The sequence below is a fragment of the Lysobacter enzymogenes genome (assembly GCF_023617245.1).
GTDB lineage: Bacteria > Pseudomonadota > Gammaproteobacteria > Xanthomonadales > Xanthomonadaceae > Lysobacter > Lysobacter yananisis.
Genome location: NZ_CP067396.1, coordinates 3,418,988 through 3,534,330, shown reverse-complemented (window position 1 = coordinate 3,534,330; position 115,343 = coordinate 3,418,988). Strand labels below are relative to the sequence as shown.

At 69.8% G+C, this 115,343-nt stretch carries 94 protein-coding genes, 1 tRNA gene, 1 other RNA gene and 5 pseudogenes (2 of these 101 running past the window's edge); 59 read left to right on the top strand and 42 right to left on the bottom strand.

Features of this window, described 5'->3' with window-relative positions; genetic code table 11:
• From nuoK to JHW41_RS14425, 15 genes are all read left to right on the top strand, one after another.
• A protein-coding gene (gene nuoK / locus JHW41_RS14490; RefSeq protein ID WP_057947334.1) for an NADH-quinone oxidoreductase subunit NuoK crosses the window boundary here: on the top strand, positions 1-284 show its 3' portion. The gene continues 43 nt to the left of window position 1, outside the view; only the last 284 of its 327 coding nucleotides appear in the window; its start codon lies beyond the left edge, outside the window; the stop codon is at positions 282-284.
• A 6-nt stretch (positions 285-290) separates the two neighbouring features.
• Positions 291-2,441 (top strand): NADH-quinone oxidoreductase subunit L, encoded by a 2,151-nt coding sequence (gene nuoL, locus JHW41_RS14485; RefSeq protein ID WP_250442847.1) that lies wholly within the window; start codon positions 291-293, stop codon positions 2,439-2,441.
• Between the two features lie 18 nt (positions 2,442-2,459).
• The gene (locus JHW41_RS14480; RefSeq protein WP_101943679.1) at positions 2,460-3,977 is read left to right on the top strand and encodes an NADH-quinone oxidoreductase subunit M; all 1,518 of its coding nucleotides are present in this window, start codon (positions 2,460-2,462) and stop codon (positions 3,975-3,977) included.
• Between the two features lie 153 nt (positions 3,978-4,130).
• Entirely contained in the window at positions 4,131-5,576 is a 1,446-nt protein-coding gene (nuoN, locus tag JHW41_RS14475) for an NADH-quinone oxidoreductase subunit NuoN (RefSeq protein WP_250442844.1), read from the top strand.
• Between the two features lie 55 nt (positions 5,577-5,631).
• On the top strand, positions 5,632-5,865 hold the full coding sequence (locus JHW41_RS27075; RefSeq protein ID WP_428995372.1) for a DUF6053 domain-containing protein: 234 nt from the start codon (positions 5,632-5,634) through the stop codon (positions 5,863-5,865).
• 161 nt (positions 5,866-6,026) lie between these two features.
• Positions 6,027-6,103 (top strand) — tRNA-Met (locus JHW41_RS14470).
• Between the two features lie 276 nt (positions 6,104-6,379).
• Entirely contained in the window at positions 6,380-7,003 is a 624-nt protein-coding gene (gene rimP / locus JHW41_RS14465) for a ribosome maturation factor RimP (RefSeq protein WP_250442841.1), read from the top strand.
• Between the two features lie 63 nt (positions 7,004-7,066).
• A complete protein-coding gene (nusA, locus tag JHW41_RS14460; RefSeq protein WP_057947338.1) occupies positions 7,067-8,554 on the top strand; it encodes a transcription termination factor NusA in 1,488 nt (495 codons plus the stop codon).
• Between the two features lie 212 nt (positions 8,555-8,766).
• Entirely contained in the window at positions 8,767-11,442 is a 2,676-nt protein-coding gene (infB, locus tag JHW41_RS14455) for a translation initiation factor IF-2 (protein ID WP_057947339.1), read from the top strand.
• 123 nt (positions 11,443-11,565) lie between these two features.
• Positions 11,566-11,976 carry a 30S ribosome-binding factor RbfA gene (rbfA, locus tag JHW41_RS14450; RefSeq protein WP_250442839.1) on the top strand — a complete coding sequence of 137 codons (411 nt, stop codon included), beginning with the start codon at positions 11,566-11,568 and terminating at the stop codon, positions 11,974-11,976.
• Positions 11,977-12,264: 288 nt separating this feature from the next.
• On the top strand, positions 12,265-13,188 hold the full coding sequence (gene truB, locus JHW41_RS14445; RefSeq protein WP_250442836.1) for a tRNA pseudouridine(55) synthase TruB: 924 nt from the start codon (positions 12,265-12,267) through the stop codon (positions 13,186-13,188).
• 286 nt (positions 13,189-13,474) lie between these two features.
• Positions 13,475-13,735: a 30S ribosomal protein S15 gene (gene rpsO, locus JHW41_RS14440; protein ID WP_057947342.1), complete on the top strand. Its 261-nt coding sequence runs from the start codon at positions 13,475-13,477 to the stop codon at positions 13,733-13,735.
• Between the two features lie 259 nt (positions 13,736-13,994).
• A complete protein-coding gene (gene pnp / locus JHW41_RS14435) occupies positions 13,995-16,103 on the top strand; it encodes a polyribonucleotide nucleotidyltransferase (protein WP_057947343.1) in 2,109 nt (702 codons plus the stop codon).
• Between the two features lie 746 nt (positions 16,104-16,849).
• Positions 16,850-18,130, top strand: a complete 1,281-nt coding sequence (locus JHW41_RS14430; protein ID WP_250442835.1) for a DUF11 domain-containing protein — start codon at positions 16,850-16,852, stop codon at positions 18,128-18,130.
• Between the two features lie 279 nt (positions 18,131-18,409).
• Entirely contained in the window at positions 18,410-22,297 is a 3,888-nt protein-coding gene (locus JHW41_RS14425) for a CshA/CshB family fibrillar adhesin-related protein (protein ID WP_250442832.1), read from the top strand.
• Positions 22,298-22,429: 132 nt separating this feature from the next.
• Here JHW41_RS14425 and JHW41_RS14420 read toward each other — a convergent pair whose 3' ends face one another.
• Positions 22,430-23,785 carry an MATE family efflux transporter gene (locus JHW41_RS14420; RefSeq protein WP_250442830.1) on the bottom strand — a complete coding sequence of 452 codons (1,356 nt, stop codon included), beginning with the start codon at positions 23,783-23,785 and terminating at the stop codon, positions 22,430-22,432.
• A 400-nt stretch (positions 23,786-24,185) separates the two neighbouring features.
• Entirely contained in the window at positions 24,186-24,833 is a 648-nt protein-coding gene (locus JHW41_RS14415; protein WP_250442827.1) for a DUF2239 family protein, read from the bottom strand.
• Between the two features lie 466 nt (positions 24,834-25,299).
• Between JHW41_RS14415 and JHW41_RS14410 the strand changes: the two genes are divergently transcribed.
• Together JHW41_RS14410 and JHW41_RS14405 are read left to right on the top strand one after the other, a co-directional pair.
• Entirely contained in the window at positions 25,300-25,914 is a 615-nt protein-coding gene (locus tag JHW41_RS14410) for a DUF5671 domain-containing protein (RefSeq protein WP_250442825.1), read from the top strand.
• The gene (locus tag JHW41_RS14405; RefSeq protein ID WP_250442823.1) at positions 25,911-26,405 is read left to right on the top strand and encodes a hypothetical protein; all 495 of its coding nucleotides are present in this window, start codon (positions 25,911-25,913) and stop codon (positions 26,403-26,405) included. The genes JHW41_RS14410 and JHW41_RS14405 overlap by 4 nt, the downstream gene beginning before the upstream one ends.
• 144 nt (positions 26,406-26,549) lie before the next feature.
• Here JHW41_RS14405 and JHW41_RS14400 read toward each other — a convergent pair whose 3' ends face one another.
• From JHW41_RS14400 to JHW41_RS27070, 3 genes and pseudogenes are all read right to left on the bottom strand, one after another.
• Positions 26,550-27,689, bottom strand: coding sequence for a hypothetical protein (locus JHW41_RS14400; RefSeq protein ID WP_250442820.1), 1,140 nt, complete (start codon positions 27,687-27,689; stop codon positions 26,550-26,552).
• A 462-nt stretch (positions 27,690-28,151) separates the two neighbouring features.
• Complete coding sequence (locus JHW41_RS14395; protein ID WP_250442817.1) at positions 28,152-29,051, bottom strand: SDR family NAD(P)-dependent oxidoreductase; 900 nt, start codon at positions 29,049-29,051, stop codon at positions 28,152-28,154.
• Between the two features lie 319 nt (positions 29,052-29,370).
• A pseudogene (locus JHW41_RS27070) lies at positions 29,371-29,436 on the bottom strand (hypothetical protein); the annotation flags it as partial.
• Between JHW41_RS27070 and JHW41_RS27065 the strand changes: the two are divergent.
• Together JHW41_RS27065 and JHW41_RS27060 are read left to right on the top strand one after the other, a co-directional pair.
• A pseudogene (locus JHW41_RS27065) lies at positions 29,408-29,533 on the top strand (DUF6053 domain-containing protein); the annotation flags it as partial. The pseudogenes JHW41_RS27070 and JHW41_RS27065 overlap by 29 nt on opposite strands.
• 44 nt (positions 29,534-29,577) lie before the next feature.
• Positions 29,578-29,916 carry a DUF6053 domain-containing protein gene (locus tag JHW41_RS27060; protein ID WP_428995371.1) on the top strand — a complete coding sequence of 113 codons (339 nt, stop codon included), beginning with the start codon at positions 29,578-29,580 and terminating at the stop codon, positions 29,914-29,916.
• On the opposite strand, the gene JHW41_RS14390 is transcribed toward JHW41_RS27060, so the two are convergent.
• On the bottom strand, positions 29,894-30,646 hold the full coding sequence (locus JHW41_RS14390) for an SDR family oxidoreductase (protein WP_250442814.1): 753 nt from the start codon (positions 30,644-30,646) through the stop codon (positions 29,894-29,896). The two genes, JHW41_RS27060 and JHW41_RS14390, sit on opposite strands and share 23 nt — an antisense overlap.
• Positions 30,647-30,949: 303 nt before the next feature.
• On the opposite strand from JHW41_RS14390, the gene JHW41_RS14385 reads away from it, so the two are divergent.
• Positions 30,950-31,858 (top strand): LysR family transcriptional regulator, encoded by a 909-nt coding sequence (locus tag JHW41_RS14385; RefSeq protein WP_250442812.1) that lies wholly within the window; start codon positions 30,950-30,952, stop codon positions 31,856-31,858.
• A gap of 24 nt (positions 31,859-31,882) precedes the next feature.
• Here JHW41_RS14385 and JHW41_RS14380 read toward each other — a convergent pair whose 3' ends face one another.
• A complete protein-coding gene (locus JHW41_RS14380) occupies positions 31,883-32,824 on the bottom strand; it encodes a LysR family transcriptional regulator (RefSeq protein ID WP_057947354.1) in 942 nt (313 codons plus the stop codon).
• Between the two features lie 152 nt (positions 32,825-32,976).
• On the opposite strand from JHW41_RS14380, the gene JHW41_RS14375 reads away from it, so the two are divergent.
• Positions 32,977-34,008, top strand: a complete 1,032-nt coding sequence (locus JHW41_RS14375; RefSeq protein ID WP_250442809.1) for an alcohol dehydrogenase catalytic domain-containing protein — start codon at positions 32,977-32,979, stop codon at positions 34,006-34,008.
• A gap of 66 nt (positions 34,009-34,074) precedes the next feature.
• Here the strand turns inward: JHW41_RS14375 and JHW41_RS25975 are convergent, their stop codons facing one another.
• Together JHW41_RS25975 and JHW41_RS14360 are read right to left on the bottom strand one after the other, a co-directional pair.
• A complete protein-coding gene (locus JHW41_RS25975) occupies positions 34,075-35,520 on the bottom strand; it encodes a DUF1501 domain-containing protein (protein WP_284499498.1) in 1,446 nt (481 codons plus the stop codon).
• Between the two features lie 12 nt (positions 35,521-35,532).
• Positions 35,533-37,302, bottom strand: coding sequence for a DUF1800 domain-containing protein (locus tag JHW41_RS14360; protein ID WP_250442808.1), 1,770 nt, complete (start codon positions 37,300-37,302; stop codon positions 35,533-35,535).
• Between the two features lie 505 nt (positions 37,303-37,807).
• On the opposite strand from JHW41_RS14360, the gene JHW41_RS14355 reads away from it, so the two are divergent.
• The gene (locus JHW41_RS14355) at positions 37,808-40,606 is read left to right on the top strand and encodes a TonB-dependent receptor plug domain-containing protein (RefSeq protein WP_250442805.1); all 2,799 of its coding nucleotides are present in this window, start codon (positions 37,808-37,810) and stop codon (positions 40,604-40,606) included.
• A gap of 177 nt (positions 40,607-40,783) precedes the next feature.
• Here the strand turns inward: JHW41_RS14355 and JHW41_RS14350 are convergent, their stop codons facing one another.
• Positions 40,784-41,212: a hypothetical protein gene (locus JHW41_RS14350; protein ID WP_139382042.1), complete on the bottom strand. Its 429-nt coding sequence runs from the start codon at positions 41,210-41,212 to the stop codon at positions 40,784-40,786.
• A 270-nt stretch (positions 41,213-41,482) separates the two neighbouring features.
• On the opposite strand from JHW41_RS14350, the gene JHW41_RS14345 reads away from it, so the two are divergent.
• Together JHW41_RS14345 and JHW41_RS14340 are read left to right on the top strand one after the other, a co-directional pair.
• The gene (locus JHW41_RS14345) at positions 41,483-42,691 is read left to right on the top strand and encodes an ATP-binding protein (protein ID WP_123647887.1); all 1,209 of its coding nucleotides are present in this window, start codon (positions 41,483-41,485) and stop codon (positions 42,689-42,691) included.
• Positions 42,688-43,230, top strand: coding sequence for a response regulator transcription factor (locus tag JHW41_RS14340; protein ID WP_425606208.1), 543 nt, complete (start codon positions 42,688-42,690; stop codon positions 43,228-43,230). The genes JHW41_RS14345 and JHW41_RS14340 overlap by 4 nt, the downstream gene beginning before the upstream one ends.
• A 264-nt stretch (positions 43,231-43,494) precedes the next feature.
• Here the strand turns inward: JHW41_RS14340 and JHW41_RS14335 are convergent, their stop codons facing one another.
• The 6 genes and pseudogenes from JHW41_RS14335 to lexA all read right to left on the bottom strand — a co-directional run bounded on the left by JHW41_RS14335 (position 43,495) and on the right by lexA (position 50,279).
• Positions 43,495-43,758 carry a hypothetical protein gene (locus JHW41_RS14335; RefSeq protein ID WP_057947360.1) on the bottom strand — a complete coding sequence of 88 codons (264 nt, stop codon included), beginning with the start codon at positions 43,756-43,758 and terminating at the stop codon, positions 43,495-43,497.
• A 171-nt stretch (positions 43,759-43,929) separates the two neighbouring features.
• Complete coding sequence (locus tag JHW41_RS14330) at positions 43,930-47,079, bottom strand: error-prone DNA polymerase (RefSeq protein ID WP_250442802.1); 3,150 nt, start codon at positions 47,077-47,079, stop codon at positions 43,930-43,932.
• Positions 47,076-48,533, bottom strand: coding sequence for a Y-family DNA polymerase (locus tag JHW41_RS14325; protein ID WP_250442799.1), 1,458 nt, complete (start codon positions 48,531-48,533; stop codon positions 47,076-47,078). Before JHW41_RS14325 ends, JHW41_RS14330 begins: the two co-directional genes overlap by 4 nt.
• 7 nt (positions 48,534-48,540) lie before the next feature.
• Positions 48,541-48,714: a DUF6053 domain-containing protein gene (locus JHW41_RS14320; RefSeq protein WP_250451038.1), complete on the bottom strand. Its 174-nt coding sequence runs from the start codon at positions 48,712-48,714 to the stop codon at positions 48,541-48,543.
• A gap of 63 nt (positions 48,715-48,777) precedes the next feature.
• Positions 48,778-49,443: pseudogene (gene imuA / locus JHW41_RS14315) on the bottom strand (translesion DNA synthesis-associated protein ImuA); the annotation flags it as partial.
• Positions 49,444-49,613: 170 nt separating this feature from the next.
• Positions 49,614-50,279: a transcriptional repressor LexA gene (lexA, locus tag JHW41_RS14310; RefSeq protein ID WP_057947363.1), complete on the bottom strand. Its 666-nt coding sequence runs from the start codon at positions 50,277-50,279 to the stop codon at positions 49,614-49,616.
• A 324-nt stretch (positions 50,280-50,603) separates the two neighbouring features.
• Between lexA and JHW41_RS14305 the strand changes: the two genes are divergently transcribed.
• The 4 genes from JHW41_RS14305 (at position 50,604) to JHW41_RS14290 (ending at position 54,077) form a co-directional block, all read left to right on the top strand.
• The gene (locus JHW41_RS14305) at positions 50,604-51,314 is read left to right on the top strand and encodes a GbsR/MarR family transcriptional regulator (protein WP_250442796.1); all 711 of its coding nucleotides are present in this window, start codon (positions 50,604-50,606) and stop codon (positions 51,312-51,314) included.
• Positions 51,315-51,375: 61 nt separating this feature from the next.
• Positions 51,376-51,822, top strand: coding sequence for a thiol-disulfide oxidoreductase DCC family protein (locus tag JHW41_RS14300; protein ID WP_250442792.1), 447 nt, complete (start codon positions 51,376-51,378; stop codon positions 51,820-51,822).
• A 10-nt stretch (positions 51,823-51,832) separates the two neighbouring features.
• The gene (locus tag JHW41_RS14295) at positions 51,833-53,353 is read left to right on the top strand and encodes a TIGR01777 family oxidoreductase (protein ID WP_250442789.1); all 1,521 of its coding nucleotides are present in this window, start codon (positions 51,833-51,835) and stop codon (positions 53,351-53,353) included.
• Positions 53,331-54,077 (top strand): DUF4166 domain-containing protein, encoded by a 747-nt coding sequence (locus JHW41_RS14290; protein ID WP_250442787.1) that lies wholly within the window; start codon positions 53,331-53,333, stop codon positions 54,075-54,077. Before JHW41_RS14295 ends, JHW41_RS14290 begins: the two co-directional genes overlap by 23 nt.
• Positions 54,078-54,215: 138 nt before the next feature.
• Here the strand turns inward: JHW41_RS14290 and JHW41_RS14285 are convergent, their stop codons facing one another.
• The gene (locus tag JHW41_RS14285; protein ID WP_123647898.1) at positions 54,216-54,695 is read right to left on the bottom strand and encodes an RES family NAD+ phosphorylase; all 480 of its coding nucleotides are present in this window, start codon (positions 54,693-54,695) and stop codon (positions 54,216-54,218) included.
• Positions 54,696-54,729: 34 nt separating this feature from the next.
• Positions 54,730-55,371 (bottom strand): antitoxin Xre/MbcA/ParS toxin-binding domain-containing protein, encoded by a 642-nt coding sequence (locus tag JHW41_RS14280; protein ID WP_198944659.1) that lies wholly within the window; start codon positions 55,369-55,371, stop codon positions 54,730-54,732.
• A 315-nt stretch (positions 55,372-55,686) separates the two neighbouring features.
• Between JHW41_RS14280 and JHW41_RS14275 the strand changes: the two genes are divergently transcribed.
• From JHW41_RS14275 to JHW41_RS14265, 3 genes are all read left to right on the top strand, one after another.
• Positions 55,687-56,148 carry a hypothetical protein gene (locus tag JHW41_RS14275; protein WP_078998545.1) on the top strand — a complete coding sequence of 154 codons (462 nt, stop codon included), beginning with the start codon at positions 55,687-55,689 and terminating at the stop codon, positions 56,146-56,148.
• Positions 56,149-56,682: 534 nt separating this feature from the next.
• Entirely contained in the window at positions 56,683-57,705 is a 1,023-nt protein-coding gene (locus tag JHW41_RS14270) for a hypothetical protein (RefSeq protein ID WP_250442786.1), read from the top strand.
• Between the two features lie 400 nt (positions 57,706-58,105).
• Positions 58,106-58,330: a hypothetical protein gene (locus tag JHW41_RS14265; protein WP_250442783.1), complete on the top strand. Its 225-nt coding sequence runs from the start codon at positions 58,106-58,108 to the stop codon at positions 58,328-58,330.
• Between the two features lie 96 nt (positions 58,331-58,426).
• On the opposite strand, the gene JHW41_RS14260 is transcribed toward JHW41_RS14265, so the two are convergent.
• Positions 58,427-58,702 carry a hypothetical protein gene (locus tag JHW41_RS14260; protein ID WP_250442781.1) on the bottom strand — a complete coding sequence of 92 codons (276 nt, stop codon included), beginning with the start codon at positions 58,700-58,702 and terminating at the stop codon, positions 58,427-58,429.
• Positions 58,703-59,334: 632 nt separating this feature from the next.
• On the opposite strand from JHW41_RS14260, the gene JHW41_RS14255 reads away from it, so the two are divergent.
• Entirely contained in the window at positions 59,335-60,063 is a 729-nt protein-coding gene (locus JHW41_RS14255) for a hypothetical protein (RefSeq protein ID WP_250442779.1), read from the top strand.
• A gap of 594 nt (positions 60,064-60,657) precedes the next feature.
• Here JHW41_RS14255 and ssrA read toward each other — a convergent pair.
• Positions 60,658-61,011: a transfer-messenger RNA gene (gene ssrA, locus JHW41_RS14250) on the bottom strand.
• Between the two features lie 55 nt (positions 61,012-61,066).
• Positions 61,067-61,174, bottom strand: a complete 108-nt coding sequence (locus JHW41_RS27055; RefSeq protein ID WP_428995551.1) for a hypothetical protein — start codon at positions 61,172-61,174, stop codon at positions 61,067-61,069.
• Here JHW41_RS27055 and JHW41_RS27050 point away from each other — a divergent pair.
• Positions 61,155-61,241: a hypothetical protein gene (locus tag JHW41_RS27050; RefSeq protein ID WP_428995550.1), complete on the top strand. Its 87-nt coding sequence runs from the start codon at positions 61,155-61,157 to the stop codon at positions 61,239-61,241. The two genes, JHW41_RS27055 and JHW41_RS27050, sit on opposite strands and share 20 nt — an antisense overlap.
• A 121-nt stretch (positions 61,242-61,362) precedes the next feature.
• Here JHW41_RS27050 and JHW41_RS14245 read toward each other — a convergent pair whose 3' ends face one another.
• Positions 61,363-61,734: a helix-turn-helix domain-containing protein gene (locus JHW41_RS14245; RefSeq protein WP_031373591.1), complete on the bottom strand. Its 372-nt coding sequence runs from the start codon at positions 61,732-61,734 to the stop codon at positions 61,363-61,365.
• 191 nt (positions 61,735-61,925) lie between these two features.
• Between JHW41_RS14245 and JHW41_RS14240 the strand changes: the two genes are divergently transcribed.
• The 3 genes from JHW41_RS14240 to JHW41_RS14230 all read left to right on the top strand — a co-directional run bounded on the left by JHW41_RS14240 (position 61,926) and on the right by JHW41_RS14230 (position 65,125).
• Positions 61,926-62,336, top strand: a complete 411-nt coding sequence (locus JHW41_RS14240; protein ID WP_057947373.1) for a hypothetical protein — start codon at positions 61,926-61,928, stop codon at positions 62,334-62,336.
• Positions 62,333-62,719: a hypothetical protein gene (locus JHW41_RS14235; protein WP_250442776.1), complete on the top strand. Its 387-nt coding sequence runs from the start codon at positions 62,333-62,335 to the stop codon at positions 62,717-62,719. The genes JHW41_RS14240 and JHW41_RS14235 overlap by 4 nt, the downstream gene beginning before the upstream one ends.
• A 165-nt stretch (positions 62,720-62,884) precedes the next feature.
• Positions 62,885-65,125: a CHASE domain-containing protein gene (locus JHW41_RS14230; protein WP_250442773.1), complete on the top strand. Its 2,241-nt coding sequence runs from the start codon at positions 62,885-62,887 to the stop codon at positions 65,123-65,125.
• Between the two features lie 226 nt (positions 65,126-65,351).
• On the opposite strand, the gene smpB is transcribed toward JHW41_RS14230, so the two are convergent.
• Entirely contained in the window at positions 65,352-65,861 is a 510-nt protein-coding gene (gene smpB, locus JHW41_RS14225; protein ID WP_057947376.1) for an SsrA-binding protein SmpB, read from the bottom strand.
• Positions 65,862-66,106: 245 nt separating this feature from the next.
• On the opposite strand from smpB, the pseudogene JHW41_RS14220 reads away from it, so the two are divergent.
• Positions 66,107-66,529, top strand: a pseudogene (locus tag JHW41_RS14220) (type II toxin-antitoxin system RatA family toxin); the annotation flags it as partial.
• 62 nt (positions 66,530-66,591) lie between these two features.
• Entirely contained in the window at positions 66,592-66,861 is a 270-nt protein-coding gene (locus JHW41_RS14215) for an RnfH family protein (protein WP_250442770.1), read from the top strand.
• A gap of 53 nt (positions 66,862-66,914) precedes the next feature.
• Here the strand turns inward: JHW41_RS14215 and JHW41_RS27045 are convergent.
• Positions 66,915-66,968, bottom strand: a pseudogene (locus JHW41_RS27045) (DUF6053 domain-containing protein); the annotation flags it as partial.
• Positions 66,969-67,063: 95 nt separating this feature from the next.
• Entirely contained in the window at positions 67,064-67,459 is a 396-nt protein-coding gene (locus JHW41_RS14210; protein ID WP_057947379.1) for an outer membrane protein assembly factor BamE, read from the bottom strand.
• A gap of 211 nt (positions 67,460-67,670) precedes the next feature.
• On the opposite strand from JHW41_RS14210, the gene fur reads away from it, so the two are divergent.
• Positions 67,671-68,072 carry a ferric iron uptake transcriptional regulator gene (gene fur / locus JHW41_RS14205; RefSeq protein WP_057947380.1) on the top strand — a complete coding sequence of 134 codons (402 nt, stop codon included), beginning with the start codon at positions 67,671-67,673 and terminating at the stop codon, positions 68,070-68,072.
• Between the two features lie 166 nt (positions 68,073-68,238).
• Here fur and recN read toward each other — a convergent pair whose 3' ends face one another.
• Positions 68,239-69,921, bottom strand: a complete 1,683-nt coding sequence (gene recN, locus JHW41_RS14200; RefSeq protein WP_078999432.1) for a DNA repair protein RecN — start codon at positions 69,919-69,921, stop codon at positions 68,239-68,241.
• A gap of 264 nt (positions 69,922-70,185) precedes the next feature.
• Between recN and hrcA the strand changes: the two genes are divergently transcribed.
• A complete protein-coding gene (gene hrcA, locus JHW41_RS14195) occupies positions 70,186-71,253 on the top strand; it encodes a heat-inducible transcriptional repressor HrcA (protein ID WP_250442768.1) in 1,068 nt (355 codons plus the stop codon).
• Positions 71,254-71,275: 22 nt separating this feature from the next.
• Here the strand turns inward: hrcA and JHW41_RS27040 are convergent, their stop codons facing one another.
• Positions 71,276-71,374: a DUF6053 domain-containing protein gene (locus JHW41_RS27040; RefSeq protein WP_428995549.1), complete on the bottom strand. Its 99-nt coding sequence runs from the start codon at positions 71,372-71,374 to the stop codon at positions 71,276-71,278.
• Here JHW41_RS27040 and JHW41_RS27035 point away from each other — a divergent pair.
• The 10 genes from JHW41_RS27035 (at position 71,328) to carB (ending at position 84,653) form a co-directional block, all read left to right on the top strand.
• On the top strand, positions 71,328-71,528 hold the full coding sequence (locus JHW41_RS27035; RefSeq protein ID WP_428995548.1) for a DUF6053 domain-containing protein: 201 nt from the start codon (positions 71,328-71,330) through the stop codon (positions 71,526-71,528). The two genes, JHW41_RS27040 and JHW41_RS27035, sit on opposite strands and share 47 nt — an antisense overlap.
• 57 nt (positions 71,529-71,585) lie before the next feature.
• A complete protein-coding gene (gene grpE, locus JHW41_RS14190; protein ID WP_078999438.1) occupies positions 71,586-72,107 on the top strand; it encodes a nucleotide exchange factor GrpE in 522 nt (173 codons plus the stop codon).
• Between the two features lie 197 nt (positions 72,108-72,304).
• Positions 72,305-74,224, top strand: coding sequence for a molecular chaperone DnaK (dnaK, locus tag JHW41_RS14185; RefSeq protein WP_250442766.1), 1,920 nt, complete (start codon positions 72,305-72,307; stop codon positions 74,222-74,224).
• A 160-nt stretch (positions 74,225-74,384) separates the two neighbouring features.
• Positions 74,385-75,518 carry a molecular chaperone DnaJ gene (dnaJ, locus tag JHW41_RS14180; RefSeq protein ID WP_057947385.1) on the top strand — a complete coding sequence of 378 codons (1,134 nt, stop codon included), beginning with the start codon at positions 74,385-74,387 and terminating at the stop codon, positions 75,516-75,518.
• Positions 75,519-75,753: 235 nt separating this feature from the next.
• Positions 75,754-76,269, top strand: a complete 516-nt coding sequence (locus tag JHW41_RS14175) for a TonB family protein (RefSeq protein ID WP_250442763.1) — start codon at positions 75,754-75,756, stop codon at positions 76,267-76,269.
• A 334-nt stretch (positions 76,270-76,603) separates the two neighbouring features.
• Positions 76,604-78,571, top strand: a complete 1,968-nt coding sequence (locus tag JHW41_RS14170; RefSeq protein ID WP_250442762.1) for a DUF3857 domain-containing transglutaminase family protein — start codon at positions 76,604-76,606, stop codon at positions 78,569-78,571.
• A gap of 125 nt (positions 78,572-78,696) precedes the next feature.
• Positions 78,697-79,434, top strand: a complete 738-nt coding sequence (gene dapB, locus JHW41_RS14165; protein WP_057947388.1) for a 4-hydroxy-tetrahydrodipicolinate reductase — start codon at positions 78,697-78,699, stop codon at positions 79,432-79,434.
• Between the two features lie 416 nt (positions 79,435-79,850).
• A complete protein-coding gene (gene carA, locus JHW41_RS14160) occupies positions 79,851-81,005 on the top strand; it encodes a glutamine-hydrolyzing carbamoyl-phosphate synthase small subunit (protein ID WP_057947389.1) in 1,155 nt (384 codons plus the stop codon).
• A 41-nt stretch (positions 81,006-81,046) separates the two neighbouring features.
• Positions 81,047-81,406: a four helix bundle protein gene (locus tag JHW41_RS14155; protein WP_231783983.1), complete on the top strand. Its 360-nt coding sequence runs from the start codon at positions 81,047-81,049 to the stop codon at positions 81,404-81,406.
• A 1-nt stretch (position 81,407) separates the two neighbouring features.
• The gene (gene carB, locus JHW41_RS14150; protein ID WP_250442760.1) at positions 81,408-84,653 is read left to right on the top strand and encodes a carbamoyl-phosphate synthase large subunit; all 3,246 of its coding nucleotides are present in this window, start codon (positions 81,408-81,410) and stop codon (positions 84,651-84,653) included.
• Here the strand turns inward: carB and JHW41_RS27030 are convergent, their stop codons facing one another.
• Entirely contained in the window at positions 84,654-84,773 is a 120-nt protein-coding gene (locus JHW41_RS27030) for a hypothetical protein (protein WP_428995547.1), read from the bottom strand.
• A 178-nt stretch (positions 84,774-84,951) separates the two neighbouring features.
• Here JHW41_RS27030 and greA point away from each other — a divergent pair, with 178 nt between their 5' ends.
• The 5 genes from greA (at position 84,952) to glmS (ending at position 91,021) form a co-directional block, all read left to right on the top strand.
• Entirely contained in the window at positions 84,952-85,428 is a 477-nt protein-coding gene (greA, locus tag JHW41_RS14145) for a transcription elongation factor GreA (protein WP_057947391.1), read from the top strand.
• A gap of 44 nt (positions 85,429-85,472) precedes the next feature.
• Positions 85,473-86,429: a phosphoglycerate mutase gene (locus JHW41_RS14140; protein WP_250442758.1), complete on the top strand. Its 957-nt coding sequence runs from the start codon at positions 85,473-85,475 to the stop codon at positions 86,427-86,429.
• Between the two features lie 13 nt (positions 86,430-86,442).
• A complete protein-coding gene (recJ, locus tag JHW41_RS14135) occupies positions 86,443-88,197 on the top strand; it encodes a single-stranded-DNA-specific exonuclease RecJ (RefSeq protein WP_428995546.1) in 1,755 nt (584 codons plus the stop codon).
• A 79-nt stretch (positions 88,198-88,276) separates the two neighbouring features.
• On the top strand, positions 88,277-88,954 hold the full coding sequence (locus JHW41_RS14130) for a hypothetical protein (RefSeq protein WP_250442754.1): 678 nt from the start codon (positions 88,277-88,279) through the stop codon (positions 88,952-88,954).
• 234 nt (positions 88,955-89,188) lie between these two features.
• A complete protein-coding gene (gene glmS / locus JHW41_RS14125) occupies positions 89,189-91,021 on the top strand; it encodes a glutamine--fructose-6-phosphate transaminase (isomerizing) (RefSeq protein WP_250442753.1) in 1,833 nt (610 codons plus the stop codon).
• A 288-nt stretch (positions 91,022-91,309) separates the two neighbouring features.
• On the opposite strand, the gene JHW41_RS14120 is transcribed toward glmS, so the two are convergent.
• The 14 genes from JHW41_RS14120 to JHW41_RS14045 form a co-directional block, all read right to left on the bottom strand.
• Complete coding sequence (locus JHW41_RS14120; RefSeq protein ID WP_250442751.1) at positions 91,310-92,056, bottom strand: YdcF family protein; 747 nt, start codon at positions 92,054-92,056, stop codon at positions 91,310-91,312.
• Between the two features lie 7 nt (positions 92,057-92,063).
• Entirely contained in the window at positions 92,064-93,320 is a 1,257-nt protein-coding gene (locus tag JHW41_RS14115; protein WP_250442749.1) for a glycosyltransferase family 4 protein, read from the bottom strand.
• A gap of 4 nt (positions 93,321-93,324) precedes the next feature.
• Positions 93,325-94,983: a heparinase II/III family protein gene (locus JHW41_RS14110; RefSeq protein WP_250442747.1), complete on the bottom strand. Its 1,659-nt coding sequence runs from the start codon at positions 94,981-94,983 to the stop codon at positions 93,325-93,327.
• Between the two features lie 28 nt (positions 94,984-95,011).
• Complete coding sequence (locus tag JHW41_RS14105; protein ID WP_250442745.1) at positions 95,012-97,168, bottom strand: bi-domain-containing oxidoreductase; 2,157 nt, start codon at positions 97,166-97,168, stop codon at positions 95,012-95,014.
• A 53-nt stretch (positions 97,169-97,221) separates the two neighbouring features.
• Positions 97,222-98,013 (bottom strand): hypothetical protein, encoded by a 792-nt coding sequence (locus JHW41_RS14100; RefSeq protein WP_250442743.1) that lies wholly within the window; start codon positions 98,011-98,013, stop codon positions 97,222-97,224.
• On the bottom strand, positions 98,010-99,107 hold the full coding sequence (locus tag JHW41_RS14095) for a hypothetical protein (RefSeq protein WP_250442741.1): 1,098 nt from the start codon (positions 99,105-99,107) through the stop codon (positions 98,010-98,012). The genes JHW41_RS14100 and JHW41_RS14095 overlap by 4 nt, the downstream gene beginning before the upstream one ends.
• A gap of 53 nt (positions 99,108-99,160) precedes the next feature.
• Complete coding sequence (locus JHW41_RS14090; RefSeq protein ID WP_250442739.1) at positions 99,161-100,354, bottom strand: O-antigen ligase family protein; 1,194 nt, start codon at positions 100,352-100,354, stop codon at positions 99,161-99,163.
• A gap of 16 nt (positions 100,355-100,370) precedes the next feature.
• Entirely contained in the window at positions 100,371-100,961 is a 591-nt protein-coding gene (locus JHW41_RS25970; protein WP_284499496.1) for an acyltransferase, read from the bottom strand.
• A gap of 10 nt (positions 100,962-100,971) precedes the next feature.
• Positions 100,972-102,267 carry an oligosaccharide flippase family protein gene (locus tag JHW41_RS14075; protein WP_250442737.1) on the bottom strand — a complete coding sequence of 432 codons (1,296 nt, stop codon included), beginning with the start codon at positions 102,265-102,267 and terminating at the stop codon, positions 100,972-100,974.
• 40 nt (positions 102,268-102,307) lie between these two features.
• Positions 102,308-103,564 (bottom strand): UDP-N-acetyl-D-mannosamine dehydrogenase, encoded by a 1,257-nt coding sequence (gene wecC, locus JHW41_RS14070; protein ID WP_250442736.1) that lies wholly within the window; start codon positions 103,562-103,564, stop codon positions 102,308-102,310.
• A 114-nt stretch (positions 103,565-103,678) separates the two neighbouring features.
• The gene (gene wecB, locus JHW41_RS26070) at positions 103,679-106,063 is read right to left on the bottom strand and encodes a non-hydrolyzing UDP-N-acetylglucosamine 2-epimerase (RefSeq protein WP_343226553.1); all 2,385 of its coding nucleotides are present in this window, start codon (positions 106,061-106,063) and stop codon (positions 103,679-103,681) included.
• A gap of 57 nt (positions 106,064-106,120) precedes the next feature.
• Positions 106,121-106,705: a hypothetical protein gene (locus tag JHW41_RS14055; RefSeq protein WP_250442734.1), complete on the bottom strand. Its 585-nt coding sequence runs from the start codon at positions 106,703-106,705 to the stop codon at positions 106,121-106,123.
• A gap of 7 nt (positions 106,706-106,712) precedes the next feature.
• Positions 106,713-108,935 (bottom strand): polysaccharide biosynthesis tyrosine autokinase, encoded by a 2,223-nt coding sequence (locus JHW41_RS14050; RefSeq protein WP_057947405.1) that lies wholly within the window; start codon positions 108,933-108,935, stop codon positions 106,713-106,715.
• Between the two features lie 260 nt (positions 108,936-109,195).
• The gene (locus JHW41_RS14045) at positions 109,196-109,564 is read right to left on the bottom strand and encodes a low molecular weight protein-tyrosine-phosphatase (RefSeq protein ID WP_428995370.1); all 369 of its coding nucleotides are present in this window, start codon (positions 109,562-109,564) and stop codon (positions 109,196-109,198) included.
• 231 nt (positions 109,565-109,795) lie between these two features.
• On the opposite strand from JHW41_RS14045, the gene JHW41_RS14040 reads away from it, so the two are divergent.
• The 4 genes from JHW41_RS14040 to JHW41_RS14025 form a co-directional block, all read left to right on the top strand.
• Positions 109,796-110,002 carry a hypothetical protein gene (locus JHW41_RS14040; protein ID WP_138884938.1) on the top strand — a complete coding sequence of 69 codons (207 nt, stop codon included), beginning with the start codon at positions 109,796-109,798 and terminating at the stop codon, positions 110,000-110,002.
• Between the two features lie 248 nt (positions 110,003-110,250).
• Positions 110,251-111,348 carry a polysaccharide biosynthesis/export family protein gene (locus tag JHW41_RS14035; protein WP_078998595.1) on the top strand — a complete coding sequence of 366 codons (1,098 nt, stop codon included), beginning with the start codon at positions 110,251-110,253 and terminating at the stop codon, positions 111,346-111,348.
• A gap of 144 nt (positions 111,349-111,492) precedes the next feature.
• On the top strand, positions 111,493-113,364 hold the full coding sequence (locus JHW41_RS14030; RefSeq protein ID WP_250442733.1) for an ATP-binding protein: 1,872 nt from the start codon (positions 111,493-111,495) through the stop codon (positions 113,362-113,364).
• Positions 113,365-113,465: 101 nt separating this feature from the next.
• A protein-coding gene (locus JHW41_RS14025; RefSeq protein WP_250442731.1) for a hypothetical protein crosses the window boundary here: on the top strand, positions 113,466-115,343 show its 5' portion. It continues 417 nt past the right edge of the window; only the first 1,878 of its 2,295 coding nucleotides appear in the window; the start codon lies at positions 113,466-113,468; the stop codon falls past the right edge of the window.

The window sequence follows — 115,343 nt, the reverse complement described above, 5'->3', positions numbered from 1 at the left end:
TCGCCCTGGGCGCGGTGCTGTTCTGCATCAGCGTCGCCGGCATCTTCCTCAACCGCAAGAACGTGATCGTGCTGCTGATGTCGATCGAGCTGATGCTGCTCGCGGTCAACATCAACTTCGTCGCGTTCTCGCGCCAGCTGGCCGATCCGGCCGGTCAGGTGTTCGTGTTCTTCATCCTGACCGTGGCCGCGGCCGAGGCCGCCATCGGCCTGGCCATCCTGGTCACGCTGTTCCGCAACCGGCGCACGATCAACGTCGCCGAAATCGACTCGATGAAGGGCTGATCCGGCATGGAACCCGCAATCTCCAAGTCCATCCTGCTCGCCATCGTGCTCGCGCCGTTGCTCGGCGCGATCCTGGCCGGCCTGTTCGGGCGCAAGATCGGCCGCGCCGGCTCGCACACCGTCACCATCCTCGGCGTCGCGGCGAGCTGCGCGATGTCGGTGTACGTGCTGTGGCAGCTGGTCGGCCACGGCGCCGCGCCGTTCAACGAGAACGTCTACACCTGGTTCCAGATCGGCGGCTATGAGGCCCACGTCGGCTTCATGATCGACAAGCTGACCGCGATGATGATGGTGGTCGTCACCTTCGTCTCGCTGCTGGTGCACATCTACACCATCGGCTACATGGCCGAGGACGACGGCTACCAGCGCTTCTTCAGCTACATCTCGCTGTTCACCTTCTCGATGCTCATGCTGGTCATGAGCAACAACTTCCTGCAGCTGTTCTTCGGCTGGGAAGCGGTGGGTCTGGTGTCGTACCTGCTGATCGGCTTCTGGTTCAAGAAGCCGACCGCGGTGTTCGCCAACATGAAGGCGTTCCTGGTCAACCGCGTCGGCGATTTCGGCTTCCTGCTCGGCATCTGCGCGGTGCTGTGGGCGACCGGCTCGCTCGACTACGGCACCGTGTTCGCCCACGCCCCGACCCTGGCCGAGCGCACCATCCAGGTCTGGGGCGGCGCCGATCCGATCGTGTGGTCGCTGCCGACGGTGATCTGCATCTGCCTGTTCATCGGCGCCATGGGCAAGTCGGCGCAGGTGCCGCTGCACGTGTGGCTGCCGGACTCGATGGAAGGCCCGACCCCGATCTCGGCGCTGATCCACGCCGCGACGATGGTGACCGCCGGCATCTTCATGGTCGCGCGCATGTCGCCGCTGTTCGAGCTGTCGCAGACCGCGCTGAACTTCGTGCTGTTCATCGGCGCCACCACCGCGTTCTGGACCGGCCTGATCGGCATCGTGCAGAACGACATCAAGCGCGTGGTCGCGTACTCGACCCTGTCGCAGCTGGGCTACATGACCGTCGCGCTCGGCGTGTCGGCGTACTCGGCGGCGGTGTACCACCTGATGACCCACGCCTTCTTCAAGGCGCTGCTGTTCCTGGCGGCCGGCTCGGTCATCATCGGCATGCACCACGAGCAGGACATGCGCAAGATGGGCGGCCTGCGCAAGTACATGCCGATCACCTACTGGACCAGCCTGCTCGGCACCTTGGCCCTGGTCGGCACGCCGTTCTTCGCCGGTTTCTATTCGAAGGACACCATCATCGAGGCGGCCGCGCACGTCGCTCACGGCGAGCATGCGACCTGGGTGTCGCAGTACGCCTACTGGGCGGTGCTGCTCGGCGCGTTCGTGACCTCGTTCTACAGCTTCCGACTGCTGTACCTGACCTTCCACGGCAAGGAGCGCTTCCGCGACGCGCACGCCGACCACGGTCACGGCCACGACGACCACGCGCACGGCCACGACGATCATGCGGCGCATGCCCACGACGATCACGGCAAGAAGCACGACGACCACGCCCACGACGATCATGGCCACCACGGCCCGCACGAGCCGCACGAATCGCCGTGGGTGGTGACCGTGCCGCTGATGCTGTTGGCGATCCCGTCGGTGCTGATCGGCTTCTTCACCGCCGGCCCGATGCTGTTCGGCACCGACTGGTCCGGCCACGTCAAGCAGCTGCCGTACTTCCTCGGCGCGATCGACCTGCTGCCCGAGCGCGACACCGTCGCCGAGATGGCCAAGGAAGCCTGGCACGGCCCGGTCGCCTTCGCCCTGCACGGCTTCATGGCGCCTGCGTTCTGGCTGGCCTTCGGCGGCTTCGCCCTGGCCACGGTCATGTACCTGTGGAAGCCGGAACTGCCGGCCAAGGCGGCCAAGCTGTTCGCGCTGCCGATCCGGATCCTGGAAAACAAGTACGGCATGGACAACCTGTGGATCGGCGGTTTCGCCGGCGGCGGCGTCAAGCTCGGCAAGGCTTCGCGCACGGTGGACACCAAGCTGATCGACGGCGCGGTGGTCAACGGCAGCGCCGGCGTGGTCGGCTTCGTCGCCAACCTCGCCCGCCACGTCCAATCCGGCTACCTCTACCACTACGCCTTCGCGATGATTGTCGGCCTGATCGTTCTGCTCGCCGTCGTCATCAAGTTCTGGCACTAATCGACAAGGACACCGAACGTGATCCCCGTGCCCTTGCTTAGCCTCCTGATCTGGCTGCCCATCTTCGGCGGCTTCGCCACCCTGGCTTTCGGCAACCAACGCGCCAACGCGGCGCGCTGGTTCGCCCTGGTCGTGGCCATCGTCACGCTCGGCCTGAGCCTGCTGATGTTCACCCACGGCGACTTCACCAGCGCGAACATGCAGCTGGTCGAGCAGAAAGCCTGGATTCCGGCCTTCGACATCCGCTACCACCTCGGCGTGGACGGCATCTCGGTGGCGCTGATCGCGCTGACGACGCTGACCTCGATGCTGGTGCTGATCAGCGCCTGGACCTCGATCGACAAGCGCGTCAGCCAGTACTACGCCGCGTTCCTGATCCTCGAAGGCCTGATGGTCGGCGTGTTCTCCGCTCTCGACGCGATGCTGTTCTACGTGTTCTTCGAGGGCATGCTGATCCCGATGTTCATCATCATCGGCGTGTGGGGCGGCCCGCGCCGCGTCTACGCCTCGGTGAAGTTCTTCCTGTACACCTTCCTCGGCTCGGTGTTCATGCTGGTCGGGCTGATCTACCTGTACCTGAAGGGCGGCAGCTGGCAGATCGCCGACATGTACGGCCTGCAGCTCAGCGCGACCGAGCAGATGTGGATCTTCTTCGGCTTCCTGATCGCCTTCGCGGTCAAGGTGCCGATGTTCCCGGTCCACACCTGGTTGCCGGACGCGCACGTGGAAGCGCCGACCGCCGGTTCGGTGATCCTGGCCGCGATCATGCTGAAGATCGGCGGCTACGGCTTCCTGCGCTTCGTCCTGCCGATCGTGCCCGACGCCGGCCACGAGTGGGCCTGGCTGGTGATCGCGCTGAGCCTGGTCGCGGTGGTCTACGTCGGCCTGGTCGCGCTGGTCCAGGAGGACATGAAGAAGCTGATCGCGTACTCGTCGGTCTCGCACATGGGCTTCGTCACCCTGGGCACCTTCATCGCCTTCGGCCTGGTCCACAGCGGCGAGGCCCACGGCGCCGACGCCGCGCGCCTGGGCCTGCAGGGCGCGATGGTGCAGATGATCAGCCACGGCTTCGTGTCCGGCGCGATGTTCACCTGCGTCGGCGTGCTGTACGACCGCATGCACAGCCGCATGATCAAGGACTACGGCGGCGTCGCCAACGTGATGCCCTGGTTCGCCGCGTTCGTGGTGCTGTTCGCGATGGCCAACTCGGGCCTGCCGGGCACCTCGGGTTTCGTCGGCGAGTTCATGGTGATCCTGGCTTCGTTCCAGAAGCATCCGCTGATCGGCTTCGCCGCCGCGACCACCTTGATCATCGGCGCGGGCTACACCCTGTGGCTGGTCAAGCGGGTGATCTGGGGCGACGTCGGCAACGCCCACGTCGCCGAGATGGAAGACCTCAACCCGCGCGAAGCGCTGGTGCTGGGCGTGTTCGCGGTGGGCGTGCTGGTCCTGGGCGTGTGGCCCAAGCCGCTGACCGACCTGATGGAGCCGGCGATCGCCAATCTGGCCAGCCAGATCGTCGCCAGCAAGCTGTAAACCGCGCGGGCCCGGCCCGCGCAGAAGTGAGTGGAAGCGAGAAGCGAGCAGCGAGAGAAAAGCGCGAGCGCCCGCCGCTCACTTCTCACTCCTCTCCGCTCGCTCCTAGAGCAAGGCTCGAAGCCGAGCCGGATCCGCCATGAGATGCACTAAATGAACATGCCCGTACGCTCTCTCGCCGACATCATGCCCCTGCTGCCCGAACTGGTGGTCGTCGTCGGCGCGTTCGCGCTGCTGATGCTCGACCTGTTCGTCGAGGAGCGGAACCGCATCGTTTCCCACGTCTTCTCGATCCTGGTGGTCGCCGCGGCGACGGCGATGATCGCCTTCGACGTGGGCGGGCAGGGCACCGTGCTCAGCGGCATGTTCGTGCGCGACACCGCTGCCGACGTGCTCAAGCTCGGCATCGGCGTGGTCGGCATCCTGTCGCTGATCTACACCTGGCCCTACCTGCGCGCGCGCGGGTTGTACAAGGGCGAGGTCGGGGTGCTGATGCTGTTCGCGATCGCCGGCATGATGTTCCTGGTCTCCGCCGGCAGCCTGACCATGGTCTACGTCGGCCTGGAAATGCTGGCGCTGTGCTCGTACGCGCTGGTCGCGGTCGACCGCGACAGCCCGCTGGCCTCGGAAGCGGCGATCAAGTACTTCGTGCTCGGCGCGCTGGCTTCGGGCCTGCTGCTGTACGGCCTGTCGCTGATCTACGGCGCCACCGGCAGCCTGATGCTCGACCAGATCGCGGTGGCCGCCTCGGTCGGTCCCAAGTCGATGATGCTGATCACCGGCGTGGTGTTCGTGGTCGCCGGCATCGCCTTCAAGTTCGGCGCCGCGCCGTTCCACATGTGGCTGCCGGACGTCTACCAGGGCGCGCCGACCCCGATCACGCTGTTCATCGGCGCCGCGCCCAAGCTGGCCGCGTTCGGCATGACCTACCGCCTGCTGGAAGTCGGCGCGCACGGCCTGGACCACCACTGGCGCCTGCTGCTGGCCGGCCTGGCGGTGCTGTCGCTGGCGATCGGCAACCTCAGCGCGCTGCTGCAGACCAATCTCAAGCGTCTGCTCGCGTACTCGACGGTCTCGCACGTCGGCTTCCTGTTCATCGGCATGGCCGGCGGCGGCGCGCAGGGCTTCGCCGCGGCGATGTTCTACGCGATCAGCTACGCGATCATGACCTCGGCCGCGTTCGCCGCGATCATCGTCATGTCCAGCCGCGGCTTCGAGGCCGACCGGATCGACGACTACAAGGGCCTCAACGCGCGCAACCCGTGGCTGGCCGGCATGATCCTGTGCGTGATGGCCTCGCTGGCCGGCCTGCCGCCGTTCCTGGGCTTCTGGGCCAAGCTGGCGGTGCTCAAGGCCGCGCTGCAGGGCGACATGCTGTGGCTGGCCATCGTCGGCGTCGTGTTCGCGGTGATCGGCGCGTTCTACTACCTGCGCGTGATCAAGGCGATGTACTTCGACGAACCCGAAGGCAAGCTGCCGCCGCCGAACGAAGACCGCCCGCTGCGCGTGGTGTTCGGGGTCAACGCGCTGGCGCTGCTGGCGCTGGGCATCGCCTGGAACCCGATCATGGAGTGGTGCCAGCGCGCGTTCGCGGCCTGAGCCGGCGCGACACCCGCTGCGAGGAAGGGCCGCCGTCGGGCGGCCCTTCGTTTTTGTGGGGCCTGGCCTGACGGTTGTGGGAGGGCCTTCAGGCCCGACGCTCTCCGCTCAGGTCCCGGCGACCAGGCACAAGAGCATCGGGCCTGAAGGCCCTCCCGCAACAGGAGGCCCTGCGGCTGAATCGGCATTCATCGAAAGCGACGGCGGAGCAGGGGTTCCAGCCGCCCGCGGACCATGCTCAATCGGTCCTGAGAAAAATAATCGGCTCGAAACTGTCCTGGGGGCTTGAATTATTTCGAACACAGCCTAAGATTGCCGGCCTGCGAACGCGATACGGATTTCGCGAAACACCGGGGAACACCGGCGCGTTCGAAGCGGTAAGCGGCAATCATGAAAATCTGATTGCAGGCTTGCAGAAAGTTAAGCCGACCGTTACACTTGTCGGCCTGATGCGGGGTGGAGCAGTCTGGCAGCTCGTCGGGCTCATAACCCGAAGGTCGTAGGTTCAAATCCTACCCCCGCTACCACTTTTGGCTGTTACGGCCGCGCTGTTCGCAGCGGCCGTTTCGATCGAAAGTCGGGCTTTGTATCGACGCTCTGCTCGCGCCGATACGCCGAAATCCAGTTGTACGGACAAGGGGCCCGATGGGCCCTTTGTCGTTTTCGGCTTTCCGCAATTCGGCTTTCCTGCGAGTGCGGCGACGGCGTCGGAATACCGGATGCCGCCGTTGCGGACGATCGCGGAAGCAGTGCACCCAGATGATTGGTTTTCGCCGGTCGCCACCCTTCAGGAGTTCAGGCGCGTGACGGACAAGGCAACGCAAATCGCGCAACTGCTGGCGCCCACGGTGGCGTCGCTGGGCGTGGAACTGCTCGGCATCGAATACCTGCCCGCGCCGGGCAGCGCCACGCTGCGCGTGTACATCGACGTGCCGGCCGCCGAGCTCGACGCGACCGCCGAAGGCGAGCAGCCGCGCTCGGTCGGCATCGAGGACTGCGAGGCGGTCAGCCGCGAGATCTCGGCCCAGCTCGACGTCGAGGATCCGATCAGCGGCAACTACACCCTCGAGGTGTCCTCGCCGGGCATCGACCGTCCGCTGTTCGCGCTCGACCACTACCGCCGCTTCGCCGGCGAGACCGCCAAGGTCGGGCTGAAGCTGCCGCACGAAGGCCGTCGCCGCCTGCAGGGCGAGATCGTCGGCGTGGAAGGCGAGCAGGTGGTGTTCGCGATCGACGGCGCGCGCTTCGCGGTGCCGTTCTCGAACATCGACAAGGCGCGGATCGTGCCGGACTGGGCGGCGCTGGGCTTCGCCCCGGAGAAGCCCGGCAAGGCCGCGCCCGGCAAGCTCGCGCCCGGCAAGGTCGCGCCTGGCAAGAGCCGGCCCGCCAAGGACAAGCCTTCGAAGCCGGACGCTTCGAAGAAGTAAGCATCGAACCCAATTACCAACCCGAGAGCCGGCGGCCCACGCCGATCCGTGCGGAGTGAACAGATGAGCAAGGAACTGTTGCTGGTGGTGGACGCGGTCGCCAACGAAAAGGGCGTACCGCGCGAAGTGATCTTCGAGGCCATCGAGGCCGCGCTGGCCTCGGCCGCGAAGAAGCGCTACCACGACGAGGACGTGCTGGTGCGCGTGTCCATCGACCAGAAGGACGGCAGCTACGAGACCTTCCGGCGCATGGAGGTCGTGGCCGACGACGTGGTCATGGAGTCGCCGGACCGCCAGATCCGCCTGATGGACGCGGTCGACGAAGTCGAGGGCGTGGAAGTCGGCGACTACATCGAAGAACAGATCGAGAATCCCGAGTTCGGCCGCATCGCCGCGCAGGCCGCCAAGCAGGTGATCGTGCAGCGCGTGCGCGAGGCCGAGCGCGCCCAGGTCGTGGACGCGTGGAAGGACCGCGTCGGCGAGCTGGTCACCGGCATCGTCAAGCGCGTGGAGCGCGGCAACATCTACGTGGACCTGGGCGGCAACTCCGAGGCGATCATCCCCAAGGACAAGGGCATCCCGCGCGACGTGCTGCGCGCCGGCGACCGCGTCCGCGGCTACCTGTTCGACGTGCGCACCGAGCCGCGCGGCCCGCAGCTGTTCATCAGCCGCGCCGCGCCGGAATTCATGATGGAGCTGTTCAAGCTGGAAGTGCCGGAAGTCGGCCAGGGCCTGGTCTCGATCAAGGCCTGCGCGCGCGATCCGGGCGACCGCGCCAAGATCGCGGTGCTGGCGCACGACAACCGCACCGATCCGATCGGCGCCTGCATCGGCATGCGCGGTTCGCGCGTGCAGGCGGTGTCGAACGAACTCAACGGCGAGCGCGTGGACATCGTGCTGTGGTCGGACAACCCGGCCCAGTTCGTCATCAACGCGATGGCGCCGGCGGAAGTGCAGTCGATCATCGTCGACGAAGAGAAGCACTCGATGGACCTGGCCGTGGCCGAAGAGCGACTGGCCCAGGCGATCGGCAAGGGCGGCCAGAACGTGCGCCTGGCCAGCCGCCTGTCGGGCTGGCAGCTCAACGTCATGACCCAGGACCAGGTCACCGCCAAGTCCGAGGCCGAGCAGAACGCGGCGCGCCAGCTGTTCCAGGACAAGCTGGAAGTGGACGAGGAGATCGCCGGCATCCTGGTGTCCGAGGGCTTCAGCACGGTCGAGGAAATCGCCTACGTGCCGGTCGGCGAGCTGCTGGCGGTGGAGGGCTTCGACGAGGACATCGTCGAGGAACTGCGCGCCCGCGCCCGCGATGCGCTGCTCAACGAGGCGCTGGCGGCCGAGGAAGAGCTCGACGAGCACCAGCCCGCGGCCGACCTGCTGGAACTGGCCGGCATGGACGAGGCGCTGGCGTTCACCCTGGCTTCGCGCGGCGTGGTCAGCCGCGACGACCTGGCCGATCTGGCCACCGACGAGTTGACCGATATCGAAGGCGTGGACGAGGAACGTGCCGCCGCCCTGATCATGGAAGCGCGCAAGCACTGGTTCGAATGAGGTGAGGAAAGCCGCAAGAGGTCCACGGGACGTCTTGCGGCAAGCCGGCCACGGTCCCGACGGGCCCGGCCGGATTCGCAGGATCGGGCGCGGGCCCGGTCCGCGAGCAGGCCGCGAAGGCCTGCGCGGGCCGGACCTTGGGCGCGCGCGGAGCTAGAATGGCGCCATCACGCGTGGGATGCGTCCCGCGCCAAGAGGACACGGAAAACCGAATGTCGCAGCAAACCACCATCCGCAAGCTGGCCGAACTGGTGAACACGCCGGTCGAGAAGTTGCTGGAACAGCTGGCCGAGGCCGGCATGAAGTTCAGCGGCCCCGACCAGGTCGTGACCAGCATCGAGAAAGTCAAGCTGCTCGGCTTCCTCAAGCGTTCCCACGGCAAGGCCGACAAGCCCGCCGACGGCGACGAGGCGGCGAAGAAGATCACCCTCAACCGCAGCCGCAAGCAGGAAATCACCGTCGGCGGCGGCAAGAACCGCACCACGGTCGACGTGGTGGTGCGCAAGAAGGTGACCTTGGTCAAGCCGAACGAAGGCGCCGGCGGCGTCGGCGAGGACGAGGAGCGCGCCGAGATCCTGCGCAAGCTGGAGGAATCCAAGCAGCGCAACCTCGCCGAGCAGCAGCGCCTGGCCGCCGACGACAAGCGTCGCGCCGACGCCGTCGACGCCGCGCGTCGCGCGGTCGAGGACGCCGCGCGCGCCAAGGCCGAGGAAGAGGCCGCCGCGCTGCGCGCCAACGAGCCCGCGCCGGCCCCGGCCGCTTCGGAGCCGGCCAAGGCCGCCGCTCCGGGCGCGGCCGCCGCCGACCCGGCGCGCAAGCCGCCGGCGACGCATGGCCACGGCCATCCCAAGCCCGCCCGGCCCGAACCCGCGCGTCCCGCCGACGACCGCAACGCCGCGGCCGCCCGCCACAAGACCCGCGGCTCGCACGCGATGGTCGCCGGCGTGGAAGACGACGATTCGGCCAACCGTTTCGCCGGCCAGCTGCACCTGTCGCCGTCCGACCGCGCCCGCCGCAGCAACAGCAACACCCGCGGCAAGGGCGGCCGGATGCAGCAGAACCGTCGCCAGAACGAGCAGTCGCGCTCCGGTGGCGGCCAGCACGGCTTCTCGCGGCCGACCGCGCCGATCGTGCGCGAAGTCGCCATCGGCGAGACCATCACCGTCGCCGATCTCGCCCAGAAGCTCGCGCTCAAGGGCGGCGACGTGGTCAAGGCGATGTTCAAGATGGGCGTCATGGCGACCATCAACCAGAGCATCGACCACGACACCGCCGCGCTGGTGACCGAAGAGCTCGGCCACATCGTGGTCAAGGCCCTGGGCAACGACGCCGAGGACGCGCTGCTGGCCCACGCCGAAGAGGCACAGGGCGACAAGGCGCCGCGTCCGCCGGTGGTCACCATCATGGGCCACGTCGACCACGGCAAGACCTCACTGCTGGACTACATCCGCCGCACCAAGGTCGCCTCCGGCGAAGCCGGCGGCATCACCCAGCACATCGGCGCGTACCACGTGGAAACGCCGAAGGGCGTCATCAGCTTCCTCGATACTCCGGGCCACGCCGCGTTCACCTCGATGCGCGCGCGCGGCGCCAAGCTGACCGACATCGTGGTGCTGGTCGTGGCCGCCGACGACGGCGTCATGCCGCAGACCAAGGAAGCCGTGCAGCACGCCAAGGCCGCCGGCGTTCCGCTGATCGTGGCGATCAACAAGATCGACAAGTCCGACGCCGATCCGCTGCGGGTCAAGAACGAACTGCTGGGCGAGGATGTGGTCGCCGAGGATTTCGGCGGCGACACCCAGATGGTCGAACTCTCGGCCAAGACCGGCGCGGGCGTGGACAATCTGCTCGACGCGATCTCGTTGCAGGCCGAAGTGCTCGAACTCAAGGCCGCTCCGGTCGGCCGCGCCACCGGCACGGTGATCGAATCCGCGCTCGACAAGGGCCGCGGCCCGGTCGCCACGGTGCTGGTCCAGCAGGGCCAGCTCAAGAAGGGCGACTACCTCGTGTGCGGCGTGCATTACGGCCGCGTGCGCGCCTTGTTCGACGAAACCGGCAAGCAGGTCGAACAGGCCGGCCCGTCGATTCCGGTGCAGGTGCTCGGCCTGTCGGGCGTGCCCGACGCCGGCGATGACTTCGTCGTGGTCGAGGACGAACGCCTGGCCAAGGACGTGGCGCAGCAGCGCGACGCCAAGCGCCGCGAATCGCGCCTGGTCGCCGCCGCCGGCAACCGCATGGAAGACATCATGGCCCAGATGGGTAAGGGCGAGGGCCAGCTGAGCCTCAACCTCGTCGTCAAGGCCGACGTGCAGGGTTCGGTGGAAGCGTTGCGCCAGGCTCTGGTCGCGCTGTCCAACGAGCAGATCCGCATCAACGTGATCAGCTCCGGCGTGGGCGGCATCACCGAATCCGACGCCAACGCCGCGGCCACCGCCAAGGCGACCGTGATCGGCTTCAACGTCCGCGCCGACGCCTCCGCGCGCCGCATCATCGAGGCCAACGGCGTCGACCTGCGCTACTTCTCGATCATCTATGACGTGATCGACCAGGTGAAGCAGGTCGCCTCGGGCATCCTCGGCATGGAGATCCGCGAGGAGATCATCGGCACCGCCGAGGTCCGCGACGTGTTCCGCAGCTCCAAGTTCGGCGCGGTCGCCGGCTGCATGGTGATCGAGGGCGTGGTCAAGCGCTCCAAGCCGATCCGCGTGCTGCGCGACAACGCGGTGGTCTTCGAAGGCGAGCTCGAATCGCTGCGCCGCTTCAAGGAAAACGTCGACGAAGTGCGCAACGGCACCGAATGCGGCATCGGCGTGAAGGCGTACAACGACGTCAAGCCGGGCGACCAGATCGAGTGCTTCGAGCGCATCGAGGTCCAGCGCACGCTTTGAGGCATAGGAGTGAGCGGAGAGAAGTGAGGAGTGAGCGAAAGCCACTCGACCGACTCTCCGCTCACTGCATCGCCGTTGTCGCTCTGACTCACTCCTCACTCCTCTACGCTCACTTCTCGCTTCATGCCCAGCAAATCGTTCCACCGCACCGATCGCGTTTCCGCCCAGCTCCGCCGCGAGTTGGGCACGCTGGTGCGCGAAGCCGTGCGCGAGCACGGCCTGCCGTCGGTCAGCGTGTCCGACGTCGAGATCTCCCGCGACCTGGCCCATGCCAAGGTCTTCGTCACCGCGTTGCAGCCCGAGCGTTCGGCCGAGGCGGTCAAGGCGCTCAAGGAACTGTCGCGCGAACTGCGCTTCCAGCTCGGCCGGGCGATGAAGCTGCGGCACGTGCCGGAGCTGCATTTCCACTACGACGATTCGGTCGACCGCGGCGAGCGCATCGAGCATCTGCTGCGCGAAGCGCCGGCAGTCACCGAAGACGCCGACGGCGAGGCGCCGCAAGACGGCGAAGACCGCTCCAGGGACGCCGACTGAGTTTCGCGGTCCCGCGCTCGGCCACGGCCGCGCGGGTTGTCCGCCGCGGTCCTGCCCGCAACGGCAGGCGGCCGAACCCGACCGCCGCGCCGGATCCCCCCAGGACCGCGCCCGATCCGCGCCCCTGCACACCCCGCTCGAAACGCCGCCGGTCGGCTTCGTCCGCCGACGCGCGCCCGCACGACGTTTCACGCGTCCGTTCCGGCGCACTATGCGAGCATCCCGCGACGTTGACCCGCGCGCCGGCATCCGGCCGCCACTCTGGGGCGAAGGTCCTGCTTGAACACGATGCGTAAACGTCAATGGCGCAACGTCGACGGCCTGCTGCTGCTCGACAAGCCGCAGGGCCTGAGCTCGAACCAGGCCTTGCAGCAGGCGCGCCACCTGTTCCGCGCCGAGAAGGGCGGCCATACCGGCAGCCTCGACCCGCTCGCCACCGGCCTGTTGCCGCTGTGCTTCGGCGAGGCGACCAAGATCGCCGGGCTGCTGCTGGGCGCGCGCAAGGCCTACACCGCCACCGCCGTGCTCGGCCTGACCACCGACAGCGACGACGCCGACGGCGCGCCGCTGCGCGAGCGGCCGGTGCTGGAATTCGACCCGGCCGAAATCGAGGCCGCGCTGGCGCCGCTGCGCGGGACCATCCTGCAGCGCGCGCCGATCTATTCCGCGCTCAAGCAGGGCGGCGAACCGCTGTACGCCAAGGCCCGCCGCGGCGAGGCGATCGAAGCGCCCGAGCGCGAAGTCAGCGTGCACTCGCTGACCCTGACCGGGCGCGACGGCCCGCGCCTGGAACTGCACATCGAATGCGGCTCGGGCACCTATGTGCGCAGCCTGGTCCGCGACCTCGGCGAGGCGCTGGGCTGCGGCGCCCACGTGGCGACGCTGCGGCGCTCGTGGGTCGAGCCGTTCCTGGCCCCGGCCATGGTGACCCTGGTGCAGCTGCGCGAGCTGGCCGAGCGCGGCGACGAACGCGTCCTCGACGCCCTGTTGCTGCCGATCGAGGCCGGCCTGAGCGGATTCGAGCAGGTCGCCCTGGACGCCGTCGCCGCCCAGCGCCTCGGCCACGGCCAGGCGGTGGCCTGCGCCGAGGGCGAGCCCGGTTTGGTCGCGATCTATGGCGAGACAGGCCGCTGTCTGGGCCTTGGCCTGCGTCAGGCCGGCGGGCGCCTGCAGCCGCAGCGGCTGTTCCGCTGGGCCGCGCAGGGCGGTTGAGTCCGGCGCCCGCCGCAGCCGACTGAACAGGCGGCGGGGCAACGCCGTGAAAGCCGGCCCGGCCGCGCCCGCCGATCGTCGCGAACGCCTCGATTCATACCGGCCAAAGGTCGCAATCGTCGCAACGGGCTGTTACAATCTCGCCGCTTTTCAAGCACTTCCAACCGGAAACGGCTTGAACTGCGATCCCCAACCATAGCAAGCGGCGGGCCAGGCGGTGCGTCGGAGCGGTGATGACCGTGCCGATTCGCTTCTGCGGGCCGCGCATCTAGATAGAGAAGACACCATGTCGATCGACACACAGAAAGTCATTGAAGACAACAAGCGCGGCGCCAACGACACCGGTTCGCCGGAAGTCCAGGTCGCCCTGCTGACCGCGCGCATCGAGCAGCTGACCGGCCACTTCAAGGCCCACAAGCAGGATCACCACAGCCGTCGCGGCCTGCTGATGATGGTCAACCGCCGTCGCAGCCTGCTCGACTACCTCAAGCGCAAAGACAACGAGCGCTACAAGGCCCTGATCGAGAAGCTCGGCCTGCGCCGCTAATCGGACACCCAACCGCGGCGCAGCGATGCGCCGCGGTTTGTTTTGGCGGAGACGAAAACTCCGTAGGGCGATGCAGGACGCATCGCCGCCAGCGACGAAACGCGAGCGCGATCGTCGAACTGGACCGGCCCTCGGGCCACGTGCGACGCGGCGCGGAGCGCGCGCGGAACACAACCATCCTCAGGTCGCTTGCGCCGGCGGCCGACCGGAGCGGGGCAAGGGCCTCGACCGGAACGCATAGATACCGAAGGAACCCACCGTGGCAAAAATTACCAAGACCTTCCAGTACGGCAACCATCAGGTGACCCTGGAGACCGGCGAGATCGCCCGTCAGGCCGGCGGCGCCGTCATCGTCAAGATGGACGACACCGTGCTGCTGGTGACCGCCGTCGCCGCCAAGAGCGCGCGCGAGGGGCAGGATTTCTTCCCGCTCACCGTCGATTACCAGGAGAAGTTCTACGCCGGCGGCCGCATCCCGGGCGGCTTCTTCAAGCGCGAAGGCCGCGCGACGGAGAAGGAAACCCTGATCTCGCGCCTGATCGACCGTCCGATCCGCCCGCTGTTCCCGGAAGACTACCGTAACGAAGTGCAGATCATCGCCACGGTGATGTCGCTGAATCCGGAAGTCGACGGCGACATCCCGGCGCTGATCGGCGCCTCGGCCGCGATGGCGCTGGCCGGCACCCCGTTCCAGGGCCCGATCGGCGCGGCCAAGGTCGGTTACAAGAACGGCCAGTACCTGCTCAACCCGACCGCCGCCGAGCTGGCCGACTCCGACCTGGAACTGGTCGTGGCCGGCACCTCCAACGCGGTGCTGATGGTCGAATCCGAAGCCAACATGCTGTCCGAAGAGGTCATGCTCGGCGCGGTGATGTTCGGCCATCGCGAGATGCAGAAGGTCATCAACGTCATCAACGAGCTGGTCGTCGAAGCCGGCACCAAGCCGTCGAGCTGGGAAGCTCCGGCCAAGAACGAAGCGCTGATCGGCGCGCTCAAGGAAGCGGTGGGCGACCAGCTCGCCGGCGCCTTCCAGGTGCGCGACAAGCTGCAGCGCCGCGACGCCATCGGTGCGATCAAGAAGGACGTGCTGCTGTCGCTGGCCGGCCGCGCCGAATCCGAGGGCTGGTCCTCGGGCGAACTGTCGAAGGAATTCGGCGAGCTCGAATACCAGACCATGCGCAGCTCGGTGCTCGACACCAAGATCCGCATCGACGGCCGCGCGCTCGACACCGTGCGCCCGATCTCCTCGAAGGTCGGCGTGCTGCCGCGCACCCACGGCTCCTCGCTGTTCACCCGCGGCGAGACCCAGGCCATCGTGGTCGCCACCCTCGGCACCGCGCGCGACGGCCAGATCATCGACGCCGTCTCGGGCGAGTACAAGGAACACTTCCTGTTCCACTACAACTTCCCGCCCTTCTCGGTCGGCGAGTGCGGCCGCATGATGGGCCCGAAGCGCCGCGAAATCGGCCACGGCCGCCTCGCCAAGCGCGGCGTGCTCGCGGTGATGCCGAGCATGGAAGCGTTCCCGTACACCATCCGCGTGGTCTCGGAAATCACCGAGTCGAACGGTTCGTCCTCGATGGCTTCGGTCTGCGGCAGCTCGCTGGCGCTGATGGACGCCGGCGTGCCGATCAAGGCGCCGGTCGCCGGCATCGCGATGGGCCTGGTCAAGGAAGGCGACAACTTCGTCGTCCTGTCCGACATCCTGGGCGATGAAGACCACCTCGGCGACATGGACTTCAAGGTCGCCGGCACGTCGGAAGGCATCTCGGCGCTGCAGATGGACATCAAGATCCAGGGCATCACCGAAGAGATCATGAAGGTCGCGCTGGAGCAGGCCAAGGCCGGCCGCCTGCACATCCTCGGCGAGATGGCCCACGCCATCACCGAGTCGCGCTCGGAGCTGTCCGAGTACGCGCCGCGCCTGCTGACGATGAAGATCCACCCGGACAAGATCCGCGAAGTGATCGGCAAGGGCGGCTCGACCATCCAGGCGATCACCAAGGAAACCGGCACCCAGATCGACATCCAGGACGACGGCACCATCGTCATCGCCTCGGTCAACGCCGCCGCCGCGCAGGCCGCCAAGTCGCGCATCGACCAGATCGTCTCCGACGTCGAGCCGGGCCGCATCTACGAGGGCAAGGTCGCCAAGATCATGGACTTCGGCGCGTTCGTGACCATCCTGCCGGGCAAGGACGGCCTGGTGCACGTGTCGCAGATCTCCAGCGAGCGCGTCGAGAAGGTCTCCGACAAGCTCAAGGAAGGCGACGTGGTCAAGGTCAAGGTGCTGGAAGTCGACAAGCAGGGCCGCATCCGCCTGTCGATCAAGGCCGTGGAAGAAGGCGAGGGCGTCTCGGCCGAATAATCGCCGGGCGACTTCGCGGTAAACGAAGAAGCGGGCTTCGGCCCGCTTTTTCTTTGTCCGGAAACAGTCGCGGCGTGTCGGTAAAACGCAGTTTTTCGCGCCGGACATGCTCAGGGTTGCAGGGGCATCCGTACGCGGCAGCCGCGTGTCCTGGTTCGGCGCGCAGCGGAGATGAGTCCCAGCGATGCAGGTCGCGCCGTGGAGCGAGGGACCGAACGCCGGCCGACGCGCGTCGTCGAGCGAGATCGATGCGGGCGGTCGCCGGCGCGGTCGCTGTTTCCAGGTTTCGTCGGCGTATCGAACGGACTAGGAGGCGGCGGCTCGATGAAACACTTGGAGATGTTGCGCAATGGCGTGGGCCCTGTGCGCGGTGGTTGCGGCCGCAGCCTGGGCAGTGCCGGCCGCGCAGGTCCGCCCTCGAATCCGCGGCCAATAGCGCGCTGACCGGCAGCGGCCTGCGGGTGAATGCCTTGGGAGACGGGGCGCTGGCGATGGGCCTGTGCGTCCAGCGCCCGGGCGCGGAACAGCGGCTCCGGCCGACTTTGGATTCGTTCGAATCCGGCGATGCCGCGTTGAGGTCGTCGAACCTCGGACGATCCGTATTCATTACGTCCTGGACGGCACGGGGGACGTGCCGCCATGTCCGCTTCTGCCTTGCCGCCACGATTAGCGGTAGTAGTTGCCAATGGCCAGCGGACAGCCGCCAAGCGTGGCGCGTTCGCAAGCGCGATCTTCAGGGGAATGCGATGAATCCGATCCAGTACAGCTCCATCGGCCCGCGCGGCGCATGCCTTGCGCACGCATCGGCGGCAGCGGCCAAAGATGCCACTCCCGGTATCCGCGCGGCGGCCGCTGACATCGCTGCATCCGGCGCGCCTGTTTTGCGTGCCGCCGGGATCGGCCGGTCCATGAAAATCCTGTTCGCGTTAACCCTGCTCTTGGGGGGGGCGTCCGAGGCGGCCGCACAAACGGGGTATGTCCTGCCGAATGCCTTTGTGAGCGGCGCGGCCGGACGAACCGGATCGGCGACCTATACGTATCCCCCGATAGCCGGCGTGACGCAGACCGTGACCTATACGGTGGCCGGCTCCGGGACCGGGACCGGGACTGAGACCGGGACCGGGAGCGCGGCGCCAAATAGTGACTACAACGCTAGATACCGGCTGCGTACACCGAACTCGACTTTCGACGCCTCAGGCAGCCCGACGGCGGTCATGTTCTCGCCCGGTGTCAATCCAAACGCGATTCGCGGGCCGATCATGGATACGTCGAGACAAGGCTGCCTCACCACCCCCACATGTGCAACGCCGCCGCGCGGCACGTTGACGATCACTTTCCTTGAGGCCGTGACCAACCCCATCATTCATTTCGCCGGATTGGGGGTCGACACCCCAACCCGGATTTCGACGATCTACACGGTTGCCGGGGCTTCGAACAACGGTGCGCCGGAAGCGGTGACACTGACACGGTTGGCCGGCAATAGTGTTTTCGCCGTCAACGGCCTGACGATCGACAACTCAGTAGCGACAAACTCAATCAATGTCAGTTGTGCTGCTAACCAAGCTGCTTGCGGCTCGGTCATGGTGAACGGCACGTTCAACAGCATCACCTTCAATGTGACCGTCGAGGGCGGCGGGTTTCCCACCGCCGGAGAAAGGGAGGGGCATGCTGTATCCGTCTCCTATACGCCCCGGGCGGACGTGCGGATCACCAAGACCAACACCTTCGCCACCGACGGGCCGAACGATCTGGCCAACGACACGGTAGTCCAGGGTACGACCAGGACCTACACCCTCGTGGCCACCAACACCGGGCCGAATAGCGCCGGCAACGCCATCCTGCGCGACCCCGCGCCCACCGGGTTGACCTGCCAGACCGCGACCTGCACCGCCGCCACCAATGGTGCCGCGTGCCCTGCGGCCGCAAACCTCACTATCGCCAACCTGCAAAGCAGCGGCGGAGTGCCGATTCCGACCTTCCCGCCCAATGGCTCTGTGACGGTCGAGTTGAGCTGCACGGTGAACTGACCGGCGCCTGCGTCTTTCAAAACGAAACGGGCTGACGCGTTTACCCACGACGCTTCCACCAGGGGTTGGCACGGATAAGACGTAACTGCGTCCTTTCTATTTCTGTAATGGGCCGAATCGAATCCGGGGCGCCATGACATCGCAATTGCAACTCTTCGTCGGGCAGCGCGCGGCGCCGCCAGTTCGTGCATCGGGCGTGCCGCGCCGGTGCTGTCCAGGCCTCAGAGTTTTATCGGCTCCGGATGCGAGTTGGAACCGGCGGCTACAGGGGAAATTGCGATGAAAACGATTCGGCAAGCCATTGCGCACGATGCGGCCGCAGCCTGCGCCTGGTCGTTTGTCCGCTCGGCGATGGCACGCCAGGCAGACGTAGGTTCGGCGTGGCCTCGGCACGGCGCGGGCTTTCGGGCTTTGTTTGCGTGCGCGTTGCTGTCGCTGGGGTTCGCATCCCTGCCAGCGCAGGCCCAGTTCGCGACTGGCGGTAGCGGACTTTATAAGCAGAACATCGTCTGGTTCAGCTGGGGAGCTAATGGCGCTTCGATCAATCAAAACGGGGTTGCCGTAACTAATTCGACCAGCATCGACGGGCAATTTCTGCGTGTCACCTGCAGCCTGTCCAACATCGGCGGAAACAGTCCCAATCCCGATCTTATCGCGTACCGTCCAGGTACCTGGACAGGCGACGGTCTGGACAATCTGTACAACATCGCAGGAACCGGCACCGCCAACCAACTGATTAATGGACTCTCCAACAGGTTGAATAATGGATTCCAGGCATCGGGGCGATTCGCTTGCTCGGCTACCTTCGGCCCCAACAACAATGCAAGCGATCCACCTTACCCTCTCCAGGGCTTGGTGTTCGCGGATGCGGAGGAATCGGGAGCGGGGGAGTATGTGCAGGCAACCGCTGCCAACCCCGTCACATGGCGCATCATCGATCGTTTCACCACTTGCGGCACAACTTCCACTGCAACGGTAACGACTACGGGCGCCAATCAGACCATGCGCTTGAGCGGCGCTGGGGGGGCCTGTGCTGGACAGGGAGGGCCGATGGGGGTCGGCTTCATGGAGGGCGCGACAGCGGCTGACTTCCAGATGCAGGGGGGAGGGGCCTCTGCGATCGCGCTCGGGGTGATGGTCTTTACCGCCGATCAGGGCGACGCTCCCGGCAGTTATGGAAGTGCATTGCATCTCCCAGGCTTTACCTGGAGCGGCGGGACGCTGCCGGGTAGCGCGGCAGGCACCACGACCAACTACTTCGGCACGTTTCAAATGGCCCGTTTGGCGCCGCCGGCCGTCAGGTTGGGTGCAACGACGGACATTGAGCAAAGCGACCTGTCCAACCCCACCGCAACCGGCGACGATGCCAACGGCACCGACGACGAAGACGCGTTTGCTTCGATGTCCGCGATTGCGTTGGTCGCAGGCGGCACCTACACCCTGTCCGTGCCCTGCGCCGGCAATGGCGCTGCCGTCAGCGGCTTCATCGATTTCAACCGTGACGGCGATTTCGCGGATAGCGGGGAAACGTCTGCCGCAGCCACCTGCAATGGCAGTACCGCAGCGCTGACCTGGACCCTGCCAGGCGCCGCCGGCTTGAATGCGGGCGCAAGTTTTGTGCGCTTGCGTATCGGAACCCAAGCCGCACAGGTCAATGTTCCCACCGGATTGGCGAGCGACGGCGAAGTGGAAGACTACGCCGTAACCCTGACCTCGCCCACGCTGACCCTGCGCAAGCAGTGGAACGGCGCCACCACGGGCGATGACGCCACCGTCACCGCTTCACGCGGCGGCACGTTCGTCGGTACCCTGAATTCCGATGCCGGCAGCGCCAACGAACTGGACACCGCTACTGCGATCAACGTCTTCCCCGGCGAAACCCTCACCCTGGCGGAAACCCTGGCCGCGAACGGCGGCCGGACCTACACACAATCCCTGGCCTGCACGGGCACCAGCGATGCCAACCCGAACGATGGGCTGACCATCGGCGCCGCCGACGCGAATATCGTCTGCACCTTCACCAATGCCCAGGCTGCACGCCTGACCGTGGTCAAGAACGTCATCAACGACAATGGCGGCGTGGCTACGGTCGCCGATTTCGGCATCCAGGTCGATGGCGTGGCGCGCAGCTTCGGCGCTAATACCGGCACCGCCGTCAACGCCGTCTATACCTCGGCCGCGGTCGCGGTGAACGCCGGCACGCGCGCACTGACCGAGCTGAACGTGGCCGGCTATACCGAAGGCACGTGGGCCTGCACCGGTACCGGCGTGACCATGGGGAACGCCGCCTTCGACAGCGGCAGCGTGACTTTGGCCGCCGGCGCCGACGCGACCTGCACCATCACCAACGACGACACCCCGGCCGCGCTAACGCTGCGCAAGACCGTGGTCAACGACAACGGCGGCACCGCAATAGCGACGGCCTGGACCTTGAACGCCGCCGGCCCGACGCCGATCAGCGGCACGCATGGCGCGGCCGCGGTAACCAACGCCGCGGTCGGCGCGGGCACGTACGCCTTGTCCGAAAGCGGCGGTCCGGCCGGCTACACGGCTTCGGCCTACAGTTGCTCGGTCGACGGCGGCGCGGCAGTGAGCGGCAATTCGCTGACCTTGGCCAACGGCCAGAATGCGGTCTGCACCATCACCAACGACGACGCGCCGGCACAGCTGACCTTGCAGAAGGTCGTGGTGAACGACAACGGCGGCGCCGCCGTCGCTACGGCCTGGACGTTGAACGCGAACGGCCCGACGCCGATCAGCGGCACGCACGCAGCGGCGGCGGTGACCAATGCGACCGTCGGCGCCGGCACTTACACCTTGTCCGAAAGCGGTGGCCCGGCCGGCTACACGGCTTCGGCGTACAGTTGCTCGATAGACGGCGGTGCGGCAGTGAGCGGCAATTCGCTGACCTTGGCCAACGGGCAGAATGCGGTCTGCACCATCACCAACGACGACGCGCCGGCCAACCTGACCCTGCGCAAGACCGTGGTCAACAACAACGGCGGCACCGCCACGGCCACCGCCTGGACCTTGAACGCGGCCGGCCCGACGCCGATCAGCGGCACCCACGGCTCGGCGGCGGTGACCAATGCGGCGGTCGGCGCCGGCACCTACACGCTGTCGGAAACCGGCCCGGCGGGCTACAACCCCAGCGCCTGGGTCTGCACCAACGGGGTGACCGTGACCGGCGGCAACCAGATCACCCTGGCCAACGGCGCGACCACCGATTGCACGATCACCAACGACGATCGCCAGGCGCAGCTGACGCTGCTCAAGCGAGTGATCAACGACAACGGCGGCACCCGGCTGGCTTCGGCCTGGACGCTGCGGGCGACCGGGCCGACAGCGGTGAGCGGAACGCCGCCGGTGCTGCTCCGGCCCGTGAACGCCGGCACCTATACCCTGTCGGAAACCGGCCCGGGGGGATACGCGGCCAGCGCTTGGACCTGCACGAACGGGGTGACCGTGACCGGCGGCAACCAGATCACGTTGCCCCCCGGAGGCGCGACCTCCTGTCAGATCACCAACGACGACCGGCCGGCCACGCTGACCTTGCAGAAGATCGTGGTCAACGACAACGGCGGCACCGCGGTGGCGACGGCGTGGACCTTGAACGCCGCCGGCCCGACACCGATCAGCGGCGCCCACGGCGCGGCGGCGGTGACCGGCGCCGCGGTCAACGCGGGCACGTACGCCTTGTCCGAAAGCGGCGGCCCGGCCGACTACACGGCCTCGGCCTACAGTTGCTCGATCGACGGCGGCGCGGCGGTCTCGGGCGATTCGCTGACCCTGGCCAACGGCCAGAGCGCGGTATGCACCGTGACCAACGACGATTCCAACGAGGCGGATCTGTCGATCACCAAGAGCAACACTTACACACCGGCCGACCCCAGCGACCAGGCCGGCGACACCGTGGTGGCCGGGACGCCGACGACGTATACCTTGGTCGTGACCAACAACGGCCCGGCCACGGCCGTCGGTGCGGTGGTTAGGGACGTGCCGCAGGCGGGGTTGGACTGTCCGGCATCCAACCCGGTGGCATGCAGCGGCGCGGCCTGCCCGAGCGCGGCGATCACCGTCGGCGACTTGGGCAGTGGGGTAACGCTCGGCTCGTTGGCGACGGGGGCGACGGCGACGCTCAGCTTCACTTGCGCTGTGCAGCAGTAGCGGCGGCGACGGCGGGACCGGCCGATGCGGGCCGGTCTCCCGACGAGCCGTTTGTGGCGATGGGGCGATAGCGACTTCGGCCCCGGCGACCGGTGCGAGCGTGGGCCGGACCGTCGCCGGTCCGGCCCGATTTCAGGCCGCCGCCGCGCTGGGCTGCGGCAAGCGCAAGCGCAATTCGCGCCGCAGCAGCCACAGCACCGTCAGCGCCTGCAGCAAGGTCGTGCCGACCGACAGCAGCCACAGCTGGCGCAGTTCGAAGCCCGGATGCTGCGACAACCAGACCGCCGGCAAGGCGAACGTCGCCAGGCGCGACGCGCTCGCGTACAGCGACGGCCGCGTGTTGCCGAGCGCCTGGAACATGCCCGAGCAGGTGAAGATCAGGCCCGAGGCGACGAAGTTCCACGACACGATGCGCAGGAAGTCGGCCGCGACGTCGGCGGCCTGGGCGTTGTCGGCGAACGGGCGCATGAACCATTCCGGCCGCCACTGGCACAGCAGGGTCAGCGCGAACATCGCGACGCTGCCGATCAGCGCGGCGCTGCGGAACGTGGCGAGCACGCGCTCGCCGCGGCCGGCGCCGACGTTCTGCCCGGCCACCGGCGCGACCGCGAAGGCGATGGCCATGATCGGCAGGAAGATCGCCTGCATCACCCGCATGCCGATGCCGTAGCCGGCCTGGGCGTCGGTGCCGAGGCCGCGCAGGCACCAGTAGGTGACGGCCATGAATACGAACATCAGCGCGAACTCGCCGCCCGGCGGCAGGCCGATGGCGAGGATCCGCCGCCACACCGGCGGCTGCGGCCGCAGCCGGCGCGCGTCGACGCCGACGTAATGCTCCAGGCGCGCGAAGTACAGCAGCATCAGCGCCACGCCGACCGCGATCGAGATCGAACTGGCCCAGCCGGCGCCGGCGACGCCGAACGCGCGGCCGGTGAGCCAGCCGGCGATCAGCACCGGCGCCAGGATCGCGTTGAGCACGACGGTGACGATCTGCACCAGCATGGTCGGCTTGGAGATGCCGGTGCCGCGCAGCGCCGCGCCGAGCGCGACCAGCGCGAACTGCAGCGCCAGCCCGGGAAGGAACGCATGCAGGTAGGCGAGGCCGGCGGCGGCGCTGGCCGCGTCGGCGGCGATCGCGCGCATGTAGGCGCCGCTGCAGGCGTAGCCGGCGATCAGCGTGATCGCCGCGGCGAGCGCGGCCAACAGCAGGCTCTGGTTGAACACCGCGTTGGCGTCGTCGACGTCCTTGCGGCCGCAGGCCTGGGCGATCAGGGCCATGGCGCCGACCCCGAGCACCTGGCTCGCGGCCATGACCAGGAACTGCAGGTTGCCGGCCGCGCCGACGCCGGCGATGGCGGCGTCGCCCAGGCGCGAGACGAAGTAGAGATCGATCAGCACGTACAGCATCTGGAACGCCATGCCGATGCCGATGGGGACGGCGAGCGAGATCAGGTGTTTGGGGATCGAGCCTTGGGTGAGGTCGCGCATGCGTGGGCCTGTAGGGTGGGGCGCGGAAACGGGGCGGGCGGGTTGGGAACGTGTAGCGGCGGAGGCGGCGGGCGCCGACGCAACGGGCATCGGCCGCAGCGGTGGCCGTCGGGCGCCCGGCCGCTCCCTCAAGCCGTCATCGCCGCGAAGGCGGGATGCAGAAACTTCAGCGAGCCTTTTCCAGCGAAGCAGAACCGGTATCCGCATGCTCACGCCGTCATCCCCGCGAAGGCGGAGATGCAAAGACTTCAGCGAGCCGTCTCCAGCGAAGCAGAACCGGCGTCCGCATGCTCGAGCCGTCATCCCCGCGAAGGCGGGGATCCAGAGACTTCAGCGCGCCCTCTGCAGCGAAGCACAACCGGCTTCCGCATGAGCAAAGGCGGATTTCGCGCCGCTGGCGTTACGTCGTCGCAGCTTCGGACGCGGCGAACGCATCGGCGGACAGCGCGAGCAGATACGCGCGCACATCCGCCGGCCAGGCGTCGAGGCGGCGGGCGAAGCCGGCCGCGTCGCCGGCGAACAGTGCGCGGGTGGCGTCCTCCGCGCCGGGTGCATTGCCGGCCAGCGCATTGAGGCAGCGGTAGGCGGCTTCGCGCGCGAGGCGCTGGCGCATGCCGGCCTCGCCTTGCTTGCGCGCCTGGTCGATGAGCTTGCGCAGGGTGACCGAGGCGCCGCCGGGTTGCGCGGCGAGCCAGTCCCAGTGCCGCGGCAGCAGGGTGATCTCGCGCGCGGTCACGCCCAGGCGCGGGCGGCCGCGGCCGCGCGGGGCCGGCTCGTGCGGGGAAGGCTGCGCTTGCGGCGCGTCGTCGTCCGGGGCTGCATCGGCGGCGTCCGGGCGTTCGCGATAACGCGCCGCCACCGCGTGCGCGTCGCCGCCGAGGTGCAGGTCGATCTGCTGGCCGGTGCGGTCGTCGAACACCAGCAGCTCCGCCGCGCCGGCGCGTGCGGCGGCGGCGTGCACCGCGACGGCGACGTCGGCGAGGCGGCCGCGCGCGAGCAGGCGCTGGCCGGCGAAAGCGGTGTAGCCGGGGGCGGTAGACGTGGTCATGCGGGAGGGCCGGTCGGGGCGAGGGTCAAAATATTACCCGGGTAATATTTGTATCGCAAGCGGTCGCGGCAGCCGGCTCGGGTCGGGGGGCGCCGATGGCGGAGCGGTGGAGGGGGCGGCTCGGTCGACGCGCGCAGTTGCCGGTGTCCGGGCGGCTGATCTTCCGAGGCGCTTGCGCGCCGCATCGTCCGCCGCCTGCGCGAGGATTTCGCGCGTTCGCGCGTTCGCGCGTTCGCGCATTCGCGCAGCCGCGCGCACCGACGCCGAGGCCCGCTGCGCCGCAACAGCGCAGCGCCGACGCCGCCGCCCGCGTCGCCGCGCGCGCACCGCGCGGTAGCGCGAGGCTAGACCTCGCCGACGACGCCCCGGCATCGCCCCTGGGCCGCGCGGCGGCGCGGCTAGAGTCGGCCCACCTTCCTTCGGAGCGACAACCATGGCAGCGGGCCTCACCGCCTTGGAGCGGTTCGTGCATCAATCCCTGGCCAGCGGACACTCGCGCCAGAACACCGCGCAGGCGCTGGTCGCGGCGGGCTGGAGCGAAGCGCAGGTGCGCGGCGCGCTCGGCGCCTACGCCGACAGCGACTTTCCCGTGCCGGTGCCGCGGCCGCGCGTCTCGGTGTCGGCGCGCGAGACCTTCGTGTACCTGCTGACCTTCAGCGCGTTGTACGTGGTCGCCTTCCACCTGTGCGACCTGTGGTTCGACCTGATCGGGTTCTACCTGCCCGACGCGATCGAGGAATACCCGTACTGGAGCGAAGGCGTCGACGACTCGTTGCGCAGTTCGGTCGCGGCATTGGCGGTGGCGTTCCCGTTGTTCGCCTGGCTGTGCCACCGGATCGACGCCGACGTGCGCCGCAACCCGGGTCACCGGCTGTCGCCGGTGCGGCGCTGGCTGACCTACCTGACCTTGTTCCTGGCCGCGGCGGCGCTGATCTGCGACGCGAGCGCGCTGCTGTACCACTGGCTCGGCGGCGAGCTGAGCCTGCGTTTCGGACTCAAGGCGCTGGCGGTGGCGGCGATCGCCGGCAGCGCGTTCGGCTACTACATGCGCGACCTGCAACGCGAGGAGACGCAGGCATGAACGCTTCCCTGGGACGCATCCTGATCGTGGCCGCCGGCGCGGCGATCCTGGCCAGTTCGGCGCTGGCGATGACGGTGATCGGCGGGCCGGGCGACCAGCGCCTGGCGCGCATGGACCTGCGTCGCACCCACGACCTGCAGCGCATCGAGAGCGAGATCGAGCGCTATGCCGAACGCCACGGCCGTCTGCCGGCCGATCTGGCCGAGCTGGCGGCGCAGCCCGGCGTGGCGCTGGGCATCGCCGATCCGCAGACCGCCATGCCTTACCGTTACCTGCCCGGCGCGGCGGGACGCTACCGGTTGTGCGCGGGCTTCGACACCGACAGCGGCCAGCGCGACGCCGCGCGCCGTTCCGACAGCGAGGTCGACGACGAATGGCGTCATCCGCGCGGCGAGTTCTGCTTCGACGGAGATGCGTCCGGCTCGATGGAGGAGGGCGATGCGTCCGACTCGGTGGAAGAGAGCGACGCGTCCGATGCGACGCAGGAATGAGCGCGGCGCGCGGACGTCGGCATCTCGCCGTTCGCGGCGCGCATCCGTGCGCGGGTGAGATTGCCGCGGCCCGCGCGACAGGACAGCGCTGATCTTGTCGAAGCCGCTTGCCCGCGCGCGCGGATCGTCCGGCGCGCGTCCGGCTCAGCCCGCGCCTTCGCACTCCTGGCGCTGCACATCGGGCACGAAGCCGCCTTGCATCAGGAACATCGGCGGCGCGTTCGACGGCGCGCCGCCGGGGGGCGCGGGCGGGGCCGGCGCGGTCGGCGTGCTCCAGCTCTGCGCGCGCTCGGCGGCGCGTTCGCGCGCCTGGCTGACCTGTTCGGGCGAAAGGTCGCGGGTCAGCGCGCGGATCTGCGCGTCGAGCATTTCCCGCGAATTGAAGCGGCCGCCGCGCGGCCCGCGCGCGCCGGGACCGCCCGGCGCGGCCTCGGGGCCGTCGCCGTCCTGCGCCGGCAGGCCGTCGCGCAACTGCAGGAACAGCGCCAGCGATTCGACCGCGTTCGGCCGCACCACCTGGCCGAGGAAGCCGCGGCGCATGCCGTCGCGCTGCGGCGAATAGGCATAGGCCAGCGAGGCGAGCATGCGCGCGTCGCCGCGCTGGGCGGCGGTGCGGGCGATGGATTCGGCTTCGCCGCGATAGGTGGCCAGGCCGGGCAGGTTGTCGAGCAGTTCCTGGTAGCGGAAGGCGTTGCCGCTGGCGTAATGGCGCATCGCCGCCGGCTGGCCGGCGAGCGCGGCGCGGCGCCAGTAAGCGGCGCGTTGTTCGGCGCTGATCGGCGGCACCTGCGCGCAGTGCTCGGACTGGGTCAGCAGGCGGTCGGTCATGGTCTGGTAGCTCTCGGCCATGCGTTGGCGCTGCTCGCGCTGCGGCGCGGTGTCCTGCGGCATGCGTTCGAGCTGGCGTTCGAACATGTCGAGATTGTTCTCGGCGCCGGCCAGGCGCATGCGCAGGCTGTCGCAGTATTCCATCTCGGCGGCGAGGCGGCAGGCGGCGGCCGGTTCGCTGGCGGCGCGGCGCTGCAGCTCGGGCAGGACCAGCCGCAGCGGCGAGTCGATCGGCGGCAGCGGCCGCGCGGTGCCGGCGTCGTAGCGCGCGATCGCGGCGGACGCGGCCGGCGCGGCGCCGGCTTTCGACGGCGCGGCCTCGCCCGCGCTGGCGGCGAGCGCCGGCGGCGGCGTCTCGGCGCTGCTGCGGCGTCCCCAGTAATACATGCCGGCGCCGGTGGCGGCCAAGGCGGCGACCCAGATCAGCGTGCGTCCATGCTTGAGCGTTGCGGTCATCGAGCGGCGGGAGGGCGACGGTGGTCCCGAATCATAAGCGCAGATCCGGCACAGCGTGCGCGCCCCGCCGCCCGGCGAGGGCGCTGTGGATTCTGACAGGTCCTATTGGCAGCGCCGGGTCGCGCCGCCAAGCTGCGCGACAGACCTCCCTCTGCCGGCGGCCGCCAGGACGGCCGCCGCCGGCGCAGCGAAACGACGCACGGGCCGGGGCGATGAGCCTCGGCCCGTGCGTTTTTTCGGGCGCGCTTTTTCAGCTGCGCGCTCGTTGGCCGGGCTGTGCCGGCGTTGTCGCCGGTTTCCGCGCTGGCGACGATGCCGGGGCGATCAGCCGGGCGACGAACTGCAGTGCGCGGTTTCATCGGGCCCTGCGTAGCGGCGGTGCGCGTCGCCATCGCGGTCTTCGTCGCGACTGAGGACGCGCGGTCGCGGCTTGCGCCGCTCCTGCAAGGGGATTCGGCGCGATCAGGCCAGACGCGGGGCGAGCAGGTCGGCGAGGTCGTTGCGGCGCAGGAATTCGGCGCGGATGCGGTCGGCGACGGCGCTGACGGTTTCCGCGCCGTCGTCGGCCGGATCGACGTGGACGCGGAACGGACGGCGGCCGCGCGGGCGTTCGAGGATCGCGACCATCGCCTCGGCGACGCTGGCCGGATCGGCGTCGTCGGGTACGCCGGCGGCGAGTTTTTCCAGGATCTCCGCGCCGAAGCCGGCGGTGGGGCCTCGCTCGTAGTCGGCCGCGCGTTGTACGTCGGCCGGCGCGCCGGCGTGGGCGAAGTGGTTGGTGCCGGAGGTGAAGGCGCCCGGCACCAGGATCGAGGTCTCGATGCCCCATCGCGCCAGCTCGCCGGCGTAGCTGACCGCGAGCGAATCCATCGCCGCCTTGGCCGCGAAGTACGGCGCCAGGTACGGCGGCGTGCCGCCGCGCGCGCTGGTGCTCGACACCCACAGCAGCAGGCCGCTGCGTTGCGCGCGCAACTGCGGCAGCGCGGCGCGGTTGACCCGCTGCGCGCCGAGCACGTTGCTGTCGTAGAGCTGGGCGAACTGTTCCGGGGTGAACGCTTCGGCCGGGCCGAACGCCATGTGGCCGGCGTTGTGGACGAGGACGTCGAGGCGGCCGTGTTCGGCGACGACCGCGGCGATGGCGGCATCGGCCGAGGCTTGCGCGGCGACATCGAGTTCGAGCGTGCGCAGGTCGACGCCGTGTTCGCGCGCGTAGTCGTTCGCGGCGGCGACCTGCGGCGCGTTGCGGCCCGCGGTCTCGCGCATGCTGGCGTAGACGGTGTGGCCGGCGTGGGCGAGCGCGCGCGCGGCGAGGGCGCCGAAACCGCTGGAAGCGCCGGTGATGAGGACGATCTGCTGGGTCATGGCAAGGCTCCGCTGGCGGGCGCGGGGAGGCGCCCGGGAATGGACGGGGAGAAGAGGGTTCGGCCTTCGCGGTGTTTTGGTCCGCTTGGGCGGGGCGGGCTTCAGGCCCGGTGTTTTCGAGGGTTCGCGGTGCGCTGAAACGAATGCGTCGGGGCTGAAGCCCCTCCCACAACAGCGTTGCGACGGTCGCGGGAGGTTTTGTGGGAGGGTCTTTCAGGCCCGATGCTTTTCGATCGGTTCGCGATGTTCTGGAACACGAGCGTCGGGGCTGAAGCCCCTCCCACAGAAGCGTTGCGACGGTGGCGGGAGGTTTTGTGGGAGGGCCTTCAGGCTCGATGCTCTTCGATCGGTGCGCGGTGTTCTGGAACAAGAGCGTCGGGGCTGAAGCCCCTCCCACAGAAGCGTTGCGACGGTGGCGGGAGGTATTGTGGGAGGGCCTTTCAGGCCCGACGCTTTTCGATCAGTGCGCGGTGCTCTGGAACAAGAGCGTCGGGGCTGAAGCCCCTCCCACAAAAGCGTTGCGGCGGTGGCGGGAGGTTTTGTGGGAGGGCCTTCAGGCCCGGCGCTTTTCGATCAGTGCGCGGTGCTCTGGAACAAGAGCGTCGGGGCTGAAGCCCCTCCCCCAGAAGCGTTGCGGCGGTGGCGGGAGGTATTGTGGGAGTGCCTTTCAGGCCCGGCGCTTTTCGATCAGTGCGCGGTGCTCTGGAACAAGAGCGTCGGGGCTGAAACCCCTCCCACAGAAGCGTTGCGACGGCAGCGGGAGATTTTGTGGGAGGGCCTTTCAGGCCCGACGCTTTGCGCTCAGGTCGCGGCGAACCGCACCGGGCCCGATGCGTCCCGGCTCAGAAGATGTAGCCGCCGTTGACCCGCAGCACCTGCGAGTTCACCCAGCTGCCGTCGCGGCCGACCAGGAACGCCACCGCGGCGGCGATCTCTTCCGGCGCGCCCAACCGTTCCAGCGGCGCCAGCGACTGGAAGTGCGCGATCTGTTCGGGCGTCTTGCCGTTGAGGAACAGCTCGGTCGCCACCGGCCCCGGCGCGACCGCGTTGACGGTGATGTTGCGCCCGCGCAGTTCGTTGGCGAGCACGTGCACCAGGCCTTCGACGCCGGCCTTGGACGCGATGTACGGGCCGTAGTTGGGGAACGCCTTGCCGATCACGCTGGTCGACAGGGCGACGATGCGGCCGCCGTCGCCGAGGTGTTCGGCCGCCAGTCCCAGCACGATGTAGCTGCCGCGCAGGTTGGTGGCGATGACCCGGTCGAACTCGGCGAGGTCGCCGCCCTGCACCGGCACGTACGGCATCACCCCGGCGCTGTTGACGACCGCGTCGAGGCGGCCGAACGCGGCCTTGGCGGTGGCGAACACGCGGCGCATGCCGTCGGCGTCGGCGACGTCGCCCTGCAGCGCGACGGCGCGGCCGCCGGCGGATTCGATCTCGGCCACGACCGCGTCGGCCGCGGCGCCGTTGCCGGCGTAGTTGACGGCGACGGCGAAGCCGTCGGCGGCCAGGCGCAGGGCGATGGCGCGGCCGATGCCGCGCGAGGCGCCGGTGACGAGCGCGGCCGGGGTGGGAAGGGCGGTCTGGGCGGACATGGGCGGACTCCGGTGGGGTGATGGGGCGGGGCGGTCGCCCCGGCGTTGGCAGGCAGTCTGCGCGTTGGCTGTGGCTGGATAAATCAGGCTGGATTGGCAATACAATTCAATAATCGCCAACAATCGGATAGCGGGTTCCGCACACAATCCGCCGGGCCGGGCCGGGCCGGGCTGGGCTGGGCTGCGGCCGGGGCGGGCCGGCCTGGCCGACACCGACCGCACCGAGCCCGCGCCTGTCCGCGTCCTCCGCCCTCCGCCAATCCGCCCACACCGCCCACACCGCCCACACCGCCCAAGCCCCCCATGGACCGCCTCGACACCCTGCGCCTGTTCGTCCGCATCGTCGAACTGGGCAGCTTCACCCGCGCCGCCGCGGTGCTGGACCTGCCGCGCGCCACCGCCACCCATGCGATCAAGCAGCTCGAAGCGCGGCTCGGCGCGCGCCTGCTCGAACGCACCACCCGGCAAGTGCGGCCGACCCTGGACGGGCAGGCCTATTACGAACGTTGCGTGCACGTGCTGGCCGAGCTCGACGACGCCGACGCCGCGCTGGCGCAACTCGCCGGCGATCCGCGCGGCACCTTGCGCATCGACCTGCACGGCATCCACGCCGTCGGCCTGGTGCTGCCGCGCATCGCCGAGTTCCACGCGCGCTATCCGCGCATCGAACTGGAGATCAGCAGCGGCGACCGGCTGGTCGATCTGGTGCGCGAAGGCATCGACTGCGTGGTGCGTTCGGGCGTGCCGCGCGATTCCTCGCTGGTGGCGCGGCGCATCGCGACCATGCCCGAAGTGGTCTGCGCCAGTCCCGACTATCTGCAGCGCCACGGCGTGCCGCGCCATCCCGACGAACTGGCCGCGCACCGCGCGGTCGGCTTCTTCGCCAGCGATCGCGACTTGCGTTATCCGTTCGAGCTGACCGTCGACGGCGCGCTGCGCGAGTATCGGCTGGACAGTTGGATCAACGTCAACGACGCCGCCTGCTACGCCGCCGCGGCGCTGCGCGGCTGCGGCCTGATCCAGTTGCCGCGCCACGGCGTGGAGCGCCATCTCGACGAGGGCCGGCTGGTCGAAGTGCTCGGCGAGTACGCCAGTCCCGGCGTGCCGGCCTGGGCGATGTACCCGCGGCACCGGCAGCTGTCGCCGCGGGTGCGCGCGTTCGTGGACTGGGTGGCGGGCGTGTTCGCCGACAAGTTCGGCGCGCCGGGCTAGGTCCGCGTCCGCCGCCGCGCGGTTTCAGCGCGCGGCCGCGGCCTGCGCCGACCAGCGCCGGCGCTGCTCGCTCAGCGCGTCGATCAGCGCGCGCAGGCCGGACGACACGTGGCGATGGCCGGGGTAGTACAAACACAGCCCCGGAGAGTCCGGGCACCAGTCCTCCAGCACCCGTTGCAGGCGCCCGTCGCGCAGCGCGTCGGCGGCGAGGTGGTCGGGAACGAAGGCGATGCCGATGCCGTCTATCGCCGCCTCGACCATCAGCGGTTGGTCGGTCAGGGTCAGCGGGCCGTCGACGTTGATCCGCTCGACGCTGCCGCGGCGCTCGAATTCCCAGCGATAGATCGCACCGCTTTCGAAGCGGAAGCGGATGCAGTCGTGGCCGTGCAGGTCCTGCGGCACCCGCGGGCGACCGCGCGCGGCCAGGTAAGCCGGCGAGGCGAGGGCGGCGAAGCGGACCCGGTCGAGCACGGTGACCGCGACCATGTCCTGGGCGACCGCCTCGGCGAGCCGGATGCCGGCGTCGAATCCGTCGGCGACGATGTCGCTGAGGCGGCCGTCGCTGACCAGGTCCAGGCGCACCTGCGGGTGCTCGCGCAGGAAGCGCGCGAGCAGCGGCTTGAGCACCAGCCGGATCGCGCCTTCGCTGGCGTTGATCCGGACCGTGCCGCTGGGCGTGCCGCGACGCTCCTCGATCTCCTGCACCGCGTCCTCGATCGCGGCCATGGCCGGGCGCAGCCGCGCCAACAGGCGCTCGCCGGCGTCGGTCAGCGCCATGCTGCGGGTGGTGCGGTTGAACAGGCGGATGCCCAGGCGCTGTTCCAGCGACTTGATCGAATGGCTGATCGCCGACGGCGTCAGGTCGAGTTCGGCCGCGGCGGCGCGGAAGCTGCGCTGGTTCGCGACCGCCAGGAACACGCTGTAGGCGGACAGGTCGCCGCCCTTGGATTGGTGAGTGGATTTCATCTCGGCGTCAAGGATTGGCGAGATTGTTTCGACAGTCAACGCTGCCTAGGCTGGACCGGCCTCGCGTCGCCGCTGCGCCGCGGCCGCTCCGGTTCCCGCCGGCCCGGCCGTGCGCCGCCGCGCGCGTCCATTCCCGCCTGCAGGAGCGAACCATGAAGATGAAAGCGATCGTGATGACCGGCGCCGGCCGCCCCTGGGAAGTCCACGAAGTGCCGGTGCCCGCGGTCGAACCGGGGCAGGTGCTGGTGCGGGTGCATGCCTCGGGCATGTGCTACACCGACGTGTGGGCGACCCAGGGCTACGGCGGCGATATCTACCCGCAGACGCCGGGCCATGAAGTCGTCGGCGAGGTCGTCGAGGTCGGCGCCGGCGTGCGCAGCCGCCGGGTCGGCGACCGGGTCGGCACCACCTGGGTGCAATCGGCCTGCGGCCGCTGCCCCTACTGCCGCCAGAACCGCCCGTTGAGCGGGCAGACCGCGATGAACTGCGTCGAGCCGCGCACCACCGGTTTCGCCGCCCAGGGCGGGCACGCCGAATACATCGCCATCGCCGCCGAGGGCACGGTGCTGTTGCCGGACGGATTGGCCTACACCGACGCCGCGCCGATGATGTGCGCCGGCTACACCACCTGGAGCGGCCTGCGCGACGCGCAGCCGCAACCGCACGAACGCATCGCCGTGCTCGGCATCGGCGGGCTCGGGCATGTCGCGCTGCAACTGTCCAGGGCCTGCGGCTACGACACCGTCGCGATCACCCATTCGGCCGACAAGCACGACCTGGCCCGGCAGTTGGGCGCGGACCATGTCGTCGCCGAAGGCCGGCAGTTGCGCGAGATCGGCGGCGCCGATGTGTTGCTGGTGACCAGCAACGATTTCGAGTCGGCCCAGGAAGCGGTCGCCGGCCTGCGCGTGGACGGGCGCATCGTGCTGTGCGGGCTGGACTTCAGCCGGCCGTTCTCGATCTCGTCGGAAGGCGTGCCGTTCCACATGATGCGCCAGCGCGTGATCGGCTCGACCCACGGCGGCCAGCGCTATCTGAGCGAGGTGCTGGAGTTGGCGGCGCAGGGCAAGGTCAAGCCGATCGTGGAGACGTTCGCGCTCGACCAGGCCGCCGAGGCTTACGAACGGCTGGCCTCGGGGCGGATGCGTTTCCGCGGCGTGTTTACGCCGTCGCACGGCGGTTGAGGCGAACCCGGCGCAGGCGCGCGCGCGACGCCGGCGGACCGACGCGCGCGGGGCCGCGACCGCGGCTCAGTCGACCAGTTCCTGCACGTAGCGCATCAGCCGCTGCATCAGGTCCGGTTCCTGCGCCGTTGCCGGTGCGGTCACCGGCGCCGCGCCGAAACGGCGCGCGCCCGGCGCCGGTTTCGGCGCCGGCGCGAGCGCGCCGACGTCGCGCACGATCCCCATCGGCGCATAGCCGCTGTAGCCGGGAAACACCGTGGCGAGGTTGCTGTTGCCCATGCGCTTGACCAGCAGCTCCGACAGCACCTGGCGATGGTCGGTGGTGACCGGCACGTCGCCGAAGTGCGGCGACAGGATTTCCGGATCCAGGCCCGACCACGAACCGTAGAAGCGCCGGCCGTTGACCGCGCCGCCGAGCACCAGCACCGGGTTGCCGTAGCCGTGGTCGGTGCCGCCGTTGGCGTTGGCGCGCACGCGGCGGCCGAATTCGGACTGCACCACCACGGTCACGCGGCCGGCGTGGCCGCTGGCTTCCAGCGCGGCGTGGAACGCCGACAGCGCCTGCGAGAGTTCGGCGATCTTGTTCTGGTAGTAGTGATAGCCGCTGCCGGCGGTGCCCTGGCCGTCGTGGGTGTCCCAGCCGCCGAGGTCGAGGGTGGCGTAGCGCAGGCCGAGGTCGAACTGGATCGACTGGGCGATGGTCCACAACTGCTGCGCGAACGTGCCCGTCGGCCAGCCGGCCGGCAGCGCGCTGTAGCTCTGGGTGGCGATCACCTGCAGCGCGCGGTCGGCGCGCTGGCCGCCGAGTTCCAGCGGCGAAGTACGGCCCCACAAGTCGGACAGGGTTTCGTTGACGCCGCGAAAGCCGGTCGGCGCGCCGGCGCGCGCCATCTGCCACGACCACGCGCCGGCATTGAGCGCGAAGTCGGACGGGCTGGCCATCGTCAACGCCTGCACCGACGACAGCAGTCCGGCCGGCTGGCGCGCGGCGACGCCGAGCGCCGGCACCCGCTCGCTGCCGTCCAGGCCCGGCTGGGTGTTCATCGCCCGCGCCATCCAGCCGCTGCCGATGCCTTGCGCGCCGGGCGTGCCCAGGTCGATGTAGAGCTGGGCGTCGAAGTGGCTGCGGGTGACGCTGGTCAGCAGGCCGCAGGCATGCACGATCGCCATGCGTCCGGACACCCACAGGTCGCGCAGGCCGCTCGCCGACGGATGCAGGCCGAAGCCGGTGCCGCCGCCGCTGGCGAGCGTCAGCGGCAACGCGCCGTACGCGCCGGTCGCGGCGATGGCGAGGTTCGGCCGCGCCTGTTCGTAGAACGTGCGGTCGGCGCCGTCGATCGGCACCACCAGGTTCAGCCCGTCCAGGCCGCCGCGCAGGAACAGGTGGACGACGGTGTCGTGGCCGTTGGCGGCGGCGAAGGCGGGGTTGGCGAACAGCAGCGACGGGCCGGCGACCGCGGTCGCGGCGGCGGTGGCGCAGGTGCCCTTGAGGAAATCGCGTCGGGTGGTCATGGCGGCACCTGCTCAGCGGACGAGGAATTCGGGCGACATCAGGATCAGCGAGACCATGCTGCGCAGCCGTTCCTGGTTGTAGTGGCGCTTGAGGTCGGTCGCCGCCCAGGTGTTGGTATCGGTGATGACATAGCTGGCCGGATCGCCGTTCTGGGCCATGAACGCCACCAGCGTCTGCTTGCGCGCCGCGGTCGGCTGGTAGCCGAGGATGCGCTGGCACCAGTAGTCGACCAGCGCGTTCGCGGTCCAGCTGCCGACCTTGTTGCGGGTGGCGGCGAGGATCGGCGCCAGCGGCACGCCGTTGTCCTGGGTTTCGGTCAGCCAGTTGAGGATCTTCCAGGTCATCGCGTAGCTGCCCGAACCCGACCATGCTTCCTGCGTGTCCGGATAGCCGTTCGGCGCCGGCCAGTCGTACGGCGCGTGGCCGGTGAAGCCCATGCGCCAGGCGAACTCGTCGCTCTTGGCGGTGCCGACGGCGAGCGTCCAGTCGCTGCCGAGCGTGCGCATCGCCGCGGCCACCGATTCGAACGGCCGCCGCGCCTTGGCCCCCCACACGTTGATGAAGGCGTCGGTGTTGAGGATGTGGCGCAGGGTCTTGGCGATCTGGTCCGGCGCGCGCCAGTTCTGCCGGAACACCGCCGCCGCGCTCGCCACCAGCGCCGGATCCGGCGTGTCGGACATGAAGCGGCGGATCAGTTTCTTGCAGATGAAACGCGCCACGCCGGGATGGCTGGCGAGACGGTCGAGCACGTCGCGGCCGTCCTTCAGCGCCGGCTGCTCGGGATACAGCATGCGACCGAGCAGGAACTTCGGCCCGGCGTCGTGCCAGGCCTGGCGATAGACGAAGCCGCCGTCGTTGTCGTTGGGGAATTGCCAGTGGCCGTTCTTGACCGACCAGCCGGTGAAGGCCGCGGCGGTCTCGTACACGTCGATGTCGGTGTAGCCGGCCGGATAGCTGGGATCGTCCGCGTCCGGCGGCACCTGGAACGGATCCATGAAGCCCAGGTAGTGCTCGGCGCCGAGCGTGTGCAGCTCCAGCAGTTCGCGCGCGAAGTTTTCGTTCGGGCCGGCGCGGGTGTTGGCGGCGTTGTCGAGGTAGAAGAGCATCGAAGTGCTCTTGGCCACTTCCTCGAGCATCGTGCGGAAGTTGCCGAACGCGTGCGGGCGCAACACGTCGCGCTGGTAGTGCACGAACACCGGGCCGGCGTCGAAGTCGCCGACGGTGACGTTGAAGTGGTCGTGCCAGAAGTTGACCATCACCTCGCGCAACTGGCGCTTGGAGTGGACCGCGCGCACCAGCGCGCCGCGCTGCGCTTCCCAGGCCGGGCGCATGCGGATCTCGTAGGCGGGGTTGGGCTTGACGTGGTCTTCCCACAACTGGGTCAGCGACTTGCCCAGGGTGGTGTAGCCGGCCGCGACCAGGCGCGCGTCGAGCGCGCTGTCGTCGATGTTGGCCCAGTCCAGCTGCCAGTCGACCCAGTTGGCCAGGCGCTGCGCGCCGGTGCTGCCGAGCGCGTTGAACTCGGCCACCGATTGCGCGGTGGCGCCGTAGCTGAGGTTGTTGAGCGCGCGCACCGCGAACGGCGCCTTCGGCAGGTTCTTGGGAAACATCGCGACCGGCGCGGCGTGCAGGTCCGGCGCGGCGGCGAACGCCGCGGCGGACGCGCCGGCGAGCTTCGCGCGCGCGGCCTTGGACGGCGCGGCGCGGCCGAGCGCGCCGTAGCGTTGCAGCAGGTGGCGGCGCAGCGAGTCGCGCTCGGAACTCGACAACGGGCTGGACATGGCGCACTCCGGTTGGGCTGGCGTCGACGCGGCGTGACGACGGCGGGCGAACGGGGGCGCGAGCTTAAGGGCGCGGGCAAGCGGCAAAGACTTGGTTCGGTCACAGAACGCCATGAACGCGGATGCGCGGCGTCACTGTTTGCGCGCGGCTCTCGTTGTCTCGCCGCGCAGGCGCGCAATGCTTGGCGACCCGCGCGTGACGCGTCGCACGCGCGATGCGCTTAGCCGGTATCGTCGCGCTCGTGCGCTTTGCCGCGTTTGCTGTTTCGAACGGGTCGCGATGCGGATCGCGCGCGTTCGCGAAGCGTGCGTGGGGACACAAGCGCGCTGCGGCGCACGCGGCAGACTAATGCCCGAACACGCAAATTCCGTGGCGACATAAGCAGATGCGCGGGCTTCATTTCTGCATATGTTGCGCAGCAACAAAGATGCTTCATCGCTTCGGCGCGCATAAGGGGATTCCACCAGCGCATGCCGGGCTTCCATCCGCAGAGGACCACTCTCCATGCAAGCCGCGTTCCGGCCGCAGCGCCGCCCGCTGTCCGTTTTCCTCGCGCTGGCGCTGTCGGCGCTGGCCGCGCCCGCCCTGGCCGCCGACCTTGCCGCCGCCGATGCAGCGGCCGATGCAGCGGCCGCCGACGCCGACGAGCCGCAGGCCGACCGTCCGGCCACCACCCTCGATCAAGTCGTGGTGACCGGCTCGCGCATCCCGCGCGCGAGCCTGGAAGGGCCGTCGCCGGTCACCGTGATCAGCGCCGAGCAGATCGACAAGCAAGGCTTCCGCAGCGCCTTCGACGCGCTCGCCGCGCTGAGCCAGAACACCGGCGTGGTCCAGGGCGAGGACTTCGGCAACACCTTCACTCCGGCCGCCAACGTCATCAACCTGCGCGGCCTCGGCCCCAACCACACCCTGGTGCTGATCAACGGCCGTCGCCAGGCCGACTACCCGCTGGCCTACGAAGGCTCGGTCAACGTCGTCAACCTCGCCAACATTCCCAGCGCATTGATCGAACGCATCGAAGTGCTCGGCGGCGGCGCCTCGGCGGTGTACGGCTCCGACGCGGTCGCCGGCGTGGTCAACTTCATCCTCAAGAAGAAGTTCGACGGCACCCAGGTCAACGTGCGCGCCGGCGGCACCGAGCACGGCGGCGGCCAGAACCAGCGCCTGCAGGTGGTCAGCGGTTACTCCAACGACCGCTTCGACGCGGTCTACGGCATCGAGCTCTCGCACCGCCAGGCGATCTGGGGCGACCAGCGCGACTTCATGGATTCGCTGCTCGACAACCCGACCGGCGAGCCCATCAACCCGACCCAGGTCGGCTTCCGCCGCAACGCGCGCACCAACGGCTTCATCGATCCGGGCGCGGCCTGCGGCGGTTTGTCCGGCCTGTACCACGGCTCGACCTTCCGCGCCAACAATCCGCGCCAGGGCTGGTACTGCGGCAGCAACGAGGCCGCGCCGGCGTTCTGGACCGTGCAGACGCAGAAGAAGAACGCCGACGCCTACGGCCTGCTGACCTGGCACCTGAGCGAGCGCACCGAACTGTTCGCCGATGTGCAGTTGGGCATCGCCAGCATCGAGAACAACACCCGCGCGCCGAGCTGGACCTCGGACAACAACTACTTCCTCAACCAGGCCAGCGGCCTCAACGAAATCTGGTACCGGCGCATCGCGCCGGAGGAAATCGGCTCGGCCCACGCCAACAACAACCGCTTCCTGGAGCGCTCGTGGGCGTTCTCGATCGGCGCGCGCGGCGCGCTCGGCGACAGCGACTGGAACTACGAACTGGCCTACAACCACGGCCGCAACGAGAACCGGACCAAGCGCCGCCAGTTCCTGGCCGGCATCAACGAGTTCTTCCTCGGCCCGCGCCTGGGCACCACCGCGGCCGGCATCGGCATCTACAACCCCGATCCGTCGCGCCTGTACACCGCGCTGACGCCGGCCGACTACCAGCGCCTGACCGGCTTCTACGAAGGCGTCAACGCCGCCTGGATCCAGAACCTGAGCTTCAGCGTCAACGGCAATCTGTTCGACCTGCCGGCCGGTTCGGTCGGGTTCGCCGGGGTGATCGAAGCCGGCACCCAGGGTTACAGCAACCGTCCCGATCCGCGCCTGGGCGACGGCACGTTCTGGAACACCAGCGCCGGCTCGCGTTCCAGCGGCGACCGCGACCGCTACGCCATCGGCGCCGAGCTCAGCATCCCGATCTTCAGCACGCTGACCGCGTCGGCCGCGGCGCGTTACGACGAGTTCCGCTTCGCCGGGCGCAAGTCGGGCAAGGCGACCTGGAACGCCGGCCTGGAATACCGCCCGACCGACAGCCTGCTGGTGCGCGCGACCGCCGCGACCAGCTTCCGCGCGCCGGACATGAACTACATCTTCGCCGCCGAGACCCGCGGCTATAACCCCGGCATGACCGACTACTGGCGCTGCCGCACCGCCGGCCAGGCCTACGACGACTGCGATTTCTCCGGCCTGGCGATCGACTACACCAGCAACGGCAACACCGGGCTCAAGCCGGAGAACGGCAAGTCCTACGGCGTCGGCGTGGTCTGGTCGCCGTCGCAGAACTTCGACCTGTCGGTGGACTACTACTCGATCCGGTTGGAAGACGAAGTCACCAACCTCAGCAGCAGCCGGATCCTCCGCGAAGAGGCCGACTGCCGCCTCGGCCGCACCATCGGCGGCGAACCGCGCGACATCAATTCGGCCAACTGCCGCGAAGTGCTGGCGCGGGTGATCCGCAACCCGTCCGACGCGCCGGTGCAGCCCGACCAGGTGCGGCGGGTGCTGGTCAACGCGATCAACGCCGCGTCCGAACGCACCGACGGCGTCGACGTGAAGGGCAACCTGCGCTGGAGCGCGGGCCGCTTCGGCGACTTCGCGGCGAACGTGGCCTACACCCTGGTGATCAAGCACGACTACCAGCAGTTCGCCGACGACCCGCGCATCGACCTGCGCAACACCCTCGACCCGCTGGAAGCCGGCGACTGGCGCAGCAAGGTCAACACCGGCCTGAGCTGGTCGATCGGCGCGTGGACCACCAACCTCAGCGCCTACCGCTACGGCAGCCTGCCCAAGAGCGACGGCAGCGGCCGCTACGGCCCGTACACCAAGTACAACGGCAGCGTGTCGTACAAGTTCGGCGACCGCTCCACGCTGTCGCTGATCGTCAACAACCTGCGCGATTCCGATCCGCCGCAGGACCGCAACAACGGCGGCTGGCCGTTCTATCCGGTCGGCAACTACGATCCGTACGGGCGCCAGTTCTGGCTGGAGTACGACGTGCGCTTCGAGTGATCGACTGAGCGCCGGCGCGAAGCGAAAAGCGGGCCTTGCGGCCCGCTTTTCGTTTGTCCGGCGCGCGCGCTCGCACGCGCGCAAAGCGCGGACCGGGATGCGCGCGCCGAAGCCGCGCGGCGCGAACCGCAGCGTTCAGGCCGGTCCGCTCAGGCCGGTCCGCTCAAGCCGGTTCGCTCAGATCGGCCCGCCGATCGCCACGGTGCGGCCCAGCGTGGTCGCCACGCCGGTGGCCAGGTTGGTGTAGGTGACCGAGACGGTGTCGATCACGCCGCCGCCGGCGCCGCTCTGGTAGGTCACATAGCAGCGGTTGGTCGTGCACGGCAGGACCATGCCGAGATCGTTGGTCCACACGTAGCTGTAGTTGCCGGCCGGCAGGTTGCGCACCTCGAAGTCGGCGCGATAGCTGCTGGACGGATAGAACGAGGTGCAGCGGCCGAACGGGCCGTTGCCCGGCTGGTCGTTGGGGCCGACGAAGCACCACAGCAGCGGATTGCTGCCGGGCTGGGCCTGGGCGGTGGCGGGCACCGCGAACGAGCCGATCGCGGCCAACGCCAGCGCGCCGGTCAGCGCCGCATGCGCCAACGTGGATCCAATCGATTTCATGACATCCCTTCCTGTGTATGGCCAGTCCATTCCTGGCGAAGCCAGCTTAGGCGGCCGCGCCCGCGCGCACGCCGGACTGTCGGTACTGACAGGCGCGCGCCGCGTCCGCGGCCGCGGCGGCGCGCGCAACTGCGGCACCGGTCCGTTTCCGCGCCGCGCCGCAGCATGGCCTTGCGCGGCCCGCCGCGGCGGGTTGCCGCACTCGCGCGCGCCGGCGCGGTGCGATAATCGGCCGCTTCCCGATCCGCCGTTCCGACCGCGAGGCCATCCGTGCTGCAACTGCTGATCTACCTGCGCTATCTGTCGGTGGCCGGCCAGATGCTCACCGTGGTGTTCGTCGCCCAGCGCCTGAACCTGCCGATCCCGGCGCGCGCGCTGCTGTCGATCTCGGCCGGGCTGCTGCTGTTCAACGTGCTCAGCCATTGGTGGTGGCTGGCCCACCGCGAGGCCGGCCCGCGCGCGCTGGCGCTGCAACTGCTGGTGGACCTGCTGGCGCTGACCGCGCTGCTGTATTTCTCCGGCGGCCCGGCCAATCCCTTCGTTTCGTTGTATTTGGTGCCGGTGGCGCTGGCGGCGATCGGCCTGGACATCGCGCCGATGCTGGGCCTGACCGTGCTGACCGCGGCGCTGTACACCTGGCTGATGGGCCACCACGTCGAGCTGCCGCACCTGCACGGCAGCGATTTCCAACTGCACGTCACCGGCATGTGGGTCAACTTCCTGCTCTCGGCCGGGATCATGGTCGTGGTGCTGAGCCGGTTCATGACCATCGTGCGCGAACAGCGGCGCAGCCTGTCGGAAGCGCGCGAACGCGCGATCCGCGACGAATCGCTGTCGGCGCTGGGCTCGCTCGCCGCGGGCACCGCGCACGAACTCAACACGCCGCTGGCGACGATGGGCCTGCTGGTCGACGACTGGATGTCCGGCGAACACCCGCCGGCGCGCGAGGACCTGGAGCTGCTGCGCTCGCAACTCGCGCATTGCCGCGACCACGTGCGCGCGCTGGCCGAGATGGCGCGCCGTGGCGCCGCCGGCGAGAGCTCGGTCGAGGCCGGCGACGCGTTCGTGCACGCCTGCGTCGACCGTTGGCGGCTGTTGCGCCCCAACGCCACCGCGCGCTTCCGCGGCGGCGCGGCGGGGCGCCGGGTGCGGGTCGATCCGGGCCTGCAGCAGGCGTTGATCAACCTGATCAACAACGCCGCCGACGCCAACGCCGCGGCCGGCGTCGACGAGCCGGTCGAGGTCGAGACCGGCATGCGCGAAGGCCGGCTCAACATCGCCATCCGCGACCGCGGCGCGGGGCCGGCGCGGATCGCGCGGCCGCGTCGCGACCATCCCGGCAGCGGCCTGGGCATCGGCCTGCTGATCTCGAAATCGAGCATCGAGCGCAGTCGCGGCACGGTGAAGCAGAGCGAGCGCGACGGCGGCGGTTGCGTCACCGAAGTCGAATTGCCGCTGGTCGCGGAGGGCGCGGCGTGAGCCTGCCCGCGCGCATGCTGCTGGTCGACGACGACCTGGCGTTCTGCCAGGTGCTGGCGCGGATGCTGGCGCGGCGCGGCATCCAGGTGCAGGCGCGCCACGACGCCGCCAGTGCGCTGGCCGCGCTGGACGAGTTCGCGCCCGAGGGCATCGTGCTCGACCTCAAGCTCGGCGCCGACAACGGCCTGCTGCTGATCGGCGAACTGCGCCGGCGCTGCCCGCAGGCGCGCATCGTCCTGGCCACCGGCTACGCCAGCATCGCCACCGCGGTCGATGCGATGCGCCGCGGCGCCTGGAACTACCTGCCCAAGCCGTTCGACATCGAAGCGCTGGCGCAGTCCTTCGAAGCGCCGGGCGAGGACGTCGCGCCGCCGCCGGCGGCGCCGGTGTCGCTGCGCCGGCAAGGCTGGGAACACATGCAGCGGGTGCTGGCCGAATGCGGCGGTAACGTCTCGCAGGCCGCGCGCGTGCTCGGCGTCGACCGGCGCACCTTGCAGCGCAAGCTGGCCAAGCGGCCGGTCAAGGAACGGCCGGAGTAGGCGCCGGCGCGGCGGCCGACGAGCAACGCGTGCGTAGGTATGCGCTGTACTCGAGGCGGCAGTAGGGCGCGCGCGGCGCGTAGTCGGGCCGCGACGGCGCGGCGACGTGCGCCGCGCGAACGCACGCGCGGCGCAAGACTTCATCGGCAGCGATCTTGCGCGGACGCGCCGTGGCTGGCGGCTCGCCGCTGACACGAAGAGGCCCCGCAACCTGGTTGCGGGGCCTCGCTGCGGTGGAACGCTTTCAGCGGGTTTCGGTTGGCCTCAGGGAATGTCGCATTGCATGGTCGCGTCCACGTAATGCTGGCCGTTGGTCAGGGGCTTGTCGAAGGTGACCTTGAACGAGCCTTGCACGATCTTGCCGTTGCGCGAGGTGCAGGCTTCTTCCAGGTTCTTCTTCGCCTTGGCCTCGGCGTCGGCCTTGGTCGGGCCGTAACCGGTGTTGGTGAGGTTGCCGACTTCGGCGAGCGCGGGGGCGCTGGCGAGGACGAGGGCGGCGGCGAGAGCGAGGCAGGGGAACGTCTTCATGAACGCGGGTCCTTGTGTTCGTTGCGTTCGCGCATCCTAGCCGTGGCGAATCGAGGCGAGGTTAAATCCAGGTGAGCGCTGAAAATACAATTCAGCATCGCATGCTTCAAACGTGTCGAAGTTCGATTGAAACGTGCGGATTCGCCGGCGAGCGCCGCGCCGCGCGCCGGCTCAGTGGAAATCGCGCGAATGCGTCGCCAGCGAACCCAGCAACGCGGTCAGGTCTTGCATGCGCGAGACCACGATGTGCTGCACGCCGTCGACGCGTTCGAGCTTGCCGTCGATCGCCATCAGCCGCGATTCCACCAGCACCCGCCGCTGGCGTTGCGCGAGATCGCGCCAGACCACCGCGTTGACCATGCCGTCCTCGTCTTCCAGGCTCAGGAAGGTCACGCCGCTGGCGGTTTCCGGGTGCTGGCGCACCGTCACCAGCCCGGCGAAGCGTACGCGCCGGCCGTGCTCGACCTGCTTGAGCTGCGAGGAACGCCGGCAACGCCGCGCGTGCAGCGCGCCGCGCAGCAGCGCCAGCGGATGCGGGCCGAGGGTGGTGCCTAGCAGCGCGTAGTCGGCGCGCACGTCCTCGCCGGCGCTGGGCAGCGGCAACGCCACCTGCGCTTCGGCGCGGGCGACGCCGGCGAATAGCGGCAACTGGGTGTCGACGCCGGCGACCGCCCAGCGCGCGCGGTGGCGATGCCCGACCAGCGCGCGCAGCGCGCCGGCGTCGGCGAGCACGGCGCGCACGCGCGCATCGAGCCCGGCGCGTTCGCACAGATCGTCGACGTCGCGCCACGGCGCTTGCGCGCGCGCATCGCTGATGCGGTCGGCCGCGGCTTCGTCGAACCCGCTAATCAGGCGCAGGCCCATGCGGATCGCATGCGGATGCTTGCGTTCGCCGCGGCCGGGCAGGGCTTCCAGCGTGCAGTCCCAGTCGCTGTAGCGCACGTCCACCGGCAGGATGGTCACGCCCTTGCGGCGCACGTCGTGGAGGATCTGGCCGTGGGTGTAGAAGCCCATCGGCATCGAGTTGATGATGCCGCAGGCGAACGCGGCGGGGTGGTGGTGCTTGAGCCAACAGCTGACGTAGGCGAGCAGGGCGAAGCTGGCGGCGTGCGATTCGGGGAAGCCGTAGCTGCCGAAGCCCTTGATCTGTTCGAAGATGCGGTGGGCGAAGTCTTCGCTGTAGCCGCGCTCGAGCATGCCGCTGCGCAGCCGCTCGCGGTGCGGTTCGAGCCCGCCGTGGCGCTTCCACGCCGCCATCGAGCGGCGCAACTGGTCGGCCTCGCCGGCGCTGTAGCCGGCGGCGACGATGGCGATCTGCATCACCTGCTCCTGGAACAGCGGTATGCCCAGGGTGCGCTTGAGCACGGTCTTGAGCGCTTCGGACGGATAGTCGACCAGGCGCTTGTCCTTGCGCCGCAGCAGGTAGGGATTGACCATGTCGCCCTGAATCGGCCCCGGCCGCACGATCGCGATTTCGATCACCAGATCGTAGAAATCGCGCGGCCGCAGCCGCGGCAGCATCGACATCTGCGCGCGCGATTCGATCTGGAACACGCCGACGGTGTCGGCCTCGCAGATCATGTCGTAGACGGCTTCGTCGTCCGGCTTGCGCACGATCGAGGCCATGTCCAGCCCGCGCAGCCCTTGCGATTCCAGCAGCGCGAACACCTTGCGGATCGCGGTCAGCATGCCCAGGGCGAGGCAGTCGACCTTGAGCAGCCCCATCGCGTCGAGGTCGTCCTTGTCCCATTGCACGATGGTGCGCTTGTCCATCGCCGCGTTCTCCACCGGCACCAGCGTGTGCAGCGGCCGTTCGGACACGACGAAACCGCCGGGATGCTGCGACAGATGGCGCGGGAAGGCGTTCTCGACCAGGATCAGGCTCAGCGCCAGGATGTTGCGCAGCAGCGGCGACTCCGGGTCCATGCCGCGTTCGCGCACGTGTTCGGCCAGCGGCACGTCCTGGCTCCAGCGGTCGAGCGTGCGCGCCAGTTCGCCGATCTGATCCTGAGGCATGCCCAGCGCCGAGGCCACGTCGCGCACCGCGCTGCGGCCGCGGTAGCTGATCGCGACCGCAGTCAGCGCGGCGCGCTCGCGGCCGTAGCGGTCGAACACGTATTGCAGCACTTCCTCGCGCCGCTCGTGCTCGAAGTCGACGTCGATGTCGGGCGGCTCCTTGCGCTCTTCCGACATGAAGCGTTCGAACAGGGTCTCCATCCGGCCCGGGTCGATCTCGGTGATGCCCAGCGCGAAGCACACCGCCGAGTTGGCGGCCGAGCCGCGGCCCTGGCACAGGATCTCGCGCGAACGGGCGAAGTCGACGATGTCGTAGACGGTGAGGAAGTACGACTCGTAGCCGAGTCGGCCGATCACCCCCAGTTCGTGTTCGATCTTGGGCTGGACCTCGGCGGGAATGCCGTCGGGCCAGCGCTTCGCGGCGCTGGCCTCGACCAGCTTGGGCAGCCAGCTTTTCGGCGTCTCGCCGGCCGGCACCAGTTCGTGCGGGTATTGGTAATCGATGCCGCGCTTGAGATCGAAGTCGGAACACAACTGCGCGATGCGCAGGGTCTGCGCCAGCAACGGCGCCGGATAGATCGCAGCCAGCGCGCGGCGGATCCGCAGATGCCGCTCGCCGTTGGGAAACAGCTTCGCGCCGGCCTCGGCCACGGTGGTGCGGTGGCGCACCGCGGTCAGCACGTCCTGCAGCGGCCGGCGCGCGCGTTCGTGCATGTGCGCGTCGCCGGCGGCGACCGCGGGCAGGCCGTGGCGCCGCGCCAGCGCGGTCAGCGCGGCCAGGCGGGCGTCGTCGTCGGGGCCGCGGTGCAGCTCCACCGCCAGCCACAGGCGTTCGCCGAAGCGCGCGCGCAGCCACGCGGCGTGTTCGTCGTCGCCGGCGTCGCCGTCGGGAATCCACAAGGCCAGCAGATGCGCGCTGCGCGATTCGAAATCCTCGCCGAGGCTGAGGTATTCGCCCTTCGCCGCGCGTCGCCGCGCCTGCGTGATCAGCCCGCACAGATCGGCGTAGCCGGCGCTGTCGGCGACCAGCAACACCAGCTTGGGGCCGTCGTGCACGCGGATCTCGCTGCCGACGATCAGGGCCACGCCGGTACGCCGCGCCGCCTGCCAGGCGCGCACGATCCCGGCCAGCGTGCATTCGTCGGTGATCGCCAGGGCGCGGTAGCCCAGGGCCTGTGCGCGGTCGAACAGTTCGTCGGCGGTGGACGCGCCGCGCTGAAAACTGAAAGCCGACAGACAATGCAGTTCGGCGTAGTCGGGCAGCGCGGCCGCGGGCGGCGCGGCGCGGACGGACAGGGCGTTCATGCGAACCAGCCGTGCACGATCAGCGGGCCGTCGCCGCCGGCGTCGCGGTAGGCCCAGGCGCGCTGGCCGCGCGCGGTTTCGACCAGGTAGTAATCGCGCCGCACGTCGTCCTGGTCCCACCAGCCCGACTCGATCCGCTCCGGGCCGGCGAGGATGCGCGCGACCGGCTCGCGCAGCGGTTCGGGCTCGGCCAGCAGCCAGCCCGGGCGGGTCGCCGGCAGCGTTGGCGCGGGTGTGGCGGCGTGCTTGCCGCGCGCGGCCGGCGCATCGCCCAGCACCGGTTGCCAGGCGCGTTCGGGCCGGTGGTCGGGGTGCGCGGCGAGCCCGTGCACGCGTTCGTCGCCGAGCCGCGCGCGCAGGCGCTCGCGCAACTGCGCCCACGGCAGCGCCTGCTGCGGGCGCGGGTCGAACAGGTCGCGCGCGGCCGGCACGAACGGCGGCAGTTCCTCGGCGAGCAGGCGCAGCGCCACCACCGGCGCCGGCAGCTGCGCGTGCTGCAGGCGGCCGCGGGCGAGTTCGAACAGCATCGCCGCCTCGCGCTCCGGCGCGAGCAGGCCGACCGCGATTTCGCTCGGCGGGTGCTGCAACCGATGGCTGTGGCGCTCGTGTTCGAGCAGCAGCTTGAACCGGGCCACGCCGCCGTCGCGGCCGGACAGGTACGCGGCCAGGTCGGCGGTGAGGCGGCGCAGCGGGAACAGCAGGGCCTGGCTGGATTCGGCTTCGTGGCCGAGTTCGATGCGCGCGTCGAAGGCGTCGGGCGGCTGGTAGAACGTCAGCGGCGGCTCGGCCGCGCCGCGCAGCGCGTCCAGGCGCTGCAGCAGATCCGGGCCGAAACGCCGCGCCAGCGGCGCGCGCGGCAGCGCGAACACCGAGCCGAGCTTGCGCAGGCCCATGCGTTGCAGCGCCTGCACCGTGGCCGGGTCGAGCCCGCTGCGTTCGATCGGCATCTTCGCCAGCGCCGGCAGCAGCAGGTCGTCGTCGAAGAACAAGCCTTCGCCGATGTTGGTCAAAGCGCGCGCGGCGAAGGGATTGGGCGCGGCGGCCATGCGGTGGCGGAAGCCGAGTTCGCGCAGTTCCGCGTCCAGGCGCTGGCGCAGTTGCGGCCAGGCCCCGAACAGGCGGCGGCTGCCGGCGATCTCCAGCACCAGGGCGTGGGCGAAGTCGGTGCTGACCTGCGAGCTGTAGCGATAGGCCCAGGCGGCCAGCAACTGGCGCGCGCGTTCGGCCGCTTGCGGGTCGTATTCGGCGGTGCGCACGCCGTCGGCGATGGCGTGCGCGGCGACCAGCGACAGCCCCGGCCGCAATCCCAGCGCGCGCGCGGCGGCATTGACCGAGTGCAGGCGGCGGCGCGCGTGCGGACCTTCGACCAGGGCCAGCGGCTGGTCCGGGTTCGGGTGTTGGCGCAGGACCACGTCCATCGCCAGTTGCGGCAGCAGCAGGCAGGCCCAGCGCATGGCGGCGTCAGCGTTGCGGCGTTGGCAGGGTTCGCGGCGGCTGAGCGGACAGCGTCGGGACTGAAGTCCCTCCCACAGCCGCCGGTGCCGCTCTTGTGGGAGGGACTTCAGTCCCGACGCTGTCCGCTCCGATCGCGGCAATAAACCGGACCGGTCGCAACTGCGGCGGCAAGCGGATCACCTCCGCGCCGCGTTCGAGGTCATGGGCCAAGACCGGCGTCGCCTCGACATCGCGCGCATCGCCGTGGCCGAACGCGATCGGCCGCGTCGGCGCATTGCCGCCGCGGCACTTGAGCACGCGCAGCTGCCGCGGCGCGGCGTCGATGGCGATGCGCAACGCGGCGGGCGAGGGGTTGAGCGCGGCGCGCGCTTCGCGCACGGCGAAGCCCAGGCACTGGCCGCTCTCGGCCGCCACCTGCAGGCGCCGCAGGGCGCGGTCGTCGGCACGCTGCGGCCAGCACAGCACCGCCGCGCACGCGCCCGAGCGCAGGCATTGTTCGGCCGCCCACAGCGCATCGCGTCCGCTCGCGCGCACCACCTGCAGGCGCGACAGCGCCACGCCGGCGTCGCGCCAGGCCGGCGCGTACGGCAGCAGCGGCGGATCGACCAGCACGATCATGCCGGCCTCGTGGCCGGGCGCCTCGCGCGACAGCCGCGCCAGCGCCGGCCACAGCAGTTCCAGCTCGCCGACGCCGGCGTGCGGCAGCAGCAGTTCGCTCAGCGCGGCCTCGGGCCAGCCGCCGGTCGGCAGGGCGGCGTCGAGCGCGGCGTGGCCGGTCGGTTGCGCCGACGGCGCGGCCTGCGCGCCCTGGCCGCGCCACAGCCGGCGCGAACCGATCAGCCCGTCCAGCGAGACGGCGCGCGGCGCGGCCGCTCCGCCTGCGGCGGCTGGCTGCGGCGCTTGCTCCAGCGACGCCGCCGATGAAGCGCGCTCCAGCACAACGGACTGCGATGGAACGGGCTCCGATGATGCGAACTCTGGAGCGAACTCCAATGAAGCGGAGTCCATGGCAGCGGACCCCATGGCAGCGTGCCCCATGGAAACGGATCGCAGCGAAACGGGCGCGCTCATGGCCGGCCTCAGGCGCTGCGGACCAGGCCGCAGTACAGGCCTTCGATGGCGAAGTCGGCATCGGCCGGCACCCGGATCGGCGCGTAGTCGGGATTGCGCGGCAGCAGGACGATGCCGTCGGCGTCGATGCGCAGACGCTTGATCGTGATCTCCTCGCCCAGCCGCGCCACCACCACCTGACCGCTGCGCGCCTCGCGGGTGCGGTGCACCGCGACCAGGTCGCCGTCGAAGATGCCGTCCTCGCGCATCGAATCGCCCTGCACGCGCAGCAGGTAGTCCGGCCGCGGCGAGAACAGCGCGCGGTCGACCAGCACGTGCGCCTGCGCTTCGGCATCGGCGCCGATCGGCGCGCCGGCGGCGACCCGGCCCAGGATCGGCAGCGGTTCGTCGTTGCCGCCCGCCCGCGCCGCGGGCGCATCGAGCCCTTCGCGTTCGGCGCGCCAGGCCAGCGCCTCGCGCAGCCCGGCCGGGCGCAGACGGATGCCGCGCGCGCGGCCCGGCAGCAGTTCGATCAGCCCGTCCTCGTGCAGCGCCTGCAGGTGGTAGCCGGCGGAGCGGTTCTGGCGGAAGCCGAAGCGCGCGCAGATCTCCTGCTGCGAAGGCGGCAGGCCGTCGGCGGCGAGGCGCTCGTGCAGGAAGGCGAGCAGGGCACGGCGGAGGTCGGTCAGGCTCATGTACTAATTTTAGTAATAGTCGGGGCACGCGGATAGTGCAGGACGGGCGTGGCCGACGGATGGGAGGTGGCGGATTTGCGCAGAGTGGATCCGCCCGGTCGCAGCCGCTGCGACGCTATCTCCCTGTAGGAGCGGCGCGAGCCGCGACCGCGAACCCGCACGTTCGCGACGCAAACCTAGGCCTGAAACGCAGTTTTCGCCGCGAATCCGCCGCCCCGCAGCCGCGGCTCGCGCCGCTCCTACAGGGAGCGGACCGACCAACGGTCGTTGACGGCATCCGGTCTCTTCATTAATTTCTGTTTAAACAGAAATTAGAGAACTCCGATGCCCCTCAGCCCGCTGCAAGAACGCTTCATCCTCCACTGGGGCGAGATGGGCAGCCGCTGGGGCGTCAACCGCACCGTCGCCCAGATCCACGCGCTGCTGTTCCTGTCCGAGCGCGCGATCACCGCCGACGAAATCTGCGAGACCCTCAACCTGGCCCGTTCCAACGTCAGCACCAGCCTGCGCGAGCTGCAGGCCTGGAACCTGGCGCGGGTGAGCCATGTGCTCGGCGACCGTCGCGACCATTTCGAGACCTACAAGGACGTCTGGGACATCTTCCGCGCCGTGGTCCAGGAGCGGCGCCGGCGCGAGATCGAGCCGACCCTGAGCATGCTGCGCACCGCCGTGCTCGACGGCGACAACGCCGCGGTGGCGCCCGACCCGGCCGACCCGCGCGACCGCCTGACCCTGGCGCGCATGCGCGAAGTGCTGGAGTTCATGGAGACCGGTACCAGCTGGATCGACGAGATGAACCGGCTCGACCCCAAGACCCTGATCAAGCTGCTGAAGATGGGCGCGCGCATCCAGCAGTTCGTGCGCGGCCCGGTCAAGCCGCTGCCGGAACCGCAGGCGCGGGCCGCGGGCGTGTTGTTCGCCGACGAAGCGGGCGAGGGCGATGCGCCCAAGCACGATGCTCCCGAGTTCGATCCCGGCAAGACCGACGCAGGCGAAGGCGATGCCGCCGCGCCGCCCGGTACGCGCTCGCCCTGAGCCGCGCCCCTTTTTTGCTTCGAAGTTTCTGTAATTACCGAAATAACCGTAGGAGTCGATCATGAACAAGGATCTCGCCCCACGCCCGCCCTTGCCGCAGGCCGTCGCCCTGTACGACCGCGCCTGCCCGCTGTGCCGCACCGAGATGCACCGGCTCAAGGCCCGCGACCGCCATGGTCGCCTGCGCCTGGTCGACATCGCCGCGCCGGACTTCGACCCCGCGCAGTGGGGCTTCGAACTCGACGCGCTGCGCAACGCCCTGCACGTGCGCGGCCGCGACGGCCAGTGGCGGATCGGCGTGCCCGGCATCGCCGAGGCCTACCGCGCGGTCGGCCTGGGCTGGCTGACCTGGCCGCTGCGCGTGCCCGGCGCCGGCCGCGCCGCCGCGCGCGCCTACCGCTGGATCGCGCCGAACCGCCACCGCGTCTCGCGCTGGCTGGGCTATCGCGAAGCCGGCGCGGAGCCCGCGCCGCGCTGCGACGACGGCCATTGCCCCACCCATTTCTGAGGACCCGGCCATGGACCTGCACACGCTGTTCCTGAGCCTGTTGCTGCTGCAGATCGCGATGGGCGCGCTGGACACGATCGCCCATCACGAGGTGATGGAAAAACTCGCCAACCGCCGCAGCGCCGCGCTGGAGCTGAAGCTGCATTCGGCGCGCGGCTTCGTCTACGGCGCGCTGTTCCTGGTGTTCGCCTGGCTGCGGCCGCAAGGGCTGTGGCTGGCGGCGGTGTGGGGGCTGGTGCTGATCGAAGTCGGCATCACCCTGTGGGACTTCGTGGTCGAGGACGCGACCCGGCTGCTGCCGAACACCGAGCGCGTGCTGCACACCGTCCTCGCGGTCAACGGCGGCGCGATGTTCGCGGTGTACGCGCTGGCCACGCGCGGCGACTGGGCGCTGCCGAGCGCATTGGCACCGGCCGTGCACGGATGGATGTCGTGGGCGCTGACCGCGGCCGCGCTCGGCATCGCCGCCAGCGCGGTGCGCGACGGCCTGGCCGCGCGCGCCAACGCCGCCGAACCGGCGCCGCGGCCGTTGCTGGCGCAGCACCCGCAGCAGCATTTCCTGGTCAGCGGCGGCACCGGCTTCATCGGCACCGCGCTGGTCGAGGGCCTGCTCGCCGGCGGCCACCGCATCACCGTGCTCAGCCGCGATCCGCGCCGCGCCGCCTTGCGCTTCGGCGGCCGCGCGCGCTGCATCGCCGACACCGCCGAACTGCGCGACGACGAACGCATCGACGTGGTGGTGAACCTGGCCGGCGCGCCGGTGGTGGGCCCGCGCTGGACGCCGCAGCGCAAGCGCGCGCTGTTGGCCAGCCGGATCGGCACCACCGACGCGCTGCGCGCCTGGTGCGACCGCGCCAGCGTCAAGCCGGCGCTGTGGCTGCAGGCCAGCGCGGTCGGCCTGTACGGCGCGCATGCGCGCAGCGCGCCGGAACAGCGCGAGTTCGCGCCGGTCCCCGGCGATTTCCCCAGCGCACTGTGCGCGGCCTGGGAGCGCGCGGCCGCGCCGGTCGGCGAACGCGGCGTGCGCCTGGCGACGATGCGCCTGGGCCTGGTCCTGCACCGCAGCGGCGGTCTGCTGCCGATGCTGTCGCTGGCCGCCGCGCTCGGCGGCGCCGCGCGCCTGGGCGACGGCCGGCAGTGGTTCGCCTGGGTCCACCTCGACGACGTGCTGCGCTTCGTCGAATACGCGGTCGAACACGCCGGCGTGCGCGGCCCCTACAACCTGGTCGCGCCCGGCGGCTGCACCCAGGCCGAGTTCACCCGCGAACTGGCGCGTTCGCTGCATCGCCCGGCGTGGCTGGCGATGCCGGCCGCGCCGCTGCGGCTGGCGCTCGGCGAGATGGCCACGATGCTGCTCGACGGCCCCGTCGTCGCCCCGCAGCGGCTGACCGACCAGCGCTTCGTCTTCGCCCATCCCGTGCTTGCCAGCGCCTTGCGCTGCGCGCACGCCGGTTTGGCGCGCGATCCCCGTTCTGACTATGTGGGTGTAGGACACCCGGGTGAGGGACATGGAACTGTTGCAACGCATTGACCTGCCGGCGCAGACCGGCGCGAACGCCGCCGCGCCCGCGACGGCGGACCGGCCCGCGACGGGCCGGCGCGAACACAAGCGGCCCGAAACGCAAGCGCCGGCCGCGGCCGGCCTCGAGCCCGCGCACGACCTGGCCGCGCTGCTCAAGGCCGCGCTGGGCCCGCGCTGGGCGCTGCTGCATCCGCATATCCGGGCGCGCTTCGAGCTGGCCGAAGGCCAGGCCCAGGCCGAATACGTCGGCGACATGCACCAGGTGCGCTGCACCCGCCTGGGCGCGCTGTTCGCGCGGCTGATCCGCTACGCGCGGGTGCTGCCGCACCACAACGCCGACGACGTGCCGTTCCGCTTCGACGTCGAACCGCTGCGGCGCGAACTGGGCTGGATCAAGACCCGCACCTACCACTTCGCCCAGGAGATCTTCAGCTTCCGCTCGCGCATGACCCTGGGCGCCGGCGGCGAACTGCTGGAGCACTTCGGCGGCGGCCTGGGCATGCGGGTGCGGCTGGAAGTGTTGCCGAACCGGCTGGTGTTCGTCGACGACGGCTATTTCCTGCACTGGCGCGGCCTGCGCCTGCCGTTGCCGCGGCCGCTGTGGCCGGGCCGGTTCGTGCTGGTGCACCGCGACCTCGACGCCGAGCAGTTCGAAGTCTGCATCGACGTCTCCCACCCCTGGCTCGGCCCGCTGTTCCACCAGGAAGGCCGGTTCCAGCGCTTGCGCGGGTGAGCCGCGAGCGGCCGCGCATTGCGCGGCCGTTGCCTGTAGGAGCGGCGAAAGCCGCGACCGTGGGGCCGCAAGCTCGCGCCGCAAACGCGATGCGGCGCAGTCGCAACTCGCGCCGCTGCTACAGCGGCTGCGGCCGCTTCAAGGCGCGCGGAACACCACGTTGTACTGGAACTTGCGCCCGGTCGTGGCGCGCAGCTTCTTGGCGTCGCGATGCTCGGGATTGATCAGCGCGTTGTATTCCTCCGGCACGATCACCGACGGCACCAGCAGGATCGCCGAGGCGCCGGACTGCAGCCAGCGCGAGCCGATGCCGACGCTGGCCATGCCCGCCGGCACCGCGTCCCAGCCGCCGGGCAGGTCGGCGGCGGTCATCTGGATGCGCGCCTTCCACACCGCCGGCGGCACCTCGATCGACACCACGTGCCGGTTCAACGGCAGCCCGTGGGCGTCGACGTAGGCGGCCGTCTCCAGCGCCGCCAGCGCCAGCGAGGTCGCGCTGTAGAGCACGCGCTGGCCCTCGTCGTTCCAACGCCCGGGAAACTTGGCCGCGCCCGCGCCGCTGAGGTCGTCGGCGCGGTAGGCGCGGGTCTCGCCGGCGATGCGCCACAGTGTCGTCATCGTTCCGGCCTCGTCCTGGCGGCGCCGCGGCGCGTCATTGGTACGCGCCGCTGGCCAGCGCGCCGAGCAGGCGCGCGACCACGCTGAGCCCGGTCGGGGTGTCGAGCAGGTCGGCCGGCCGCTGTCCGCCCAGCGCTGCCTGCGGCTGCTCGATCCAGTGGCCGAGCCAGCGCGCCGCGTCGAAGTCGGGCGCGGCCGGATCGGTGCTGTCGTCGACGATGTCGCGGGCGATGCCGAGCAGGTGGATCAGCCCCAGCGCGGCCTGGCCGCTGGCGCCGGTGATGCGCGCCTGCTGCGCGGCCTTGGCCTCGGCGGTGGCCTTGGCGATGCCGAGGATGTCGAACATGCGCACCGCCGGCAGATCCATGTCGCTGGCCATGTGTTTGACCATGCGCGCCGGCACGCCTTCGCGCTCGGCTTCGACCCGCTGCAGCGGGGTCGCCGTGCGCAGGTAGGCGACATAGCCGTTGAGCGTGGCCGGGGCGCCGTAGGCCTCGGCGGCGAGCGGCTCCTTGACCGACAACGAGCGCTTGGAGGTCGGCAGCGGATAGGCGGCGGCGTCGCGCACGCTGCGCGCGGCCTCGCGGCGGCCGCGCGACGGCGCGGCCTTGGCCGGCTTGGCGCTGGCCTCGGCGGCGCCCTTGGCCGGGGCGGGCGGCTTGGCGGGTTTGCTCATGGCTGGGTTTCCGTCTTGATCTGGACGGATCATAGCTCAAAACAATACGGGTGTCTCAAGCCGTCTCCGCGCGCCCAGCCTGGCGGCCGCGGGTCGCGGGCGCTGCGACCCGGGAACGCGATAGTGTCCTGGCGGGCTGGGTCAGAGCCTGCAGCCGACACGAAACGGCACGCCCACGATTGATATGCTGCGCCCCCGGCGATGGGGCGCGCGGCCGGCCGGGCGTCCCGTCCGCGTATTCGTATCGGTCCACGTCCCCGTCCGGCATGCTGTACAGCGGTATCGCGCCCTCACCGTTTCGTTTTCGGAGTCGTCATGAATTGCAAGTCGCGGATCCTCGGTTCCAGCCTGGGGTTGTTGCTCCTCATCGCCCCGCACGCCGACGCCCAGAAGCGGCGCGCGCAACAACAACCGCCGAAGGACAACGCGACTTACACGGCCGCCCTGGCCCGTTCCGCCGAGACCTGCCCGGAGCATTCCGAGCAGCGCACCCGTCCGGGCGTGGTCGCCGTGCCGGCGGCCGCGTTGAAGGTGCTGGAGTCGCGCGGCTACGCGCTGTGCCCCGACACCCGCCTGGACACCACCACGCCGGTGGTGTGGTACGGCAAGCAGGGCGTGTTCGCCTGGAACCCGGCCAGCGCCGGCGCGCCGAAGATCCTCGCCGCCCAGGCGGCGGCCTATGCGCGCAGCGAAGAGTTCCCGGGCGCGACGGTGGTGTGGAAGTCCAACGGCAAGCTCGCCGAAGGCGCGCTGGTGCCGTCGTTCCGCAAGCGCTGAACCCGGGCGCCGCGACGGTCGCGCGACGCGCGCGGCCGGCGTTCGCGAACGCATCCCGCGGCGCGCGCCGCGGCTTCGTGAACGCGAGCTACACCGATCTCGCCGCAACGGCGCGAGCAACGGAAATTTAATTCTCCTGCGGCCGCGCTACTCGCTATCGTCGGCCGACCCGATCCGCGCGCAACCAGACGCCGGCATCGCCGGCGCGGCGTTCGCGAACGCGGGCCTTGCATGCGCGATCTTCGCCGATGCGATCCGCGCCGGCGCAGCCTTCGCAAACGCAGCCTTCGCAAGCGCAGTCCTAGCAAACGCAGCTCTCGCGAGCGCGAAGCAGGCACGCCGGCCGGCCGTCGCCAAGCGCGTCGGCGCGCATCGGGTTCGCGGGCGCGCACCACGCGCGATCCGCGAGCCGCGCCCGTAACCGCTTCCCCGCAATCGCTCCTGCGCAATCGCCCCGCATCGCCGGCGCTCGCTTCGTTGCGGGCGCACGCGCCTTGCCTCGTGCGTGCCGGCACCGGTATCCGAACAAGACGCATGCACGCCGACGAGTCCCCACCCGAATTGCCGCTGCGCCTCGCCGCCGCCTTGGTCGCGCTGGCCTCGACGGGATTCATGGTGTGGTTGCTGATGCGCATACCGTCGCCGCTGCCGCCGGCGCAGGAACTCGACGTGGTGCTGATCGAGCGGATCGCGCCCGCGCCCCGCGCCGTGCCCGAATCCGCATCGGTCCCCGAATTCGAATCCGAATCCCAATCCGAACCAATGCCGCAGCGGACGTCGCCACGCAGCGACGCCTCGGCGACCGATCGCGCGCCCGCCACGCCCGCAAGGCCGGCGGCCGCGAACCCATCGCCCGCGAACGGCAAGGCCGCGCCTGCCGCGCGGCTGTACACCGCCGAGGGTCGTCCCGCGCTCGCCGCCGATCCCGACTTCGATCCGATCAAGCGCAAGGCCTACGCGCCGGGCAGCGACGAAGATCCCAACGCAGCCAAGGTCCGAAACGCGTTCGAACGCAAGAATCCGCTGCCGTCGCAAGGCGGCGGCTTCGACGGCTGGGCCAGCGACGGCACCCTCGGCGAAGCCTTTGTCGAAAGCGCGCAAAAGCGCCTGCAGAAAATCGTCGACAAACTGCCCGGCCGCAAACAGGTGCAGGAAGTCGTCGCGCGGCCGCCGCCGCCGGTGCGGTTCAACCCGGCCCTGCACGAGCGCCCATCAGACTTGGGCAGCGAGGCGACCGGCGATGCCTACAAGGCCGCGCCGATCGCGTTCGAGCGCGCGCCGGGCCTGGGCGGCCAGGCCAGCGCGCGCATCCGCGCCGCCATCGGCGAACTGGAACAGCGCCGCCGCGGCTGCGACCTCGAACGCCTGCGCACGCTGCTGGCGCCGGCGCTGAGCGGGCTGGACGAACTGCAACGCATCGAACGCGCTTACGCCTCCGGCGCCGACCCGGTGAGCGCCGAACAACTGCTGCCGCGCTCGGCCGACCTGGCCTACGACCGCGCGCGCCGGGCGATCTGGTACGCCGACCAGCGCAGCGCGGACTGCGCCAAGCCGTAGCGCGTCGGCAGCGCTCGCGCAAAGCGCCCGAGTCGCACGGCTCTCGTGGGAGGGGCTTCAGCCCCGACGCTCTGCGCTCCGTTCGCCGGCCTCTTCGAGGCGTTCGCCGCGATCCAGCGAAAAGCGCACCGCAGCGCTCGCGCAAACCGCCTGAGTCGCACGATTTGCCTCTCGTGGGAGGGGCTTCAGCCCCGACGCTCTCCGCTCAATTCGCCGACATCTTCAAAGCATTCGCCGCAGCCCGGGCGAAAAACGTCGGGGCTGAAGCCCTCTCGCAAGTTCACCGCGAACCAGCCACCGCCACGCTCAACCGGCACCGCGAACATCGCCGCGACCGACCGCTTACCCATCCCCGCGCGCTGCCGTATGCTGCGCGCTCCCACCTTGGAGCGAAACACACGTGGATCTGGAAACGATCGGTGAAGTGGTGCAAATCGACGACGTGCAGGAAGTGAACCAGCGCCTGCAGGACGGCTGGGTCGTCCTCGCCGTGGCCCCCGGCACCAAGGCCGGCGGCGAGCCCTGGCTGCGCTACTCGATGGGCCTGCCGTACGAGGACGAGGAAGACGAGGACGAAGAGGACGAAGAGGAAGGCGACGAGGAAGAGGAAGACGAGGACGAATAAGTCCCGCCTCCGCGCCAGTCCCGCGCTGCGCGCAGCCGCGCGCGAGCGCGCTCGCGACGCACGACGAAGGCCGGCCCATGCCGGCCTTTCGTTTGCTCAGGCCCGCTCGCTGCGCGCGCGCAGCAGCGCCGAGAAACCCAGGTACGCCCACAACGCCAGCACCGCGGCGAGCCACGCCAGGCCCCAGCCGAAGCACTTCTTGGCGAAGTCGAGGAACGGAAACGAATTGCCGATCAAGGTGCCGTCCATGCGCGGCAGCACCTCGGCGCGCCAGAAATCCAGATGGGTCCATACGCCCAGCCAGATCGGGAACAGCCAGCCGGCGGAGAACACCGCGACCAGCGCGCTCGACAGTCTGCGTTTCCAGTTCATCCCAGCCCTCCATGGGCGATGGCGGATACGAAAAAGACCGGTCGCCCGCTTCGGCTGGCCTTCGCCGCGACCGAATGATTCGAGCCTGTCTGGCGCAAGCGGACAGCGTCGGCCGGTCGATGCAAGCGGCTGGGAATCAGGTTAGCCGATCCGCATCGATCTCAGATACCCGAAGATATTCTACGGCCCGGGTCGCTCGATTCGGCTTCGCCATGCGCGCGCCGATCCGCTCCTCGATCCCGGATTCGAGCCGGCCGCCGCCGGGATTCGCCGACGCCCTCGGCGGAATTCCGGCGGATGTCGCTGGCGCGAAGCGCAACCGAGAGCCGCCGCCAGCGCAACGGCATTTTTACGTTGAGGACGCAGTGCCGCCCGCATGGCGGTGTCCGCGCTCTCACTGTGCGCTGCGCCGGTGGAACGCTTAGACGCGTTGCGCGAGAGAACCCGGCCAGCGCAAGTCCAGCGCGCGTGCGTATGCACGGACGAATTTCGACGGCGGCTCCAGTACACGATGGACCGCCCGCCAGCCGAGTCGGCTTGTGATGTCAATCGCTGTCGGCGGCTTGCTTCGATGCCAACGTCTTGGCGCCATGAATCGATCATGGCTTAACGACGTGTCCCGGGAGAACGAGATGGAGTCGAACACGAAAGGAAGCCTGTCGCCGAAGCCAAGGTTCTGGGCGCACGCGCTGTCGCGCGCCGCACGAATCTCTCGATCGTTGTCCGCCGCGTCGGTTTTTGCCGCGTGTGCGTTGACCGCGGCGCCGGCGCTTGCGCAAAACCCGATGGAAGAGTCCGCTGCGCGCAGCATCGGTTACATGGATTGCGTGATCCGGACAGAGGCGGCCACGATCGACGTCGCGGTCGTGGCTTTGGTCGAAAAGTGCCATTACAAGCTGGACCGGCCGGTCGAGGATGTGATCGCGGAATTGTCCGCGGTGCTTCCGCTCGACGATACAGCTCCGCTGGCCGAGCAACTCGCCCCGATCAAAGATCGGTTCACCGAGGCGCAGTTCGAATACTTCGTCGAGATGGACGCGATTTTGGATGCGGCCGTATCCACCGATGAACTCGGCGCGAGCCTGGCCAAGCTGGAAGAGCGCGCGCTCAAGTCGCTGGGTCGATCGAAGGAAGACCTGAAGGTCCTGGAGGGAATCAGCTTCGCCAGATACTCCGTCGAATTGCTGTCGGGCTACAAGGAAACCGAGGCGGTTTACCAGGACAAGGGATGCTGCAGGTTTCTTCGCGGCGTGGTCCGTGTCGCGCGCGCCGTCATCGTGGGGGTGGAGTCCGGAGGCACGGTGGGCGGGATCGTGGCCGGGGTCAAGGCGATCGCCAGGGAGATCATTCGTCCGGGCTGAGCGCGTTGCGGAGTCTTCGATCACTCGATAACGAGCGCGGCGCGCGGTCGTGGTCGATCGCGACGGCGCGGGGTGACAGGGGCCGGCCGAACTGGGCCGGCCCTTTCGCAGGTGCGGGTTCGCGATCGGATGGCTTGGTGGCGCTGCGCATCCGTGTCGGAGCGGTGTCTGCCGATGCCGCGACGTGCGAGAGGGCTCGCACTCTCGCGCCGGTCTGACGATTTCGCTGTCTTCGCCGCCCAGGCTCGTCGGTGGGGCTGCCCATCAAGTGTCAGGCGAGTCCGTGCCTGGGCAGGACGAGTGGGGCGATTCTGGCCGGCACGCTCGGTGCCGACGGCGCTGCGTGGACGGGCTTGGATCGACCGGCACCGATCCCAAGGTTGCCGAGGGCGGCCAGTGCATAGAGCGACCGGCGAGTCGGCCTGGGGTGGTCGAGGGGGCAGTTGCGCGTAGCGCGCCGAGAGAGTGCGTTCATGGCCGCGCCATGGCCATGCGCTGGGGCGGGGCCGGGCCGCACGACAGGCACAAAAAAGGCCGGAAACCCTCGATATCGAGATGTTTCCGGCCTGTTTCGGACCCTTGCGGATCGACTGATGGTGGAGGTGGGCGGAATCGAACCGCCGTCCGAAGGCACTCCATCCCCGGCACTACATGCTTAGCGCTCCGTTGAGTCTCGTCCCGGGACAGCACGGCGCGCAAAGCGCATCCAAGGACCAGCCTGCTATAGGTTGACCGGGAGCTGGCAGGCGGCGGCTCCCGGCGATTCCGTGATAGTGACCCTACGCTGCGAGCACGGACACAAGCAGTTTCGGGGCTTACGCCTTAAGCGGCGAGAGCGTAGTTGTCGTCGTTGGCAACTAGAGTTTTGCAGCTGGATTTACGAGGAAAGCTACCCCCTCGGCATGCGCCAAGCGATTTCGCGACCCCCGTCGAAGCCAGTGCACCCCCGGGGAAACTGCGTTACAGCGCTGACCCGTTCAGTATAGGGGCTGCGCGCCGGTTCTCAAGTCCGCCGTGGATGGCCTTCAGGTTCGAGGCCGTTCGCGCAGGACCTGGCGATAGGTGCGGGAAGCCCTTCAGGTCCGACGCTCTTGTTCCGGATCGCGGCGATCGGAATGCAGAACGTCGGGCCTGAAGACCTTCCGCAAAACGTCGAAAGGGCTTCAGTTGCCGCCTAGCAGTTCGATCGGCGCCTGTCGGCTTGCCGCGAGCGGAGCGGAAAGCATCGGGCCTGAAGGCCCTCTCACGGAAGCGAAGCAGGCCTTGCCGCAGAGCGCGCGCGACGAAACGGCGCGCGGCTCAGTTGCCGTCGAGCAACTCGATCAGCGCGCGGCGCTTCTTGCGCGAGAGTTTGCGCATCAGGCCCATCAGCCGCAGTTCGTCGGGATCGCTGTACTTGGCGGCGTTCTCGCGCACCGACAGCGACTTGCCTTCGATGGTGCCGCGGCCGGTGGCCAGCCATTCGAAGCTGACGTGCTGCTGCACCGCGATCTGCAGCATGCGCTCCAGTTCGGGCAGGGCGAGGCCGACCAGCCATTTGCGCGCAGTCTCGCGGCTGACGTCGTAGTAGGCGGAAAGGGCGCCGGTGCGGGCCCGGCCCTTGGCGAATCCGGAGAAGTCCAGGGCCTGGTGCAAACGGTTGGCGAATTCTTGATGGGGCGCGTTGGTCATAGGTCTCGCCGGAGCATCCTGCAGGGCTAAACGTGGGCGCCGGGTCCGGGTCCGGCGCAGGGCCGGGGGCGGAGAAAGAGCGCAACTCATTGTTGCGTATTCTCGCGTAAAAAGATCACTCTTTTTGCTTGTTGAAAAGAGCAATTTCGAATGGTAATTTGATCGTGCATGGATGCACGCAAGGAACGACCATGGAAGGGCTGAACCGCAGCAACGGCAATACCTGGGCGCATGGCCGCCGCTACCGCGTCCGCGAAGGCCGCGAGGCCTCGCAGCAGAGTCCGCAAAACGGAAGCCGCGTCACGAACGCGGCCGAATCGCAGGTTGAAAGTGCGGAGGAAAACTCCGCCGGAAGTGGTAACGGGCGCGACCGGCGGCGTGCGCTGCCGAGCGCGCCGCCGAATCCTATCGAACGTTATATCGCCTGCTTCGACACGGTGCGAGCGGCCGCGGATGCGGCCGGGGTGTCCACGGCCATGCTGCGGCGGATGCGTTCGCGCGGGCATGTCTCGACCCGGCAGCGGGCCTTGCTGATGGCGCGCGCCTGCGGATTCCGGCTGGCGCCGGCGGAACTGCTGGCATTGCCGCAGGCGGGGCCGTGAGCGCGGCGGGCGCGGTGCTGGCGGGGGCGGTGCTGGCCGGCGTGGGGCTGGCGGCCGCGGCGCCGCCGGCGCTGGCGTGGCTGTGGTCGGCGTTGGCGGCCGGGGCCGTGTTCGCGGCGGCGGCGCTGGCCGGTTGGCGCTGGGGCGCGCGGCGGGCGTCGCGGGCGCGGCTGGCGGCGCGCGCCGACCGCAACGGGCGCGAGCTGCTGCGTCTCGCCGACGAGATCGAGGCCTATCTGGCGCAGCGGCAGTGCGAGGGCGCGCCGGTGCTGGCGCAGCGGCATTGGCCGCGGCTGTGCCGGCGCCTGGCGCTGGAGCACCTGGACTGCATCAATCGGCTGATGCTGGAAGGGCTCATGCTCGACAACGCCGCGCCGGATTAGCCGGTCCCGTCACGCCCCGCGGCCCGCGTCCGCGGCGACGGCACGCGCCGCGACGGCGATGGAGAACGAAGGACGGAGCCAGGGCAGGGCGGCCGCCTGTGCATCGTCGGTGGCGTGGAGCCACCGCGATGGGCCTGTCCGGGTGCGGCTTGTATGCTTAGGCCGATGACGACGACCGATCCGGCCGCCCGCGCCGCTCCGCCGAACGAACCGGACCCCGCGCCGGATTTTGCCGATGTCTCCGGGCTGCTGCCGCGTCGCGGCTACGTGCTCGCGTTCATCGTGTTCATCGTCGCCCTGGTGCTGGTGTTCACCGCCTGGCGGGTCGCGCGCGACCGCGAGCAGCGCTCGGCCCAGGTCGAGTTCATCGGCCGCACCGCCCAGGTCACCGAATTGCTGCAACAGCGCCTGGTCAACTTCGAACTGGTCGCGCGCGGCGGCGTGTCCTTGTTCGCCTCGGTGCAGCGGCCGACCGCGGCGCAGTGGAAGGCCTATGTCGAGGGCATGAACCTGCAGCGCCGGTTTCCCTCGACCCTGGGCCTGGGCTTCACCGGCTACGTGCCGCAGCGCCTGCTGGTGCAGTTGCAGAACGAATGGCGCGATGCCGGCTACGGCTTGTTGACGGTGCGCCCGTTCGGCCAGCGCGAGGTGTACGGGCCGATCCTCTATCTGGAGCCGAGGACCGCGGCCAACGTCGAGGTGATCGGCTACGACATGTTCTCCGAGCCGGTGCGGCACGCGGCGATGGAGGCGGCGCTGGAGTCCGGGCAGGCGCGCCTGTCGGGCAAGATCGACCTGCTGCAGGACAAGCACGACGGCCTGCGCAGCACCGGCCTGCTGCTGGTGCTGCCGGTCTACCTCGGCGGCGGCCGGCCGCTGAGCCCGAGCCTGCGCCGGGCCGAGATGCAGGGCTGGGTGTACGTGCCGTTCCGGCTGCAGACGTTCGTCGATACCTCGCTCGCCGAGGGCCACAAAGACCTGCGTTTCCGCATCTTCGACGAGAGCGGCGGCGGCAACGCCCTGCTGTTCGAGACCCCCGGGGTCAAGCCGCGGCAGCCGGCGGCGTTCCTGCACAAGACCACGTTCGAGGTCTACGGCCGCACCTGGCGGATCGAGTACGAATCGGCGCCGATCGAGCAGGCGGTGCCGCGCATGGAAGGCCTGCGCAACATGTTCGCGCTCGGCATCTTCACCGCGCTGCTGTTGTACGGCATCGCCCTGGTGCTGGCCCACACCGAATCGCGCGCGCGCCAGATCGCGATGCGCATGACCGAGGACTTCCGCCGCAGCGAGGCGCGCTTCCGCAGCGCGATGCAGTATTCGGCGATCGGCAAGGCCCTGCTCGACAGCGAGGGCCGCATCGTCGACGCCAACCCGGCGCTGGCGGCGATCGTCGGGCTGTCGCGCGCGCAACTGCTGGACCAGCGTTTCGACGGTTTGCTCGAAGACGAGGAGACCGATGCGCACGCCGCGGACGAGGAGCGCAACGAAGAGGACGGCGTGCATCGCGCCACCCGTCGCCTGCGCCGCCAGCACGGGGTGGCGCGGCAGGTGCAGCTGACCTATTCGCCGGTGCCGGGCAAGGTCGGCCAGGACATCACCGGCCTGGTCCAGGTCGAGGACGTCACCGAGCGGCTGCGCGCGGAAGCGCGGGTGCACGCGCTCAACCGTACCCTGGAGGCGCGCGTGGCGCTGCGCACGCGCGAGCTGAGCCAGGCCAACCAGGAGTTGGAGGCATTCGCCTACAGCGTCTCGCACGACCTGCGCGCGCCGCTGCGGGCGATCGACGGGTTCAGCCGCATCCTCGGCGAGAAGTACGCCGACCGCCTCGACGAATCCGGCCGCGGCTACCTGGCGCGGGTGCGCAAGGCCGCGTCGCGCATGGGCGACCTGATCGACGCATTGCTGAAGATGTCGCGCCTGACCCGCAGCGAGCTCAAGCACGAGAACGTCGACCTGAGCCGCATCGCCGGCGAGGTGGTCGAGGAGTTGCGCGTCGGCGAGCCTCAGCGCGCGGTCGAGGTGCGGATCGCGCCGGGGCTGCAGGTGGTCGGCGACGCTTCGCTGCTGCGCAACCTGCTCGGCAATCTGCTCGGCAACGCCTGGAAGTTCACCCGCGACCGCGATCCGGCGACGATCGAGTTCGGCCTCGCCGAGACGCCCGGCGGCGGGCGCGAGTTCTTCGTGCGCGACAACGGCACCGGTTTCCCGCAGGCCTATGTCGACAAGCTGTTCCGGCCGTTCCAGCGCTTGCACAGCGTGGAGGATTTCGCCGGGCACGGGATCGGGCTGGCCTCGGTCAAGCGCATCGTCGAGCGCCACGGCGGGACGATCCGCGCCGAGGGCAGCGAGGGCGAGGGCGCGGCGTTCTATTTCACCTTGCCGGGCGGTGGGCACGGCGGGTGAGGCGGGGTTGCGCCGGTAGTCGAGTTTTCGCGGTCGCGGCTCGCGCCGCTCCTACATGGGCTACCTGTAGGAGCGGCGCGAGCCGCGACCGCGCCACTTGGATCACCGCGAACCCAACGCCATAGGCTCGCGTGCGCACCGACCGCGGCGAACGCGTCTTCCGCGCCGCCGCCGCAATATCGGATCGCCCGCGGTCGCGAACGGGGCGGCTTTTACCCGGCGCGCCTCACGCGTCGCGGTTATGCCGCCGCATGACCCGCTGCTTCTCGCGCTCCCAGTCGCGTTCCTTGCTGGCTTCGCGCTTGTCGTGGCTCTGCTTGCCCTTGGCCAGCGACAGTCCGGCCTTGACCCGGTTGCCCTTCCAGTACAGCGCGGTCGGGATCACGGTGTAGCCGTCGCGCTGGACGCGGCCGATCAGGTTGTCGATCTCCTTGCGGTGCAGCAGCAGCTTGCGGCTGCGGCGTTCCTCGGCGACGACGTGGGTGGAGGCGGAGATGAGCGGGACGATCTGCGCGCCGATCAGGTAGATCTCGCCGCGCAGCACCACCGCGTAGGCGTCGGTGATGTTGGCGCGCCCGGCGCGGATGGACTTGAGCTCCCAGCCCTGCAGCTCCAGGCCGGCTTCGAAGTTCTCTTCCAGGTGGTATTCGTGGCGGGCGCGCTTGTTCTGCGCGATGGTGCCGCCGGCGCCGCCCTTTGCTTTATCCTTGGCGGTCTTGTTGTTTGTCTTGGCCATACCCGATTGTCTCCGATCCGGAGGCGGTTTGAGTAGCCGGCCGGCGGGGCGGGGGCGGCGCGGGGGCGGCGCGGGGGCGATTTGCCGGCCCGCGATGGCCGAGAATCGACCGGCGCGGCCGCCGCGCGTTGCCGATGCGGGCGGTCCGGCCGAGTTCCATCGAATCAGGCCGGATCAGGCTGAATTAAGCCGAATCCGGCCGGGCCCGGTTGAAACCCGCGCTGCGATCCCAATAAGCGAGAACGATGCCTACCATCCGCCGCTCCGCCTTGGTCGAACATTCCGCCGCGCGCATGTTCGCGCTGGTCAACGACGTCGCCGCCTATCCGCGCCGCTTCGACTGGTGCGAGGCGGCGCAGATCCTGGAGGCCGACGCGACCCACATGGTCGCGCGGCTGGACCTGGGCCTGGGCGCGCTGCGGACCTGGTTCACCACCCACAACGCCTTGTCGCCGCCGCACCACATCGAGCTCAAGCTGGTCGACGGGCCGTTCCGCAAGCTCGGCGGGCGCTGGGAGTTCCACGCACTGGACGAGTCGGCGTGCAAGGTCACCCTGACCCTGGAGTTCGAGCCGGCGGTGAAGCTGCTCGGGCCGGCGATGGCGCTGGGGTTCCAGAGCCTGGCCGACCGCATGGTCGACGATTTCGTCCGCGTCGCCGATCGCGGCGCCGAGCCGGCGCCGCCGGCCGAAGTCGCCGCGCCGGCGCCGGACGCAGGCAACGCGCCTGCATGAAAGTCGAGGTGGTCCGCGCCTGGCCGCGACGCTTCCAGCGGATGAGCCTGGAACTGGCCGAGGGCGCGACCCTGGGCCAGGCGGTGGCGGCGGCCGGGTTCGACGGCGATGCTGAGGCGGTGGGCTATGCGGTGTTCGGCGTGCGCGCCGGCGCCGACACGGTGCTGCGCGAGGGCGACCGGGTGGAGTTGCTGCGGCCGCTGCAGGTCGATCCCAAGGACGCGCGCCGGCGGCGCGCGGAAGAGCGGCCGCTCAAGAAGAAGTGAGGCCGGCGCGCGGTCGCGGCTGTTGTGGGAGGGCCTTCAGGCCCGATGCCGTCCGCTCGGATCGCTGCGACCTGAAACAAAAGCGTCGGGCCTGAAGGCCCTCCCACAGCAGCCCGAGGGCATCGGGCCCGAAGGCCTGGCGCGGCCCGGAAACGAAACAGCCGCCTTGCGGCGGCTGTCGTCGGCGGAGCGGACGCGCGCGTCAGCGGCGCTTCTTCTTGTCCTTTTCCTTGGCCAGGTTGCGGCCGAACTGCTTGACCGAGGCCGCGGCGATTTCCTTGTCCTGCTCGGGGAAGTAGTCGCCTTCCCACTTGGTCAGCGCGTCGTTCTCGAACCACAGGGTCAGGTTCTTGCGCGCGGTGTGGCCGAGGCGGTCGACGCGCTGGGTCGAGGTGTAGTCCCAACGGTTCTGGTGGAACGGGTCCTCGATCGACGGCGTGCCGATCAGCACCTGCACCTGCTGCTTGCTCATGCCGGCCTGGAGTTGGTCGACCGCGGTCTTCTCGAGCAGGTTGCCCTGATAGATGGGCTGCTTGTAGATGATGCCGCAGCCGGAAGTGACCAGGGCGAGCGAGAGAACGAGCAGGAGCTTACGCATCGGATAGGGTGTCTGCGGCAGTCGAAGGCAACGGGCCCGATGATACACTGAAGCCCGACCCCACCAAGGGCGGATCGCGGCGCGGGGCGGCCCCTCGCGTTCATCCGCCATTCCGGCCCGCCCGCCCAGTGCGCCCTTCGCGGCGACGGCCAGCCGGTCTCCATCCGGACCGGCCCGCGCCGGTCCAAAGTCATCGAAGGGACGTACCCCCATGGAATCTCAGGACCTGCGCAACGCCGGACTCAAGGTCACCCATCCGCGCATGCGGATCCTCGAGTTGCTGGAGAGCGCCAAGCCGCGGCACATGACCGCGGAAGACATCTACCGGATGTTGCTGGAGAAGGGCGAGGACATCGGCCTGGCCACGGTCTACCGGGTGCTGACCCAGTTCGAATCCGCCGGCCTGGTGCTCAAGCACAACTTCGAGGCCGGCCAGTCGGTCTACGAGCTCGACCGCGGCCATCACCACGACCACATGGTCGACATCGACAGCGGCAAGATCATCGAGTTCGAAAGCTCGGAGATCGAGGAGCTGCAACGCAAGATCGCGGCCGAGCACGGTTACCTGATCGAGGAACATTCGCTGGTGCTGTACGTGCGCAAGAAGCGGTGATTGGCGGGACCGGGGACCCGGGACCTGGGACCCGAAAGCGAAAGGCCCGTCGGATGCGACGGGCCTTTCGCTTTTTGCGATGCAGGTTTTCAGTTGAGCACGTGGCGTCAGTTCGAACCCGATCATGCTTTCCCCGGTCCCCGGTCCCCGGTCCCCGGTCCCCGCCTCACCCCACATCGGCCAGCAAGCGCCGCGCTGCCGCGCGCACTTCTTTCGTCAGCTCCACGCCGCCGAGCATGCGCGCCAGTTCTTCCTCGCGCTGCTTGGACGCCAGCACCTGCACCGCGCTCTGGGTGACGCCTTCGCTGGCGGCCTTGGCGACGCGGTAGTGGGCGTGGCCCTGGGCCGCGACCTGGGCCAGGTGGGTCACGCACAGCACCTGGCGGCTGCCGCCCAAGGCGCGCAGCTTTTGACCGACTATTTCCGCCACGGCGCCGCCGATGCCGGTGTCGACTTCGTCGAACACCATGGTCGGCACCGCGTCCAGGCCGAACGCGGCGACTTCGATCGCCAGCGAGATGCGCGAGAGTTCGCCGCCGGAGGCGACCTTGCGCAGCGGCCGCGGCGGTTGGCCGGGGTTGGCGGCGACCATGAACTCGACGCGTTCGGCGCCGTTCGGGTCGGGCCGGTCGTCTTCCTGCGGCTCGATCTCGACGGCGAAGCGGCCGCCGCCCATGCCCAGTTCGCCGATCAGTTCGGTGGTGCGCGCCGACAGCGAGGCGGCGGCGTCGCGGCGGGCGCGGCCGAGCGCATCGGCGGCCTGGCGCCAGCGCTTGCGCGCGGCGCCGATCTCGGCGTCGAGCGCGTCCAGGCGTTCGCCGGCGCCGCGCAGTTGTTCCAGCTCGGCGCCGACGCCGTCGCGGGTGGCGGCCAGTTGTTCGGGCGCGACCCGGTGCTTGCGCGCCAGTTCGTGCAGGCGGCCGAGCCGGGCTTCGATGCGTTCGAATTCGGCCGGGTCGAGGTCGAGATCGTCGCGCACGCGGTCGAGCAGGCTCAACGCCTCGTCGACCTGGATCGCGGCGTTGTCGAGCATGGCGTCGACTTCGGCCAGGCGCGGTTCGTGCTCGGCGACCCGCTGCAGGTCGCCGCGCACTTGCTGCAGGGTGCGGGTCAGCGAGGGGCCTTCGTCGCCGCCGATGCGCGCGAACGCGCCTTCGCAGGCGGCGATCAGGCCGGCGGCGTGGGCGTGGCGGCGATGGTCGGCATTGAGCTTGGCGATGGCCTCGGGTTCCAGCGCCTCGCGTTCGAGTTCGGCGTGCTGGTGTTCGAGCCAGCCGATGCGGTCGGAGACGTCGCCCTGGGCGACCAGCCCGTCGCGTTCGCGCAGCAGCGCGCTCCAGGCGCGCGCGGCGGCGGCGACCGGCTCGCGCGCGGCCTCGTGGCGGCCGTAGGCGTCGAGCAGGTCGAGCTGGCTGGCGCGGGTGAGCAGGGCCTGGTGTTCGTGCTGGCCGTGGATCTCGACCAGGCGCGAGGCCAGTTCGCCGAGTTGGCTCAGGGTGACCGGGCGACCGTTGACCCAGGCGCGCGAACCGCCGTCGGCGCGGATCACCCGGCGGATCTGGCAGACCGGGGCGTCGCCGTCGCCGGTTTCGTCGAGTTCGTTCTCGGCCAGCCAGGCGGTGGCGAGCGGGGCGTCGTCGAGGGTGAAGTCGGCGACCAGCTCGGCGCGGTCGGCGCCGTGGCGGACCACGCCGCTGTCGGCGCGCAGGCCGCTGAGCAGGCCGAGCGCATCGACCAGCAACGACTTGCCGGCGCCGGTTTCGCCGGAGATGACGGTGAGGCCCGGGCCGAAGCTGAGCTCGGCGGCAGTGACGACGGCGAATTGCTTGAGCGATAGATGGGCGAGCATGCGGCGGCGATTGTGCCTGGGAGGGGCCGTGGCTGGGAATGGGCGCGCGGCGGGCGCGAGGGTAGGGAGAGGGTGTATCAGCGGGTGAGACGCGGGCGGGCGTCGGTCGGGGGCGTCAGTATGGCCGCAGTCGATGACGCGGGGTCGGGGTGGGCGGCCACGGCAGCCACCGCGGCCGCCACCACCAACGCCCACGATCCCATTCCCGCCCGCAACCCGACCCGCCCGCTTGCACCCAGCCGCCGCCGCGCATATATCGCCTGCATGAACCGCCGAGCCAACGACCCCGCCCTCGACCCGCGCGCGCGCCAGCTGTTGCGCGCGCTGATCGGCCGCTACATCCACAGCGGCGAGCCGGTCGGGTCGCAGACCCTGGCCCGGCATGCCGGCCTGGACGTCAGCGCGGCGACAATCCGCAACATCCTCTCCGACCTGGAAGAGGCCGGCCTGCTCAGCGCACCGCACACCTCGGCCGGGCGCATCCCCACCGCGCAGGGCTACCGGCTGTTCGTCGATTCGCTGCTGCAGGTGCGGCCGCTGCCCGAGGGCGAGGTGGCGCGGCTGCGCAGCGAGCTGCCGCCCGGTTCGGGCACCCAGGCCCTGCTCGGCAGCGCGTCGGAGCTGCTGTCGGCGATGACCCACTTCGTCGGCGTGGTCAGCGTGCCCAAGCGCGAGCAGTTCGCGTTCCGCCGGATCGAATTCGTGCCGCTGGACGCGCAGCGGGTGCTGGCGATCCTGGTGTTCGCCGATCAGGAAGTGCAGAACCGCATCATCCAGACCCGCCGCCCGTTCGAGGCCGGCGAGCTGGAACGGGTCGGCAACTACCTCAACACCCACTTCGCCGGCCGGCCGGTGGCCGAGATCCGCGCCAGCCTGCTGCTGGAACTGCGCAACGCCCAATCGGAAATGCAGGCGCTGCTGGCGCAGTCGATGGAGCTGGCCGAGCAGGCGCTGGCGCCGGACGGCGACGACATGGTCCTGGCCGGACAGACCCGGCTGATGGGCGTGCAGGAGCTGGCCGACCTGGACCGGCTGCGCGAGCTGTTCGAGGCCTTCGCCCGCAAGCGCGAGATCCTGCAACTGCTCGAACGCACCGTGCGCGCGCCGGGCATGCGCATCTTCATCGGCGAGGAAACCGGGCTGGCGCCGCTGGAAGGGGTGTCGCTGGTGACCGCGCCCTACGGCGCCGGCGGACGGGTGCTGGGCGTGCTCGGGGTGATCGGGCCGACCCGGATGGCCTACGAACGGGTGATCCCGGTAGTGCAGGCCGCGGCCGACGCGCTCGGCGACGCGTTTCAGGCGGGCGAGGGGGCGGTGGGCGAAGGCGAGTAGGCCCGGCGTCGCGGCGAACCCTTCAGGCCCGGGGCTTTTGTGGGGGGGCTTCAGGCCCGAGGCTTTTCGGTCGGATCGCGGCGATCGGGCACAAGAGCGTCGGGCCTGAAGGCCCTCCCACAGAAGCGGCCCTCCCACAAAAGTCTAGGGCTGGCCTGGCGCTCCAGGCCGATTGTTCCAAAATGCGACGCGAACCGCGCAGCTGGGCGCCGATCCCGCACGATCGCCGCAGTTCACCGCCGTTGTCGCGCCCCCATTCGGCCGCCGCCTCTTGAATGCCCGTCCCCGGCCCCCATAGCTGGCCCAGTCGCGGACTGCCGCAAGGAACCAGCATGAACCCAAACGATCCCAACCCCGATGTGAACCCTGAGGCCCAGGACCCGGTGGCCGCCGCCGGCGCGGCGATGTCCGAGGTCGAGGCCCTGCGTTCGGAAATGAACAAGCTGCGCGAGGACTCGCTGCGCGAGCGCGCCGAGCTGGAGAACCAGCGCAAGCGCGTGGTCCGCGATATCGAGATGGCGCGCAAGTTCGCCAACGAGCGCCTGCTCGGCGACCTGCTGCCGGTGATCGACAGCCTGGAGGCCGGCCTGGCCGCCGCCGGCGGCGACGCCAGCGCGCTGCGCCAGGGCATGGAACTGACCCTGCGCCAGCTGCTCAAGGTCGGCGCCGACAACGGCCTGGTCGCGGTCGATCCGGTCGGCCAGCCCTTCAATCCCGAGCACCACCAGGCCATGAGCATGGTGCCGGCGCCGGGCGTGGCGCCGAACCACGTGGTCCAGGTCTACCAGAAGGGCTGGCTGCTCAACGAGCGCCTACTGCGCCCGGCCCTGGTCGTGGTCGCCCAGGACGCCTGAGCCGCCTCCCGCGGGCGTCGCGGCGGGGGCCGCGCGCAAGGCGTCCGCAACGGGAAGCGAATCTGGGTTTTTCAGTACATCGGGGCAGGGCACGGGCGCTTGAACTGCCCGGCACCGGGCCCCAAATAACGAACATCGGCGGCCTGCGGCATTCCGCGCCGCCCCCAACATTCCAGCATTAGAGAGGGAGCAACAGCATGGGCAAGATCATCGGCATCGACCTGGGCACGACCAATTCCTGCGTCGCGATCATGGAAGGCGGCAAGGCCAAGGTCATCGAGAACTCGGAAGGCGACCGCACCACGCCGTCCATCGTCGCCTTCACCAAGGACAGCGAAGTCCTGGTCGGCGCCTCGGCCAAGCGCCAGGCGGTGACCAACCCGAAGAACACCTTCTACGCGGTCAAGCGCCTGATCGGCCGCAAGATGACCGACGCCGAAGTGCAGAAGGACCTGGGCCTGGTGCCCTACGCGATCGTCCCGCACGACAACGGCGACGCCTGGGTCGCGACCGCCGACGGCAAGAAGATGGCGCCGCAGCAGATCTCGGCCGAAGTGCTGGGCAAGATGAAGAAGACCGCCGAAGCCTACCTGGGCGAGCCGGTCACCGAGGCGGTGATCACCGTGCCGGCCTACTTCAACGACAGCCAGCGCCAGGCGACCAAGGACGCCGGCAAGATCGCGGGCCTGGAGGTCAAGCGCATCATCAACGAGCCGACCGCGGCCGCGCTGGCCTACGGCATGGACAAGAAGGGCGGCGACCGCAAGGTCGCGGTCTACGACCTCGGCGGCGGCACCTTCGACGTGTCGATCATCGAGATCGCGTCGGTCGACGGCGAAATGCAGGTCGAAGTGCTGTCGACCAACGGCGACACCTTCCTCGGCGGCGAAGACTTCGACAAGCGCGTCATCGACTACTTGGTCGACGAGTTCAACAAGGACCAGGGCATCGACCTGCGCAAGGACCCGCTGGCGCTGCAGCGCCTGAAGGACGCGGCCGAGCGCGCCAAGATCGAGCTGTCGTCCTCGCAGCAGACCGAAGTCAACCTGCCGTACGTGACCGCCGACGCCTCGGGCCCGAAGCACCTCAACATCAAGCTGACCCGGGCCAAGCTGGAGTCGCTGGTCGAGGACCTGATCAAGAAGACCATCGAGCCGTGCCGCATCGCGCTCAACGACGCCGGCCTGCGCGCCAGCGACATCGCCGAGGTGATCCTGGTCGGCGGCCAGACCCGCATGCCGAAGGTCGGCCAGGCCGTGGCCGAGTTCTTCGGCAAGGAACCGCGCAAGGACGTCAACCCGGACGAAGCCGTCGCCGTCGGCGCGGCGATCCAGGGCGGCGTGCTGGCCGGCGAGGTCAAGGACGTGCTGCTGCTCGACGTGACCCCGCTGAGCCTGGGCATCGAAACCCTCGGCGGCGTGTTCACCAAGATCATCGAGAAGAACACCACCGTTCCGACCAAGGCTTCGCAGACCTTCTCCACCGCCGAGGACAACCAGTCCGCGGTCACCGTGCACGTGCTGCAGGGCGAGCGCGAGCAGGCCCGCTACAACAAGTCGCTGGCGCGCTTCGACCTGTCCGGCATCGAGCCGGCGCCGCGCGGCATGCCGCAGGTCGAGGTGTCGTTCGACATCGACGCCAACGGCATCCTGCACGTCAGCGCCAAGGACAAGAAGACCAACAAGGAACAGAAGGTCGAGATCAAGGCCGGTTCCGGCCTGTCCGAGGAAGAGATCGCCAAGATGGTCGCCGACGCGGAAGCCAACCGCGAGGAAGACCAGAAGTTCCATGAGCTGGTGCAGGCGCGCAACCACGCCGACGCGCTGATCCACAGCACCCGCAGCGCGATCAAGGAGCACGGCGAGAAGATCCCGGGCGAGGCCATCGGCCGCGCCGAAGCGGCGATCGCCGAGCTGGAGACCGCGATGAAGGGCGACGACAAGGGCCAGATCGAGGCCAAGTCGCGCGCGCTGGAAGAGGCCGCGCAGTCGGTGCTGGCCGCCGCCAGCGCCGGTCAGCCGGGCGAGGACGCTCCGGCCGGCGACGCCGGCGCCGCGGCCAAGTCCGACGACGTGGTCGATGCGGAGTTCACCGAAGTGAAGGACGACAAGAAGTAAGCAGGGAATGGGGGATCGGGATGATGGGTCGACCGCGGTATCGCCGCGACCCGCCGCAAGCCCGGTTCCCCGTTCTTGCATTGTTCGCGGCCCGCCGTAACCAGGCGGGTCGTGCGCTTTCGATCCGACGATTCCCACTTCCGACTGCCGATTCCCGCCGATGAGCAAACGCGACTACTACGAAGTGCTGGGCGTGCAACGCAACGCCAGCGACGACGACCTGAAGAAGGCCTATCGCCGCTGCGCGATGAAGTTCCACCCGGACCGCAATCCCGGCGACCAGGCCGCCGAGGCCTCGTTCAAGGAATGCAAGGAGGCCTACGAGGTCCTGTCCGACGCGTCCAAGCGCCGCGTGTACGACCAGCACGGCCACGCCGCGTTCGAGCACGGCATGGGCGGCGGCGGTGCCGGCCCGGGCTTCGCCGACATGGGCGACATCTTCGGCGACATCTTCGGCAACATTTTCGGCGGTGGGGGCGGCGGCGGCGCGCGCGGCCCGCGTCGCGGCGCCGACATCGGCTACGTGATGGAGCTGTCGCTGGAAGAGGCGGTCGGCGGGGTCGAGAAGCAGATCGAGATCCCGACCCTGGACGAGTGCGAGACCTGCAAGGGCTCGGGCTCGGCCGACGGCAAGATCGAGACCTGCACCACCTGCAACGGCCGCGGCCAGGTGCGTTTCCAGCGCGGCATCTTCTCGATGCAGCAGGCCTGCCCGCACTGCAACGGGCGCGGCCAGACCATCGCCAACCCCTGCGGCGACTGCCACGGCCAGGGCCGGGTCGAGCGGACCAAGACCCTGCAGGTCAAGATTCCCGCCGGCGTCGACAACGGCGACCGCATCCGCCTCACCGGCGAGGGCGAAGCCGGCCCGACCGGTTCGCCGCCGGGCGACCTGTACGTGGAAGTGCGCGTGCGCGAGCACGAGATCTTCCAGCGCGACGGCGACGACCTGCATTGCGAAGTGCCGATCCGCATTTCCCAGGCCGCGCTCGGCGACATCGTGCGGGTGCCCACGCTCGGCGGCGAAGTCGAGCTGCGCATCCCGGCCGAGACCCAGAGCGGCAAGCTGTTCCGCTTGCGCGACAAGGGCGTCAAGTCGGTGCGCAGCCGCAAGCCCGGCGATCTGTACTGCCGGGTCGCGGTGGAGACCCCGGTCAACCTCACCGTCGAGCAGCGAGAGTTGCTGGAGAAGTTCGAGGCGACCTTCGTCGGCGAAGGCGCGCGCAAGCATTCGCCGCGTTCCTCGACCTTCATCGACGGGGTCAAGGGGTTCTGGGACCGGATGACCTCCTGACCCCAAAGCGATAAAGCGTTGTACCCGCATCAGCGAAGGCCTCGACCGATCGGTCGGGGCCTTTGCGTATGCGGCCGGCGCGGCACGACGCCGGCATCGCCCGCCCTTTGGGCCGGCCGCCTGCAGCGACGTGCCGCGGCCGATGCGCGCATGCGCGCCCGAACGGGCGCTGGTCGCCGTTATGGAAAGCCGCTAAGGTCTTTTTGCCGATCTTCGGCGACCAAAGGACAGGGACATGAGACAGGGAGCGCTCGCGCTATTCGCAAAGGCATCGTCGTTGTCGTTGCTTTGCCTGTGTTTTACCGCCACGGCCGCGCAAGAAAAACAGTCCGCGGACGAGGACGGCGCGCCGCCGCCGCCGGTTCCGGTGGTGGTTATCGAGGAGCCGAAGCCGGGAGCCGAGATGCCGGCTCCGCCGCCCACCTTCACGCCCGCGACGCCGCGGCAGGCCGAACAGGCGCCGCAGTTTCCCGGAGGCGAAGCGGCGCTCAGGGCCTATCTCGGCAACAACCTGCAATATCCCGCGAAGGCGGTGCAAGACGAAGTGCAGGGCGCGGTGGTCGTCGATTTCGACGTCGATGTCGACGGGACGATCCAGAACATCCTGATCGTGCGGGACATCGGCGGCGGTTGCGGCGCCGAAGCGGAACGGCTCGTCCGGAAGATGCCGCGCTGGCAGCCGGGGCGGCAGGGCGGCGAGGCGGTGAAAGCGACCTACAGGCTCAATATCCACTTTGTATTGACGCACTGACGCAAAGACAGCAAAGCGGGTAAGTAACGGTCGGCGGTCGAAGTGGCTTGGGCGACTTGGTTGGTCGGGGCAGTCCCCGGCGGCGACCGCGGACGTGCCTGGCCGACGCGGGGCCGGTCGGTCCCTGCGGCCGACGGAGCCAGAATCGCGGCTGGGCCCACCTGGGCCATCGTCGCATCGCCTCGGCGCGTATGGATGCCGCGAACAAGAAAGCGAGCTTCGGCTCGCTTTTTATTTGCGCGCGCGCACGTTCGCCGCGACGATGTGATAGAAAACCGCCTGCGGCGCCGCAGCGGCGCCGACCATCGTCGATCAAGGATCAGGGGAAGAAAGGATGCGCATCGTCATGCCGCGGCGTTCGGCCGCATTGTCTGTGGCGCTGGCCGCGGCGCTCGCCGCGAACGGCGCCGCGTTCGCTCAGGCCGACAGCCAGGCCAAGCCGGGCGCACCGGCCGCCGCCGCGCCGGCGCAAGCCGCCGCCGCCGCCAAGCCAGCCGGTCGCGCCGAGGAACAACCGGCGCGCCTGGAGCGCATGCATTACACCTACACCGTGCAGCCTAACGGCGCCTACGTCGAACAGCGCGAGTCGGCGCTGAAGGTGCTGCGCGAGGACGCGGTCGAGCGCGCCAAGTACGACTCCATCGATTACAGCGCCAGCCTGCAGACGCTGGAGGTGGTCGAGGCCTACACGCTCAAGGCCGACGGCCGCCGCATCGCGGTGCCCAAGTCGAACTACCAGGTGCAGACCAACGACGGCCGCGGCGACGGCGGGCCGGCGTTCTCCGATATCGCCACCACCCAGTTGGTGTTCGCCGACGTCGCCGTCGGCGACACCGTGGTGCTGAACTACCGCCTGGTCGGCAAGCAGCCGATGTTCGAAGGCCAGTTTTCCGACACCGGCAGCTTCAGCGACTACGCCTACCTCGGCGAGATGAAGCTCAAGTACGACCTGCCGGTCTCGATGAAGATCCGCAAGGAGTCCTACGGCGCGCTCAAGACCGTGCGCGACGAGGTCGTCGGCGACCGCCGCATCCTCGAATGGAGCTACAGCAACCGCGAGCCCAAGGTGTTCGAGCCGCAGGCCGCCGCGCCGTTCGACCTGACCCGCACCAACGGCGCCTCGGTGTCGACCTTCGCCAGCTACGGCGACATCGCCCGCGTCTACGGCGAGCGCGCGCTGCCCAAGGCGGTGCCGACCGCGCGCGTGCGCAAGCTCGCAGACGAGATCGCCGCAGGCAAGACCGGCCAGCGCGAGATCGCCCAGGCGCTGTACGAATGGGTGTCGCTGAACATCAACTACGCCGGCAACTGCATCGGCCTGGGCGCGGTGGTGCCGCGCGACCAGGACTTCGTGCTCGACAACCGCATCGGCGACTGCAAGGACCACGCGACCCTGCTGCAGGCGCTGCTCGCGGCCAAGGGCATCGAGGCGACCCAGGCGCTGATCAATTCCGGCACGACCTACAAGCTGGCGCCGGTGCCGGTGGCCTCGGCGGTCAACCACGTCCTCAATTACCTGCCGGGCCTGGACCTGTACCTGGACGCCACCGCCAAGGGCATCGCCTTCGGCGAGCTGCCGTGGGCGGTGTCCGGCAAGCCGGTGCTGCGGGTGGATCGCCCGGAGCTGGAGGCGCGTACACCGGCGCCGGTCAAGCTGGCCAACCGCCAGCGCATGGACACCCAACTGGTCATCGCCGAGGACGGCAGCGTCAAGGGCACGATGAAGGTCGAGCTCGACGGCCGTCCGGCGATGGAGTTCCGCGCCGGCCTGCGCGAGCTCACCGACAAGGACGCCGCCGAGCTGGTCAAGAAGGTGTTCGAGCGCAACGGCGTGCAGGCCACCGGCAGTTTCCGCCAGGACGATCCCAAGCCGCTGCGCAGCCAGCACCGTTACCAGGTCGAGATCGACGCCAAGCAGGCGGTGCAGATGCCCGGCGCGTTCCCGCTCGGCCCGATGTTCATGACCCCGCAGCCGGTCGCCGCCCTGGTCGGCAGCGGCCAGGTCCCGGAGCTCAAGGACGAAGGCGACGGCCTGTGCGGCGGCGGCCGCTCGGAAGAGACCTACCGGATCGAGTTCCCGAAGACGGTGAAAGTGCTGGCCAAGCCGCAGGACCTGAAGCTGGAGTCCAATGGTTCGCGCTACGAGGCGAGCTATCGCCTGGAAGGCAATGTGCTGCACGCGCACCGGGTGATCGAGGACGCCACCGTCGGGCCGGTGTGCACCGGCGAGTACAACCGCGGCTATTCGGAATTCGCGCGCAAGGTGGTGCCGAACCTGAAGGCGCAGGTGATCTACCAGTAAGCGTTCGCCGCGGCGGACCGCGCGGGGCCGGCCAAGCGCCGGCCTCGTTCGTTTTCGCCGGCCCGGTCTGTTTTTCGCGCGCCGCCGGCTTGTTTTGCGCCGGCCGCAACGGCTAGCCTGCGCGCATGAACGACACCGCCAAGACCCCGATCCGACTCCTCATCCACGGCGCCAGCGGGCGCATGGGCCAGGCCTTGCTGCGGCTCGCGCGCGAACGCGACGACCTGGTCGTGGTCGCCGCGTATTCGCGCTCGCAGCCGAGCCAACGGGTCATCGACGGCGTGCCGCACTTCGCCGCGGCCGAACTCGGCGGCGCGCCGGAGTTCGACGTTGCGGTCGACTTCAGCCTGCCCGACGGCTTCGACCCGGTGCTGGCGCTGTGCGCGGCGCGCGGCAAGGCGCTGGTGTCGGGCACCACCGGCCTGTCCTCGGCGCAGAACGCGGCGATCAACGACGCCGCGGCCGGCATCGGCGTGGTCTGGGCCGCCAACTACAGCCTCGGCGTGGCGGTGCTGACCGAACTGGTGCGCCGCGCCGCCGCGGCGCTGCCGGGCTGGGACTGCGACGTGGTCGAGGCCCACCACACCCGCAAGCTCGACGCGCCCTCGGGCACGGCGTTGCACCTGGGCGCGGCGGTGGCGATCGGCCGCGGCAGCGAGCCGCACTACGCCAGCCTGCGCGCCGGCGACATCGTCGGCGAGCACACCGTGCAGTTCGCCGCGCCGGGCGAGCGGCTGGAGCTGATCCACCGCGCCAGCAACCGCGACATCTTCGCCCGCGGCGCGCTGGAGGCGGCGGTGCGGGTGGCGCAGCAGGCGCCGGGGCGGTATGGGCTGGCGGAGCTGATGTTTCCGAATCTGTGAAGGCGGCGGCCGGGTAGGGCGGTGGCGCCGGGCGGCGAGGGGTCGCGGTCGCGGCTCGCGCCGCTCCTACAGTCGCAAACGAAACCGGCCGGAGCCCCTGTAGGAGCGGCGCGAGCCGCGACCGCGAACCCGCCCGCCACCGCGTCCGCCCGATTCAGGCGCCGCCCCACGCGCTGCGTTCAGCCAAACCGGCCCCGGCGACCCCGATTCCGTTCAGCCAACCGCGCCGCCGACCCCGCCGGATCGTCATCTCCCCGCCACATTAATACTGGCGCCCGGGGCCCATCGCAGATAGAATTCCGGCTCGCCTGAATCCCAACGCCGGACCGGTCCAGCACCGCGTCCGCGCTTTGCTGCAACTGCGTTTTGCCGTAGCCGCAACGGGATCAGTTCCTCCGGCAGCCAAGGCGACCCCCGTGACCCAACCCGCAATCCTCGCTCTCGAAGACGGCACCGTGTTCGAGGGCGTTTCCGTAGGCGCGCCCGGCCTCAGCGTCGGCGAAGTCGTATTCAACACCGCCATCACCGGCTACCAGGAAATCCTCACCGACCCGTCGTACGCGCGCCAGTTGGTGACGCTGACCTATCCGCACGTCGGCAACACCGGCGTGACCGATCAGGACGACGAAGCCCGCCAGGTCTGGGCGTCCGGCCTGATCGTGCGCGACGTGCCGCGCCGCCCCAGCAACTGGCGCAGCCAGATCGCGCTGCCGCAGTGGCTGGCCGACCGCGGCGTGGTCGCCATCGCCGACATCGACACGCGCAAGCTGACCCGCCTGCTGCGCGATACCGGCGCGCAGAACGGCGCGCTGATGGCCGGCGAGATCGATGTGGACAAGGCGCTGGAAGCCGCACGCAAGTTCCCCGGCCTCAAGGGCATGGACCTGGCCAAGGAAGTCTGCACGCGCGAGCGCTACGAATGGACCGAAGGCCAGCTCGACCTCGACCGCAACGCGTTCGTGAACGCGCCGCCGCGCTTCCACGTCGTCGCCTACGACTTCGGCGTCAAGCTCAACATCCTGCGCATGCTCGCCGAACGCGGCTGCCGCATCACCGTGGTGCCGGCGCAGACCTCGGCCGCGGACGTGCTGGCGCTCAAGCCCGATGGCGTGTTCCTGTCCAACGGCCCGGGCGATCCGGAGCCGTGCGACTACGCGATCGCCGCGATCAAGGAATTCGTCGCCAAGAAGATCCCGACCTTCGGCATCTGCCTCGGCCACCAGCTGCTCGGCCTGGCTTCGGGCGCGAAGACGCTGAAGATGAAGTTCGGCCACCACGGCGCCAACCATCCGGTCCAGGATCTCGACAGCGGCCGGGTCATGATCACCTCGCAGAACCACGGTTTCGCGGTCGATGAAGCGAGCCTGCCGGCGAACGTGCGCGTGACCCATCGCTCGCTGTTCGACGGCAGCAACCAGGGCATCGCGCTGACCGACGCGCCGGCCTTCAGCTTCCAGGGCCACCCGGAAGCCAGCCCCGGCCCGCACGACGTGTCGCCGCTGTTCGACCGCTTCGTCGAATCGATGCGGGACCGGGGACCGGGGACCGGGGACCGGGAGAGGGCGGTTTGAGTCCGAGCCATTTTCGGGAATTGGACGTCTGGCGCTTGTCGATGGATCTTGCCAAGGCGGTTTATTCCCTGACGGTTGGCTTTCCGAAGGAAGAGCGGTATGGCTTGAGCTCGCAGTTGCAAAGGGCGGCCGTTTCGATTCCTTCGAACATCGCCGAAGGCAATGCGCGCGCCTCGACTCGCGATTACGCCCGTTTCATCGCCATGGCATGCGGTTCCGTTGCCGAGTTACAGACACAGCTCACCTTGGCGGTGGAACTTTCACTAGCCGATCCTGTTGCCGCGGAGTCCACAATGGAAACTGCGGAGCGAGTAAGCAAGATGCTGCACAAGCTGCATCGTTCACTCATTCAACGACTGGAGACCGGGTCCCCGGTCCCAGGTCCCCAGTCCCGGAGCTGACATGCCCAAGCGTACCGACATCAAAACCGTCCTGATCATCGGCGCAGGTCCGATCGTGATCGGCCAGGCCTGCGAGTTCGACTACTCCGGCGCGCAGGCGTGCAAGGCGCTGCGCGACGAGGGCTATCGCGTGGTCCTGGTCAACTCCAACCCCGCCACGATCATGACCGACCCGAACATGGCCGACGCCGTGTATATCGAGCCGATCAACTGGCAGACGGTCGAGAAGATCATCGCCAAGGAAAAGCCCGACGCGCTGCTGCCGACCATGGGCGGCCAGACCGCGCTGAACTGCGCGCTGGACCTGGCCGACAACGGCGTGCTGGAGAAGTACAACGTCGAATTGATCGGCGCCAAGCGCGATGCCATCCGCATGGCCGAGGACCGCGAGCTGTTCCGCGTGGCGATGAGCGAGATCGGCCTGGAATGTCCGCGCGCCGCGGTCGCGCGCACGCTGGAAGAGGCGATCGAGATCCAGGCGCGGGTCGGCTACCCGACCATCATCCGCCCCAGCTTCACCCTCGGCGGCAGCGGCGGCGGCATCGCCTACAACCGCGAAGAGCTGATCGAGATCGTCACCCGCGGCCTGGAACTGTCGCCGACCACCGAAGTGCTGGTCGAGGAGTCGGTGCTGGGCTGGAAGGAGTTCGAGATGGAAGTGGTCCGCGACACCGCGGACAACTGCATCATCGTCTGCTCGATCGAGAACTTCGACGCGATGGGCGTGCACACCGGCGACTCGATCACCGTCGCCCCGGCGCAGACCCTGACCGACAAGGAATACCAGCGCCTGCGCGACGCCTCGATCGCGGTGCTGCGCAAGATCGGCGTCGACACCGGCGGCTCCAACGTGCAGTTCGGCATCAACGCGCAGAACGGCCGCGTGGTGGTGATCGAGATGAATCCGCGCGTGTCGCGCTCCTCGGCGCTGGCGTCGAAGGCGACCGGCTTCCCGATCGCCAAGATCGCGGCCAAGCTCGCGGTCGGCTACACCCTGGACGAACTGCGCAACGAGATCACCGGCGGCGCGACCCCGGCGTCGTTCGAGCCGTCGATCGATTACGTGGTCACCAAGATCCCGCGCTTCGCGTTCGAGAAGTTCCCGCAGGCCGACGCGCGCCTGACCACGCAGATGAAGTCGGTCGGCGAAGTCATGGCGATGGGCCGCACCTTCCAGGAATCGCTGCACAAGGCGCTGCGCGGGCTGGAGACCGGCAAGGTCGGCCTCGACCCGACCGGCCTGGACCTGTCCAGCGACAGCGATCTGGCCGTGCTCAAGCGCGAGCTCAAGGAACCGGGCCCGGAGCGGATGTTCTACATCGGCGACGCGTTCCGCGCCGGCCTCAGCGTCGAGGACGTGCACGCGCTGTCGTTCGTCGATCCGTGGTTCCTCGACCAGATCGAGGAACTGATCGCGACCGAACGCGAGGTCGCCGACGCCGGCCTGGGCGCGCTCGACAAGGCCCGCATGCGCGCGCTCAAGCGCATGGGCTTCTCCGACGCGCGCCTGGCCCAGCTGACCGGCACCGACGAGACCGCGGTGCGCACCCTGCGCCGCGCGTTCGGCGTGCGCCCGGTGTACAAGCGGGTGGATTCCTGCGCCGCCGAATTCGCCACCACCACCGCCTACATGTACTCGACCTACGAGGACGAGTGCGAAGCCAACCCGACCGGCCGCGACAAGATCATCGTGCTCGGCGGCGGCCCCAACCGCATCGGCCAGGGCATCGAGTTCGACTATTGCTGCGTGCACGCCGCGCTCGCCCTGCGCGAGGACGGCTATGAAACCATCATGGTCAACTGCAACCCGGAGACCGTGTCGACCGACTACGACACCTCCGACCGCCTGTACTTCGAGCCGCTGACGCTGGAAGACGTGCTCGAAATCGCCGATCTGGAAAAGCCCAAGGGCGTGATCGTGCAGTACGGCGGCCAGACCCCGCTGAAGCTGGCGCGCGCGCTGGAAGCCAACGGCGTGCCGATCGTCGGCACCACCCCGGACAGCATCGACCTGGCCGAGGACCGCGAGCGCTTCCAGAAGCTGGTGCAGGAGCTGGGCCTGGCCCAGCCGCTCAACCGCACCGCGCGCAATCCCGACGAGGCGCTGGCCCTGGCCTCGCAGATCGGCTATCCGCTGGTGGTGCGCCCGAGCTACGTGCTCGGCGGCCGGGCGATGGAGATCGTCTACTCCGACGCCGACCTGAGCCGCTACATCCGCGACGCGGTCAAGGTCTCCAACGATTCGCCGGTGCTGCTGGACCGCTTCCTCGACAACGCCGTGGAAGTCGACGTCGACGTGATCGCCGACCGCGAAGGCCGGGTGCTGATCGGCGGCGTCATGGAGCACATCGAGGAGGCCGGCGTGCACTCGGGCGACTCCTCGTGCTCGCTGCCGCCGTATTCGCTGTCGCCGGCCACCCAGGAACGGCTGCGCGAGCAGGTGGTGGCGCTGGCCAAGGCGCTCAAGGTCGTGGGCCTGATGAACACCCAGTTCGCGATCCAGACCGACGCCGACGGCAACGAAACCATCTACCTGATCGAGGTCAACCCGCGCGCCTCGCGCACCGTGCCGTTCGTGTCCAAGGCCACCGGCATGGCGCTGGCCAAGATCGCCGCGCGCTGCATGGTCGGCCAGACCCTGACCTCGCAGGACGCGGTCGACGAGATCGTGCCGGACTACTACTCGGTCAAGGAAGCGATCTTCCCGTTCGCCAAGTTCCAGGGCGTCGATCCGATCCTCGGGCCGGAGATGCGCTCCACCGGCGAGGTGATGGGCGTGGGCCAGAACTTCGGCGCGGCGATGGCGCGCGCGCAGGAGGCCGGCGGCATCAAGGCGCCGCCGGTGGGCAAGGTGTTCATCTCCGTGCGCGATCCGGACAAGCAGCGCGTGCTGCCGGTGGCGCAGGAACTGGCGCGCCGCGGCTACGGCCTGGTCGCCACCAGCGGCACCCAGGCGTTCTTCGCCGAGCACGGCGTGGCCTGCGAGTCGATCAACAAGGTCACCGAAGGCCGCCCGCACATCGTCGACCTGATCAAGAACGGCGAGATCGTCTACATCATCAACACCACCGAAGGCCGCCAGGCGATCTCGGATTCGTTCTCGATCCGGCGCGAGGCGCTGCAGCAGCGGGTGACCTATTCGACCACCGTGTCGGGCGCGCGCGCGCTGGTCAACTCGCTCGACTACCGCGGCCAGGGGCCGGTGTGGTCGCTGCAGGAACTGCACGCGCAGATCGGCGGACGCTGATCAGCGCTGGTTCGCGCTGATTTGGCAGGATCGATCGGCGCGAGCCGGTCGATCCCGCCCGGCGCCGTCCGGGCCCGCTTTTGTGGGAGGGCCTTCAGGCCCGATGCTTTCCGGCCAGATCGCGCCGATCTGTGACCAAAGCACCGGGCCTGAAGGCCCTCCCACAGGCGTTTACCTTCGGATTTCAAGGGCTGTCTTCCGCCGGGCTTCCCCGGCACAATGCCCCTGGACACATCTTCGAAACAACCGCGCCGGGCCCAAGGATCCGCCCGGCGTCGCACCGCAGAGGAACCAAGGAATGAGAGCACCCATTACCGCCAAGGGCGCGCTGCGCCTGCGCGCCGAACTGGAAGAACTCAAGTCGGTCAAGCGCCCGGCCGTGATCAACGCGATCGCCGAAGCGCGCGCCCACGGCGACCTGAAGGAAAACGCGGAGTACCACGCCGCGCGCGAGCAGCAGGGCTTCATCGAAGGCCGCATCAAGCAGCTCGAGGCCGAGCTGTCGCACGCCCAGATCATCGACACCAGCACCCTCAACGCCGGTTCCAAGGTGGTGTTCGGCGCCAACGTCGAACTGGCCGACACCGAGACCGACGAAGAAAAGCGCTACCAGATCGTCGGCGACCTGGAAGCCGACATCAAGCTGGGCCTGATCGCGATTTCCTCGCCGGTGGCGCGCGCGCTGATCGGCAAGAACGAGGGCGACACCGTCGTCATCGAGGCCCCGGGCGGCACCCGCGAGTACGAGATCGTCGGCGTCAGCTACGAAGGCTGAGCCGCGCCGGTCGACACACACATCCGCACGCCCATCCGCACGCCATGAACCGCGTCGACCTGTTGCTGCCCGCGCGCGAACGCTTCGGCGGCCAACGCCTGGGCGAAGCGCTGGGTCTGCGCTTCGGCCGCGCCGACCGCACGGTCGAGGCGGCCGATCCGGCCGCGCGCGCGTTCGACCTCCTGCCGCGCGGCTGGCCGGTGGCCGCGGCCACCCGCCAGCGCGACGCCGGCGATGCCGCCCATGGCGCGTGGCTGCGCGCCGATCCGGTCTATGTGCGTCCCGACATCAACGGCGCGCGCCTGCTCGCCTACGGCCGCGCGCTGTCGTTGAGCGAACGCGACAGCGCCGCGCTGCTGCCGGCGCTCAAGCCGTTGTTCGGCGATGCCGGTTTTCCCATCGACGCGCCCGCGCCGGATCGCTGGTACGTGGCGCTGCCGCGCGAAACCCGGCTGCCGCGCTTCGTCTCGCCCGAGCAAGCGCTGGGCGAAGATATGTTCCAGCACCTGCCCGAAGGCGAGGGCGCCGAAGGCCGCCGCTGGCGCGCGCTGCTGAGCGAGGCGCAGGTGGTGCTGCACAACCATCCGCACAACCTGGCCCGCGCCGAAGCCGGGCTGGCTCCGGTCAATTCGCTGTGGTTCTGGGGCGCGGGCGCGCTGCCGGACCGGGTGCGCTGCGACTACGCCGGCGTGTACAGCGACGACGAGGCGCTGACCGCGTTCGGCGCCCAGGCCGGCATCTCCAGCGGTCCCTTGCCGCACGCCTGGACCGAGCCGGCGGGCGAGGGCGCCGCTGTCGAAGGCGCGTGCCTGTTCGACCTGCGCGCGCAGCGCGACCTCGCCCTGATCCAGCGCGACTGGCTGCAACCGCTGGCGCAGGCGCTCGACCGCGGCGCGCTCGCGCGCGTGGCGGCGCTGTGCGCCGACGGCGAGCGTTTCGAACTGGCGCGCTCGCAGCGCTGGCGGTTCTGGCGCAAGCCGTTGCGCTCGTTGCTGGATTGAACGCGCGCATGCCATCGCCGTCGCCGGAGCCGCGGCGTTGAAGCCCGCCGCGCGCCTGCGCCGGCGCGAGCCGGCGGCCGACGCACACGGGCCGCAGTGGCCCGACTCGATTCCGCCGTTGCTGCAGCGGATCTATGCCGCGCGCGGCGCGACCTGCGTCGAACAGGCCCAGCCCAAGCTCGCCCAACTGCTGCCGCCGGACGGCATGCTCGGCCTGGACAAGGCGACCGAACTGCTGGCCGAGGCGATCGCCGCCGACCGCCACATCCTGGTGGTCGGCGACTTCGATTGCGACGGCGCCACCGCCTGCGCGGTCGGCGTGCGCGGGCTGCGCATGCTCGGCGCGAAGCGGGTGTCGCACGCGGTGCCCAACCGCATCGTCCACGGCTACGGCCTGTCGCCGGCGTTGGTCGATGAGCTGGCGCGGCTGCAACCGGATCTGTTGGTGACCGTCGACCACGGCATCGCCTGTCACGCCGGCATCGAAGCGGCGCGCGCGCGCGGCTGGCAGGTGTTGGTGACCGACCACCATTTGCCCGGCGAGCGCCTGCCGCAGGCCGACGCCATCGTCGATCCGAACCAGCCCGGCGACGCCTTCCCGAGCAAGATGCTGGCCGGCGTCGGAGTGATGTTCTACGTGCTGCTGGCGCTGCGCCGGCGGCTGCGCGAAGCCGGCGCGTTCGGCGCCGGCGGCATCGGCCCGGACCTGAGCCAATTGCTCGACCTGGTCGCGGTCGGCACCGTCGCCGACCTGGTTCCGCTGGACCCGAACAACCGCGCCCTGGTCGCCGCCGGCTTGCGCCGCTTGCGCGCGGGCCACGGCTGCGCCGGCCTGCGCGCGCTGATCGAAGTATCGCAGCGCGATCACCGCCGCCTCACCGCCGCCGACATCGGCTACGCGCTGGCGCCGCGGCTCAACGCCGCCGGCCGCCTGGAGGACATGGCGCTGGGTATCGAATGCCTGCTGACCGAGAACCCGGCGCAGGCGCGCGAGATCGCCGGCACGCTCAACGAGATCAATGCCGAGCGCCGCGCGGTGCAGCAACAGATGACCGACGAGGCCGAGCGCGCGTTCGCGCGCGTGGCTTTCGATCCGGCCGCCGCGCCGCTGGCGCCGTGCCTGTTCGATCCGGACTGGCATCCCGGCGTGGTCGGCCTGGTCGCCTCGAAGATGAAGGAACGCCTGCACCGGCCGGTGATCGCGTTCGCGCCGGCGGAACCGGGCAGCGCGCAGCTGCGCGGCTCGGCGCGTTCGATTCCCGGCTTCCACATCCGCGACGCGCTCGCCGACGTCGCCGCGCGCCATCCCGAGTTGATCGAACGCTTCGGCGGCCACGCCATGGCCGCCGGCCTGTCGCTGCACCGCGACGCGTTCGAACCGTTCCGCGATGCCTTCGACGCGGTCGCGCGCGCGGCGCTGACGCCGGAGCTGCTGCAGGCCGACGTGCTCAGCGACGGCGCGCTGGCCCCGGCCGAGTTCGACCGCCGCCACGCCGAATCGCTGCGCGACGGCGGGCCGTGGGGACAGGGCTTCGCCGAACCGCAGTTCGACGGCGAATTCGAAGTGCTGTCGTGGCGCGTGATCGGCGAGCGCCACCTCAAGTTGGAACTGGGTTGCGAAGGGCGCCGGCTCAACGCCATCGAGTTCGGCGGTTGGGACGGCAACAAGCCGCCGCCGTGGGTGCGCATCGCCTATCGCCTGGAGCCGGACGACTACCGCGGCGGCGAGGCTGTACAGCTCATCGTCGTCCACCGCGAGGCGCTTTGACCGCCGCCGTGCCGATGTCGGCCGTCGGCGCGAATCCGCGCGCCGCTATTCCACGCTGGGCAATCGAGGTCCGCCATCGATGAAACCGACCACCGTCGTTGTTGCGTTGCTGTTTCTGCTCGCCGCTGCGGCCGCTGCCGGGGCCGACGAGCGCGTCTACGTCGGCAAGATCGTCGAAGTTTCGCCGGGGCGCATCGCGATCGGCAGGAAAAACGCCGTCGTCTACATCGGCTTCTACGGCGAGGCGAAGGCGCTGGAACGTTTGGCCGATGTGCGCGTGGGAGACGAGGTGCGCGCCGTGTTCGGCACGGGTACGCCTCCGGGCGCGACCGAGACCATCAACAAGCTCGTCGACATCCGGCGATGCGCCGGCAACGACCGGCAATGCGCCGCGGACGGCAGGGCCGAAGACGCCAGGGACGCGATGGAGGAGCGGGCCCGTGCCGCCGGCTCGCGCCAGGACTCGCAGTGCTCGCGGGCGCTGGACGAGGCCTTTCTGAAGGACCCGCGTTACGTTGCTCCGGTCGAGGTCGATGGCGCCCTGGCCGAGGCGATGCGGCTCGAGTTGAATTCGTTCGTCGGACCGCGACGCGACTGCGCCCACGGGATCCTGGCGGGCCATCAGGCGGCGGTGTTCGATACCTGTGTGGCTCAGGGTTGCGGTGAACGCATCGGCGGCGGATGCGGCCACCTCGCGGGCTATGCGGTGACGGACGCCGCGATCAGGCACGCGGTGCTCGAGTGCAGGGCGAAATGACGGCGCATACCGGCATTCGGCCGTCTCTCGGGCCTGCGCCCGCTTCGTCGGTGGTGTAACGCGTCGGTCACGCCGACGTGTTCGATCTCCCGGTGCAGCCGGGCGCCGCATTGGGCTTGTTGAACCGTTCGCTAACGATCTGTGCCGGCGGTAGCGCCGTCGCGACGCAGTTCGCGACGGCCGGGGGAAGGCCCGGCTAGACTGGCCGGCACTCTTCCCCCGGAGTTTTTCAGCATGTGCGGAATCGTTGGCGCGATCGCCGATCGCGATGTGGTACCGGTCCTGATCGACGGCCTGAAGCGGCTGGAATACCGCGGTTACGACTCGGCGGGCATCGCCGTGTTCGACGGCGCGCAACTGCGCCGGGTGCGCCGGACCGGGCGCGTGTCGGAGATGGAGAACGCGGCCCAGGCCGAGGGCTTCAGCGCGCAGGTCGGCATCGGCCATACGCGTTGGGCGACCCACGGCGGCGTCACCGAGGCCAATGCGCATCCGCACATCAGCTTCGGCGAACTGGCGGTGGTGCACAACGGCATCATCGAGAACCACGACGAGCAGCGCGAGCGTTTGCGCGCGGCCGGTTATGCGTTCGAATCGCAGACCGACACCGAAGTGATCGCGCACCTGGTGCATTTCCATCTGCGGCAAGGGCTCGATCTGCTCGCCGCGGTGCAGTCGGCGGCGCGCGAGCTGGTCGGCGCGTACGCGATCGCGGTGGTGAGCTTGAACGAGCCTGGCCGCTTGATCGCCGCGCGCATGGGCTGCCCGTTGCTGGTCGGGCTCGGTGAGGGCGAGAACTTCGTCGCCAGCGACGTCTCGGCGATCGTGCAGGCCACGCGCCGGGTGATCTTCCTGGAAGAGGGCGACACCGCCGAGATCACCCGCGCCGCGGTGCGGGTGTTCGATGCGGGCGGCGCGGCGATCGAGCGCGAAGTGCACCTGTCGGACGTGTCACTGGCCTCGCTGGAGCTGGGGCCGTACCGGCACTTCATGCAGAAGGAGATTCACGAGCAGCCGCGCGCGATCGCCGACACGATCGAGGCGGTGATCGACAACAACGGCTTCAGCGCGTCGCTGTTCGGGGCCAAGGCCGAAGAGGTGTTCGCCGGCGTCGAAGGCGTGCAGATCCTGGCCTGCGGCACCAGCTACTACGCCGGCCTGACCGCGCGCTACTGGATCGAGGCCATCGCCGGCCTGCCGTGCCAGGTCGAGATCGCCAGCGAATACCGCTACCGCGCGGCGGTGGCGAACCCGAAGCAGTTGATCGTGACCATTTCGCAGTCCGGCGAAACGCTCGACACGATGGAGGCGTTGAAATACGCCAAGTCGCTCGGGCATGAGAAGACGCTGTCGATCTGCAACGTGCCCGAGAGCGCGATCCCGCGCGCGAGCACGCTGGTGTACTACACCCGCGCCGGCGCCGAGATCGGCGTGGCCTCGACCAAGGCCTTCACCACGCAGCTGGTGGCGCTGTTCACCCTGACCGCGACCCTGGCCAAGCTGCGCGGCGCGCTCAGCGACGAACAGGAAGCCGAATACCTCGACGCGCTGCGCCACCTGCCCGGCAGCGTGCAGCACGCGCTGAACCTGGAGCCGCAGGTGGCCGGCTGGGCCGAGCGTTTCGCGCCCAAGCACCACGCGCTGTTCCTGGGCCGCGGGGTGCATTACCCGATCGCGCTGGAAGGCGCGCTCAAGCTCAAGGAAATCTCCTACATCCACGCCGAAGCGTACCCGGCGGGCGAACTCAAGCACGGCCCGCTGGCGCTGGTGGACGCGGCGATGCCGGTGGTGGTGATCGCGCCGAACGACAAGCTGCTGGAGAAGGTGAAGTCGAACATCCAGGAAGTGCGCGCGCGCGGCGGCGAGATGTTCGTATTCGCCGACCTGGACAGCCACTTCGGCGAATCCGAGCAGGTGCACGTGATCCGCACGCCGCGCCATGTCGGCGTGCTGTCGCCGGTGGTGCATGCGATCCCGGTGCAGCTGTTGGCGTATCACGCGGCGCTGGCGCGCGGGACGGATGTGGACAAGCCGCGGAATCTGGCGAAGGCGGTTACGGTGGAGTAAGCGGTCGTGACGGCGCCGCGGGCTTGGGCTCGCGGCGCTGGTTGCCGCAGTAGCAGCGACAACTGCAGCAATAGCAACGGCAAGATCAAAATGGGTTCCGGCTTTCGCCGGAATGACGGGGGAAAGTGGCGCCGGCTTACGGCTCACTCCTCATGGCTCATGGCTCATGGCTCATGGCTCACGGCTGATGATGGCCGTGTTTCCCCACCCCGTCATTCCGGCGAAAGCCGGAACCCATTTTGATTTTGCTCCTGCCCGCGAGCGAAGAAATACCCGGCGCGCGCAACCTCACCCGAACGTCGCCACCACCAACCCGGCGTACTCGCGCAAGGCCTGCGCACTCTCATCCAAGGTCCGCATCGACGGCGTCCACGCCTCCGGCGGCGCTGCCGCGACCGGCGGCTCCGGCGCCAGCGGCAGCGCCGGCAGCCCGGCGCGCTGGAACCATTGCAGGGCGCGCGGCATGTGCAGGGCCGAGGTGACCAGGATCGCGCGCTTCCAGCCGCGTTCGGCGGCGATGCGCGCGCTGCGCTCGGCGTTGGCGCGAGTGTCGCCGCTGGCATCCTCCAGCACCAGCGCCTGCCGAGGTACGCCGAGCTCGACCAGCGCATCGGCCATGATCGCCGCTTCGCTGACCCCGCGCGTGCGGGCGCTGGCGCCGCCGCTGAGCAGGATCGCCGGCGCGCGTCCGGCCTGCCAGGCGCGCGCGGCCGCGGCGACGCGGTTGCCGGCCAGTTCCGGCGCGTCGGCGTCGCCGCGCGCGAAAGCGCTGACCCGGCCGATGCCGCCGCCGAGCACCACGATCACGTCGGCCTGCGGCAGGCCTTCGGCGCTCTGGCCCAGATAGCCGCGCTGCAGCGAATCGCGCAGCGCGCCGGCCGCGGCCGGCAGCGACCACAGCAGCGACCACGCCACGGCCAACACGCCGAGCGCGAGCGCGCTGCGGCGCCAATGCAGCAGCCACACCAGCGCCGCCAGCGCCAGGCCGACGGCGCTGGCGTGCAGGGGCTGGGTCAACCACGCGGCGGCGGACATGCGTCGTTTACTCCGGCGTGCGCAGCAGGCCGCGCGCGCCGTCGTCGTCGACCAGCCGCGCCAGGGCGTCGCTCATCAGCCGCGCCTGGCGGTCGCGCGAGTACGCCGGCGCCGCGGCCAGGCTGGCTTCGCGCAGCCGGCGCATGCGCTCGGGATCGCCGGCCAGCGCGGCGATCTCGTCGGCCATCGCCGCCGCGTCCTCCGGCGCCACGCACACGCCGCAACCGGTGCTTTCGACGATCCGCACCGCCTCGCCGCGCGGCAGCGACATCAGCGCCGGGATGCCCATGCCCATGCCTTCGAACAGCTTGGACGGGATCACCGAGGCGAACACCGGCGTGTCGCGCAGCGGGATCAGCGACAGGTCGCACAGGCCCCAGAGCCTGGGCATCATTTCCTTGGGCTGGCGCGGGATCATGCGCACGTTGGGCAGGGCGCGTTCGGCCGCCATCCGCTCCACGTGCGCGCGCTGCGCGCCGCTTCCGGCGAAGAAGAACACGATGCGCGGGTCGTCGCGCAGCCGTTCGGCGGCCTCGATCACCTTCTCCAGGCCATGGGCCATGCCGTGGGTGCCGAGGTAGCCGACCACGAAGCGGCCGTCGAGGTCGTACTGCTTCGCCATCGCTTGATCGCGCGCGGCGGGGCGGTAGCGTTGCAGGTCGACGCCGTTGAGCACGACGTGGATCTTGTCGGCCTGCACGCCGCGATGGACCAGTTCTTCGCGGAAGGACTGGGTCACCGGCACGATCGCGTCGGCGCTGCGGTAGAGGAACATCTCGAGCTTTTCCAGCGCCCGGATCGCGGCGCTGCGCTGCATCGCGCCGACCGCGGTGATCGAGGCCGGCCACAGGTCGCGCAGCTCGAACACGAACGGCCGGCGCTTGAGCCGCGCCAGCGCCCAGCCGCCGAGCGCGCAGAAGAATTGCGGCGAGGTCGCCACGACCACGTCGTGGCGACGTTCGAACAGCCCGGCCACGGTGCCGGCGGCCATGAAGCTCAGATAATCCAGGGTGCGCTTGAGGAAGCCCTCGTTCGCGGTGATGTAGGTCTTGACCCGCACCACCCGGATGCCGTCGAGCGTCTCCACGCTGCGCCAGGCGTTGCGGTAGCCGGGGAACAGCTTGCCTTCGGGGAAGTTCGGCGCGCAGGTGATCACCGTGACCTCGTGGCCGGCGCGCACCCAGCGCACCGCGTGCTCGTAGGTGCGGGTGGCCGGGGCGTTGCCCTCGGGCGGGAAGTTGTCGGTCAGGAACAGGATGCGCATGGCGTCAGCGTCCCCATTCCAGCACCAGGGTCGCGGTGCCCACGCGCGGGTCGATCAGGGTTTCGATCACCGTGCAGGCTTCGCGCAAGCCGAAGCCGGGGTGATAGCGGCCCGGCACCAGCGCATCGCCGCCGGCCTCGCTGCGCCAGCGCAGTTGCGCGGGGCCGTCGCCGTCGCCGGCGGCGCGGATATCGTGGCCGTCGACTTCGCACTGCGGATGCACGCGCAAGCGCGCGATCGCCTCGCCGAAGCGGCCGTCGATGCGGTCCTCGATGCGCAGCCCGCGCGGGGTCAGCACCCAGCGCCGGCGATGCAGCGGCCGGCCCTTGAGCCGGCGATAGCCGTCGTGCGCGGCGCTGAGCCACAGCGATTCGCCCTCGCGCCCGTGCGCGACCGCGCGCGGCCGCGCGCGCCGGGCGACGCGGAAGCTGGCCCAGACTTCCGAGGAATCCTGGCCGTCGATCTCGACCGTATTGTGCGCGGCGGTGCCGCGTTGCCACAGTCGCTCGGGATCGATGTCGTAGCGCGAGATGCCGGCGTTGACCAGCACCCGCCGGCCGCGCAGCGACAGTTCGAAGCTCAGGGTGTCTGCGTGGGCGTGGCCGGGCAGGTAGTCCGGGCCGATTTCGCCGACATCGCAGATCAACACCGCTTCGCCCGATTGCAGTCGTGCGTAACCCGATTGCGGCAGCAACTGCAGCGGCTCGCGCGAGGCCGGCGGCGGCTCGATGCCGAGCGCGCGCGCGTAATCCTGCAGCGCCGCGAGCGGCGGCGCGATGCCGAGCGCGGCGTCGTTGAAGAAGGCGATGCCGCCGTCGGGGTGGGTCATGACCGCCAGCCACGCCAGCATCGCCCGCGCCTTGTCGCGCCACAACTGCACGTCGCGTTCGGGGAACGCGCCGGGGTAGACCAGGGCCAGCTGGACCAGGTCGAGCAGGTCCTCCAGCAGGATCGCGTGGTACATCGGGCTGCGTTCGAAATGGCCGCCGTCGGCGAGGATCTGCTCGTCGATCTGCGCGCGCAGGCCGAACAGGCCCAGTTCGCGCCAACGCACCGCCTCGGAGCCTTCGAAGAACGCGCCGGCGAACAGCAGCGCCTTGTAGTTCGCCCACAGGTGGTTGCCGAGCAGGTGCCGCTCCAGCCGCCCGCGCAGGAACCGCACCTGGGTGGCGAGGCTGTCGAGCGCGGTGCGCGCGCGCGCGGCGTCGCCGAACAACTGGCCGCCGCAGCGCCACTTGATCCAGTTGACGATGCGCAGCGACAGGCAATACGGCTCCCAGCCGTTGCCGGCCGGCGGCGGGTTGTCGGCGATCCAGCGCGCGATCAGGTCGCGGTGCCAGTGTTCGCGCGAGGCCGCGGCGTCGGCGTTGAGATCGTCGAAGTAATGCAGGTTGTACAGCCACAGCTTCGGCAGCCGGGTGCTGTTCCAGTCGTTGGCGCCGGCCTCGTGCTCCTCGTTGAGGAAGCGGAAGCGGGTCGGCCCGAGCATCGAAGGCTCGCGCGCGCAGGCGATCCAGCCGCGTTCGAACGCGGCCATCTGCGGCGCCGGCGCGTGGGCGACGCGCGGGCGGTGCAGGCGGTGCCAGGCGCGGCCGTAGATCTGCACCGGGCGCAGGTGGCGCACGGTATGCCACAGCCGCGGCAGGCGCGTGGCCAGGCTCATGCGGCGCTCTCCGGGCCCGGGCGCGCGCTCATACCGACGCGTCCAGTTCGAGGGTGACGCGCGCGACTTCGAAGATCTCCTCGGCCGGGATCGGCGGCGGCGCTTCGCCGCGCGCGGCGCGCATGAACGCCTGCGCGCACGCGGCCTGGCCCTTGTCCTGGCTCCACAGGTTCATCTTGTTGAAACCCGGCCAGCCGTAGCCGCGCAGCTTGCGGAAGTTGTCCAGCGCCAGCACCCGGCCGGCGGCGAACACTTCCAGCCGTTCCTTGGGGAAGCTCTTGTGGCCGTTGGCGAGGTAATGCACGGTGCCGAACGAGCCGTCGGCGAAGCTCAGGGTGAAGCTGATCCGGTCGCTGCGGATGCCGACGCCGGCGACGTTGCCGACCGCGGTGAGCCGGTGGCCGACGATCGGCGCGCCGGCGAGGAAGCGCAGCAGGTCGACGAAGTGGCAGGCCTCGCCGATCAGGCGGCCGCCGCCGGCCTGCGGGTCCTGGGTCCAGTGGTCGGCCGGGATCGCGCCGGCGTTGACGGTCATGACGAAGCTCTTGGGCTCGCGCACGCCGGCCAGCAGCTGGTGGATCTTCTGCACCTGCGGGGCGAAGCGGCGGTTGAAGCCGACCATCAACACCGGCGGCGCGCCGTACACGGTCTGTTCGGCGTGCGCCTTCTCGATGGTCTGCAGTTCTTCCATGGTCAGGCACAGCGGCTTTTCCACGAACACGTGCTTGCCGCGGCGCAGCGCCTTGAAGGTCAGTTCGGCGTGGCTGGCGTGCTGGGTGGCGATCACCACCGAGCCCACCGCCGGATCGCGCAGCACCGCGCTGGTGTCGGTGCTGGCGTGGGAGAAGCCGAACTTCTTGCCGAAGTGCACGCTGCCCACGCCGTTGGCGGTCACCACCGTGTGCAGGCGCGCGCCGGCCTTGGCGAAGGCCGGGATCAGCACGCGCCCGGCGTAGTTGCCGGCGCCGATGAAGGCGACCGCGTTGCGGTCGGCGTCGGCGGCGGGCGCCTCGCGCACCGTGGTCGCGACCGGCAGCGGGATGTGGCGGCGGATCAGGTGGTCGGCCATCTCCTCGCCGCGGCCGTAGTCGAGCACGATGCCGAGCGAGGGCACGCCGCCGCCGAGCACGCCGTAGGCGGTCTCGGCCTCGGCGATGGGATAGCGATGCGAGACCAGCGGCTGCAACTGCAGCGCGCCGCTGGCCATCATGTCCAGCACCGCTTCGAAGTTGCGTTGCTCGGTCCAGCGCACGAAGCCGACCGGATAATCGTTGCCGCGTTCCTCGTAGGACGGATCGTAGCGGCCCGGGCCGTACGAGCACGAGACCTGGAACGACAGCTCTTTCTCGTAGAAGTCCGCGCGCGACAACTCCAGGCCGGTGACCCCGACCAGGACGATGCGGCCGCGCTTGCGGCACATGTGCGCGGCCTGCGAGACCGGCTCGTTGCTCTTGCTGGAGGCGGTGATGATCACCGCGTCGACGCCGCGCCCGCGCGAGAACGCCTGCGCCGCGGCGACCGGGTCCTCGCCCTTGGACAGGTCGACGGTCTGCGCGCCGTAGCTGCGCGCCAGCGCCAGCTTGGCCGGGTCGAAGTCGATGCCGAGCACGCGGCAGCCGTGCGCGCGCAGCAACTGCACGGTGATCAGGCCGATCAGGCCCAGGCCGGTGACCACCACCGCTTCGCCGAGCGTGGGCTGGACCAGGCGGATGCCCTGCAGGCCGATCGCCGCGAGCACGGTGAAGGCGGCGGCTTCGTCGCCGACCTCGGCCGGGATCTTGGCGCACAGGTTGACCGGCACCGCGACCACTTCGGCGTGCTTGCCGTTGCTGGCGACGCGGTCGCCGAGCTCGAACCCGGTCACGCCGGGGCCGACGCCGATCACCGTGCCGACGTTGCAGTAGCCCAGCGCCAGCGGCTGGTCGAGCTTGCTGCGCACCGCGTCGAGAGTGGTGGTCAGGCCGTCGGTGCGGATCTTCTCCAGCACCATGCGCACCTTGTCCGGCTGCTGGCGCGCCTTCTGCAGCAGGTTGGCCTTGCCGAATTCGACCAGCATGCGCTCGGTGCCGGCCGAGACCAGGGTGACGTGGCTGCGGATCAGCAGGTGCCCGCGGCGCAGCGCGGGGGCGGGGACGTCGGCGACTTCGGTGCTGCCGTCGCGCAGGTTTTGCAGGACTTGGTGCATGGGAGTTCCGGGATTTCGATATGGGGGAAGGTGCGCTCGGCGGCGGCGCGCGCTCAGGGGCGGGGGGCGGCGCGTCGGCTGGGCTGGGAGGGGCTGGAAGCGGGCTTGGCCGACTGGATGAAACTGCGGGTGACCGGCACCCAGTCGCGTTCGCCGCCGCTGACGCGCTTGCTCCAGATGACCGCGCCGTCGGCGGCGCGATGCAGCTGGTCGAGCTGGAATTTCCAGTAGTCGGAGGCGACGAACTCGCCGTCGCGCGGGGTCTTGTCGTGGTACTGCGGCCACACGAACGGCAGCACCGGCTTGGACGCGTCGAGCTTGCGCGCGGCGGCGACCATGTTGTCCAGGCGCCGGCGCCAGCGGTCGCGGTCGTCGTCGACGGTGTACAGCGAGGGGAAGAACAGATCCACCGACTCGGCCAATTGTTTGCCACGCGCCGGATCGTTCTTGTCGATCGAACCGGGGAAGCCGTAGTAGCCGATCTGGCGTCCCGGCGCGGCCTCGCGCGCCCAGCGCGCCAGGGTCTGCAGCTTGTCGAGGTTGGTCGCCGACAACTGCGGGTCCTTGGCCAGGTTGATGTGCTCGAAGTCCAACACCAGCGGGCCGGGGTTGCCGAGGCTGGCGCGCACCGCGTCCTTGTAGCGTTTTTCGTCCGGCATGACGCCCTTGGCCAGTTCGGGCAGTTGCGGTTCGCCGAGCAGGTTGGAGCGGGCGATGTCGAGGCGGCGGTCGTCGCCGTCGGTGTACTTGGTGTTGTTGTAGAGCTTGAAGTCGCGCGCCTGCGCCTGCAGGGGCAGGGCGATGGCGAGCGACAACAGCGTCGCGCAAAGGATCCGCAGGTTCATGGCGCAAGCTCCGCGCATTCGGCGATCACCCGCGCCATCGCCGTGTCCCACGCTTCGTAACGTAACTGGCGCAGGCCGGCGCGGCGCGCGTCCAGCAACGAACGGTCGGCGTCGATGCGCAGCAGCTCGCGCGCGAGCTGGGCGCCGTCGCCGTAATCGGCGAGGAAACAGGCATGGCGCTGTTCGAACGGCGCCGAGGTGAACAGGCCGGGGTTGGTGAAGAACGGGATTTCCAGCGCGGCGCAGTCGAACCATTTGTTCGGTTCGGCCAGGCGGTTGATCTCCAGCGCCGGGTCGTAGAAGGCCAGCACCACGTCGGAATCCAGCAGCATCGCCAGCGCCTCTTCGTTGCTGACGATGCCGCGGTAGCGCTCGCCCAGGCCGTCGGCGAGGCGCTGCGCGTCGGGCCCGAGCAGGCGGCCGGCGGCGACGAAGTCGATCTTGCCGGCGCAGGCGTCGATGGCCTCGCGCATCATCTTCGCGCCGCGCTCGGGCGAGATCAGGCCGCTGACCAGCACCCGCAGGCGGCCGTCGCGCGGCGGCAGCGCCGCGGCGAGCTGGCGCGCGCGGGCGATGGTGTCGGTGTGCGGGGTGTTGCGCACTACCCGCACGTTGTCGCTGTCGTTGCCTTGCGTGCGCGAGTCGCCCGGCACCACGTGCAAGGCGGCGCGGCGGCCGACGAAGCGTTCCAGCCCTTCGATGACGCGCTTGACCGGCGCCGGCCAGGCGTAGCTCTTGGACAGCTTGTCGCGGTCGAGGAACACGTAGCGGCAGCGGCGCACGGTCGAGACCAGGGCGCAGGGCAGGGCCGCGTCCAGGCGCGAGCAGAAGTAGACGCCGGCGCGCGGCCGCGCGAACACCCGCACGCTCAGCCACAACACCCACAGCGCGTAGCCCAGCGCGTTGACCGCGCCGCCGCCCCAGGAACCGAAGCTCAGCAACACCCGCACCTTGGGCAGGTCGCGGGCTTGCTTGTCGCGGCTCCAGATCCAGAACTCGTACGGCACCTGCGCGCTGTCGAGCACCTTCGACAGCTTCGCCAGGTACGGGTTCTTCAGGTAGGGATTGCCTTGGCCGAGGATGATGGCTTGCATGTTCGGGATTCGTTTTCGAGATTCGGTTTTCGGAATTCGGAATGGGGGGCGGGTCAGCGGACGGCGGGCTGGAACCGCGGCGGGCGCTGGACGATGGAGCCGCGCAGCACCAGCGCGGTGGACAGGGCGTAGAACACGCACAGGTAGAGTTCTTTCGGGCTGGTGATGTCGCCGCTGAACATGGCGTTGGCCAGCGAATAGACCGACAGCGCGCACAGGAAGGTGGCGACGAGATCGCGGCCCTGGCTGCGCTTGGCGCTGCGGTACAGGCGCACGATCGCGTAGACGATCAGGGCGAAGAAGAACGCGGCGAACACCAGGCCCGGTTCGATCAGCGCTTCGATCAGCAGGTTGTGCGGATAGGGCTGCAGCGCGCCGCTGGCCTCGAACGCGCCGAAGCCCTTGCCGAACAGGGTTTCGCGCAGCATCGCGAACGACACGTCGTACAGGTTCATGCGCAGCACGTCGCTGCCGCTGTAGTTGCTGACCACCAGGCTGGCCAGGCGGTCCTTGATCCCGTCCGGCGCCAGCGCTGCCGCGGCCACGCCCAGCAACAGCACCGCCAGCCCGGCTGCCCAGACCTTGCGCGACAGCAGCAACGCGCCGCGGTTGGTCAGCACTAGCAGCACGCCCAGGCCGAGCAGCAGCGACAGGATCGGCCCGCGCGAGCCGGCCAGCACCAGCGCCGCCACGCACGGAAGGATCAGCGCGATGCGCAGGCCGCGCAGGCGGGTTTCGGTCAGCAGCCGATACGCCAGGAACATGATCGCGGTGCCGGCCGCGCGCGCGATCCAGATCGGATTGCCGTCGCCCTGCATCAGCCGCTGCGCGCCGGTGTCGGCGCCCTTGTTCATCGCCAGCGCGGCGACGCTGAGCATGAAGCACAGCGCCACGTAGATCTTGACGAACTGCTCGGCCGCCGCGCCGCGCAGCACGAAGCAGGCGCAGTAGGCGCAGAACACCAGGATCAGATAGAACTTGAGTTCCTTCGGCCGGTGGCCGATGTGGGTGTCCAGATAGGCGATCTGTGCGAACGCGATCAGGCAGGCGATCACCGGCAGCAAGCAAGCGAAGCGGTTGAGCCCGCTGTAGGACAGCGACAGCCCGCCCAGCGCGATGGTCGCGGCGATCGCCGCGTACTGGACCAGGTCGGTGTCCACGGCGAAGAACACCGAGGCCCAGCCCGAAAGCAGGAACAGGCCCAGGCAGGCCGGCGCCAACAGCAGCTTGGGCGCGGGAATGCGCATCGCCTCGCGTCCGTCCTCAGCCCGCGCGCGCGCCGGCGAGCGCGGCGGCGTGGGCCAGCGCGGCCTGCTTCAGCGCGGCCTGTTCGGCCGGGCCCACGCCCGCGCCGCGGGTCGCGCGCTCGACGTACTCGGCGACCGAGCCGACCACCTGGCCCGGATTGCCGACCACGATGCTCAGCGGCGGGATCGCGCCGCGCACCACCGCGCCGGCGCCGACGATGCAGCCCGCGCCGATGTCGGCGCCGGGCATGATGATCGAGCCGGTGCCGATGAAGGCGTGGCGGCCGATCGAGATCGGCTTGATCCGCCCCTGCGGCCGGTCGAACTTCAGCCCCAGCTCCTTGGCCACGGTGTGGATCGCCCAGTCGTGGGTGAGGATGCGCACGTTGCTGGAGATCGTGCAGCCCTTGCCGAGCCGGATCAGCGAGTAATCGGTGCCGTCGAACCAGATCTTGGCCGACAGGTAGTTCGGGCGCTCCTCGATCTGCGCGCCTTCCGAGCGCAGGAACCACGCGTACAGGCGCGTCACCAGGCCGGGCTTGATGAACCAGCCCAGGCGGATGAGGCTCAGCACGACGGCCTTCTTGAGCAGGCGGAAAACTTTCATGGGCATGCTCCTATGGACTCTTGCCGGCCGCCGCGGGCCAGCGCAGTTCGCGGCGGTTGCAGGCGGCGAAAACGATGAGTTGCACGGTCGAGGCGACCGCGTACGCGATGGCCACGCCGGTGGCGCCGTGGCCGAGTTCGAGCGCCAGCGCCGCGGCGCCGATCAGGCTGACGGCGAAGGCGGCGTTGCCGAGCAGCATCACTGCGGGACGCGCGTCGGCGGTGGCCTTGCGCATCAGGATAGTAGTCGGCGCGGTCGCGACCGCCGACAGCAGCAGCCATTGCAGCGGCACCACCGCCTCGGCGTAGGCAGGGGCGAAGCGCGCCACCGCCAGCGGCGCGGCCAGGCCGAGCACGCCGGCGAGGCCGGCGGTGACCGCCACCAGCAGGGCGATGGACTGGCGCAGGGTGCTCGCGGCTTCCTCGCGCGCGCCGCGCACGATCGCCGCCGACAGCATCGGCAGCGCCGCGTTGGCGACCACGCCCATGCCGAACAGCAGGATCGAGCGCGCCTGGTTGCCGAGGGCGAAATGGCCGAGTTCGGCTTCGCCGCGCGCGCTGTGCGCGAGCATCGCCATCGACAGCCAGATCGCCGGCATGGTCAGCAGGCCCGACAGCGACGAGGGCAGGCCGAGCCGCCACACCACCGCCCAATCCTCGCGCGTGGTCGCCGACCAGGCCAGCGGTTCGCGGTGCTCGCGCCGGTAGCGGCGCAGCACCCGTTCCTGGCCGAGCACGATCAGCCATTGCGCGGCGATCGCGCCGTACATGGCCCAGCCGATGTCGCGCCGGGTCGCCGCGCCCCACATGATCGCGAACACCACCGGCGCGGTCAGCAGGTTGGCCGCGGCCTGTTGCTTGACCTTGTGCAGGGCCAGCGCGACGCCGTTCTGGATCGCGCCGACGAAGCCGGTCAGCACCAGCAGCGAGGAGCTGGCGTAGACCACGGCCAGATCCGCCGAACCGCCGAGCTTGACCGCGAGCGGATACGCGCACGCCAGCAACAGCGCGGCGAACACCAGCGAGGCCAGCAACGCCGAACCGTAGGACACGGTCAGCGCCGCCGACACCCGGCCGCCGTCGCCGCGCGCGACCGCCTCGGCCACGATCTTGGTCGCCATCTGGCCCAGGCTCAGCGCGCAGAAGGTGGTGAACAACAGCGCGGTGGTCTGGATCAGGGTGAACTGGCCGAACGCGGCCGGGCCGAGGTAATGCGCGGCCGCCAGCACGCCGGCGAACAGCGCGCCGCGCGAGGCCATCGCGCTGACCGCCGACAGGCTGGCCGTGCCGATCAGTCGCCGCATCATGGCCGCCGATTCCCGCGCGCGTTCATGGGCCGGGCTGCGCTCAGGTCCAGATGCCCTTGGTGTCGACGATCTTCATGTGCGCGGGCATGGCGTGCTCCTTGAAGGGCTTGTGGTCGACCAGCAGCACCGCGATGTCGGCTTCGCGGCTGGCGGTGGACAGGTCCGACAGCACCACATTGGGCGAGCTGAGCTTGCTCGGCAGCGCCTGGATATGCGGCTCCACCGCCAGCACCGGGCCGGGGTGGCGATGCGCCAGTTCGACCGCGATGCCCAACGCCGGGCTTTCGCGCAGGTCGTCGATGTCGGGCTTGAACGCCAGCCCGAACACCGCGATCTTCAGGTCCTTGTCCTGCTTGCCGGCGGCCTTGGCCTCTTTGATCGCGGCGTCGATCTTGTCCATCACCCAGCCCGGCTTGCCGTTGTTGACCTCGCGCGCGGTGCGGATCAGGCGCGCCTGCTCCGGCGCGCTGTCGACGATGAACCACGGGTCGACCGCGATGCAGTGGCCGCCCACGCCCGGGCCGGGCTGCAGGATGTTGACGCGCGGATGGCGGTTGGCCAGGCCGACCAGCTCCCACACGTTGATGCCGAGCGTGTCGCAGATCATCGACAGCTCGTTGGCGAAGGCGATGTTGACGTCGCGGAAAGCGTTCTCGGTGAGCTTGCACATCTCGGCGGTGCGCGCGTTGGTGACGATGCACTGGCCGCGCACGAAGCTCTTGTACAGTTCGGCCGCGCGCTGCGAGCAGCGCGGCGTCATGCCGCCGATGACGCGGTCGTTCTCGATCAGTTCGCGCATCACCTGGCCCGGCAGCACCCGTTCGGGGCAGTGGGCGACGTTGACGTCGGCGGCTTCGCCGACGTGTTGCGGAAAGCTCAGGTCGGGGCGCGCGTCGGCCAGCCACTGCGCCAGCTGCTCGGTGGCGCCGACCGGCGAGGTCGATTCCAGCACCACTAGGTCGCCTTTCTGCAGTACCGGCGCGAGCGCCTTGGCGGCCGCTTCGATGTAGGCCAGATCGGGCTGATGGTCGCCCTTGAACGGCGTCGGCACCGCGATCAGATACGCGTCGGCGTGCTCGGGCTTCAGGCTGGCGCGCAGGAAGCCGCCGGCCACCGCGTCGCGCACGGCCACGTCGAGGTCGGGCTCGACGATGTGGATCTCGCCGCGGTTGATCGTGTCCACGACCGAGGCGGTCACGTCCACGCCGATCACGCGCTTGCGCGCCGCGGCGAACGCGGCGGCGGTGGGGAGGCCGATGTAACCCAGGCCGATGACCGAGACGGTGTCGAAACTCATAAAGGCTCCAGTGATCCTCCGTGGGGGAGGCGTTGCTCAGGGATGCGCGGATTGGCGAAGGCGGAAACCCGCGCCGCCGCGCCCGTTCGGGCGCGGGCGGCGCGGGCGGGGGAGTCAGGCGGCCAGCAGCGAGTCTTCGCGGCGGAACTGCGCCAACGCGGCGACGATGCGCTGGCAGGCCAGGCCGTCGCCGTAAGGGTTGTGGGCGAAGCTCATCGCCTCGTAGGCGGCGCGGTCGCTCAGCAGTTCGCTGATGCCGGCGCAGATCAGCTCGCGATCGGTGCCGACCAGCCGGACCGTGCCGGCGGCGACCGCTTCCGGCCGCTCGGTGGTGTCGCGCATCACCAGCACCGGCTTGCCGAGCGACGGCGCTTCTTCCTGGATGCCGCCGGAGTCGGTCAGGATGATGTGGGCGCGGTTCATCAGGTAGACGAACGGCAGGTAGTCCAGCGGCTCGATCAGGTGCACGTTGGCGATCCCGCGCAGCACCCGGTTGACCGGCTCGCGCACCTGCGGATTGAGGTGCACCGGATAGACGATGTCGATCTCCGGATGGCGCAGCGCGGTGTCGCGCAGCGCCTCGCAGATGCGCTCGAAGCCGCCGCCGAAGCTCTCGCGGCGATGGCCGGTGACCAGCACCACCTTGCGCTCGTCGCGCAGGAACTCGAACTTGGCCGCGATCTCGCGGCGCAGCTGCGGCGTGCGCTCGATCCGCACCAGCACGTCCTTGAGCGCGTCGATCACGGTGTTGCCGGTGATGGCGATGCGCTCGTCGGGGATGCCTTCCTCGCGCAGGTTGCCGCGCGACAGCTCGGTCGGGGCGAAGTGGATCGCCGCCAGCGCGCCGGTGAGCTTGCGGTTGGCTTCCTCCGGCCACGGCGAGTACAGGTTGCCGGTGCGCAGGCCGGCCTCGACGTGGGCGACCGGAATCTGCTGGTAGTACGCGGCCAGGGTCGCGGCCATCGTGGTCGAGGTGTCGCCGTGGACCAGCACCACGTCGGGCTTGAGCTCGGCCAGCACCGCCTTCATCCCGGTCAGGATCGCGGTGGTGACGTCGGTGAGGTCCTGCTTGGGCTTCATGATGTTGAGGTCGAAGTCGGGTTCGATCTCGAACAACTGCAGCACCTGGTCGAGCATCTGCCGGTGCTGGCCGGTCACGCACACGCGCGCGTCGAAGCGCGGGTCTTGCGCCAGCATCTTGGCCAGCGGCGCCATCTTGATCGCTTCGGGGCGGGTGCCGAACACGCACAGGGTCTTGATCGCCGGACCGAGCTGGGCGGAGGCGGCCGCGGCCGGCGCCAGCGGGGCGAACGCGCCCGCGCCGGCGGGTTCGCTGAGGGCGCCGCGCGCATAGGCGGTGGCGCCCGCGGCGGCGGTCGATGCGGGCGCGGACTGGCGCGCGCGCTCGCGGCCCGGCGGACCCTGTTGCGCGAACGCGAGCTGGCGCGGCGGACGCGGCAGCCAGTCCGGCAGCTTGTTGCGGTCGCCGCTGCTCAGGGTCAGCGAGTACAGGCCGAGCATGGCGAAGAACGCGAGCAGGCCGACCATCACCGGCAGGTTGCGCAGCGCGTAGCCGAAGGCGACCAGCGCGCAGGCCAGGCCGACGATGGTCAGCAGCGCGGTCTTGGGCGAGCGCTCGCGGTCGATCAGCAGGTAGTGCAGGTGCTGGCGGTCGGGCTTGAACGGCGACAGGCCGCGGCGCGCGCGCCGGTACATCAGGTTCAAGGTCTCCAGCAGCGGCAGCGCGATGCACCACAGCGCCTCGGCCGCGTCGATGCGGGCCGGGCCGCGCTGGCTCAGGTAGATCAGGCTCCAGGCCATGACATAGCCGATCAGCATGCTGCCGGCATCGCCCATGAACACCTTGCGTCCGCTGATGCCGCCGAGGTTGACGAACAGGAACGGCAACAGCGCGACGAACAGCAGCGCCAGGGTCGGCAGCGCGCCCTTGTCGAGCACGTTGCCGCGGTCGAACAGGAAGATCGCGCCGATGCAGACCAGGGCGAGGCTGGCGGCGAGCCCGTCGATGCCGTCGAGCATGTTGAAGGCGTTGATGGTGCCGACCACGGCGATGACCGTGACCGGCACGCCGAGCCAGCCCAGACGGATCGGCCCGGTGCCGAACAGATCGCCCAGGTCGTCGAGCCACACGCCGCTGCCGGTGATCATCAATCCCACCGCGATCGACTGGATCAGCAGGCGCGTGCGCACGCTCAGGTCGCGCGCGTCGTCGAGCGCGCCGAGCATCACCACCAATCCGGCGGTGGCCAGCAGGCTCATGCTGTAGCGGTCGCCGAGCTGCAGGTACAGCGCGCCGGCGAGCAAGCCGAGGAAGAAGCTGATGCCGCCGATTACGGGGATCTCGCCCTTATGTTGCTTGCGCGCATCGGGGCGGTCGACCAGCCCGAGCCGGGCGGCGCCGGAATGCAGCGCGAACATCGACAACGCAGTGATCGCGACGCTGAGTGCGCCCGCAATGACGAATTGTTCTTTCATCATGACCATCGATTCCAAGGTAAGTCTTCGGTAGACCCATCCGACGACCGCCCCCTTCGGTCAACGCTGTGTATTGCCGTGCCGCCGTGCTGCGCGTCCGCCGCGATGGCCGGACAGTTGCCGCTGCGTCAGCCGGCGCTTCGCGCCTGCCTTCGCCTGTCGCTTGCGGACGCGGAAAGAAACTTTCGCGTTTGCTGGCTCGGAATGTGCGCCTTGCGCGTGCATTCTCGGCGGACGGCATCGTGCCACTCTTGGATTGCGAAATACTGTGCGCCCGTAAGTCGTTTGCCGATGGGATTCAGGAAACGTGAGTGGTTTCGCGTCTGCAACGAATCGGAAATTTTTGTTCGCCAAGTCGAGTGCTTGACATCGCATTGCGCATTCGACGCATAAGGCAAAAAACCCGAGAAAAGCGGTGATTTTGCGTGGTCTGGCGAGTCGGCGCGGCGGCGCGGGCGCGACGATGCGCGACGCGCGGGCGATCCGCGCGCCGGGCGTGCGGCGCGCGCGGAAACGGTTGCGATTGAAATCGTCATCGGCTTTCCTCTCGCGAAAGCGAAACCCGCTTTCGCTGTTGGTTGGCGCGATCCTTGCGTGGCTGTAGCGTGGCGTGGCGTGGCGTGGCGTGGCGTCGTCGTTGCGCAACGCGCGCTCACGCGCCGGAGCGGTACTCGTAGCCGTAGGCGTAGTGGGTGTCGTGGCGGCGCTCGACCGCGTTGAACACCGCGCCCTTGAGGTCGATGCCGTTCTGCTCGAAGCGCTGCACGGCCAGCGCGAGCTCCTTGGCGGGGTTGAGGCCGAAGCGCACCACCATCAGGCAGGTGCCGGCGTGGCGGCCGATCAGGGCCGCGTCGGTCACCGCCAGGATCGGCGGCGTGTCGACGATGACCAGGTCGTACTGCAGCGCCGCGGTCTTGAGTACAGCGCCGAGTTCCGGCCGCATCAGCAGTTCGGACGGATTGGGCGGCGCTTCGCCGCGCGGGATGAAGGACAGATTGTCGATCGGCGTGCGCCGGGTCGCCGCGGGGATGTCGATGCGCCCGGCGAGCAGGTCCGACAGGCCGTTGCGCGGGTCCTGGCCGAGCACCTTGTGCAGGCTGCTGCGGCGCAGGTCGCCGTCGATCAGCAGCACGCGCTGGCCGCCCTGGGCGATGGTCGCGGCCAGGTTGGTGGAGACGAAGGTCTTGCCGGCGCCGGGGCTGGAGCCGCAGATCATCAGGATGTTGTTGCCGGCGTCGAGGCGGGCGAAGTGCAGGGCGGTGCGCAGACTGCGCATGGCCTCGATCGCCAGATCGTTGGGCGCGTCGATGGCCAGCAGGTGCGGCTTGCCGTTGTGCCCGCCGGCGGCGCGCAGCTTGCGCCCGGCCTTCTCGTGGTCGCGTTGGAACGCGCTCATCGGGATCGAGGCCAGCACCGGCAGGCCGATCTGCTCGATCTCGGCCACCTGCTCGACGCCGCGGTTGAGCATCTGCCGCAGGAACACATAGGCCACCGCCAGGAAACCGGCGAGGAAGGTGCCGATGGCGACCACCAGCGCGCGCTTGGGCTTGACCGGCTGGCTGGTGTCGACCACCGCGCGGTCGACGATGCGGGCGTTGCCGACGGTGCCGGCGCGGGCGATGTCGAGCTGCTGGGCCTGATTGAGCAGGTTGGTGTAGGTCAGGGTGCTGACCTGCACTTCGCGGGTCAGGCCGATCAGTTCCTGCTGGGTCTGCGGCAGGGTGCCGATGCGGTCGTTGATCTTCTGCTTGCTCGCTTCGAGCTCGCCGATCTGCGCCATCAGCGCCTTGTAGGCCGGATGCGCGGGCGTGTAGCGGCGGGTCACCTCGGCCTGCTGCAGGCGCAGCTGCGAGATGCTGGTGTCGAGCGAGACGATCTGGTCGAGCAGCGACTTGGCGTCGAGGGTGATGTCGACGGTGTGCGCCTGCGACTGGTACTGGGCCAGGGCGTGCTCGGCTTTCTCCAGATCGCGGCGCACGTTGGGCAGCTGCTTGTTGACGAACTGCAGGCTGTTGGCGGCCTCGGCCGAGTTGCGCTCGATGTTCTGGCGGATGTACTGGCGGGTGATCGCCTCCAGCGTGGCCTGGGCCAGGACCGGATCGCCGAGCTCGTAGCTGAGCTGGATGATGCCCGAGTCCTTGGCCTTCTCGCTCGCGGTCAGGTTGTTCTGCAGCGAGGCGATGATGCCCAGGCGCGCGAGTTGGGTCACTTCGAAACGCATGCCGGGATTCGCCAGCAGGCGCTCGACCTTGAGCTTGGCGCCGCCGCCGACCGCGAGCTGGCCGGCGTCGCCGCCGAGCAGGCGCTGGTCCTGGTCGTCGAACAGTTCGAAGCTGCCGTTGGCGCCGGCGATCAGGGTCAGCGGCTTGCCGACCAGGTCCAGCGGCACGTCGAGTTCGGCGATGTCGAGCGTTTCGCCGCCCCAGCCGTAGCGGTTCAGGCCGAACCACGGCGCGGCGACTTCGTTGCCGGTGGACGGCTGGAAGCGGCGCGCGATCGCCGCGCCGATCAGCGGGAAGCGCGCGGGCTCGACCTGCAGGTCGAGCTTGAGATCGTCCACCGCCTTGCCCAGCGTGGTGCGCGAAGTCAGCAGCGACACTTCGGTCATCGCCTGCGGCGCCGAATCGGTCAGCGCCTGCGAGACCGCGGTCAGGCCGGGCAGGGTGGGGGTCTTGGACTCCACCTGCACCATCGCATTGGCCTGGTACACCGGCGCGGCGAGCAGCGCATAGGCCACGCTCAGCGCGAAGCCGAGCGCGACGGCCGCGCCGATCAGCCACTTGTGATCGAACAGGGTGCCCAGCAGCGCGGCCAGGTCGATTTCGTCGTTGCCGGCGTCCTGACGCGGGCCGGACGTGGTGGAAACTGCCGCCATTGGGGGGAAGGCCTTGAATGGTAGGTGGAGCGACGCGCCCGCGGGCGCGCTTGCGGATCGGGCTCAGCGGCAGTGCGTCCGTGCATCGCCTAGCGGATGCGGCGCCGCGCGCGAAAACGTCGCGACCGCGCGCACCGCGCTGCGCAACTTCGGCACTTCAGGGCATCGCGTTCGCGGCATCGCGGCGCAGCGTTGCGGCGCGCCCGGCGACGAGGCCCGCGCGCTTCGCGCTCAGCGCCGCGATGCGCGCCGCGCCGCGCTCAGAAATGCGCGGCCCAGCGCTGCACGCCCGCGTCGATCAATTGATACGCGCGTTCGAACGCCTGCTGCGATTGCCGGTAGGGGTCCGGGATGCTGGTGCTGTCCAGCCATTTGCCTAGCAAGTAGGTTTTTCCTCTCGCGTGTGGGGAGATGCGGAGCACGGCCTCGCTGTGCCATGGCTCCATGGTCAAGACCAGATCGGCCGCGTCGATCATCGAGCGGTCTATCTGGCGTGCGACATGGGATTGCCCACTCAATCCATGCCCGGACAGCACGGCCTGTGCTGTGGCGTCGATCGGATGGCCGGCCAGGGCCTTGAGGCCCGCGGACGCGACCTGTACGTCGTTCTTCAACGCGTGGCGCAGCAACGTTTCCGCGGTTGGACTGCGGCAGATGTTGCCGACGCATACGACCAGAACATTTCGGAACACACGCAAAACCTATCGTTTGAGCCGTCATGCGCAAAGTCGCGCGGCAGTGTTCGCCCGCATCGCGCGCCGTGTTGCGAGCCCGCCCCCCGACCGGCCCGTAACGAGGCGGGAATGTATAGACGAGGTCATGACGCGGTCAACACGAACTCCACACGCATCGAGCAAGTCGTGACGCAGTTCACCCCGATGCTTTTCTTTTCGTTCAAGCGCACCGCGCGAATCCGCGCATTCCGCTTAGCCGACGTTAAACATTCGTTTTTTATCGGCGATCGCGCGATCCGCGTTGCGCGGGCTCTGCGCGCACCGGTTTTTCTAACCTCACCTGTACGCGGCGCGCGCCATCGGCGAAACGTGATGCGATTCCAACGCGGGTGAGTGACAGCGATGCGCGCGCGGTGGCTATACTGCGCGCCACGGGGGCCTCACCAACTTTGTGCGCGACGCTTACAGCCCCATGTCCCAACCCAGCATCCATTCCCCGCACCGCGCCGCCTCGCCGGCGCAACTGCGCCGGCGCCGCGCCGGGCAAGCGGTTTCGCACGAAACTTCCCCTGCGCCGACGGCCCGCCCTTGCGCGCCGCGGCGCGCCCCCTTCGTGTTTCCGCTCTAGAGACTCTTTCCGCATGATCAAGATTTCGGGCGTCGCGGCCGTGGCCGCCATCGTCGGACTCGGCGGCTGCGCGTTCGCGCCGGGCCAGTACATCTCGCCCGCGCAGTTCGCGCGCAGCGACCTGGCGAAGGACGGCCACATCCAGATGGTGGCGATCACGCCCGATTACCTGTCGGCGCAACAGCGGGTCGAGACCTCGATTCCGATCGAGCTGATGGCGTACCAGCCCGAGGCCTACCGCATCGGCCGCGGCGACACCTTGTACATCACCATCTGGGACCATCCCGAACTCACCTCGCCGGCCGGCACCCAGCAGCAGACCGCGGCCAACGGCCGCCTGGTGCGCCCGGACGGGACCTTGTTCTATCCCTATGTCGGCATGATCCGCGCCGAGGGCCTGACCATCGAGGAACTGCGCTCGCAGATCACCTCGCGCATCTCGCATTACGTGCAAAGCCCGCAGGTCGACGTCAGCATCATCGACTACGGCAGCCAGCGGGTGACCCTGCAGGGCGCGTTCGTCAAGACCGAGCGCCAGCCGATCACCGCCACGCCGCTGACCCTGGCCCAGGCGATCGGCGCGGCCACGGTCGATCCGATCCGCGCCGACCTCGCCGGCTTCGTGCTGACCCGCGAGGGCCGCCAGTACCGCCTCGACCTGGACGAACTCAACCGCGGCGGCTCGGTCGCCAAGGACATCTACCTCAAGGCCGGCGACCACCTGTACATGCCCTACAACGACCGCAAGGAGGTCTATGTGGTCGGCGAGGTGGTGCGGCCGCAGGCGATGACCTTCAAGACCACCGACCTGACCCTGACCCAGGCCCTGGGCCGCGCCGGCGGGCTCAATCCGCTGACCGCCAAGGGCGATTCGGTATACGTCATACGCGGCGTGGAGACCCAGGACAAGCAGCCGGCGACGATCTTCCACCTCAGCGCCAAGTCGCCGGCCGCGTTCGCGCTCGGCAGCCGCTTCCACGTGCGCGCCGGCGACGTGGTCTTCGTCGGCCCGGCCGGGGTGACCCGCTGGAACCGCTTCGTCAACCAGTTGCTGCCGCTGTCGAACATCGTCAACAACGCCGCCAACACCCAGGACCTGCTCGAACGCTGAGCGGCGCTTTGCGGTTCCTGTCGGTACGCGCGCGCGCCGCCGGCGCGCCGCCGGGCGGCGCCGCGCGCGCTGCCGCGGCCGGCGCTTGTCTGCTAACTTTGCGGTCTTGCGCACGAACTGCGCGCACGTAGGGAGCGGCGGGACTTGGAAGGCGATCACGCACAGCTGCGCACGGCGGGGGTCGACCTGGGCGGCCTGATGACCGTGCTGGGCCAACACCTGTATTCGACCCCGTTGGTGGCGCTGCGCGAGCTGGTGCAGAACGCCCACGACTCGATCGTCCGCCGCCGCCTGGAAGACCCGCAACCGCCGGTTGCGCCGCGCATCGTCGTCAGCGGCGACATCGGCGCGCGCACGGTGCGGGTGACCGACACCGGTACCGGCCTGACCGACGCGGAAATCCATCAATACCTGGCCACGGTCGGGGTCGGCTACACCCGCGGCCTGCGTCAGGCCGGCGCCGGCAGCGACGAATTGATCGGCATGTTCGGCCTGGGGTTCCTGTCGGCGTTCGTGATCGCCGAGCGGGTGACCGTGCACACCACGTCCTACCAGCAGCCCGGGCGCGGCTGGCGTTACCAGTCCAGCAACGGCGAGCAGTACTCGCTGAGTCCGGCGCCGGCGCGCGAGGTCGGTACCGTGGTCGAGCTGCTGCTGCGCCCGGAACACGCGCGGCTGGCCGGCGAGGACTACCTGGCGCGCGTGCTCGGCCGCTATTGCGCGCTGCTGCGGGTGCCGATCTTCATCGGCGCGGCCGCCGAGCCGGTCAATCCCGAGCCGCCGCCCTGGCGCGATCCCGACGCCGGCAACGAACACCCGGTGCAGGCGCGCAAGCGCCAGCTGCGTTTCGCCAGCCGCTTCGAATCCCAGTTCGAACCGATCTGCGCGCTGCCGGTGTCCGCGCCCGAGCACGACCTCAAGGGCCTGCTGTGGGTGCAGGACGGCGGCACCTACGGCAACAGCGACAACCGCAACCTGTCGGTGTTCGTGCGCGGCATGCTGCTCGACGACGACGCGCGCGAACTGCTGCCCAGCTGGGCCGGCTTCGCCGGCGGAGTGATCGAATCCAGCCGGCTGATGCCGACCGCGAGCCGCGAGGACCTGCAGCGCAACGACGCTTACCGCAGCGCCCAGCACGCGATTTCCGAGGCGCTGATCGTCGGCCTGGCCGCGCTCGCGCGCGAGCAGCCCGAGGCCTGGCGGCGGATCCTGGCGCGCCACAACGAGGCGCTGCTGGGCGCGGCGCTGGGCGATGCGCGGCTGTTCGAACTGCTGGCCGGCGAAGTGCGCATTCCCAGTTCGCACGGCGAACTGCGCGCCGGCGCGCTGCGCCGCGACGGCGCGATCCACGTCGGCCTCGGCGGCGGCGGCTTCGAGGACATGCTGTTCCGCATGCTCGGCGTGCCGGTCGCGCGCGGCGACCGCTACGCGGTGCTGCCGTTCCTGCGTCAGTGGGTGCAGCGCCACGGCGGCCGGCTGATCGAGATCGGCACCGAGCAGGGCAACCGCCAGCTGTTCACCGAACAATCGTTGCCGCAGGCGCAGCTGGACTGGCTGCGCGAGATCCTGGCCGACGGCGAGAAGCTGGTGCCGGCGCGCTTCGCCCCGGCCGAACTGCCGCTGATGGCGGTGCCCGACCGCGAGGCCGAGCTCAAGCGGCGGCTGGAAAGCGACGAGGCCGACAAGCGCATCTCGATGACCGCGTTGCGGCTGGTGCGCGGCTTCACCGCCGGCATCGACGGCTCGGCGCAGGCGCGGCTGTACGTCAATCTCGACAATCCCGCGATCCAGGCGCTGCTGGACACCGCCCGCCGCGACCCGGCCGCGGCCGCGCCGGCGGCGCGCCTGCTCAAGGCGATCAAGCAATTGATGGACAGCCACAGCGAGGCCGACGGCCAGGGCCCGCGCCTCAACGGCGCGCTCGCCGCGATCGGCGACAGCGCGTTGCGGCTGCTGCCGTCCGGGCCCGCGCCGGTAGCCGAAACCCAGGCGCAGGACGAGCGGCCCACCGCCTGATCCGCGCGACCGCGCCGCGTTCGCCGCCGCTTCGCGCAGCGGCGGCGCGGCGCCCTCCACCCATTCGCCAAAGCGCCATAGCCAAACGGGGAGCAACCGATATGGACATCTTCCAATGGATCGAAGACCTCAGCGATGAACTGCGCGAGGCCGGCCAGTACCGCCTGGTCGAGCTGATCAACCGCATCCCGCACGAACTGCACGAGAACCATCCCGAGCGGGTCGAGGCGATGCTGCCCGAGGCGCTGGCCGCCGCGCGCGCGATGCAGCATCCGTGGCTGGAAGTGTTCTTCCGCCATTGGGGCCTGCAGAACCGCATGCGCAACCTCGCCGAGGGCGACAAGGCGCTGCCCGAGGCGGTGTCGCTGCTGGAGTTCGCCCACCGCGACCAGACCCAGCAGTGCCCGCAGTCGGTGTGCGTGACCCAGGACATCGCGATCTGCTACGGCAACGTCGACGGCCCGGGCTGGGTGCCCGAGCGGCTGGCGGTGAGCGAGGAGACGCTGGCGCGGATCGAGCCCAGCCGCGCCTGTTACGACTGCATCAGCCGCGAATACGCGCTGGCGCTGATGGACGACGGCCGCGCCGCCGACGCGGTCGAGTACCTGCAGCGGCAGGCGCAGAACATGCTGCGCGACGGCGCCGAGCCGGGCGTGGCCTACCGCGAGACCCAGGCCGGCGCGCTGTTCCGCGCCGGCCGCTTCGACGAGGCGCTGTCCGAGCTGGCGGCGATCGACGAAGACGACATGGTCGACGACGACGACGGCGACCGGCTCAGCCGACAGACCTTCCGTGCGCTGGTGCTGGCCCACCAGGGCCGCATCGACGAGGCCTGGGACGCGCTGCCCGAATACGGCCCGCTGATCGTGCCGCTGCTGTATCCGCGCTGGTCCGAGGCGATGGCGCTGATCGCGCAGGCCAAGCCCGAGTACAACCACTGGCGCCTGGGCCGGCTGCTGATGTCGATGGCCACGCACATGGATCAGGTCGGTGCGCACCGCCGCTGCATCGAGCAAGCGCTGCGCCACGGCGAACTGGCGCTGCTGCGCAACGCGCCGTGGAGCGCGCGCCGCGCGCTGGAACTGGCGCGCCGGCATCAGCCGCTGCTGCGCGCCGACCTCGGCGCGGCGCAGCAGATCGACGCCTTCGCCGCGCGCCTGGACGCCGCCGGCGGCGGCGAATTCGCGCTGCCGATGCCGGCCGAGCAGGTCTACGAGCACGTGCGCGGCAGCGAGGGCTCCGATCCCGAGCAAGACATGGAGCTGCTGCTCGCCGCCTACGCCCAACGCCGCGACGACGGCCCGCTGGCCGGCCTGCTGGCCTCGGCGATGCTGGCCTGCGGCGCGCGCGAGGAAGCGCTGGCGCACTTGTGGGACTTCGTCGGCCGCCATCCCGGTTCGGAGGAATCGCCGGCGGGGCAATTGCTGGACCAACTGCTCGACGATGCCGACGCCGGCGCGCAGATCGAGCGCCTGGCCGCGCTGCTGCAGCCCGTGCGCGAACCGTTCGCGCATTGGTGCCGCGCGCAGCTGGCGTTCCGCCAGTCGCGCTGGCGCGAAGTCGGCGGACATGTGCAGCGCCTGCTCGCGGCCGATCCCGACGCGCGCGGCGCCAACCGCCTGTGGGCGCGCGCGGCCATGGAAGAACAGGACTTCGCCCAGGCCGTGCAGTTGTACGCGGCGCTGGCCGAGCAGGCCGAACAGCCCGGCGGCGACGACTGGGACCTGATGTCGGCCGCCAGCGCCGCCGGCGACTGGGACGCGGTGCGTCGCAGCGCCGCGCGCCTGGGCATGGAACTGAGCGATAGCGAAGGCCCGGTGCGCGAGTCCTGGGGCTGGGTGCGGGTGCGTTACGAGCGCGACGGCGAGAGCTACGACTGCCTGGCCCGGCGCACCGGCCCGGTCACCGCGCAAGTGACCACGGTGGCGCCGCCGGGCCGTCCCCAGCACGTGCGCGACGAAGTCGTGTTCGACGCCGCG

Coding starts and splice junctions, on each gene's coding strand:
- nuoL (WP_250442847.1), top strand. CDS start 291: ATGGAACCCGCAATCTCCAAGTCCATCCTGCTCGCCATCGTGCTCGCG.
- nuoN (WP_250442844.1), top strand. CDS start 4,131: ATGAACATGCCCGTACGCTCTCTCGCCGACATCATGCCCCTGCTGCCC.
- nusA (WP_057947338.1), top strand. CDS start 7,067: ATGAGCAAGGAACTGTTGCTGGTGGTGGACGCGGTCGCCAACGAAAAG.
- infB (WP_057947339.1), top strand. CDS start 8,767: ATGTCGCAGCAAACCACCATCCGCAAGCTGGCCGAACTGGTGAACACG.
- rbfA (WP_250442839.1), top strand. CDS start 11,566: ATGCCCAGCAAATCGTTCCACCGCACCGATCGCGTTTCCGCCCAGCTC.
- truB (WP_250442836.1), top strand. CDS start 12,265: ATGCGTAAACGTCAATGGCGCAACGTCGACGGCCTGCTGCTGCTCGAC.
- rpsO (WP_057947342.1), top strand. CDS start 13,475: ATGTCGATCGACACACAGAAAGTCATTGAAGACAACAAGCGCGGCGCC.
- JHW41_RS14430 (WP_250442835.1), top strand. CDS start 16,850: ATGAATCCGATCCAGTACAGCTCCATCGGCCCGCGCGGCGCATGCCTT.
- JHW41_RS14425 (WP_250442832.1), top strand. CDS start 18,410: ATGAAAACGATTCGGCAAGCCATTGCGCACGATGCGGCCGCAGCCTGC.
- JHW41_RS14420 (WP_250442830.1), bottom strand. CDS start 23,785: ATGCGCGACCTCACCCAAGGCTCGATCCCCAAACACCTGATCTCGCTC.
- JHW41_RS14415 (WP_250442827.1), bottom strand. CDS start 24,833: ATGACCACGTCTACCGCCCCCGGCTACACCGCTTTCGCCGGCCAGCGC.
- JHW41_RS14405 (WP_250442823.1), top strand. CDS start 25,911: ATGAACGCTTCCCTGGGACGCATCCTGATCGTGGCCGCCGGCGCGGCG.
- JHW41_RS14400 (WP_250442820.1), bottom strand. CDS start 27,689: ATGACCGCAACGCTCAAGCATGGACGCACGCTGATCTGGGTCGCCGCC.
- JHW41_RS14395 (WP_250442817.1), bottom strand. CDS start 29,051: ATGACCCAGCAGATCGTCCTCATCACCGGCGCTTCCAGCGGTTTCGGC.
- JHW41_RS14390 (WP_250442814.1), bottom strand. CDS start 30,646: ATGTCCGCCCAGACCGCCCTTCCCACCCCGGCCGCGCTCGTCACCGGC.
- JHW41_RS14385 (WP_250442812.1), top strand. CDS start 30,950: ATGGACCGCCTCGACACCCTGCGCCTGTTCGTCCGCATCGTCGAACTG.
- JHW41_RS14380 (WP_057947354.1), bottom strand. CDS start 32,824: ATGAAATCCACTCACCAATCCAAGGGCGGCGACCTGTCCGCCTACAGC.
- JHW41_RS14375 (WP_250442809.1), top strand. CDS start 32,977: ATGAAGATGAAAGCGATCGTGATGACCGGCGCCGGCCGCCCCTGGGAA.
- JHW41_RS25975 (WP_284499498.1), bottom strand. CDS start 35,520: ATGACCACCCGACGCGATTTCCTCAAGGGCACCTGCGCCACCGCCGCC.
- JHW41_RS14360 (WP_250442808.1), bottom strand. CDS start 37,302: ATGTCCAGCCCGTTGTCGAGTTCCGAGCGCGACTCGCTGCGCCGCCAC.
- JHW41_RS14355 (WP_250442805.1), top strand. CDS start 37,808: ATGCAAGCCGCGTTCCGGCCGCAGCGCCGCCCGCTGTCCGTTTTCCTC.
- JHW41_RS14350 (WP_139382042.1), bottom strand. CDS start 41,212: ATGAAATCGATTGGATCCACGTTGGCGCATGCGGCGCTGACCGGCGCG.
- JHW41_RS14335 (WP_057947360.1), bottom strand. CDS start 43,758: ATGAAGACGTTCCCCTGCCTCGCTCTCGCCGCCGCCCTCGTCCTCGCC.
- JHW41_RS14330 (WP_250442802.1), bottom strand. CDS start 47,079: ATGAACGCCCTGTCCGTCCGCGCCGCGCCGCCCGCGGCCGCGCTGCCC.
- JHW41_RS14325 (WP_250442799.1), bottom strand. CDS start 48,533: ATGCGCTGGGCCTGCCTGCTGCTGCCGCAACTGGCGATGGACGTGGTC.
- lexA (WP_057947363.1), bottom strand. CDS start 50,279: ATGAGCCTGACCGACCTCCGCCGTGCCCTGCTCGCCTTCCTGCACGAG.
- JHW41_RS14305 (WP_250442796.1), top strand. CDS start 50,604: ATGCCCCTCAGCCCGCTGCAAGAACGCTTCATCCTCCACTGGGGCGAG.
- JHW41_RS14300 (WP_250442792.1), top strand. CDS start 51,376: ATGAACAAGGATCTCGCCCCACGCCCGCCCTTGCCGCAGGCCGTCGCC.
- JHW41_RS14295 (WP_250442789.1), top strand. CDS start 51,833: ATGGACCTGCACACGCTGTTCCTGAGCCTGTTGCTGCTGCAGATCGCG.
- JHW41_RS14290 (WP_250442787.1), top strand. CDS start 53,331: ATGGAACTGTTGCAACGCATTGACCTGCCGGCGCAGACCGGCGCGAAC.
- JHW41_RS14285 (WP_123647898.1), bottom strand. CDS start 54,695: ATGACGACACTGTGGCGCATCGCCGGCGAGACCCGCGCCTACCGCGCC.
- JHW41_RS14280 (WP_198944659.1), bottom strand. CDS start 55,371: ATGAGCAAACCCGCCAAGCCGCCCGCCCCGGCCAAGGGCGCCGCCGAG.
- JHW41_RS14275 (WP_078998545.1), top strand. CDS start 55,687: ATGAATTGCAAGTCGCGGATCCTCGGTTCCAGCCTGGGGTTGTTGCTC.
- JHW41_RS14270 (WP_250442786.1), top strand. CDS start 56,683: ATGCACGCCGACGAGTCCCCACCCGAATTGCCGCTGCGCCTCGCCGCC.
- JHW41_RS14260 (WP_250442781.1), bottom strand. CDS start 58,702: ATGAACTGGAAACGCAGACTGTCGAGCGCGCTGGTCGCGGTGTTCTCC.
- JHW41_RS14255 (WP_250442779.1), top strand. CDS start 59,335: ATGGAGTCGAACACGAAAGGAAGCCTGTCGCCGAAGCCAAGGTTCTGG.
- JHW41_RS14245 (WP_031373591.1), bottom strand. CDS start 61,734: ATGACCAACGCGCCCCATCAAGAATTCGCCAACCGTTTGCACCAGGCC.
- JHW41_RS14240 (WP_057947373.1), top strand. CDS start 61,926: ATGGAAGGGCTGAACCGCAGCAACGGCAATACCTGGGCGCATGGCCGC.
- JHW41_RS14230 (WP_250442773.1), top strand. CDS start 62,885: ATGACGACGACCGATCCGGCCGCCCGCGCCGCTCCGCCGAACGAACCG.
- smpB (WP_057947376.1), bottom strand. CDS start 65,861: ATGGCCAAGACAAACAACAAGACCGCCAAGGATAAAGCAAAGGGCGGC.
- JHW41_RS14215 (WP_250442770.1), top strand. CDS start 66,592: ATGAAAGTCGAGGTGGTCCGCGCCTGGCCGCGACGCTTCCAGCGGATG.
- JHW41_RS14210 (WP_057947379.1), bottom strand. CDS start 67,459: ATGCGTAAGCTCCTGCTCGTTCTCTCGCTCGCCCTGGTCACTTCCGGC.
- fur (WP_057947380.1), top strand. CDS start 67,671: ATGGAATCTCAGGACCTGCGCAACGCCGGACTCAAGGTCACCCATCCG.
- recN (WP_078999432.1), bottom strand. CDS start 69,921: ATGCTCGCCCATCTATCGCTCAAGCAATTCGCCGTCGTCACTGCCGCC.
- hrcA (WP_250442768.1), top strand. CDS start 70,186: ATGAACCGCCGAGCCAACGACCCCGCCCTCGACCCGCGCGCGCGCCAG.
- grpE (WP_078999438.1), top strand. CDS start 71,586: ATGAACCCAAACGATCCCAACCCCGATGTGAACCCTGAGGCCCAGGAC.
- dnaK (WP_250442766.1), top strand. CDS start 72,305: ATGGGCAAGATCATCGGCATCGACCTGGGCACGACCAATTCCTGCGTC.
- dnaJ (WP_057947385.1), top strand. CDS start 74,385: ATGAGCAAACGCGACTACTACGAAGTGCTGGGCGTGCAACGCAACGCC.
- JHW41_RS14175 (WP_250442763.1), top strand. CDS start 75,754: ATGAGACAGGGAGCGCTCGCGCTATTCGCAAAGGCATCGTCGTTGTCG.
- JHW41_RS14170 (WP_250442762.1), top strand. CDS start 76,604: ATGCGCATCGTCATGCCGCGGCGTTCGGCCGCATTGTCTGTGGCGCTG.
- dapB (WP_057947388.1), top strand. CDS start 78,697: ATGAACGACACCGCCAAGACCCCGATCCGACTCCTCATCCACGGCGCC.
- JHW41_RS14155 (WP_231783983.1), top strand. CDS start 81,047: ATGGATCTTGCCAAGGCGGTTTATTCCCTGACGGTTGGCTTTCCGAAG.
- carB (WP_250442760.1), top strand. CDS start 81,408: ATGCCCAAGCGTACCGACATCAAAACCGTCCTGATCATCGGCGCAGGT.
- greA (WP_057947391.1), top strand. CDS start 84,952: ATGAGAGCACCCATTACCGCCAAGGGCGCGCTGCGCCTGCGCGCCGAA.
- JHW41_RS14140 (WP_250442758.1), top strand. CDS start 85,473: ATGAACCGCGTCGACCTGTTGCTGCCCGCGCGCGAACGCTTCGGCGGC.
- JHW41_RS14130 (WP_250442754.1), top strand. CDS start 88,277: ATGAAACCGACCACCGTCGTTGTTGCGTTGCTGTTTCTGCTCGCCGCT.
- glmS (WP_250442753.1), top strand. CDS start 89,189: ATGTGCGGAATCGTTGGCGCGATCGCCGATCGCGATGTGGTACCGGTC.
- JHW41_RS14120 (WP_250442751.1), bottom strand. CDS start 92,056: ATGTCCGCCGCCGCGTGGTTGACCCAGCCCCTGCACGCCAGCGCCGTC.
- JHW41_RS14115 (WP_250442749.1), bottom strand. CDS start 93,320: ATGCGCATCCTGTTCCTGACCGACAACTTCCCGCCCGAGGGCAACGCC.
- JHW41_RS14110 (WP_250442747.1), bottom strand. CDS start 94,983: ATGAGCCTGGCCACGCGCCTGCCGCGGCTGTGGCATACCGTGCGCCAC.
- JHW41_RS14105 (WP_250442745.1), bottom strand. CDS start 97,168: ATGCACCAAGTCCTGCAAAACCTGCGCGACGGCAGCACCGAAGTCGCC.
- JHW41_RS14100 (WP_250442743.1), bottom strand. CDS start 98,013: ATGAACCTGCGGATCCTTTGCGCGACGCTGTTGTCGCTCGCCATCGCC.
- JHW41_RS14095 (WP_250442741.1), bottom strand. CDS start 99,107: ATGCAAGCCATCATCCTCGGCCAAGGCAATCCCTACCTGAAGAACCCG.
- JHW41_RS14090 (WP_250442739.1), bottom strand. CDS start 100,354: ATGCGCATTCCCGCGCCCAAGCTGCTGTTGGCGCCGGCCTGCCTGGGC.
- JHW41_RS25970 (WP_284499496.1), bottom strand. CDS start 100,961: ATGAAAGTTTTCCGCCTGCTCAAGAAGGCCGTCGTGCTGAGCCTCATC.
- JHW41_RS14075 (WP_250442737.1), bottom strand. CDS start 102,267: ATGATGCGGCGACTGATCGGCACGGCCAGCCTGTCGGCGGTCAGCGCG.
- wecC (WP_250442736.1), bottom strand. CDS start 103,564: ATGAGTTTCGACACCGTCTCGGTCATCGGCCTGGGTTACATCGGCCTC.
- wecB (WP_343226553.1), bottom strand. CDS start 106,063: ATGATGAAAGAACAATTCGTCATTGCGGGCGCACTCAGCGTCGCGATC.
- JHW41_RS14050 (WP_057947405.1), bottom strand. CDS start 108,935: ATGGCGGCAGTTTCCACCACGTCCGGCCCGCGTCAGGACGCCGGCAAC.
- JHW41_RS14035 (WP_078998595.1), top strand. CDS start 110,251: ATGATCAAGATTTCGGGCGTCGCGGCCGTGGCCGCCATCGTCGGACTC.